An 81855-nucleotide genomic window follows, 5' to 3' on the forward strand; every position below is an offset into this window, starting at 1 on the left:
CCGGCGCCGCCGATCAGCGTGTCCAGCCCCGCGCCACCGTTGAGGATGTTGTTGCCGCTGTTGCCGGTCAGCACGTTATTCAGGGCGTTGCCGACACCGGCGAGGTTGTCGCTGCCGGTGAGGGTGAGGTTTTCCAGGTTGGCGCCCAGGGTCCAGTTGACCGAGGAACGCACGGTGTCAATTTCGCTCGCCAGGGTGCTGGTTTCGGTGACCGTGTCCTTGAGGTTGTCGACGATATAGGTGTCATTGCCGCTGCCGCCGATCATCACGTCGGCGCCGAGGCCACCGTCCAGAACGTTGTTGCCGCTGTTACCGGTCAGGCGGTTGCTCAGGGCGTTGCCGGTGGCGTCGAGCGGGTCGCTGCCGGTGAGAGTCAGGTTCTCGAGGTTGTTGCCCAGGGTATAGCTGATCGACGACAGGATCGTGTCGATTTCGCTCAGCGAGGTGCCGCGTTCGATCACTGTGTCGCCGATATTGTCGACCACGTAGGTGTCGTTGCCGGCGCCGCCGTCCAGGGTATCAGCCCCAGCCTTGCCGTCGAGGAGGTTGGCGGCGGCGTTGCCGGTGAGGCTGTTATCGAGTTCGTTGCCGGCCAAATTAAGTGCCGCTGTACCCAGTAATAGGCCATCTTCGACGTTGGCCGAGAGGGTGTAGCTCAGCGCCGTGCGGATCAGGTCGCGGCCTTCGTCGGCCAGTTCAGTGACCTTGTCGGTGGCGTTGTCGATGACGTAGGTGTCGTCGCCGCTGCCGCCACTGAGGGTGTCGGCCCCGGCGCCGCCGTCCAGCCAGTCGTTGCCGGCCCCGCCTTGCAGGGTGTTGTTGTAGGCGTTGCCGAGCAGGGTGTTGTTCAGGTCGTTGCCGATCACGGTGAAGTTGCCGAGGCCGGTGACGGTGACATCTTCGACGTTTTGCAGGCTGGTCTGGCTGAGATCGACGGTGCTGCTGGCCAAGGTCGAGGCGTAGGTGATGTTCAGCAGGTCGCGACCCTGATCGGCGGTTTCCTGCAGCAGCGCCAGTTCACCGGCCTGGTCGAGGACGTAGGTATCGTCGCCGCCGCCACCAATCATCCGATCCAGTCCGGCCGCACCGTTGAGCACGTTGTTGCCGCTGTTGCCGGTCAGCACGTTGTTCAGGGCGTTGCCGACACCGGTGAGGTTGTCGCTGCCGGTGAGGGTGAGGTTTTCCAGGTTGGCGCCCAGGGTCCAGCTCACCGAGGAGCGTACGGTGTCGATATCCCACAGCGAGCGGCCGGTCTCAATGACCACGTCCTTGAGGTTGTCGACGATGTAGGTGTCGCTGCCGCGGTCGTCGATCATCACGTCGGCGCCGAGGCCACCGTCCAGAACGTTGTTGCCGCTGTTGCCGGTCAGGCGGTTATTCAGGGCATTACCGGTAGCATTCAGGTTGTTGAAGTCGATAAGGGTCAGGTTCTCGAGGTTGCTGCCCAGGGTGTAGCTGATCGACGACAGGACCGTGTCGATTTCGCTCAGCGAGGTGCCGCGTTCGATCACTGTGTCGCCGATATTGTCGACCACGTAGGTGTCGTTGCCGGCCCCGCCGTCCAGGGTGTCGGCCCCGGCCCAGCCGTCGAGGACATTGGCAGCGGAGTTGCCGGTCAGTCGGTTGTCGAGCTTGTTGCCCGAGAGGCTCAGCGCTGCAGAACCGAGCAGCACAGCGTCTTCGACGTTGTCTTCTAAGTAGTAACTTACTGCCGTCTGGATCAGGTCGTGGCCTTCGTCAGCCAGTTCAGTGACTTGTACACCGTTGTTGTAGATGACATAGGTGTCATCGCCACTGCCGCCAATGAGCTTGTCAGCCCCGGCCCAACCATCCAGCCAGTCGTTGCCGGCCCCGCCCAGCAGGGTGTTGTCGTAGTTGTTGCCTATCAGGATGTTGTTCAGGTCGTTGCCGATCACGGTGAAGTCGCCGAGGCCGGTGACGGTGACATCTTCGACGTTTTGCAGGTTACTTTGGCTGAGATCGACGGTGTTGGTGGCCGGAGTCGATGTGTAGTTGATGTACAGCAGGTCGTGGCCCTGATCAACGTCATCCTGCAATAGCACCAGTTCGCCGGCCTGGTCGAGGACATAGGTGTCGTTGCCGGCCCCGCCGATCAGCGTGTCCAGGCCCGCGCCACCGTTGAGGATGTTGTTGCCGCTGTTGCCAGTCAGCACGTTATTCAGGGCGTTGCCGACACCGATGAGGTTGTCGCTGCCGGTGAGGGTGAGGTTTTCCAGGTTGGCACCCAGGGTCCAGTTGACCGAGGAACGCACGCTGTCGATTTCGCTCGCCAGGGTGCTGGTTTCGGTGACCGTGTCCTTGAGGTTGTCGACGATGTAGGTGTCGTTGCCGGAGCCGCCAATCATCACGTCGGCGCCGAGGCCACCGTCCAGAATGTTACTGCCGCTGTTGCCGGTCAGGCGGTTGCTCAGGGCGTTGCCGGTGGCGTCGAGCGGGTCGCTGCCGGTGAGGGTCAGGTTCTCGAGGTTGCTACCCAGGGTGTAACTGATCGACGACATAACCGTGTCGATTTCGCTCAGCGAGGTGCTGGTTTCCACCACCACGTCATCAGCGTTATCCACAACATAAACGTCGTTGCCTGCACCGCCAATCATGACGTCTTGGCCGGCACCACCATCGAGAACGTTACCCAGCGCATTGCCGATAAGCTCATCGTTAAAAGCCGAGCCGGTGGCATTTTCGATTTTGGCGCCAAAGGCGATCGCCAGCCCGTCATTGACCAGTTGCAGGTTCTTGATGTCGACGAATGCCTTGCCGATGTTGCTGAACTCACCCTCATTCAGGTTCAGTCTGACGGCCGCCTGCTGGTTGCTGGCATCGATCGTATCGTTTCCGCCAGCATCCCAGATGGTTTCGAATACAGATTGACCGGGTGCCCAGCGATAGACGTTGTCACCGGTTTGCCAAAGCATGTTGGCGCCGTAAATCTTCTGGATAGCGAGAATATCCAGCAGCATCGGTGTCGTCGGCTGATAGGAGTACGCATTGTTGTAGCTCATGATCGTGTAATGCGAATCATCGAGCAGGGGCGAGATCAGCGTACTGTTGGATAGGCTCGACTCGAATGGATGCTTGAGGCCCAGGGCATGACCGATTTCATGCACGAACGTCATGAAGTCATAGGTGCCTTTTACGGGGGCAGAGTTGTTCGTCGCCGGTCCGATCCAGACATCCCCGGCCAGCGGGGTTCGGTCGGGGAAGTAGGCCCAGGCAGCGACGGCGTCGTCCATGCCCAAATAGCCACCGAATCGCAAGTCGCCCACAGTGTTGATGTTGTCACTGACCAGAGTGAACTTGACGTTAGCCACGGCGCTCCAGGCGCCAAGCGCCCCAGTCACGGCGTCTTGTTGGGCCGATGTCAGAGCGAAGCTGTTCAGGAATTCATTTTTTTCGCTGTATTTGGCAGAGAAATACGATTGGCCGAGGGTGACGAAACTATAGGTCAGCCTTGTCGCGAAGATGTCTGAGCCGAAGTCAGGGCTCAGCCAGGAGGTGCCATGGATAAGGCTGTCGACTTGTTGGTTACCGGTCAGAACAGATGGCTTTGTTAAAACGTAACCAAGAGGAGACGACATTCTAAATATCCTGAGAGGGCTGCGACCGTCCTGTATGTGGCCGCTACAAGGAAGCGATTTTGCACCAGAGTCAGCGTCAATTGATATTACATGGCCACTATTTTTTTTAATAATGGCGTCAAAAATCTGGCCAGTAAATCTGTGTCGGCGTGCACCAGTGAGTCTTGAGGAATGCGCGCTGGTATCCTGTTCGAAATCGACTTATCAGGGCCTCCCGTGAACGCTCCGACCCCCACCCTCATCCGCGAAACCTTCCCCGTCGGCCCTTTGCAGTGCAATTGCACAATCATCGGCGACCCCATCACCAAAAAAGCCATCGTCGTCGACCCGGGTGGCAATCACGAGCTGATCCTGGCGCGGCTCGACGCCTTGGGCCTGAAGGTGGTCAGCATCATCCATACCCACGCACACCTCGATCACTTCCTCGCCTCCGGCCAGTTGAAGGAGAAAACCGGCGCGACGCTGCACCTGCATAAAGAAGATCAATTTCTCTGGGACAATCTGGAGATGCAGTGTCAGATGTTCGGTGTGCCTTACACCCCGGTGCCATCGCCGGATCGCTGGTTGGCCGACGAAGAAGAGCTGGCCTGCGGTTGTGGCGTTGCGTTGCATACTCCTGGTCATACACCGGGTTCCATGAGCTTTTGGTTTTCAGAGGCTAAGCTGCTGATTGCCGGTGACACGTTGTTTCGTCGCGGAGTAGGGCGCACGGATTTGTGGGGTGGCGATCAGGCAACGCTCGTGAAGTCGATCAAGCAGCGGTTGTATACCCTCGACGAAGAGGCAACCGTGGTGGCCGGGCATGGTCCGGACACCTGTCTGGGTGATGAAATGCGCGGTAACCCCTTTGTGCGAGCCTGATGGCTCATGACGGAATTTTTGTCGTTGCCAGTGATCCAACGCCCGCAAAGGTTCATTGCTTAAGTCCGTTGCACCACAGAATGCAAAAAAAGTAGGAGCTCCTCCATGTTCACCTCGCGTCGTTTGATTGTTGTCGCTACTGCAGTGGCTCTGTTGTCCGGTTGTGCATCGCCGAACCCTTATGACAACCAGGGTCAGGCCGATGGCAGCTCCACGGGCATGAGCAAAACCGCCAAATACGGTGGCCTTGGCGCCCTGGCCGGTGCGCTGGCCGGTGCTGCCATCAGTCACGATAACCGTGGCAAGGGCGCGCTGATTGGCGCCGCCGTGGTGGGTGCTTCTGCCGCCGGTTACGGTTACTACGCCGACCAGCAAGAGAAAAAGCTGCGCGCCAGCATGGCCAACACCGGGGTTGAGGTGCAGCGCCAGGGCGATCAGATCAAGCTGATCATGCCGGGCAACATCACGTTCGCCACCGATTCGGCGAACATTGCCTCAAGCTTCTACCAGCCGCTGAACAACCTGGCGGGCTCGCTCAAGGAGTTCAACCAGAACCAGATCGAGATCGTCGGCTACACCGACAGCACCGGCAGCCGCCAGCACAACATGGACCTGTCCCAGCGTCGCGCCCAGAGCGTGGCGACCTACCTGACTTCCCAGGGAGTCAGCGGCGCCAACCTGTCGGCACGTGGTGCCGGGCCGGATAACCCGATTGCCAGCAACGGTGATACCAATGGCCGGGCACAGAACCGCCGCGTCGAGGTCAACCTGAAGGCGATTCCGGGCCAGCAATATGGTGGTCAGCAACAGCAAGGCACTGTTCAGCAGTACCCATAAGAGGCTGACCTCTCCCTGAAATGAAAATGCCCGATCCTTAAAGGACCGGGCATTTTTTTGTGCCGCTTGTTCAGGCGATGAAAACGTCAGAATTAAAAAAGCCCCCGGACAATTACTCGTCCGAGGGCTTTTTGTGGTGCGCGAAACCTGATTACTTCTTCAGGCCGTAATGCTCATCGAGCATGCCCGGCGCGTTCGGGGCTTTGGGAGCGTAATCGCGAGGCGGTTCCTGATTGCGCGGCGGCGTCAGGCGTTCCCGTGGAGCCTGCACCGCGTCGGCGTGCAGGGCAGCCAGCAAGCGTTGGCGAGTCTGCTCGTCCAGGGCCAGACGGTTGGCGCCCTCGGCGAGATGATCCTGCACTTCCTGATAGCTCTGAGTCAGTTTCTTGACCAGGTTTGCAGTGCTGTTGAAGTGGGTGACCACCTCGTTCTGATAACTGTCGAAACGTTCCTGAATGTCATCCAGCTGACGTTGTGTGCTGCTCGGAGCGGCATTCGGCACCAGGCGAGCGATCAGGAATCCAATGGCGACACCCACAACCAGGGCAAGAGTCGGCAACAACCAAACTAAGAGCGAGTGTTCCACGAGTCCTTCCTCTATAAACGGCTTTGCTTTACGTTAACGGCTCGAACCTGCGCTGTATACCGCGATTCACTCGCAATAGATTGGCACAGACAATTTGCTAGACGAGTCGACCCGATTCGAGGTCACGGAGTTCCTTCCTTGCTTATGCGCGAAACCCCTGTAGTGATTGATGGCCCGGTCGGCCAACTGGAAGCACTGTACCTGGACAACGAGCAGCCGCGCGGCCTGGCGCTCATCTGCCATCCGAACCCGGTGCAAGGCGGCACCATGCTCAACAAGGTCGTCTCGACCCTGCAGCGCACCGCGCGCGACGCCGGACTGATCACCCTGCGCTTCAACTACCGTGGCGTCGGTGCCAGCGAAGGCTCCCACGACATGGGCAACGGTGAAGTCGATGATGCCCAGGCTGTCGCGGAATGGTTTCGCGCCAGACACCCGGAATTGCCGCTGAGCCTGTTCGGTTTTTCTTTCGGCGGTTTTGTTGCAGCCAGTCTCGGCGGACGCCTGGAAGCCAAGGGCGAACAACTCAAGCATCTGTTCATGGTCGCGCCTGCCGTCATGCGTCTGGGCGATCAGGATCAACTGCCGCAACAAGGTACATTGACCCTGATCCAGCCGGAAACCGACGAAGTGATCGATCCGCAACTCGTTTACGATTGGTCCGAGGCACTCGATCGCCCCCATGAGCTGCTGAAAGTGGCAGAATGCGGACACTTTTTTCATGGCAAGCTGACCGATCTCAAGGATCTGATCCTGCCGCGTCTTTCGAATTGATTGCAGTCTGACAAGCGATTACCCATGACGACTCGTACCCGTATTCTCACCGGCATTACCACCACCGGCACGCCGCACCTGGGCAACTACGCCGGGGCTATCCGCCCGGCGATCCTCGCCAGCCGTGACAGCAATGCCGATTCGTTCTACTTCCTGGCCGACTACCACGCCCTGATCAAATGCGATGACCCGCAGCGCATCCAGCGCTCGCGTCTGGAAATCGCCGCGACCTGGCTGGCCGGTGGCCTGGACGTGGATCGTGTGACCTTCTATCGCCAGTCCGACATTCCGGAAATCCCGGAGCTGACCTGGCTGCTGACCTGTGTGGCCGCCAAGGGCCTGCTCAACCGCGCCCACGCCTACAAGGCGTCGGTGGACAAGAACGTCGAGACCGGCGAAGACCCGGACGCGGGCATCACCATGGGCCTCTACAGCTACCCGGTGCTGATGGCCGCGGACATCCTGATGTTCAACGCCCACAAGGTGCCGGTCGGTCGTGACCAGATCCAGCACGTGGAAATGGCCCGTGACATCGGCCAGCGCTTCAACCACTTGTTTGGCCAAGGCAAGGAGTTCTTCACCATGCCCGAAGCGCTGATCGAGGAAAGCGTCGCCACGCTGCCAGGTCTCGACGGTCGCAAGATGTCGAAGAGCTACGACAACACCATTCCGTTGTTCAGCAGCGCCAAAGAGATGAAAGACGCGATTTCGCGGATCGTGACCGACTCCCGTGCCCCGGGCGAAGCCAAAGATCCGGACAACTCGCACCTGTTTACCTTGTTCCAGGCTTTCGCTACGCCGGCACAAGCCGACGAATTCCGCAGCGAATTGCTTCAGGGCCTGGGTTGGGGAGAAGCGAAGAATCGCCTGTTCCAGTTGCTGGACAACGAGTTGGGCGAGTCCCGCGAGCGTTATCACCAACTGATCGAGCGTCCGGCGGATCTGGAAGACATCCTGCAACACGGCGCGAAAAAGGCCCGTGCGGTGGCCACGCCGTTCCTCAACGAGTTGCGTGAAGCGGTCGGCCTGCGTTCTTTCGTCGCCCAGACTCAAGTTGCTGCCACCACCAAGAAGAAAGCCGCGAAAGCCGCGCGTTTTGTCAGCTTCCGTGAAGACGATGGCAGTTTCCGCTTCCGTCTGCTGGCGGCCGATGGCGAGCAACTGCTGCTGTCGCGCCACTTCGCCGATGGCAAAACCGCAGGTCAGGTGACCAAACAACTGCAATCTGGCCAGCCATTGGACGTACGCAGTGAAGACCTGAGCTTCAGCGTCTGGCTGGAAGGCGAGTGCGTGGCCGACAGCCCGGCCTTCGCCGACAGTGCAGCTCGCGATGTTGCCATCGACGCGTTGCGGGTTGCGCTGACACCGGTTCAGGAATAAACAACGGTTCGGTCCGACCAAGGGCCGATTGCCATTCCCACGGGCCGTCGCTACAGTGACGGCCCGTTTTTGTTGCCTTGCTAACGAATTATGACGCCCCTAGAACGATACCAAGCTGATCTGAAACGCCCGGAATTCTTCCACGATGCTGCGCAGGAAACGGCAGTGCGTCATTTGCAGCGTCTGTACGACGATCTGGTCGCGGCCTCGCAGAACAAACCGGGCCTGCTCGGCAAACTGTTTGGCAAGAAGGACCAGGCGCCGGTCAAGGGCCTGTACTTCTGGGGCGGCGTGGGTCGCGGCAAGACTTACCTGGTCGACACCTTCTTTGAAGCGCTGCCGTTCAAGGAAAAGACCCGCACTCACTTCCACCGCTTCATGAAGCGCGTGCACGAAGAGATGAAGACTCTGGGCGGCGAGAAAAACCCGCTGACGATCATCGCCAAGCGCTTTTCCGACGAGACGCGAGTGATCTGTTTCGATGAATTCTTCGTCTCCGACATCACCGACGCCATGATCCTTGGCACGCTGATGGAAGAGCTGTTCAAGAACGGCGTGACCCTGGTCGCGACCTCGAACATCGTGCCGGACGGTCTGTACAAGGACGGCCTGCAACGTGCGCGCTTCCTGCCGGCCATTGCGCTGATCAAGCAGAACACCGAGATCGTCAACGTCGACAGCGGCGTCGATTACCGTCTGCGTCACCTCGAGCAAGCGGAGCTGTTCCACTTCCCGCTGGACGAAGCCGCCCAGGAAAGCCTGCGCAAGAGTTTCCGGGCCCTGACGCCGGAATGCACGGCTGCCGTCGAGAACGACGTGCTGATGATCGAGAACCGTGAAATCCGCGCCGTGCGCACCTGCGATGACGTGGCCTGGTTCGACTTCCGCGAACTGTGCGACGGCCCGCGCAGCCAGAACGACTACATCGAACTGGGCAAGATCTTCCATGCCGTGTTGCTCAGCGGCGTCGAGCAGATGAGCGTCACCACCGACGACATCGCCCGACGCTTTATCAACATGGTCGACGAGTTCTACGACCGCAACGTGAAGCTGATCATCTCTGCCGAAGTCGAGCTTAAAGACCTCTACACCGGCGGTCGCCTGACCTTCGAGTTCCAGCGCACGCTTAGCCGCTTGCTGGAAATGCAATCCCACGAGTTCCTGTCCCGGGCGCACAAGCCATAAGCGTCTCAAAATAGTAGGACATTCGGAAATTAAAAAAGGGCCTGCATCGCAGGCCCTTTTTTATAGGCGAAGATCCAGAGATCGCAGCCTTCGGCAGCTCCTACAGGGGCAAGCCGTACGCCATGCTACGCCGCCTGCTGGAACTGCTGCCGATACTGGTTCGGCGACAGTTCCGTGTGCTGGCGGAACAGTCGGGCGAAGAAGCTCGCATCGTCGTATCCGACTTCATAGCTGATGGTCTTGATGCTCTTGCGGCTGCCGGACAACAAGCCCTTGGCGGTCTCGATGCGCAGGCGTTGCAGGTAATGCAGCGGTTTATCGCCGGTGGCGGTCTGGAAGCGCCGCATGAAGTTGCGGATGCTCATGCCGTGTTCGCGGGCTACGTCTTCGAAGCGGAATTTATCGGCGAAGTGCTCTTCGAGCCAATGCTGGATCTGCAGGATGATCACGTCCTGGTGCAGTTTCTGCCCGCCGAAACCGATCCGCCCCGGCGCATAGCTACGCTGCACTTCATAGAGAATGTCGCGGGCCACGGCCTGGGCCACGTTAGCGCCGCAAAAGCGCTCGATCAGGTAAATGTAGAGGTCGCAGGCCGAGGTGGTGCCGCCAGCGCAATACAGGTTGTCGGCGTCGGTCAGGTGTTTGTCCTGATTGAGCTGAACCTGCGGGAAGCGCTCGGCGAAAGCATTGAAGAAGCGCCAGTACGTGGTCGCTTCCTTGCCGTTGAGCAGCCCGGCTTCGGCGAGCCAGAACACCCCCGTGGCCTCGCCACACAGCACTGCCCCGCGGGCGTGTTGTTCGCGCAGCCACGGCAGGACCTGTGGATAACGTTTGCAGAGTGTGTCGAAATCGTCCCAGAAGGCGGGGAGGATAATGACGTCGGCATTTTCCAGCCCGCCGTCCACCGGCATGATCACATCGCTGAAGCTGTTCACCGGTTTGCCGTCGGGGCTGACCAGCCGGGTTTCGAACGCCGGTGTCAGGCCGTGGCCCAGTTGTTTGCCATAGCGCAGGCTGGCCAGATGGAAGAAATCCTTGGCTTGCATGAGGGTGGAAGCGAAAACCCGGTCGATAGCCAGGATGCTGACGCGCCGCAAGGGCTTGGAGGCTTGGTTAGACATAATTCAACTTTATTCTTATAGGGGAAAGTGGTCGCCAGACGGCTGGATCGTCTTATTTTTTGTCGGATGTGTCCAGTGTCCTGTATCGGAAGCGAGGCTTAGTCTCTGAAGATCAATTCCGTCTGACAATAACGACAGGTGACGCATGATTCCCAGAACCTTGTTCAGCTCCGAGCACGAACTTTTTCGCGACGGCGTGCGAACGTTCCTCGAAAAAGAGGCCGTGCCGTTCCATGGGCAATGGGAAAAACAAGGCTATATCGACCGCAATCTCTGGAACAAGGCGGGGGAGGCGGGGATGCTCTGTTCGCATCTGCCGGAAGAATACGGCGGGCTGGGGGCAGACTTTCTCTACAGCGCGGTGGTGATCGAGGAGGTCGGTCGTCTGGGGTTGACCGGGATCGGCTTTTCTCTTCATTCGGACATTGTTGCGCCTTATATCCTGCATTACGGCAGTGAGGCGCTGAAACACAAATACCTGCCCAAACTGGTGTCTGGCGAGATGGTCACTGCGATTGCCATGACCGAGCCGGGTGCCGGCTCCGACCTGCAGGGGGTGAAGACTACCGCAGTGCTGGAGGGCGACGAATACGTGATCAACGGTTCGAAGACTTTCATCACCAACGGCTTTCTGGCTGACCTGGTGATCGTCGTGGCCAAGACCGATCCGAAGGCGGGGGCGAAGGGCACCAGTCTGTTTCTGGTGGAGGCCAACACGCCGGGTTTCGCCAAGGGCAAGCGCCTGGAAAAGGTCGGCATGAAGGCTCAAGACACCTCGGAGCTGTTCTTCCAGGACGTTCGGGTGCCCAAGGAGAACCTGCTGGGCCAGGCCGGGATGGGCTTCGCTTATCTGATGCAGGAGTTACCGCAGGAGCGCTTGACGGTCGCGGTGGGAGGCTTGGCGTCAGCCGAGGCGGCGTTGCAGTGGACGCTGGATTACACCCGTGAGCGCAAGGCTTTCGGCAAGGCCATCGCCGACTTCCAGAACACCCGCTTCAAGCTCGCTGAAATGGCGACCGAGATCCAGATCGGCCGGGTCTTCGTCGATCGTTGCCTGGAACTGCATCTGCAAGGCAAGCTCGACGTGCCGACGGCGGCGATGGCCAAGTACTGGGGCACCGACCTGCAATGCAAGGTGCTCGACGAATGCGTGCAGTTGCATGGCGGTTACGGATTCATGTGGGAATACCCGATCGCCCGGGCATGGGCGGATGCACGGGTGCAGCGGATCTATGCCGGGACCAATGAAATCATGAAGGAGATTATTGCGCGGTCGCTGTAATGCAGCGTGATCGTTCCCATGCTCTGCGTGGGAATGCCGCCATGGACGCTCTGCGTCCGCTTTGGAAGTGACGCGGAGCGTCACGGGATGCATTCCCACGCAGAGCGTGGGAACGATCGTCGACGTAAGTTACGGTGCCGGACTCGGCTGATCCTGGTGAATCGCCTCAATGCCTGCCAGCACTTCATCCGACAGCTTCAAATCGATGCTGGCAATGTTGCTGTCCAGTTGCTCAAGCGTCGTGGCGCCAATGATGTTGCTGGTTACGAACGGTTGCTGCGTGACGAACGCCAGTGCCATCTGCGCCGGGTCCAGGCCGTGTTCACGAGCCAGTGCCACGTAACGGCTGCACGCTGCTTCCGACTGCGGGTTGAAATAGCGGCTGAAGCGGCTGTAGAGGCTCAGCCGACCTTTTGGCGGACGCGCGCCACCTTCGTATTTGCCCGACAGAAAGCCGAACGCCAGTGGCGAGTAGGCCAGCAAGCCGCACTGTTCGCGGATGGCGATCTCCGCCAGGCCGACTTCGAAGCTGCGATTGAGCAGGTTGTAGGGGTTCTGGATGGATACCGCGCGCGGCCAGCCCCGGGCTTCGGCGAGGGCGAGGAAGCGCATGGTGCCCCACGGGGTTTCGTTGGACAGGCCGATGTGGCGGATCTTGCCGGCCTTGACCTGCTCGTCCAGCGCTTCGAGGGTGTCTTCCAGTGGCGTCAGATTGGCTTCGATCTTGTGCTTGTAACCGAGCTGGCCGAAGAAATTGGTGCTGCGTTCCGGCCAGTGCAACTGATACAGGTCGATGTAGTCGGTTTGCAGGCGCTTGAGGCTGGCATCCACGGCTTCGCTGATGTGTTGGCGGTTGTGCCGCAGGTTTTTGTCACGGATGTAGTCGATGGTGTTGCCGGGGCCGGCGATCTTGCTCGCCAGGATCCAGTCGGCGCGATCGCCGCGACGTTTGAAGTAGTTGCCGATGTAGCGCTCGGTGGTGGCGTAGGTGTCGGCTTTGGGTGGCACCGGGTACATCTCGGCGGTGTCGATGAAATTGATCCCGGCGCCCTTGGCGCGTTCGATCTGGGCGAAGGCTTCAGCCTCGCTGTTTTGCTCGCCCCAGGTCATGGTGCCGAGGCAGATGGCACTCACGTTCAGATCGGTACGGCCTAGCTGGCGATAGTCCATCGGGTGCTCCTTGGGCAAAACAATCATAAAAGCAGGTTGAAATATTTTTCGCAATCTGCATAATTGCGCACCTCTTTCTGCAGTGGAAGTGATGCGCCGCCGCCGAAGAATCTTGCCGTTGAACGGACGCGCCGACCCGAGCCCCCGAAAGCGTCTGTATCCGGCTGCCTTTGACTTGTCAAAGTACGCACTATTCAGTAAGATCCGCCGTCTAATTTACAGGGCGGCCCCTGAGGCTATAAAGAATGAAAACTTTTACTGCTAAACCGGAAACAGTAAAGCGCGACTGGTTTGTCGTCGACGCTGCTGGTCAGACCCTGGGTCGTCTGGCCACTGAAATCGCGAGCCGTCTGCGTGGCAAGCACAAGGCTGAGTACACTCCTCACGTTGACACCGGCGACTACATCGTCGTAATCAACGCTGAGCAAGTACGTGTTACTGGCGCTAAAACCACTGACAAAATGTACTACTCCCACTCCGGTTTCCCGGGCGGCATCAAGTCGATCAACTTCGAAAAGCTGATCGCTAAAGCCCCTGAGCGCGTGATCGAGACCGCGGTCAAAGGCATGCTGCCTAAGAACCCGCTGGGTCGCGACATGTATCGTAAGCTGAAAGTCTATGCGGGCGCTGCTCACCCTCATACTGCTCAGCAGCCCCAAGAACTGAAGTTTTAACGGAATAGTTCATTATGTCGGCGACTCAAAATTACGGCACTGGCCGTCGCAAGACTGCAACCGCACGCGTTTTCCTGCGTCCGGGCACTGGTAACATCTCCATCAACAACCGTTCGCTGGATAATTTCTTCGGCCGCGAAACTGCCCGCATGGTAGTTCGTCAGCCGCTGGAATTGACTGAGACTGTCGAGAAGTTCGACATCTACGTCACCGTGATCGGCGGTGGTGTAAGTGGTCAAGCTGGCGCAATCCGCCACGGTATCACTCGCGCTCTGATGGACTACGACGAAACTCTGCGCTCTGCTCTGCGCAAAGCCGGCTTCGTAACCCGCGATGCACGTGAAGTTGAACGTAAGAAAGTCGGTCTGCGTAAAGCGCGTAAGCGTCCGCAGTACTCGAAGCGTTAATTCGCTTTTACGTTCAAAAAGAACGCCCAGTTTCCTTGCGAAGCTGGGCGTTTTTTTATGGGCGCTATTTATCAACGAATTACGCTGTGACAACTTGCCACATCCGCAGAGGCCCTATACTACAAGGCTTGGCAGTGGAGCCCTTCGGTAATTACCTTGTCAGAATTGGGGCTTTTCATTACCATTCGGCAAAATTTTTATAAGTTCAGATTTTTACTTAGTAGACGCCTGATTTAACAGGCCACAAAGCTGATGGGAGAGGACTGAATGAGCAATGACGGCGTGAATGCAGGCCGGCGTCGCTTCTTGGTAGCAGCCACATCCGTGGTGGGTGCTGCAGGAGCGGTGGGGGCTGCGGTCCCGTTCGTGGGGTCATGGTTTCCCAGTGCCAAGGCGAAAGCCGCAGGTGCACCGGTGAAAGTGAATGTCAGCAAAATCGAGCCGGGCCAGCAAATGATTGCTGAGTGGCGCGGCCAGCCGGTATTCATCGTCCGCCGTACCGAGGAAATCCTGGGGAATCTGAAAAAGATTGAGGGCCAGTTGTCTGACCCCGCCTCCAAGAACTCGACGCAACCGACCTATGTCGACCCGCAGACGCGTTCGATCAAGCCAGAAGTTCTGCTGCTGATCGGCATCTGCACTCACTTGGGTTGCTCACCGACCTTCCGTCCGGAAGTAGCACCTGCCGATCTGGGCAAGGATTGGGTCGGGGGCTATTTCTGCCCTTGCCACGGTTCCCACTACGATTTGGCTGGCCGCGTCTACAAGTCGCAACCCGCGCCTTTGAACCTGCCAGTTCCCCCGCATTCCTATGAGACCGATGACATCATTGTCGTTGGCGTCGATACGGAGAAAGCGTGATGAGCAAGTTCATGGATTGGGTTGATGCGCGCTTCCCCGCGACCAAAATGTGGGAAGACCATCTCAGCAAGTATTACGCCCCGAAGAACTTCAACTTCTTCTATTTCTTTGGCTCCCTGGCGCTGCTCGTTCTGGTCAACCAGATCGTTACCGGTGTCTGGCTGACCATGAGCTACACCCCGTCGGCGGAAGAAGCATTCGCTTCCGTCGAATACATCATGCGCGACGTCGAGTACGGCTCGATCCTGCGTCTGTTGCACTCCACCGGCGCTTCGGCGTTCTTCATCGTGGTTTATCTGCACATGTTCCGTGGCCTGCTCTACGGTTCGTACCAGAAGCCGCGTGAGCTGGTGTGGGTGTTCGGCATGCTGATCTACCTGGCGCTGATGGCTGAGGCCTTCATGGGTTACCTGCTGCCGTGGGGCCAGATGTCCTACTGGGGTGCCCAGGTGATCATCTCGCTGTTCGGTGCGATCCCGGTCATCGGTAACGATCTGACCCAGTGGATCCGTGGTGACTACCTGATTTCCGGTATTACCCTGAACCGTTTCTTCGCCTTGCATGTGGTTGCCTTGCCAATCGTGATCCTCGGCCTGGTGGTGTTGCACATCCTGGCGCTGCACGAAGTCGGTTCGAACAACCCGGACGGCGTGGACATCAAGAAACACAAAGACGAAAACGGCGTACCGCTGGACGGCATTGCCTTCCATCCGTACTACACCGTGAAAGATATCGTCGGCGTGGTGGTGTTCCTGTTCATCTTCTGCGCGATCGTGTTCTTCTTCCCGGAAATGGGCGGCTACTTCCTCGAGAAGCCGAACTTTGAAGTGGCGAACGCCTTCAAGACCCCTGAGCACATCGCTCCGGTATGGTACTTCACCCCGTTCTACGCGATTCTGCGGGCAGTTCCGGACAAGCTCCTGGGTGTTGTTGCCATGGGTGCTTCGATTGCCTTGCTGTTCGTCCTGCCCTGGCTTGACCGTAGTCCGGTCAAGTCCATGCGCTACAAGGGCTGGCTGAGCAAGATCTGGCTCTGGGTATTCTGCATCTCCTTCGTGATTCTTGGCTGGCTGGGCGTCATGGCGCCTACCCCGGAACGTACGTTGCTGTCGCAGGTATGTACCTTCCTGTACTTCGCCTACTTCATTCTGATGCCGTTCTACACCAGGCTCGAGAAGACCAAACCGGTTCCGGAAAGGGTGACTGGCTGATGAAAAAACTATTTGCTGTACTGATTCTTGCTGCTCTGCCAGCACTGTCCTTCGCGGCTGAACATGGTGGTCCCGAGCTGGAAAAAGTCGACATCGATGTTTCCGACAAGGCTGCCATGCAGGATGGCGCACGTACGTTTGCCAACTATTGCATGGGCTGCCACAGTGCCAAGTTCCAGCGCTACGAGCGTGTCGCCGATGACCTGGGCATTCCTCACGAGCTGATGCTCGAGAAGCTGGTGTTCACTGGCGCCAAGATCGGCGACCACATGAGCATCGGCATGCAGCCGGCTGACGCCAAGACCTGGTTTGGTGCAGCGCCACCCGATCTGACACTGGTGGCTCGCGTTCGTGGCACCGACTGGCTCTATGGCTACCTGCGTTCGTTCTATGAAGACCCGTCGCGTCCATGGGGCGTGAACAACAAGGTGTTCCCGAACGTCGGCATGCCTAACGTTCTGGTCGGCTTGCAGGGTCGTCAGGTGGTAGGCTGTAAACAGGTTCAAATCGTCGAAGGCGGCAAGAAGCAATTCGATCCGTTGACCGGTACCGCTTTGACTCATGAAGCCTGCGATCAGCTGACTGTATTGCCGAAAACCGGTACGCTGACCGAAGAGCAGTTCGACGAGAAGGTCAAGAATCTGGTGACTTTCCTGGCCTACTCGGCCAACCCGGTGAAGCTGCAGCATCAGCGCATCGGTACCTATGTGTTGCTGTACCTGGCGTTCTTCTTCGTATTCGCTTACTTGCTCAAGCGTGAATACTGGAAAGATGTCCATTGATAACGTTGTAAGCCATTGCTGTTAATCGCGCGCGCCCAGGGGCGTCTCTGAAGGTGTAACGAGTCTGGTGAGCCAGGCGTTACGGGAGGCGCCCTCTGGGCGCGCGTGTTTTTCCGTTTCCGATAATTTCAACAAGCGAGGAGGACCGCCATGGGCGTGACCAATCGGTTGGCCTGTTACTCCGACCCCGCCGACCACTATTCCCACCGAGTGCGCATCGTACTTGCAGAGAAGGGTGTCAGCGCCGAGATCATTTACGTGGAGGCTGGTCGTCAGCCGCCTAAACTGATTGAAGTGAACCCTTACGGAAGCCTGCCCACCCTGGTCGATCGTGACCTGGCGTTGTGGGAGTCGACCGTGGTGATGGAATATCTGGATGAGCGTTACCCGCATCCGCCACTACTGCCGGTTTATCCCGTGGCGCGTGCCAACAGTCGTCTGCTGATTCATCGCATTCAGCGTGACTGGTGTGGTCTGGTGGATCTGATTCTGGATTCGCGGACCAAGGAAGCAGCCCGCGTGGTAGCTCGTAAAGAGCTGCGCGAAAGCCTGACAGGCGTGTCGCCGTTATTCGCCGACAAGCCGTTTTTCCTCAGTGAGGAACAAAGTCTGGTGGATTGCTGCCTATTGCCAATACTCTGGCGATTGCCGATTCTGGGTATAGAACTGCCGCGGCCTGCCAAGCCGCTGCTTGATTACATGGAGCGCTCGTTTGCGCGTGAGGCTTTCCAGGCGAGTCTGTCTGGTGTCGAACGCGATATGCGCTAAGGCTTAAGGAGCCGCTATGAACTCCAGTCGACCTTATCTGGTCCGCGCGCTCTACGAGTGGATTGTGGACAACGATTGCACCCCGCACATGCTGGTCAATTCCGAGTATCCGTCGGTGCAGGTGCCTCAGGGTTTTGCCAGTGACGGGCAGATAGTCCTGAACGTATCCCCGGCTGCCGTGCGTCATTTGCACATGGATAACGAGGCGGTCAGTTTCGAAGGGCGCTTCGGTGGCGTGCCGCATACCCTGTACGTGCCTATCGCGTCGATCCTGGGCATTTACGCTCGGGAGAACGGCCAAGGCATGGTGTTCGATATGGAATCGCCTCTGGACGACGAGGAAGAGATCGAGCCGGATGATGATATCCCGCCACCCGACAGCGAGCCGCCGCGTCCCAGTGGTCGGCCGAGTTTGAAGGTGGTGAAGTAATAAAAAAGGCGATCCGGATGGATCGCCTTTTTTATTACTGCAGGAGGGATGTATCAGTCGATGTACTCAAACAACTTCACAATCTTCTGCACGCCGGAAACGCCTTGCACCAGATTGGTCGCCTGCGCCGCTTCCTGCTTGGTCAGCAGGCCGAGTAGATAAACGATGCCGTTTTCGGTCACAACCTTGATGCGCGAGCCCGGGATGGAAGGATCGGTGAGCATCTGGGTTTTGATCTTGGTGGTCAGCCAGGTGTCGTTCTGGCGCGCCAGCAGCGAGGAGGGCTGCAGCACTTGCAGTTCGTTATGCACCTTCTTCACGCGCTGAACGGAGGCGGCGACCTGTTCGGCCTTGGCCTTGAGGTCGGCGCGCGGGGTTTGCCCGGCCAGCAGCACCACGCCGTTGAAGCTGGTGACAACGATGTGCGAGTCGTTATCCAGGGCTGGATCGGCCTTGGCAATGTTCACGCCGACCTTGGTATCGATCAGAGAGTCGTCGATTTTGCTGCCGAAGGTGCGGGTGCCACGGTCATCGTCGATCGGCGCTTCACGGCTGGCGTTAACCACCGAGGTGCAGCCGCTGATGCCGAGGCACAGGGTCAAGGCCAGAAGGCCTAGGCGATTAGGGGTCATTCTTCACTCCCGAACAGTTGGCTGTCGATCAGATCGCAAAGGCAATGGATCGCCAGCAGGTGGACTTCCTGAATACGTGCAGTGACATTGGCCGGTACGCGAATCTCGACGTCCTCCGGCAAAAGCAGTGACGCCATGCCGCCGCCATCACGACCCGTCAATGCTACGACAATCATTTCGCGATCATGTGCGGCCTGGATCGCTTGAATAATGTTCGCCGAGTTGCCGCTGGTGGAAATGGCCAGCAATACGTCACCCGGTTGACCGAGGGCGCGGATCTGTTTGGAGAAGATTTCGTTGTAGCTGTAGTCGTTGGCGATCGAGGTGATCGTCGAGCTGTCGGTGGTCAGCGCAATGGCCGGCAGGCTCGGGCGCTCGCGCTCGAAGCGGTTGAGCAGTTCGGACGAGAAGTGCTGTGCGTCACCGGCGGAACCGCCGTTGCCGCAGGACAGCATTTTGCCCTCGTTGAGCAGGGCGTTGACCATGACCTGGCTGGCTTGCTCGATGTGCGGTGCAAGTACGTCCATCGCCTGTTGCTTGGTGTCGATACTGGCCTGAAAAAGCTGGCGAATTCGCGATTGCATGTCCATCTGTGTGACCTTAATTAGCGCGGCTACTCGGCACATGAATGTGCAGCCCGCAAAGCAAAGAGCAAAAGTGTTGGGTGAAGGTGTCCGGTTCGGGGCGCAAGCGATCAGCTGTCGAAGGCATTCTGCAACCAGTTCAACTGATCAAGGTTGCTGTCGATGGCAACCACGTCGAAGCGGCAAGGGGAATTGGCCCAACGCGACTCGCGCTGAAGGAAATACTGCGCGGCGAAAATCAGTTTTTGCCGTTTGCGCCCATCGATGCTATCGAGCGCGCCACCCCATTGGGTGTTCTTTCTGTAGCGGACTTCGACGAATACTACTGTATCGCCATCAAGCATGACCAGATCAAGCTCGCCGCGTTTACATAACCAGTTCTGCGCCAGCAGGCGCAGACCTTGTTGCTGAAGATGCTCGAGCGCATGGCGCTCGGCATCCTTACCGCTTTGCTGGCGTGACCTGTCGGGCATCAGCGCGAGGTGTCCGGCAGGCGTTGAACCTGACCGTTGACGAACTCTGCCCATGGCAACTGACGCACGACCCGTTGATTCTGAGTCATGCCCAGGCTGCCCGATTGACCTTCGATGCGGCTGTCCGGCAAGGCCTTGAGTTGCCCCAGGCGTGGTGCCAGGCGATAGGCGTCAACGCCCATCGCGTATAGACGACCCAGGCTGCCAGCGGCTTGTGGCCATTGTGCGGTGACCTGTTTACGCAGCGGGTCGTTGGCATCCAGCAGCCATGGGGTTTCGCAGAAGCGAATACCGTTCATGTCGTTGTACTGGTTCTGGTCGCCGCTGGCGCTGAACACGTGGGAGGTGGCGTAAACCGGCACGTCACCCGCGTACTGGAAGTTCAGGGTCGGTTTGATCTGTTGAGCCTGTTGCGGCGTCGCGGCCAGGAAGATGAACTCGATATCCTGACGACGCGAAGGCTGGGCGGCTACCTGCGAGCCAACGGTGTTTTGCAGGCTCTTGGCGCGGCCTTCGCTCTGGCGCAGCTGGAACATGTCGGCAATTTGCTGGGCCAGTTGCACCGGTTGGTCGACGCGCTCGGTCGCGACAATGCTGCCACCGTTGGCTTGCCAATCCTGGCTGAACGCCCTGAGTACGCGGTCGCCCCATTCGCCTTTCGGCACCATGATGGCGGCGCGATGCAGGCCATCGGCGCGCGCACGACGGGATACTTCGCGGGCTTCGTCTTCAGCGGCCAGGCCAAATTGGAACAGCTGGGCCGGACCTTGTTCGCCTTCGCTGTAGTTCAGTGCCAGGGTGGTGATCGGCAGTTGCGGGCGAGCGCTGAGCTGCTTGACCAGCGGTTTTTCCAGCGGGCCGACCACCAATTGCACGCCGTCGGCCTGGGCCTTGCGATAGAACTCGTCGAGGGAGGTCAGGCGCGAGCTGTCATAGAACTCGATGGCTGGCGGCTTCTGCCCGGCTTGTTGCGCCTGGTAGTGCGCGGCCATGAAGCCTTCGCGCAGTGCTTTGCCGACCGAAGCCAGCGGGCCGTCCTGCGGTAGCAGCAGGGCAATCTTGCTCAGGGGCTGGCTTGCCAGTTCCTTGAGTTTGGTCAGTGGCAGCGGCAACTGGATGGCGGCCGGGTGCTTTGGGTTCTTCGCGCGCCAGTCGTCGATCGCCGCTTGCTGCTGTTCCAGGGTGCCGGCGGTTTTCACCGCCCGGGCCAGGCTTAACCAGCCACCGAGGTCGTCGTCGGTGGTCGGCTGCAATTGCTCGGTCGGCAGCGAAGCGATCAGGGTCCAGATGGCTTCGTGGTTTTTGCTCGCGGCTTGATCGCTCAGCATGGGGGCGATGAAGATGCGCTCCCGTGCGGCGGCCAGGGTCTGGCCGTCGGCCTCAAGGGCGCGGGCATGAACGGTGCCAGTGCGAACCTGTTGCTCGACCGGCAGTTCGCCCAGGCGTTGCAGGCTCGGATGGCTCAGGGCTGTCAGCGCCGCTTTGGGCTGGTTGCGCACCATGGCCAATTCAGCCGCCAGGGTGCTGGCGAAGACTTGTTGACCAGGCTTGAGTTGTTCCATCGGTACTTGTTGCAGGATTTGCGCGGATTGGCCGGCATTGCCCTGACGATAAGCCAGGTCTGCCGCGCTCAAGCGCAGCAAGGCCGCCTTATCCGGCGTTTTACTTTGAGCGGCCTGTTCGAGCAGTTGCTCGATACTGGCATCCGGGGTCCGTGGTAGTTCGCCAAGGCTGGAGGAGGGCGAGCTGGCGCAAGCCGCCAGCAAGGCAGCGAGGCAGAGGGCAGAGAACAGCCGCAGGCAAGCGATCATGTAAGTGTTCCTGATACTCGATCAAATAAGCGTGGAATTGTACCCAAGCGCTGGCCGGGGCGCGATGTTACTGGCGTGAATCGATCAATTTAGCTCGTGCAAATGTTGCGGCACTGCACAAAAGGCTGGAAAACCGAGGGTTGCTTGCAGGTATCGCGAATGTCGCTACGCGCTACAATGGCGGCTTTTACCGATCATGAGGTGTGCGCTTTGACTGCTCCAGGTGCTTTGAATTCCGCTGCTGGCTCGCTTTATGTGGTGGCGACGCCCATCGGCAACCTGGACGACATCAGTGCGCGTGCGCTGAAGATCCTGCGCGAGGTTTCGTTGATTGCTGCTGAAGACACTCGCCATTCCCAGCGATTGATGCAGCACTTCGGCATCCCCACACCGCTGGCGGCCTGCCATGAACACAACGAACGGGATGAAGGTAGCCGCTTTATCACTCGCTTGCTCGCTGGCGACGATGTGGCATTAATCTCCGATGCCGGGACGCCGCTGATTTCCGATCCGGGTTATCACCTGGTGCGTCAGGCCCGTGCCGCAGGGATTAATGTGGTGCCGGTTCCGGGTGCCTGTGCATTGATTGCGGCACTCTCGGCGGCGGGGCTGCCATCGGACCGTTTCATCTTCGAAGGGTTTCTACCGGCCAAGGCTGTCGGCCGGCGCGCTCGCCTGGAACTGATAAAAGAAGAGCCGCGCACGCTGATTTTTTATGAAGCTCCACACCGCATCCTTGAATGCCTGCAAGACATGGAGCTGGTATTCGGCGCCGATCGTCCGGCATTGCTGGCGCGTGAGCTGACCAAGACCTTCGAAACCCTTAAAGGCTTGCCGCTGGCCGAGTTGCGTGAGTTCGTCGAATCGGACAGTAACCAGCAGCGCGGCGAGTGCGTAGTGCTGGTGGCCGGCTGGTCTGCTCCCGAGACTGAGGACGCTGTCAGCAGCGAAGCCATGCGTGTTCTCAACCTGCTTCTTGAAGAGATGCCGCTCAAGCGTGCGGCGGCATTGGCGGCGCAAATTACCGGCGAGCGCAAGAATGTGCTCTATCAGGTTGCGCTGGATAAGCAGAAGGGCGAGTAAAAAAGCGACGCGCAGCGCCGGCCAGAGGCTTTTAGAGCTTGTTCTTCGGCCGCTCTGCCGTTAACCTTCGCGGCGGAGAGTCGATCGGACAGTCGCTGCCCTCTATGAAAATTAGGGGGGGGAGGAAAGTCCGGGCTCCATAGGGCGAAGTGCCAGGTAATGCCTGGGAGGCGTGAGCCTACGGAAAGTGCCACAGAAAATAACCGCCTAAGCGCTTCGGTGCCGGTAAGGGTGAAAAGGTGCGGTAAGAGCGCACCGCACGTCTGGCAACAGTTCGTGGCTAGGTAAACCCCACTTGGAGCAAGACCAAATAGGGTCCCAAGGCGTGGCCCGCGCTGGGACCGGGTAGGTTGCTAAAGATGTCCAGTGATGGCCATCGTAGACGAATGACTGTTCAAGACAGAACCCGGCTTACAGATCGACTCTCCACCTTTTTTCTTCTCTGCTTCAATCATTGGCAGCGATATGCGTAATGGCAATTTCCCTCCCTGCTGAATCAATAGCAGAAGCGCTTTTGTAATACCGAAAAAATCTTACTCTTAACAAACTACTTTAATTTCTGAGTGCAGCCTTCTGTGCTGACTCAAGTTATTGAACAAATTCACTCGTCAGATTCTCGTTCCCCCTCCTTTTACGCTCCTAAATCTCCGTTCTGTAAGGCTTTTCCTTCTATCCGCGCCTTGACGGTGTGGTGGGCGCATTCCTATAGTGTGCGCAAGTGGCGGAAAGTGGCATGAAGTGGGTTTTTTGAGCGCAAAACGCTAATATTTGGAGAAACGCTGACGTGTTTCGCGGAGCTAACGCTATCAGTCTCGATGCAAAGGGCCGTCTCGCCATGCCGAGCCGGTACCGTGACGAGCTCGTTTCGCGTAGTTCCGGTCAATTAATCGTCACCATCGATGCCGTTGATCCGTGTTTGTGTGTTTATCCCCTCGATGAGTGGGAAATTATCGAAACCAAACTGCGCGCACTGCCTTCGCTTCGCGAAGAAAACCGCCGCCTGCAACGTTTACTGATTGGTAATGCCGTCGACCTCGAGCTCGATGGCAGTGGTCGTTTTCTGGTTCCGCCGCGTCTTCGCGAATATGCCAAGTTGGATAAGCGCGCGATGTTGGTAGGCCAACTGAACAAGTTCCAATTGTGGGACGAGGATGCCTGGAATGCGGTTTCTGCCGCTGACCTGGCTGCTATTCAACAACCGGGCGCCATGCCTGATGAACTGCGTGATTTGATCCTGTGACTATTGATAGCGGCTTTAACCACATCACCGTACTGCTTGACGAAGCCGTCGAGGCTCTCGCCGTACGTCCTGATGGCTGCTATCTGGACGGCACGTTCGGACGCGGCGGACATAGCCGGTTGATCCTCAGCAAGCTCGGGCCCGATGGTCGGTTGCTCGGGTTCGACAAAGATCCTCAAGCGATTGCCACCGGGCAAACGCTAGCGGCCGAAGACGGCCGCTTTGTCGTTGTACAGCGCAGCTTTGCCGAGCTCGGTTCGGAAGTCGCCGAACGCGGTCTGGCCGGCAAGGTCAGCGGTGTTCTGCTTGACCTGGGCGTGTCTTCGCCGCAGCTTGACGACCCTGAGCGCGGCTTCAGTTTTCTCAACGACGGCCCGTTGGACATGCGCATGGACCCGTCCCGCGGGATCAGCGCCGCCGAGTTTGTCAACAACGCGCCGGTGGAAGAAATCGCCCGGGTGTTCAAGGAGTACGGCGAAGAACGTTTCTCCGGCCGCATGGCGCGTGCCGTGGCCGAACGTCGCGACATCAAGCCATTCGAGCGCACTGCCGATCTGGCGGAAGTGCTGAAAGTCGCCAACCCTGCATGGGAAAAGGGCAAGAACCCGGCTACCCGTGCATTCCAGGGTCTGCGTATTCACGTCAACAACGAACTGGGCGATCTGGAAACCGGTCTCGAAGCCGCGCTGGAGTGCCTGGAAGTCGGCGGTCGTCTGGTAGTGATCAGCTTCCACTCGCTGGAAGACCGCATCGTCAAACTGTTCATGCGTAAACTGGTGAAAGGCGAGGCTGATAACCTGCCGCGCAACCTGCCGGTCCGTCACGTTGCCTTCGAACCAAAAATCAAAGTCCATGGCAAAGCGCAGTCCGCCTCCGAGGCCGAACTCAAAGCCAACCCACGTTCCCGTAGCGCCATCATGCGCGTCGCGGAGAAGCTGCGGTGAGCAAGCTTTTCGCCAAGCCACTTCCCGGCGGAAGCTTTTTCATGCTGCTGCTCTTTATCGGTGTGCTCGTGTCGGCCATCGGCGTGTCCTATAGCGCCCACTGGAACCGTCAGCTGTTGAACTCGCTGTACAACGAATTGAGCGTGCGCGACAAGGCGCAGGCGGAGTGGGGCCGGTTGATTCTCGAACAGAGCACCTGGACCGCCCACAGCCGTATCGAAGTGTTGGCGACCGAGCAGCTGAAGATGCGCATTCCTGGCGCTGCTGAAGTGCAGATGGTGGCGCCATGATGAAACTCGAAGGCGCACTCTTCCCGTGGCGGTTCCGTCTGGTGCTGGGCTTGCTCGGCATCATGGTGGCGGCGATTTCCTGGCGCATCATTGATCTGCAAGTGGTCGACCGTGACTTCCTTAAAGGTCAGGGCGACGCGCGCAGTGTTCGTCATATTCCGATTCCGGCTCACCGTGGTCTGATCACCGACCGTAACGGCGAGCCGTTGGCCGTGAGTACCCCGGTCACCACCCTGTGGGCCAACGCCAAGGAAATGCAGCTGGCCAAAGAGAAATGGCCGGCACTGGCGGCTGCCCTGGGGCAGGACCCCAAAGCCCTGGCCGAACGTCTCGAAGCCCAGGCCAACAAAGAATTCATTTACCTGGTGCGCGGGCTGACCCCCGAGCAGGGCCAGGCTGTGCTCGATCTGAAAGTGCCGGGCGTCTATGGCATCGAAGAGTTCCGGCGTTTCTACCCGGCCGGTGAAGTCACTGCCCACATGGTCGGCTTTACCGACATCGACGATCACGGGCGCGAAGGCGTCGAGCTGGCCTACGACGAATGGCTGGCCGGGGTGCCCGGCAAGCGACAGGTCATCAAGGACCGGCGCGGCCGGTTGATCAAAGATGTCCAGGTCACCAAAAACGCCAAGGCCGGCAAGCCCTTGGCGTTGTCCATTGACCTGCGCCTGCAATACCTGGCCAACCGCGAACTACGCAACGCGATCATCGAGAACGGCGCCAAGGCCGGTAGCCTGGTGATCATGGACGTGAAGACCGGCGAGATTCTCGCCATGGTCAACCAACCGACCTATAACCCGAATAACCGTCGCAACCTGCAACCGGCGATGATGCGCAACCGCGCAATGATCGACGTATTCGAGCCGGGTTCGACCATGAAAGCGATTTCCATGAGCGCCGCGATCGAAACCGGGCGCTGGAAACCGAGTGACACCGTCGAGGTGTACCCGGGCAGCTTGCAGATTGGTAAATACACCATCAAGGACGTATCCAAGACCGAAGGTCCGGTGCTCGACCTGACCGGTATTCTGATCAATTCCAGTAACGTCGGCATGAGTAAGGTCGCGTTCGATATCGGCGGCGAAACGATTTTCCGTCTGGCACAGAAAGTCGGCCTCGGCCAGGACACCGGCCTGGGCTTCCCGGGCGAGCGCGTCGGCAACCTGCCGAACTACCGCGAATGGCGCAAGGCTGAAACCGCCACGCTGTCCTACGGCTACGGTATTTCCGTGACCGCGATCCAGCTGGTCCACGCCTTCTCGGCCCTGGCCAACAATGGTCGTCTCGCACCGTTGACCCTGATCAAAACCGACAAGGCGCCGCAAACCACTCAGGTGCTGCCTGAAGCGGTCGCGAAAACCATGCAAACGATGCTGCAACAAGTGATCGAAGCGCCGCGCGGCGTATTCCGTGCGCAGGTGCCGGCGTATCACGTGGGCGGCAAGTCGGGTACTGCGCGTAAAACGTCGGTCGGAACCAAAGGCTATGCCGAGAACTCCTACCGCTCGCTGTTCGCCGGTTTCGGCCCGATGAGCGACCCGCGTTACGCGATCGTGGTGGTGATCGATGAACCGACCAAGGCCGGTTACTTCGGTGGTCTGGTATCGGCGCCGGTGTTCAGCAAAGTGATGTCCGGGACGCTGCGCCTGATGAACATCACCCCGGACAACCTGCCAGCCACTCAACAAGCGAACGCCGCACCGGTCGTTCCGCTGAAAGCTAATGGAGGGCGCGGCTGATGTCGCTGAGCCTGAACAAGATTTTCGCCCACGCCGGCCGTGATCTATTGATCCGCGAACTGGCGCTGGACAGCCGTAACGTACGGGCAGGTGATTTGTTCCTTGCGGTCCCTGGCGGCAAGTTCGACGGTCGTGCGCATATCGCCGACGCCTTGCAGCGTGGCGCTGCCGCCGTGGCTTATGAAGTCGAAGGCGCGACCGTGCTGCCGATTACCGACGTGCCGCTGATTCCGGTCAAAGGCCTGGCGGCGCAGCTGTCGGACATCGCCGGGCGCTTTTATGGCGACCCGAGCCGTCACTTGAACCTGATCGGCGTGACCGGCACCAACGGTAAAACCAGCGTGACCCAATTGGTCGCGCAGGCCCTCGACTTGCTCGGTCAACATTGCGGCATCGTTGGCACCCTGGGCTCCGGTTTCTACGGCGCGCTGGAAAGCGGCCTGCACACCACGCCGAACCCGATTGCGCTGCAAGCAACCCTCGCCGACCTGAAAAAGGCCGGTGCCAAAGCCGTGGCCATGGAAGTCTCTTCCCATGGGCTGGATCAGGGCCGCGTAACCGCGTTGGCCTTCGATGTGGCGGTGATGACCAACCTGTCGCGCGATCATCTGGATTACCACGGCACCATGCAGGCCTATGGCGAAACCAAGGCCAGATTGTTTGCCTGGAATGATCTGAAGTGCCGGGTGGTCAACCTCGACGACGATTTTGGCCGGCAACTGGCGGCCGATGAAGGCGAGTCGCGGCTGATCACTTACAGCCTGGAAGACTCCAGCGCTTACCTGTATTGCCGCGAAGCACAGTTCAATGACGAAGGCGTGCGCGCCACGCTGGTCACGCCCCAGGGCGAACACCATTTGCGCAGCACCTTGCTTGGCCGTTTCAACCTGAGCAACGTGCTGGCCGCCGTCGGTGCCTTGCTCGGTCTGGACTATGCGCTGGACGAAATCCTCAACGTGCTTCCGAAGCTCGAAGGCCCGGCCGGTCGCATGCAGCGTCTGGGCGGCGGCACTCAGCCGTTGGTGGTGGTCGATTACGCCCACACGCCGGATGCGCTGGAAAAAGTCTTGATGGCCCTGCGTCCTCATGCCAAAGGCCGTTTGCTGTGCCTGTTCGGTTGCGGTGGTGATCGCGATCGCGGCAAGCGTCCGCTGATGGCTGAAGTGGTCGAGCGTCTGGCCGACGGTGTACTGGTCACCGACGACAACCCGCGCACCGAAGACCCCTCCGCGATTTTCGACGACATCCGCGCCGGTTTCACCGCTGTGGATAAAGTCACCTTTATCGCCGGTCGTGGCCAGGCGATTGCCCAGTTGATCGCCAGCGCTTCGGCGGATGACGTGATTGTCCTGGCTGGTAAAGGTCATGAGGACTATCAGGAAATCAATGGCGAACGCCTCGCTTTCTCCGATCTGGTCGAGGCCGATCATGCCCTGACCGCGTGGGAGGTGGCCCATGCTTAAAGTCTTGAAACTGAGCGAACTGACCGGCGTGCTGAATGCTCGTTTGATTGCCGGTGATGCCAGCTTCGACGGCGTCAGCATCGACAGCCGGGCGATCAAGCCCGGCCAATTGTTTATTGCTCTGGCCGGCCCGCGTTTCGATGGCCATGACTACCTGAATGACGTCACCGCCAAAGGCGCCGTGGCTGCCCTGGTCGAACGCGAAGTTGCCGACAGCTCGCTGCCGCAACTGCTGGTTAAAGACACCCGCCAGGCCCTTGGCCAATTGGGCGCGATCAACCGTGCCGCGTTCACTCAGCCGGTCGCGGCCGTTACCGGTTCCAGCGGCAAGACCACGGTCAAGGAAATGCTGGCGAGCATCCTGCGCACGCGCGGTCCGGTGCTGGCGACCCGTGGCAACCTGAACAATGACCTCGGCGCTCCGCTGACCCTGCTCGAACTGGCGCCGGAACATACCGCCGCCGTGATCGAACTCGGCGCTTCGCGCATTGGCGAGATTGCCTACACCGTCGCCATGACCAAGCCCCACGTGGCCATCATCAACAACGCCGGGACCGCCCATGTTGGCGAGTTTGGCGGGCCGGAAAAAATCGTCGAAGCCAAGGGCGAGATTCTCGAAGGGCTGGATGCCGATGGCATCGCCGTGCTGAATCTCGACGATAAGGCCTTCGACATCTGGAAGACCCGTGCCGCCGGTCGCAAAGTGCTGACCTTTGCCCTGAGCAACATCAACGCCGACTTCCATGCCAGCGATCTGGACCGCGATGCCCGCGGTTGCCCGGCGTTCAACCTGCACAGCCCTGAAGGTGTGGAGCGGGTTCAGCTGAATCTGCTCGGCACCCATAACGTCGCCAATGCCATGGCCGCCGCTGCTGCCGCCCATGCTTTGGGTGTGTCGCTGCCTGGTATCGCCGCCGGCCTTGGCGCAGTGCAACCGGTAAAGGGCCGCACCGTCGCGCAACTGGCGCCTAACGGCATGCGCGTAATCGATGACACATACAACGCGAACCCCACCTCTATGTGCGCCGCCGTTGATATACTCGCCGGCTTTTCCGGCCGCACCGTTTTGGTGCTCGGGGATATCGGCGAGTTGGGCGCGTGGGCAGAGCAGGGGCACCGCGATGTGGGCGAGTACGCCCGCGGCAAGGTTTCCGCGCTTTACGCCGTCGGGCCAATGATGGCTCACGCCGTGAACGCTTTCGGCGAGCAGGCCTTTCACTTCAGCACACAGCCTGAACTGATCAAGGCGCTGGAAGCCGAGCAGGACACAAACACTACCTTTTTGATCAAGGGCTCGCGCAGCGCTGCGATGGAAAACATCGTTGCCGCTTTGTGCGGGACCAGTCTGGAGAAACATTAATGCTGCTGCTGCTAGCGGAGTATCTGCAACAGTTCTACAAAGGCTTCGCGGTCTTTCAGTACCTGACCCTGCGCGGGATCCTCGGTGTGCTGACCGCGTTGGTCTTGTCGCTGTGCTATGGCCCGTGGATGATCCGCACTCTGCAGAACCGTCAGATCGGTCAATCCGTTCGCAACGACGGCCCGCAATCGCACCTGTCGAAGTCGGGCACCCCGACCATGGGCGGCGCGCTGATTCTTTCCTCCATCGGCGTCAGCACCTTGCTGTGGGCTGACCTGGCCAACCGTTACGTTTGGGTCGTGTTGTTGGTGACCCTGCTGTTCGGCGCCATCGGCTGGGTTGACGACTACCGCAAGGTCATCGAGAAGAACTCCCGCGGCCTTCCGAGCCGCTGGAAGTATTTCTGGCAGTCGGTGTTCGGCCTGGGCGCAGCGATCTTCCTTTATATGACTGCCGCGACGCCGGTGGAAACCACCCTGATCCTGCCGATGCTCAAGGACTACAGCATTCCGCTGGGCGCAGGCTTCATCGTCCTGACCTATTTCGTGATTGTCGGTTCAAGCAACGCGGTCAACCTGACCGACGGCCTCGACGGTCTGGCGATCATGCCCACCGTGATGGTCGGCGGCGGCCTGGGGATCTTCTGCTACCTGTCGGGTAACGTGAAGTTCGCCGAATACCTGCTGATTCCTTACGTACCGGGTGCGGGTGAGCTGATTGTGTTCTGCGGCGCGTTGATTGGTGCGGGCCTGGGTTTCCTCTGGTTCAACACTTATCCGGCACAAGTCTTCATGGGCGACGTCGGCGCGCTGGCGCTGGGCGCGGCCTTGGGCACCATCGCGGTGATCGTCCGTCAGGAAATCGTCCTGTTCATCATGGGCGGTGTGTTCGTGATGGAGACCCTGTCAGTCGTGATTCAGGTTGCCTCCTTTAAGCTGACCGGTCGCCGTGTGTTCCGCATGGCACCGATTCACCACCACTTTGAACTCAAGGGCTGGCCCGAGCCGCGTGTGATCGTCCGTTTCTGGATCATCACGGTGATTCTCGTGTTGATCGGCCTTGCCACCCTGAAGCTGAGGTAGAACGAGTGTCTCTGATCGCTTCTGACCACTTCCGCATCGTTGTCGGCCTCGGCAAGAGCGGCATGTCCCTGGTTTGCTTCCTGGCGAACCGGGGCGTGTCGTTTGCTGTCGCCGATACGCGGGAAAATCCACCGGAACTGGCCACGCTCAAGCGTGACTATCCGCACGTGGAAGTGCGTTGTGGCGAGCTGGACGTCGAATTCCTGTGCCGTGCCGACGAGCTCTACGTGAGCCCCGGCCTGGCGCTGGCGACCCCGGCCCTGCAGGCCGCCGCCGCCCGTGGCGTGAAAATGTCCGGCGACATCGAACTGTTCGCGCGTAACGCGAAAGCGCCGATTGTCGCCATTACCGGTTCCAACGCCAAAAGCACCGTCACCACCCTGGTCGGCGAGATGGCGGCTGCGGCGGGCAAGCGTGTTGCCGTCGGCGGTAACCTCGGCACGCCGGCGCTGGATTTGCTCAGCGACGACGTCGAGCTGTACGTGATGGAGCTGTCGAGCTTCCAGCTCGAAACCACCGATCAGCTCAACGCTGAAGTGGCGACCGTGCTGAACGTCAGTGAAGACCACATGGATCGCTACAGCGGTCTGCCGGCCTATCACCTGGCCAAGCACCGGATCTTCCGGGGCGCCAGGCAGTTTGTGGTCAACCGTCACGACGCCCTGAGCCGTCCGCTGATGGGTGAAGGTCAGCCGTGCTGGACCTTCGGTTTGAACAAACCCGACTTCAAGGCCTTCGGCATTCGGGAAGAGGATGGCGAGAAATACCTGGCCTTCGAATTCCAGAACCTGATGCCGGTACGCGAGTTGAAAGTTCGTGGTGCGCATAACCAGTCCAACGCCCTCGCGGCATTGGCGCTCGGCCATGCCGTCGGCCTGCCATTCGACGCCATGCTTTCAGCCCTGCGCAAATTCGCCGGGCTCGAGCATCGCTGCCAGTGGGTCCGCGACCTTGATGGCGTGAGCTACTACAACGATTCCAAAGCCACCAACGTCGGCGCAGCCCTGGCGGCCATCGAAGGCCTGGGGGCGGACATCGACGGCAAGCTTGTGCTGATCGCCGGTGGCGATGGCAAGGGCGCCGAATTCAAGGATTTGCGTGATCCGGTGGCGGCCAACTGCCGCGCCGTCATTTTGATGGGTCGTGATTCCGACAAGATCGGTGAAGCCATCGGCGATGCCGTGCCACTGATTCGCGTCGGCTCGCTGATCGAAGCGGTCGAGCAATGCCGCGCCATCGCCGAAAAGGGCGACGCGGTGCTGCTGTCGCCGGCCTGCGCCAGTTTCGACATGTTCAAGAACTATGAAGACCGTGGTCACCAGTTCGTCCGCGCCGTGGAGGATCTGGCATGAGCTTGAGAAACATCATCAAGCCGTATCCATCGCCGCTCATCACCGGGCGCGGTATCGACCTCGATTTCCCGATGCTCGCTGGTTGCCTGGCACTGCTCGGCCTGGGGCTGATCATGATTGCCTCGGCATCGACCGAGGTGGGGGCGGTGCAATCGGGCAGCGCCTTGTACTACATGATTCGCCACCTTATCTACGTTGTGCTGGGCCTGGGTGCCTGCATCGTCACCATGATGATTCCTATCGCCACCTGGCAACGCCTGGGCTGGCTGATGCTGCTTGGTGCGTTCGGCTTGCTGGTGATGGTGATCGTCCCGGGTATCGGCCGGGAAGTGAACGGTTCGATGCGCTGGATCGGTTTCAGTTTCTTCAACGTTCAGCCTTCCGAGATCGCCAAGGTATTCGTGGTGATCTACCTCGCCGGTTATCTGGTGCGCCGTCAGAAAGAAGTGCGTGAAAGCTGGATGGGCTTCTTCAAGCCGTTCATCGTGCTGCTGCCGATGGCAGGGCTGTTGCTGATGGAACCGGACTTCGGTGCCACCGTCGTGATGATGGGGGCGGCTGCGGCGATGCTGTTCCTCGGCGGGGTCGGGCTGTTCCGGTTTTCCCTGATGGTGGTCCTGGCCGTCGCGGCGGTGGTGTTGTTGATTCAGATGCAGCCGTATCGAATGGCGCGTCTGACCAACTTTGCTGACCCGTGGGCCGACCAGTTCGGTGCCGGCTATCAGCTCTCCCAGGCATTGATCGCTTTTGGTCGCGGCGAATGGCTGGGCGTCGGCCTGGGCAACAGCGTGCAGAAACAGTTCTACCTGCCGGAAGCCCACACCGACTTCGTGTTTTCGGTTCTGGCTGAAGAACTGGGTGCCGTGGGTTCCTTGTGCACGGTGGCGCTGTTTGTCTTCGTTTGTATTCGGGGCATGTACATCGGCCTGTGGGCCGAGAAAGCCAAACAGTTTTTTGCCGCCTACGTTGCTTACGGCTTGTCGTTCCTGTGGATCGGCCAGTTCCTGATCAACATCGGCGTGAACGTCGGCCTGCTGCCGACCAAAGGTCTGACCCTGCCATTCCTCAGTTATGGCGGCAGTTCGTTGGTGATCTGCTGTGCCTGTCTTGGCTTGTTGCTGCGTATCGAGTGGGAGAGTCGAACCCACCTGGGCAGCGAAGAGATGGAATTCCATGAGAGCGACTTCGCCGAGGAGCCGAACCATGGGCGCTAACGTACTGATCATGGCTGGCGGCACCGGTGGGCATGTGTTCCCGGCACTTTCCTGTGCTCGCGAGTTCCAGGCCCGTGGCTACACCGTGCACTGGCTCGGCACGCCCCGCGGGATCGAAAACGATCTGGTGCCGGCGGCCGGTATTGAATTGCATCGGATCCACGCCAGCGGTTTGCGCGGCAAGGGCAAATTGTCCCTGCTCAAGGCGCCGATCATGTTGCTCAAGTCGATCTGGCAGGCGCGGGCGATCATTCGTCAGCTGCGGCCGGTCTGTGTGGTCGGTTTTGGTGGTTTTGTGACCGGCCCCGGCGGCGTTGCAGCCAGACTGGCCGGCGTACCGGTCATCGTTCACGAGCAGAACGCCGTGGCCGGTACCGCCAATCGGTTGCTGGTGCCGTTGGCCGCCCGAGTCTGTGAAGCGTTCCCCGACACCTTTACCCTGTCGGACAGCCGTCGGACCACCGGTAACCCGGTGCGCACCGAGCTGTTCCTCGAAACACCGCGACCTGCCCTGGCCGGTCGCAAGGCGCGTTTGCTGATCCTGGGCGGAAGCCTGGGCGCAGAGCCGTTGAACAAGTTGCTGCCTGAAGCCCTGTCGCAAGTCGCCCCCGACCTGCGCCCGGACGTGTTCCATCAGGCCGGCAAAAACCACGATGAGGTGACTGCAGAGCGCTATCGCGCGGCTGGCGTCGAGGCGCAAGTGCAGCCTTTCATCAAAGACATGGCCCAAGCCTATGGCTGGGCCGACCTGGTGGTGTGCCGCGCAGGCGCGCTGACCATCAGTGAACTGGCGGCCGCCGGTCTGCCCTCGATGCTGGTGCCTTTGCCCCACGCGATCGACGATCACCAGACCCGCAACGCTGATTATTTGGCCCGTGAAGGCGCTGCCTTCCTGATGCCGCAAAGAACGACTGGCGCAGCGGACCTTGCCGCTCGCCTGACAGAGGTCTTGATGCAACCGCAACGACTCAACGACATGGCCAGCGCGGCACGCCGCCTGGCCAAACCCGATGCCACTCGTAACGTGGTCGATACTTGCCTTGAGGTGGCCCATGGTTGAGAACAAGAAAGCCATGCCACAACCGGAAATGCGCCGCATCCGTCGCATCCACTTCGTCGGTATCGGCGGCGTGGGCATGTGCGGCATCGCCGAAGTGTTGCTGAACCTGGGCTATCAAGTGTCCGGTTCCGACCTGAAAGCTTCGCCGGTGACCGAGCGCCTGGAATCTTTTGGTGCGCATATTTTCATCGGCCACCGTGCCGAGAACGCCGCAGCCGCCGACGTGCTGGTGGTGTCGAGCGCCGTCAACACGTCCAACCCGGAAGTCGCGACCGCGCTGGAACGCCGGATTCCGGTGGTGCCGCGTGCCGAGATGCTCGCCGAGCTGATGCGTTACCGCCACGGCATTGCCGTCGCCGGTACCCACGGCAAAACCACCACCACCAGCCTGATCGCTTCGGTGTTCGCCGCCGGTGGCCTGGACCCGACGTTCGTCATCGGTGGCCGTCTGAATGCCGCGGGCACCAATGCTCAGCTTGGCACCAGCCGCTACCTGATCGCCGAAGCCGACGAAAGCGATGCCAGCTTCCTGCACTTGCAGCCGCTGGTGGCCGTGGTCACCAACATCGACGCCGACCACATGGCGACCTACGACGGTGACTTCAACAAGCTGAAGAAAACCTTCGTCGAGTTCCTGCACAACCTGCCGTTCTACGGTTTGGCGGTGGTGTGCCTGGACGATCCGGTGGTGCGTGAAATCCTGCCGCTGGTGAAGCGTCCGACGGTCACTTACGGCTTCGGCGATGACGCCGACGTACGCGCCATCAACGTACGCCAGCAAGGCATGCAGACGTTCTTCACCGTGCTGCGCCCTGACCGCGAGCCGCTGGATGTCTCGGTGAACATGCCGGGCAACCACAACGTGCTGAACGCGCTGGCGACCATTTGCATCGCCACCGACGAAGGCGTCAGCGATGAGGCCATCGTCCAGGGCCTGTCCGGGTTCCAGGGTGTTGGCCGTCGCTTCCAGGTGTACGGCGAACTGCCGGTCGAAGGCGGCAACGTGATGCTGGTGGACGACTACGGTCACCACCCGACCGAAGTCGCGGCGGTGATCAAAGCCGTGCGCGGTGGCTGGCCGGAGCGTCGTCTGGTGATGGTCTACCAGCCGCACCGTTACAGCCGCACCCGCGACCTTTACGACGACTTCGTCAATGTGCTGGCCGACGCCAACGTGCTGCTGCTGATGGAAGTCTATCCGGCCGGCGAAGAGCCGATTCCGGGCGCCGACAGCCGCAAGCTGTGCAACAGCATCCGTCAGCGCGGTCAGCTCGACCCGATCTACATCGAGCGCGGCATCGACCTCGCGCCGATCGTCAAGCCGCTGCTGCGTGCCGGCGACATTCTGCTGTGCCAGGGCGCCGGTGATATCGGCGGCCTCGCACCCAAACTGTTGAACAGTCCGTTGTTCGCCGGGGCCGTTGCCGCACCGGTAGAGGGGAAGTTGAAATGACTGCTGCTTACGCCAACCTCGTCTCCACTATCGCGCCGAAAGATTTCGGTCGCGTCGCCGTGCTGTTCGGCGGCAAGAGTGCCGAGCGTGAAGTGTCCCTGAAGTCGGGTAACGCGGTGCTCGATGCACTGCAAAGCGCCGGTGTGGACGCGTTCGGTATTGATGTGGGCGATGATCTGCTGCAACGCTTGCTGAACGAAAAAATCGACCGCGCCTTCATCATCCTCCACGGTCGTGGCGGTGAAGACGGCAGCATGCAGGGCCTGCTCGAATGCGCAGGGATTCCGTACACCGGCAGCGGCATTCTGGCCTCGGCCCTGGCCATGGACAAACTGCGCACCAAGCAGGTCTGGCACAGCCTCGGCATTCCGACGCCACGCCACGCGGTACTGCGCTCCGAGGCCGATTGTATTTCGGCGGCCACGGAACTGGGCTTCCCGCTGATCGTCAAACCGGCCCATGAAGGTTCCAGTATCGGGATGGCCAAAGTGACTTCCGCGCCCGAGTTGATCGAGGCGTGGAAAGCGGCCAGTACCTACGATTCGCAAGTGTTGGTCGAGCAATGGATTCATGGTCCGGAGTTCACCATCGCCACCCTGCGTGACCAGGTGTTGCCACCAATTGCCCTGGGCACGACGCACAGTTTCTACGACTACGACGCCAAGTACATCGCCAACGATACCCAGTACCGCATTCCGTGCGGCCTGGACAGCGACAAAGAAAAGGAACTCATGGACCTCACGGCCAGAGCCTGTGAGGCGCTGGGTATCGCCGGTTGGGGCAGGGCAGACGTGATGCAGGACGCCGACGGGCAGTTCTGGTTCCTGGAAGTCAACACCGCACCGGGCATGACCGATCACAGTCTGGTGCCAATGGCGGCCCGTGCCGCTGGCCTGGATTTCCAGCAACTGGTTCTGGCGATTCTGGCCGCAAGCATTGAGCCACGAGGGTAAGACCATGCAAGGCGCACAGCTGAGACATCAGCCCTCCGCACCACCCGGCCGCAAGCCGGTGCCGCGGGGTGCCAGCCGAATGGTGGCCAAAGAGCCGATGTCCGTGCGCCTGCCGAAAGCCAACTTCGGTTTTCTGAAAAGCCTGTTCTGGCCCGTGCTGCTGGTGGCGTTGGGGTTCGGTACTTATGAAGGCGCACAGCGTTTGTTGCCGTACGCCGACCGGCCGATCACAAAAATCGCTGTGCAGGGCGACTTGAGTTACATCAGCCAGCAAGCGGTGCAGCAGCGGATCGCCCCGTACGTGGCGTCGAGCTTCTTCACCATCGACCTGGCGAGCATGCGCACCGAGCTTGAACAGATGCCATGGATTGCCCACGCCGAAGTGCGCAGGGTGTGGCCGGATCAGGTCGTGATTCGCCTGGAAGAACAACTGCCGGTGGCCCGTTGGGGCGATGAGTCGCTGTTGAACAACCAGGGGCAGGCGTTCACCCCGCGCGAGCTGGCGAACTACGAACACTTGCCACAGCTGTTCGGCCCCCAGCGGGCCCAGCAGCAAGTAATGCAGCAATACCAGGTGCTGAGCCAGATGCTCAGGCCATTGGGTTTCTCGATTGCACGCCTGGAGTTGCGTGAACGAGGCAGCTGGTTCCTGACCACCGGCGCAGGCAGCGCCGGTCCCGGAATCGAACTGCTGCTGGGACGCGGCAACCTGGTGGAAAAGATGCGCCGCTTCATTGCCATCTATGACAAGACGCTCAAAGAGCAGATTACGAACATTGCGCGCATCGATCTGCGCTACGCCAACGGCCTCGCCGTTGGCTGGCGGGAACCTGTAGCGCCGACGACAGCCCAACCCGCTGTCGCAAAGAATTAAGAAGAGGCAGGACCCATGGCAAACGTGCAAAGCGGCAAAATGATCGTCGGTCTCGATATCGGCACCTCCAAGGTGGTGGCGCTGGTCGGCGAGGTCGCGGACGACGGCACGCTCGAAATCGTCGGGATCGGTACACATCCGTCCCGCGGCCTGAAAAAAGGCGTAGTGGTGAACATCGAGTCCACCGTCCAGTCGATCCAGCGCGCTATCGAAGAAGCGCAGCTGATGGCCGGTTGCCGGATCCACTCGGCGTTCGTCGGCGTGGCCGGCAATCACATCCGCAGCCTGAACTCCCACGGCATCGTGGCGATTCGTGATCGCGAAGTCAGCTCCGCCGACCTTGAACGCGTCCTCGACGCCGCCCAGGCTGTGGCAATCCCGGCTGACCAGCGCGTGCTGCACACCCTGCCGCAGGATTACGTGATCGATAACCAGGAAGGCGTTCGCGAGCCTTTGGGCATGTCCGGCGTGCGTCTGGAAGCCAAGGTTCACGTGGTCACCTGCGCCGTCAACGCCGCACAGAACATTGAAAAATGCGTGCGCCGCTGCGGCCTGGAAATCGACGACATCATTCTCGAGCAGCTGGCTTCGGCGTATTCGGTGTTGACCGACGACGAGAAAGAACTGGGCGTGTGCCTGGTGGACATCGGCGGCGGCACCACCGACATTGCGATCTTCACCGAAGGCGCGATCCGTCACACCGCGGTGATCCCGATTGCCGGTGATCAAGTGACCAACGACATCGCCATGGCGTTGCGCACCCCGACCCAGTACGCCGAAGAAATCAAGATTCGCTACGCCTGCGCCCTGGCCAAACTGGCCGGTGCCGGCGAAACCATCAAGGTGCCGAGTGTCGGCGACCGTCCACCGCGCGAACTGTCCCGCCAGGCCCTGGCCGAAGTGGTCGAGCCGCGTTACGACGAGCTGTTCACCCTGATCCAGGCCGAACTGCGTCGCAGCGGTTATGAAGACCTGATCCCGGCCGGCATCGTGCTGACCGGCGGTACGTCGAAGATGGAAGGCGCGGTCGAACTGGCCGAAGAGATCTTCCACATGCCGGTTCGCCTGGGCGTGCCACATGGCGTCAAGGGCCTGGACGACGTGGTTCGCAACCCGATCTATTCCACCGGCGTTGGCCTGTTGATGTACGGCCTGCAGAAGCAGTCCGACGGGATTTCGTTCTCGGGCATCGGCAGCCGCGACAGCTACAGCAACGACGAACCGAAAGCCGCTCTGCTCGATCGCATCAAGAGCTGGGTGCAAGGCAATTTCTAAAGCTTTACCGCAACACCGCTTCAAACAGCAGTAGGCGAAAAAACTAGAGAACGTAAGGAGAGGGAAAATGTTCGAACTCGTAGACAACATCCCCGCAAGCCCGGTAATTAAAGTTATCGGTGTTGGCGGTGGCGGCGGCAACGCTGTCAATCACATGGTCAAGAGCAACATTGAAGGCGTTGAATTCATCTGCGCCAACACTGATGCCCAGGCGCTGAAAAGCATCAGCGCGCGGACCATCCTGCAACTGGGCACCAGCGTGACCAAAGGTCTGGGCGCTGGCGCCAACCCTGAAGTAGGTCGTCAGGCCGCTCTCGAAGACCGTGAGCGCATTGCCGAAGTCCTGCAGGGCACCAACATGGTGTTCATCACCACCGGCATGGGCGGTGGTACTGGTACCGGCGCGGCGCCAATCATTGCTGAAGTGGCCAAGGAAATGGGGATCCTCACCGTTGCGGTAGTGACCCGTCCGTTCCCGTTCGAAGGCCGCAAGCGCATGCAGCTCGCCGACGAAGGTATCCGTCTGCTGTCTGAAAGCGTCGACTCGTTGATCACCATTCCCAACGAGAAGCTGCTGACCATCCTCGGTAAAGACGCCAGCCTCTTGTCGGCTTTCGCCAAGGCCGACGATGTACTGGCCGGTGCCGTTCGCGGTATCTCCGACATCATCAAGCGTCCGGGCATGATCAACGTCGACTTCGCCGACGTACGTACCGTGATGAGCGAAATGGGCATGGCGATGATGGGCACTGGCTGCGCCAGCGGTCCGAACCGTGCACGTGAAGCTACCGAAGCGGCCATCCGCAACCCGCTGCTCGAAGACGTGAACCTGCAAGGTGCACGCGGCATTCTGGTGAACATCACCGCCGGTCCTGACCTGTCTCTGGGTGAGTACTCCGACGTGGGTAGCATCATCGAAGCCTTCGCTTCCGAGCACGCAATGGTCAAGGTCGGTACCGTTATCGATCCGGACATGCGCGACGAGCTGCACGTGACTGTTGTTGCCACGGGTCTGGGCGCTAAAATCGAGAAACCTGTAAAGGTCATCGACAATACCGTTCACACCTCGATGGCCTCCCAGCCACAACAACAAGCCCCTGTTCGTCAGGAACAGCCTGCGGTGAACTACCGTGACCTGGACCGTCCGACCGTCATGCGCAACCAGGCTCAGGCCGGTGCTGCGACTGCCGCGAAGATGAACCCGCAAGATGATCTGGACTACCTGGACATCCCGGCTTTCCTGCGTCGTCAGGCCGATTGATGAAATGTATCAGGGGTATTAGGGTGATTGGTGTTCAGCAAAGGTCTGGTCTGCTATCATCGCCAGCCTTTGTTGATACCAGTTCGCAATTTGCGCTGAAGCGGCCCATGCCATGATTAAACAACGCACCCTGAAGAATATTATCCGTGCCACAGGTGTCGGCCTGCACTCCGGGGAGAAGGTCTACCTGACCCTCAAGCCAGCGCCTGTCGACACCGGCATTGTGTTTTGTCGTGCTGACCTCGACCCTGTGGTGCAGATTCCTGCCCGCGCGGAAAACGTTGGCGAAACCACTATGTCGACCACGCTTGTTAACGGTGACGTCAAAGTGGACACGGTGGAGCACCTGCTCTCGGCCATGGCTGGCCTGGGCATCGATAACGCCTACGTCGAGCTCTCCGCGTCCGAAGTCCCGATCATGGATGGTAGCGCTGGACCCTTCGTATTCCTGATTCAATCGGCCGGCCTGGAAGAGCAGGACGCCGCCAAGAAGTTCATCCGGATCCTGCGGGAAGTGACAGTGGAAGACGGCGACAAGCGCGCCACTTTCGTCCCTTTCGAAGGTTTCAAAGTGAGCTTCGAGATCGATTTCGATCACCCGGTTTTCCGTGACCGCACACAAAGTGCAAGCGTGGATTTTTCCAGCACTTCGTTCGTAAAAGAAGTCAGCCGCGCACGTACCTTTGGTTTCATGAGTGATATCGAGTACCTGCGCAAGCACAACCTCGCACTCGGCGGCAGCGTTGAAAACGCAATTGTGGTCGACGCGGATGGTGTACTGAACGAAGACGGTCTTCGCTATGAAGACGAATTCGTGAAGCACAAGATCCTCGATGCGATTGGTGACCTCTACCTGCTGGGCAATAGCCTGATTGGTGAGTTCAAGGGCTTCAAGTCCGGACACGCATTGAACAACCAGCTGCTGCGCAAGTTGATTGAGCAGACAGATGCTTGGGAAGTCGTGACGTTCGAAGACGCCAGCACCGCACCGATCTCTTACATGCGTCCTGTTGCGGCCGTGTAAGCAAAAAACCTCTCTAGTTTTTTAAAGGCTACCTTCGGGTAGCCTTTTTTTATGTCTGCATGATCATTCCCACGCTCTGCGTGGGAATGCAGCTCGGGACGCTCCGCCTCCTGCCAAAGCGGACGCGGAGCGTCCGGGGAGGCATTCCCACGCGGAGCGTGGGAACGATCAACCCGTGGCGACCACCCGGTTCCGCCCGTTTTCCTTGGCCTGATACAACGCCTTGTCCGCCAAAAACAGCAACTGTTCCAGGCTGATGTCGGTTGCCGTCGTCCAGGTACTGATACCGATACTGACAGTAATCGGCGACTCATCCTTTCCAACCAACGGCAACTGTTCCACCGCTGCACGGATTTTATCGGCAATCTGTTGCGCGCCGGCGCTGTCGGTTTCAGCCAGGATCACCGAAAACTCCTCGCCACCGTACCGGGCGGCCAGGTCCGCCGGCCGTCGGATATGGATGCCGACCACCTTGGCCACCGAGCGCAAGGCATCGTCGCCGCCCTGATGGCCATGGCGATCGTTGAACCCCTTGAAGTGATCGACATCGATCATCAACAGCGACAACGGCTGACCGGAACGTTGGGCACGGAACCATTCATGGCGCAGGGCCTGATCCAGACTTCGGCGATTGGCCAGACCGGTCAAGGGGTCGGTGGCGGCCAGTTGTGCCAGTTCCTGCTCGGCACTTTGGCGTCGACGCAGTTCCCGGCAGAGCAACCAGGTCAGCCACAGCAAGCTCACGCACAGAGCAATGGTCGCAGAGCTGACCACCACTGCAGTGCGCTTCCAGGCCGCGAAGACTTCATCGCTGGACAGCGCAACGATGACGATCAACGGCAAGTTCCCGACCTTGGAGAAAGTGTACAAGCGCTTGTCATGGTATCGATCGGACATGCTGGTGAAGCTGCCGTTGCCTTCTTTGACGATGCGCTGAAAATTGGGGCGGTTACCGAAGTTCTTGCCGATCAGCTCTTCGGCCAGACGTGGCTGCTGAGCCAGAAGAGTCCCGTCCTTGCTGATCAGATTGATCGTACTGTCGCGACCGATGCTCAAGCTGTTGAACAACTGATCGAAGTAACTCAAACGCATGGCGGCTTCGGCCACACCGAGGAACTCGCCCTGGGGACCGTTCATCCGGCGGCTGAAACTGATCCGCCAATCCTGTTCCGGCGCCCTGGCCCTGAAGGGGCGACTGATGAACATGCCCGGGTCCGGGTTGTTCACGTGGGACTGGAAGTATTCGCGATCGGCAAAGTTGCTCTTTCTGGGTTCCACCGAGGCCGAGTCGGCGATCACGTCGCCCTTGTTGTCGAGCAACAAGATGTTGCCCTTGTACGGCGCGGCAGTGGCGCGGTCGAAATAGGCCAGATGGCGGATGGCAGGGGAAACGCTCTTGAGGTCTTCACGCTGGGAGGCCGCGATCAAACCCAGCAGGGACACGTCATAGAGTTCGACATTGCGCAGCACGTCGGCGTCGATCAATTGCACGATATTGTTGGCGGCGCGAGCGGCGGACGATTCGGCATTGGCGCGTTCGCGGATCAGCAGGAACGCGACGATGCTCAGTATTGCGATCACCAACAACACACTACTGAGAACCAGAAGCCGCTCCGACCGTGTCGAACGGATCGGATCACGGGATTTCGCACTGTTCACACTCATGGTTCTGACTTCTGCAAATAAGGCGTTATGAAAGTGCTTTTACAAGAATCGGGCAGAGTCCCAGAAACCGGTCGCGTCCAGCGCGTCTGTATAAATCCCGGATAAAAAAAAGGCCAGCAAAACATGCTGGCCTTTTGCTAATAGAAGCTTAGAAGACATTCAGCGGGTAATCGACAATTACCCGGTATTCATCCGTGTCCTGATCCAGCGCCCCATAACCATTGCCGCCACGGTTAGACGCCCATTGCAGACGCATCGCCAGGTCTTTGGCCTTGCCGCCCTGGACCACGTACTTGAGATCGATGTCTCGCTCCCAATGCCTGGCGTTTTTGCCGTCGGCGCTGTACCAAGAGGCGTAACCGCGGCTGTCCGGATCGACCTTGGTCAGGTCAAGTTCACCCCGGGAATAGGACACAGCCGAAGTCAGGCCGGGCATTCCGAGGCCAGCAAAGTCGTAGGCGTACTTGAGTTTCCACGAGCGCTCATTCGGACCGTTGAAGTCCGAATACTGCTGGGAGTTGTCGAGATAAATGCTGTCGCCCTGGCTGATGTAATCGAACGGCGTGTTGCCGTTGACCCGCTGATAGGCGGCGGTGACGCTGTGATTGCCCACGCCAATGGTGAAATGCAGGCTGTAGGTGTTGTTGTCGATGTTGCCCAGCAGTGCATCGCCGGTGTCTTGCGTGTGATAGAAGTGCAGGCCCGGGTTGAGGCTGACCAAGTCATTCAGCGAATAGGTGTAGTCCAGGTCGTAGTAGTACTGGTTCCAGATGTCCTTGAGTTCCGCCGCATACAGGCTGCTGGTCAGGCCCGGCAGGCCGCTCCAGGCCACGCCGGCCCAATTCAGATGCCGGCTTTCATCGCCATCGGCCAAGCTGCCATAGGACGTGCCGATGCGGGTGTGGCCGCTCTGGTTGTAGAGTTTGGTGAAGCTGGCCTGACCGCCTTCGATCATGAAACCGTCGAAACTGTGGTTGGTCAGGCTGACGCCGCGAAAGGTCTGCGGCAGCATGCGGGTTTCGCCGCCGGCGATCACCGGGTTGGCAAGGAACAGGTCGCCGGCCTTCAATTCAGTATCGAATGCACGCATTTTCAAGGTGCCGCCAGCCGTGGAAAACGAGCCCGGTGCCTTGCCGTTGCCATCGCTGATCGGCAGGATGCTCGACCCGTCGGTGCCGCCACCGCCGTCGAGCTTGAGCCCGAGCATCGCGTGGGCATCAACGCCGAAACCGACGGTGCCCTGGGTGAAACCCGATTCGAAGCGGCCGAGAAAGCCCTGACCCCACTCGATGTTGTCATCGGCTTTTTGCAGGCGATTACGGTTCATGTAGTAGTTGCGGGCATTGAGGTTGAGGCTCGATCCATCGACAAAGCCTTCGCGGCTGGATTCGTCGTCGGCCTGCGCGTTGTTGGCCATCGTTGCAGCGATTGCAATGAACAGCGGACTGAATCTGAGAGGGAAACGCACGTGCGGTAAAGCTCCTTGGGTCAACTGACTATTTCATTGTTTTGAAGTGCGGGATGTTTGTTGTCAGGGAAGACGAACTGCAGGGGTTTAAAACCACCACGAAAAAAAGCCGCTGATAGCAGCGGCTTTGAAGACAACTTTTCAAAGGGAAGAGCCGATGAACAGTGTCGAGGGAAACAGAGCGATACGTATGGATCAGCTGTCTTTCTCAACCCGTGGCTGGGCTTGAGTGCTCGACGCTTGAGGGGTTTGCGCAGCCTCTTGGGCCTTGGCTGTCAGTTCGCTTTGATACTGTTCGTAGGCTTTGGCGCGTTCGGCATTTTGTGCGACGAATGTCTGCGACTCTTCAGCCATGGCGAACGGAGACAGGAACAAGGACGACAAAATGAAAGCGCTGGCAATACCCATACGGTTGGACATCTTTTAAACCTTCTTGCTTGGCAAGTGCTGTTTGATGGGACAACGATAAGGGGCTTGGGCGAGGGGAAAAAGAGTGGATTGCATAAAGGACTATTGCGGTAAAAGTAACAGTCCGCAGTTGCAAGTGGTTTGGCTTTTTTTGTGGCGAGGGAGCTTGCTCCCGCTCGGCTGCGCAGCAGTCGTAATCGGAGTATGTGGTCTGTCTGATTGAATGTAGTCGTATTTTTGGGGCCGCTTCGCAGCCCAGCGCGAGCTCGCTCGCCACAGGGAGTGGGGGTCAGACTGGAAGGTGAATCCCGAAGGTATTCATCCCATGATCACTGCGCACAAACACATCCCCGCCATGCATCAGCGCAATCGCCTTGACGATCGCCAACCCCAGGCCATGGTTGTTGCCGCTGTTACTGCGTGACGCATCGACCCGGTAGAAGCGTTCGAACAGGCGCGGCAGATGCTCACTGGCAATCGGCGATCCCGGGTTGGCGACGCCGATGCTGACTTGGTGCTCTTCGACTTCGATCCGCACCTGAATCACTTGCCCTGGCGCTGTGTGCTGCACCGCGTTGCTCAGCAAGTTGATCAACGCCCGGCGCAGGTGAGCGATCTCTATTCGCACCTGCGCATCGCCACTGACCTCGACCTGAACCTGTGCATCCTCAAGAATGAAATCCAGATATTCCAGCGTCGTCGCCACTTCGTCGGCCAGTGAGGTGGACGTCAGTTGGGTGGCCTTGCTGCCCTGGTCGGCGCTGGCGAGGAACAGCATGTCGTTGATGATCGAGCGCAGCCGCTCCAACTCTTCGAGGTTCGATTGCAGCACTTCGAAATAGTGTTCGGCGGAACGCCCGCGTGTCAGCGCAACCTGGGTCTGGCCGATCAGGTTGGTTAGCGGCGAGCGCAGTTCATGGGCCACGTCGGCGTTGAACGATTCAAGTCGCGAATAGGCCTGTTCGACCCGTTCCAGTGTGGCGTTGAACGAGCTGACGAACTGATCGAGCTCAGGGGGCAATGGCGACAATTGCAGGCGCCCGGACAGCCGTGGTGGCGCCAGGCGCTGGGCTTCCTGCGACAACTTGATCAGCGGTTTGAGGCCGATCCGCGCCACCCAATAACCGAGTAGCGAGGCCAGCAATACCCCAATGATCGCCAGGCTGATCAGGGCGATCAGCAAGTGGTGCTGCGTCTCGTAAAAGGTTTCGGTGTCGATGCCGATCATGAAGCGCAGCGGCGGGCGCTGATCCTTGGCCGGCAACTCGGTTAGCAGCACTTTCAGCGGGTACGGATGGTCGGGCAACACCATGTCGCGCATGCCCAACGGGCCTTGGGCGAATGCGCGAATCGACGCGTCGGCTTGGCCATATTCATAACCGGGATTGCCGCTGACCACCCAAAAGCGAATGCGCTTGTCTTCTTCGCTCAGCAGTTTGAGTTTGGCGTTGATCTTCACCCAATGCTCGGGCGTGCCGTAACGGTTGAGCGCCGATTCGAGCACGCTGTAGCGGGCGTCGAGTTCTGCCTCGGGCAGCAGACCCAAGCCCTTGTCGACCTGTTGATACAGCGCACCGCCGATCAACAGGAACACCAGCAGCGCCACCAGCGTAAACATCCCGCTCAGGCGCAGCGCGATGGAATTACTGGACACCACGGCTCTCCAGCACATAACCCATGCCACGAATCGTGTGCAGCAATTTCTCGTCGAACGGCCCATCGAGCTTGGCCCGCAGGCGTTTGATCGCGACTTCGACCACGTTGGCGTCGCTGTCGAAATTGATGTCCCAGACCATCTCGGCGATGGCGGTTTTCGAGAGGATTTCCCCTTGTCGCCGCGCCAGTACGCTGAGCAGCGAAAACTCCTTGGCGGTCAGGTCCAGACGGGTGCCAGCGCGGGTGGCTTTGCGGCTGATCAAATCTATCCACAGGTCGGCGATGCTCACCTGCACTGGTTCATGACCACCACTGCGACGGGTCAGCGCTTGCAGGCGCGCCACCAGTTCGAGGAAGGAAAACGGTTTGCCGAGGTAGTCGTCGGCGCCATCGCGCAGGCCTTTGATGCGGTCTTCAACCCGCTCGCGGGCGGTGAGCATGATCACCGGGGTTTGCTTGCGCGCACGCAAGGCCCGCAGCACGCCGAAACCGTCGAGGCCCGGCAGCATGACGTCGAGGACAATCACCGCGTAGTCGCTTTCCAGCGCCAGGTGCAGGCCTTCGACGCCATCGCGGGCCACGTCCACGGTGTAGCCCTGTTCCGTCAAACCACGGTGTAGATAATCCGCGGTTTTTTCCTCGTCTTCGATAATCAGAACGCGCATGACCCCGCCTCAGTCTGTGGTCGCCAGCACCGGCTGCTGTGCTGGTGTGGGTCTATGGAATAGCCGCTCAAGCCACAAGTATATGACCGGCGTGGTGAACAGCGTCAGCGCCTGGCTCACCAGCAAGCCGCCGACTACCGCGATACCCAATGGCTGGCGCAGTTCGGCGCCGGTGCCGTAGCCGAGCATCAACGGCAGGGCGCCGAGCAGGGCGGCGAGGGTGGTCATGATGATCGGCCGGAACCGTGTGAGGCAGGCCTCATGGATCGCCTCTTGCGGCGGCAGGCCACGGTTGCGCTGGGCTTCCAGCGCGAAGTCGATCATCAGAATGCCGTTCTTCTTGACGATGCCGATCAGCAACACCAGCCCGATCAGCGCCATGATCGAAAAGTCCTGGCCGCAGATCCATAGCATGATCACCGCCCCGAGCCCCGCCGAGGGCAGGGTCGAGATGATCGTCAGCGGATGCACGAAGCTCTCGTACAGCACGCCAAGAATGATGTACACCGCCACCAACGCCGCCAGAATCAACCACGGCTGGCTGGCCAGCGAACTCTGGAACGCCTGGGCCGCGCCCTGGAAGTTACCGCTGATGGCGGCCGGCATACCGATGTCAGCCTTGGCCTGGTTGAGCATGATCACCGCATCACCCAACGCCACGCCGGATGCCAGGTTGAATGACAGGTTGGCCGCCGGGAACATCCCGTCGTGAGCGATGGACAGCGGGCCGATGGTCGGCGCATCAAATTTCGCCAGGGCCGACAGCGGCACCATTTCCCCACTCAGTGGCGAGCGCAGGTAGAAATAGTTGAGGCTTTCGGCCTTGCCGCGCTGTTTGGTGTCCAGTTCCAGAATCACGTTGTATTGATTGGTCTGGGTCTGGAATTCATTGATCTGCCGCTGACCGAAGGCGTCGTACAGCGCCTCGTCGACATCGCTGGCGGTCAGGCCGAAACGCGCTGCGGCGCTGCGGTCGATGCTGATGTGGGTGATGCTGCCGCCCAGTTGCAAGTCGTTGGAAATGTCACGGAACGCCGGGTTGCTGCGCAGTTTTTCCGTCAGGCGCTGGGTCCAGGTACTCAGGAGGGCACCGTCGTTGCTCTTGAGCACATATTGGTACTGGGCGCGGCTCGGGCCGGAACTGAGGTTGATGTCTTGCCCGGCGCGCAGGTACAGCACGATACCCGGGACTTTCATCAGTTGCGGGCGAATCCGGTCGATGAACTGGCTGGCGGACACATCGCGGTCGCTGCGTTTTTTCAGCGAAATCCAGAAGCGACCATTGGCGATGGTCTGGTTGCTGCCCGAAACACCGACCGAGTGAGAGAACGTCTCGACGGCGGGGTCGGCGGCGACGATTTCGGCCATCGCCAAGTGTTTTTTCACCATGTCGCCGTAGGAAATGTCTGCAGCTGCTTCGGTGGTGCCGAGGACAAAACCGGTGTCCTGCACCGGGAAGAAACCTTTGGGGATGAAGATGTAACCGGCGATGGCCAGACTGAGGGACAGGCCGAACACACCGATCATCAACTTTTGATGGGCGAGGGCGCGGCTCAGGCCTTTCTCGTACAGCGCCAACATACGTTCGCCGAAACCCGGTTTGCCGTGGGCGTGATGCGCCGGTGCGCGCATGAACAGTGCAGCCAACGTCGGTGCGAGCGTCAGGGACACCACCACCGAAATCATGATGGTCGAGGTCGCGGTCAGGGCGAATTCCTTGAACAGCCGCCCGACCACACCGCCCATGAACAGCAGCGGAATGAATGCTGCCACCAGTGAGAAACTGATCGAGACCACGGTAAAACCGATCTCGCCGGCACCCTTGATCGCCGCCTCGCGCATGCCATCGCCGGCCTCCAGGTGGCGGTGAATGTTTTCCACCACCACAATCGCATCGTCGACCACAAACCCGACGGACACCACGATCGCCACCAGCGTCAGGTTATTCAGGCTGAAGCCCATGATGTACATCAGGGCGAAGCTGGCGATCAGCGACACCCCGAGCACCGCCGTCACGATCAGGGTCGCCGACAACTGCCGCAGGAACAGCGCCATCACCGCCACCACCAACAGGACCGCGATCAGCAGGGTGACTTCCACTTCATGCAGCGAGGCGCGGATGGTCTGGGTGCGATCGATCAACACCTTGACCTGCACCGAGGCCGGCAGCATGGCATCCAGTGTCGGCAGGGCCGCTTGAATACGATCAACGGTCTCGACGATGTTGGCCCCCGGTTGCCGGAAAATCACCAGGTTCACCCCCGGCTGGCCGTCAGCCCAGGCCTGGATGTAGGCATCTTCCGAACCGTTGACGACTTTGGCGACGTCCTTGAGATGAACCGGAGCACCGTTCTTGTAGGAAACGATGAGTTGGCTGTAATCCTCGGGGTGGAACAACTGGTCGTTGGTGGACAGGGTCGAAATGCTCGACTCGCCGTACAACGCACCTTTGGCCTGGTTGAGGCTGGTTTGCTGGATCGCCAGGCGAATATCCGCCAGGGTCAGGCCAATGGCGGCGAGTTTGTCCGCCGAGGCCTGCACGCGAATCGCCGGACGTTGCTGACCGGTGATATTGACTTGGCCGACACCGTCGATCTGACTGATCTGACGGGCGAGCAGGGTTTCCACCAAATCGCTGAGTTCGGTGCCGGGCATTTGCAGTGAATTAATGCTGAGGATCAGCACCGGGCTGTCGGCCGGGTTGACCTTGCGCCAGGTCGGCAGGTTCGGCATGTCTTTGGGCAGCTTGCCGGCGGCGGTGTTGATCGCGGCCTGGACTTCCTGGGCGGCGGTGTCGATGCTTTTGTCGAGGGTGAATTGCAGGGTCAGGATGGTCGAGCCCAAGGCGCTGCTCGAGGTCATCTGGGTCACGCCGGGGATGGCGCTGAATTGCACTTCAAGCGGCGTGGCCACCGACGAGGCCATGGTCTCCGGGCTGGCGCCGGGCAGTTGCGCGGCCACCTGAATGGTCGGGAATTCCGCTTCCGGCAGTGGCGCAATCGACAGTCGCGGGAAGGCGATGACGCCGAGCAATACAAGGGCAAAGGTCAGCAGGACTGTCGCCACCGGATGATCGATGCACCACGCGGAAATCGAACCGTGGCCCTTCATGGTTTTGGCTCCGACTGGACCACTTGCGGCGGCTCGGTCAGTACCTGAACCGTGGCGCCGGGCTTGAGCCGTGATTGGCCATCGCTGACCAGTACATCGCCTGGTTTCACGCCTTTTATTATGTTCTGGCCACTACCTTGGTAGACCATCTGCACCTGCACGGCTTCGACCTTGTCGCCGTTGACCCGGTAGACGAAATGTTGATCGAGGCCGCGTTGTACGACGGTGGGTGGCACCACCAGCGCATTTTTATCCAGTGCAGTCTGAATCTTTACCGTCACCAGCAGGCCCGGCCAGAGTTTCTGTGCCGGGTTGGCGAATTCGGCCTTGGCGCGGATGGTGCCGGTGTTGGCGCTGATCTGGTTGTCGATCAGGGTCAGGTGGCCTTCGCCCAGCAGGTTGCCGGTTTCACCGTCAGTGTCGGCGCCGATGTAAGCCTTGACCGGTGCTTGCTGTGGATTGTTGATCAGGCCTTGCAGGGTCGGCAGCATTTGCTGCGGCAGGGAAAACTCCACCGCGATCGGGTCGATCTGAATCACTGTGAACAGGCCTTGGGTATCGGTCATGCGCAGGAAGTTGCCTTCATCCACCGTGCGAATCCCGACGCGACCGGTGACTGGCGAGCGAATCTGTGTGTAGGAAAGCTGCACCAGAGCGGCGTCGATCGAGGCCTGATTGCCTTGGGCGGTGGCTTTGAGTTGGTTGACCAGGGCTTGTTGCTGGTCGTAGGTCTGTTTGGACACGCCGTCGTCGACACTGAGCAATTTGTAGCGCTTAAGGTTGACCTGGGCCACTTGCAGTTGCGCCTGGCTTTCGCCCAGTTGCGCCCGGGCCTGGTCGAGGCTGGCGCGGATCGAGCGGTCATCGAGGGTGGCCAGCAGGTCGCCTTGGTTCACCAGTTGGCCTTCCTTGACCAGCAGTTTGGTGAGGATGCCGTCGATTTGCGGGCGCACGACCACGCTGTGCAAGGACAACACCGAGCCGATGCCGCTGACGTAGCGGGGCATATCTTTTTCAGCGACGCTGACCACACGCACGGGGATGGCGGTGGGGGCGGCCAGTTTGGCGGTGGTGGGTTTGGTGGCGTACCAAACGCCCGTCGCTGCCAGGGCGATCAGAAGGGCGGCGAGCAGGGCGGTTTTTTTCTGAATTCGCATGCGAGTGGGGCGCCGGGCTGAGTGGTCTGGGTTTTGTCAGGTTTATACCTTCCTTTATAAACCTGTTCGCCGGTCAGGAGCGTGACTGGTAACTGACGGCTCTGTCAGTTTGGACCTCTCCTGATTGCTGCTGATCCCCTGATCTTGTCGGTCTGACAACCGCCCCATCTATAACGGGTGTACACAAACCCATGTAGGAGCTGCCGAAGGCTGCGATCTTTTGATGTTGATTTTCAAGATCAAAAGATCGCAGCCTCGTTTCACTCGACAGCTCCTACAGTAATCAGTGTCAGACGAGAACTCGGTGTTGGACGTGGGGATGTGGGGTGAATGCTGTTTTTGAATGTTTAATGGATGTATCAGAACGCAGACCTTTCCCACGCATCTTTCAGGTTGTCCGTCGGAAGCGGGCTCTCTAGTCTTTGGCTGTCGCTGCAAATTCAGCGGCCGGGCGTGAGATCCCCGAAACGCAGGCGAAAGCCTCACGACCATAACGGCAAGTGATGGCTCCAATTGAGATTAGGAGCTACAAATGGAAAACGATGATTCTGATTCGAACTTCAACAAAACCAGCCCCGACGCCCCTCGCGCCGAAGAATTACTCAAAGACCGCGAAGCTATAAAACGCGCGCTCGACTACTACCTCGATCCCCCAACGCCCTACACCGAAAAAAAACGCCGCCCCAGCACCATGTTCATGGTCGCCCCGAATATGGATACCGAAAGCCTCTTGGCCCACGCCTACGAATCGTTAGCCACGGCGAGTGTCCTGGCCAGCGATTTCGCCAACGACCTGACCGGCCCGCAGCGCTACACGGCGCTGGCGATTCAACAGAGCATCATGCTGGCGGAGCTGGCGGTGAACCGGGCGCTGGATAACGTCGATCCGCAGACGTAGGCAGGCGTTCAGTCAGATTGACCGCGTTATCGTTCTTCGCGGGCAAGCCTAGCTCCTACAGAATTCGATGTGATCGACACATGACCTGTAGGAGCGAGGCTTGCCCGCGAAGGCGGCAGGTCCGTCAGCACAAAACCCGACGGACTCGCTCGCGGCTTGAAGCTTGCGGCCCCCGACACAGGTATACTGCCGCCTTTCGCGGCTCGCCTACCGGGCCCGACTCTTTAGCATCACCCGGAGCTTTCATGACTTCCCCGACACAACCGCCGGTTGCCGACGCTTTGCGCGACGACCAGGCAGACCTGCCCGACAGCGTCGACTCCAGCGCCGACAGCGAAACCAAAGCGGCGATCCCGGCGTTCAAGTTTCCGTTTAAGCCGGGCGAACTGGCCGCAGCGAAGGGCGCCAGCCAGCCTTGGTACAAGAATGGCGCCAAGAACGGCCACACCAAGACCCCGGGCGCAGCGCCTCCCGGCACTCGTCGTTCGATGGGCAAGCGCTGAGTTTTTACCTGCGCGGTGCTTGATCTGCCGTCATCGCGAGCCTGCTCGCGATGACGGCCATTCAATACAACACACCCTCTGGCTCAGGTCGCCCGCAACGAAATAAACGCGTAGTTCAGCGGCGCTTCAGTCACCACCTGCGCCCCGGCCGCCAGCACTTGCCCGGCGATATCATCGCCAGACACATGAAACACCCATTCACCGCCCGACCCCGCCTGCGATTGCTGCGCCACCTGATCGATAACCATGGCGAACGCGGTCATGTCTGGCAGATAAGCAGTAAACCCATCGCCCTTCAGCGCTGTCGTCCGAATCCCCAATAGCGCGCAAATCGCATCTTTAGCCTGAATCTCATCGCGATCCGCCTGGCGGGAACGCTGGATCAATCCTGCGAGTTCCTGATCGACCAATTCACCGCCAACAATCAGATCCGGGCCTTTTTCCCACGACTCGGACGGACAATCCTTCGCCGCCGGGTTGAGCGAGATGTGCGGGTTGATTTCCATTGGATAGATGCGGCACACCAGCGGTCGGCGTTCGTAGATGCGGCAGAGGTTGTCTTCGTCAAGATTCCGGCAAGGGCCGACGTTGTAGGCGGCAAAGGTGATCGCCACGTGCGCCTCGCAGGCGCCGCTGCGAACCGGCATCGAACGGCGTTCGGCGTGTTCGCGTTGTTGTGTTGGCAGGCCCAGGCCATTGGCGAGAAAGGCTTCCACCAGCACGATCACCTGGCCGCCATCGGCCGCCCACATGCGGGCTTCAGCCAGTGTCAGGGGCACGTGGTGGTCGGTGCAGCATTTGCCACAACCTACGCAGGAAAACGGTGTATTCATTGAACGGCCAGTGACCTGTGAGGGCATGAAACGGCGACAGAAAGCCACCGCAAAGGCCTGTGCCAAAGCAAGTTATGCGCCATTCACTGCACTTTTGTGGTTGGACGGATGGAGTCCCATTCGGTGACGTAGGCGGTTTTGCTTTTCTTGTTGTAGAGGCACAGCTCGGTGCCTTGCTGGCCTTTCATGTGTTTTTGCGGGTACTGGCCTTGCAGCAGGAGTGCGGTATAACCGACCCGGTCATCGAACTGCGCGGCATTGCCGACGGGTTTGGTGTTTTTCAGGCCGCTGGCCTTGGTGCAACTGGCGAGCACGGCTTTGTCGAAGGCGGCCCAGGCATCGGGGCTGGAGGCGTGGGCCTGGGCGGCGAGGGTGGTGAGACAGAGGAAGGTCAGGGTGGTGGCTTTCATGATCGGGCATCCTTGGCGTGTAGTGGTCAAGGTCGGAGTATGCCTGATGGTTTGCTCGCGAAAGCGGTGTATCAGACAGGCACCGGCTCCCGCCGGACCACATACATCCCGGCACTTTCATACAAACCCCGCGCCCGAAGGTTGTCTTCCCGCACCTTCAAATCCACAAAACCTTCGCGGCTCTGCGCAAACACCTTGAAAGTATGGAGCAGCAGCGCACGGCCAAGTCCGAGGCCTCGAGCACGCGGGTGCACCACCAAATCCTTGATGTAGGCACTGGTCCAGCACTGGGCGACGCCGACGATGCCTTCGGCATCCAGAGCGATGAAGCACAGGGTCGGATCGTATTCAGGATCGGCTTCAAACCGCTGTTGCCAGACTTCCAGCGCCGGTACGCGGCCGCCACCATCCCGATAGCCCAGTTCCATCAAGTGATGAACGGCTTCGGCAAGTTCGGGACGGTACTCGGTCAGCTCAACGCCATTTGGCCAAGTGGAAAGCGGCACATCCTCAGCGAGGTTGCGCCGCATCAGAGAGCAAAATTCCTCGGCCAACACTCAGTGACCTTGTTCGGCGACGACCCTGGCCGCCTCGATCAGGCACTTGGTCAGTTCTGGCGAGGAGAACTTGGTCAGCACCGCGTTGGCCCCGGCCAGTCGAGCCTTCTCGCTGTTCATCGCGCTGTCCAGCGACGTGTGCAGCAGCACATAGAGGTGCGAGAAGTCCGGGGTTTCCCGCAGGGTGCGGGTGAAGGCATAGCCGTCCATCTCCGACATTTCGATGTCCGAGACGATCAGGTTGATCTGCTGGGCGGTGCCTTGCAGGTCCAGCAGGCAATCGATGGCTTCCTTGGCGCTGCGCGCGGTGTGGCATTGCAGGCCGAGGTTGCGCAGGGTGTGCACCGATTGTTGCAGGGCGACCTGGCTGTCATCGACCACCAGAATCCGTGCATTGCCCAGCACTTCGGCGTCTTCCATGCTCAATTCGGTCGGGGCCATTTCGATCTGTGCCGGCGCAATGCCGTGGATGACCTTTTCGATGTCCAGCACCTGCACCAGCGTGCCGTCGACCGACGTCACACCGGTGATGTATGAGCGCACGCCGCCAGAGCCGAAGGGCGGTGGACGGATGTCGGTGGTCAGGCAGTGGACGATCTTGCTCACCGCCTGAACATGCAGGCCCTGTTTGGAGCGGCTGACGTCGGTGACGATCAGGCAGCCACCGTTCGGGTCTTCCAGCGGTCGTTCGCCGATGGCGCGACTCAGGTCGATCACCGACAACGAGGCGCCGCGCAGGGTGGCGATGCCTTTGACGTGGGGATGCGACTCCGGCAGCTTGGTCAGCGGCGGGCAGGGGATGATTTCGCTGACTTTCAGCAGGTTGATCGCCATCAGCTTGCCGCTGCGCAAGGTAAACAGCAGAAGCGAAAGTGAATCTGCGCGGGCTTTGTTGGAAGACATAAAAACCTTCTGTGGAAAAGGTGAGGCGATTATGAGCATCGCCAACAGCTATCGATGCCGGGTTATCGACTTGTTGGGGGCTGGCTTTAGGGGAAATGCCCATTGCCAGCCAAACGGTGACCCCTGTGGCGAGGGAGCTTGCTCCCGCTCGGCTGCGTAGCAGTCGCAAAACCGGCAACTGCGTATTGCCTGATACAACGCGGCGACTGATTTAGGAGCGCTGCGCACTCCAACGGGAGCAAGCGCCCTCGCCACAAGAGTATTACTTCATTCTGGTGAAACTATTTCATGCCCAACCGCTTGGCCATCCGCCCCAGGTTCGCCCGATCCAGACCCAACTCCCGCGCCGCGCTGGCCCAGTTGTGGTGATGCCGTTCCAGGCAAGCGCTGATCAGTTGGCGCTGATAGTGCTCAGTGGCTTCACGCAAATCCCCTGAAACCAACTCAGCCGCCGGCGCAGCAACCACGGGTTCCGACACGTGCTCAACGCCGCCATTGGGCAAATCCAGATCCGCCGCGCTCAAGCTGAGAATCTTCGGCCGTTGCGTGCAATTACCCAGCGCCTTCAACGCGCTGCGGCCAATCAAGTGCTCAAGCTCCCGCACGTTCCCCGGCCAACCATACCCCAACAATGCCGCTTGGGCATCGCTGGTCAGGCGCAGGCTGTTGAGGCCCATGCGTGAGCGGTTTTGCTCCAGGAAATAGCCGCTGAGCAACAGCACATCCCGACCGCGATCTCGCAATGCGGGCACCAGCAGCGGGTAAACGCTCAGGCGATGATAGAAGTCGGCGCGGTAGCGGCCGCTGCGTACTTCCTCGGCCAGGTCGCGGTTGGTCGCTGCGATCAGCCGCACGTCGACCTGATGTTCCTTGTCCGACCCCAACCGCTGCAATTGCCCGCTCTGCAGCACCCTCAACAATTTGGCCTGCACCGCCAGCGACAGTTCGCCCACTTCATCGAGGAACAACGTGCCGCCGTTGGCCAGTTCGAACTTGCCGCGACGATCGTTCATCGCGCCGGTGAAGGCGCCACGCACATGGCCGAACAGTTCGCTCTCCACCAGGGTGTCCGGCAGGGCGGCGCAGTTGAGGCTGATGATCGGTTTGTCGGCCCGGGGCGACGCGGCGTGGATAGCCTGGGCCACCAGCTCTTTACCGACCCCGGTTTCCCCGGTGATCAGCACCGTCAGATCACTGCCGCCCACCAGGTTGATTTCTTCCACCAGGCGTTTGTAAGCCTTGCTCTGGCCGATCATTTCGCGGCTCTGCTGGCCGCTGGCCTGTCGGTAAACCTCGGCGCGCTGATGTTCGTCTTCTGCGCGATTGGCCAGCCGTTCGATGCGCTCGGCGGCGTTGACCGTGGCGGCGGCGAGGCTGGCGAAGGCTTGCAGGGCGTCCAGTTCGATCGGTTCAAAACGTTCAGGGTCAAGGGCGTCGAGGGTCAGCAAACCCCACGGGCGCTCGTCGATAAACAGCGGGCAGCCCATGCAGTCGTGGACTTCCAAATGCTCGTGCAGGCCATCGACCAGGCCGTCATAAGGGTCGGGCAAGTCGCTGTCGGCGGCGAAGCGGGTCGGGCCGGGACTGCTGAGCAGCACTTCGAAGCGCGGGTGTTCGCTGATCTTGAAGCGTCGGCCGAGGGTGTCGGTGCTCAACCCGTCCACGGCCAGCGGCACCAGCCATTCGCCGTCGAGTCGCAGCAGGGCGGCGGCGTCGCAAGGGAGCAGGGCGCGCATGGCTTCGAGCAAGCGCCGATAGCGCTCGCCTTCGGGCAGCTCGCGGGACAGGTCGGAGACCAGGGGCAGCAGGGTCGTGAGCAGTAATTTTGCAGTCATAATGACTCCGTGTAGTCGCTATGACTATAAAGCGATGTGTGTCGATATGACTACTATGTTTTTAACTTATTGATTTATAAGGTTTTAATTGTTGGCATGGAAACTGATAAGCAAAGGGTATTCATATAAAGCCCAGGAGTTGCTCTTATGCTTAGCGTTCAAGACCGTGCCATCGTCAAATCCACCGTACCGTTGCTGGAAAGCGGTGGCGAAGCGTTGATCACTCACTTCTACCGCATGATGCTCTCCGAATACCCGGAAGTCCGCCCGCTGTTCAACCAGGCCCACCAGGCCAGCGGCGATCAGCCTCGCGCCTTGGCCAACGGTGTGTTGATGTATGCGCGGCACATTGACCAGCTCGATCAGTTGGGCGATCTGGTGGCCAAGATCATCAACAAGCACGTGGCCCTGCAAATCCTCCCGGAACATTACCCGATCGTGGGCAGCTGCCTGTTGCGAGCAATCTCTGAAGTGCTGGGTGAAGAAATCGCCACGCCTGAAGTGATGAGCGCCTGGGGCGCGGCCTACAACCAATTGGCCGAGATTCTGATCGGTGCTGAAGCCAGCATTTACGACCAGAAAGCCCAGGCACCGGGCGGCTGGCGCGGCGCGCGGGAATTCATCGTGGCGGCCAAGGTCGAGGAAAGCGCGGAAATCATCTCGTTCTACTTCGAACCGGCGGACAAAGGGCCGATTCTCGAGGCCGAGCCTGGTCAGTACATCGGTATGAAACTGATCCTCGATGGCGAAGAGATCCGGCGTAACTATTCGCTGTCGGCGCTGGCCAACAAGGGCCAGTACCGCATCAGCGTCAAGCGTGAAACCGGCGGTCGTGCCTCCAACCATTTGCACGATCAATTGCACGTCGGTGCGAGCATCATGCTGTTCCCGCCAGCGGGCGACTTCACCCTGACCGCCAGCGACAAACCGCTGGTGCTGATCAGTGGCGGTGTTGGCATCACCCCAACGCTGGCGATGCTCGAAGCGGCGCTGGCGACCGAGCGGCCGGTGCACTTTATCCACTGCGCGCGCAACGGCAGCGTGCATGCCTTCCGCGACTGGATCGACGGGCTGGCCGAACGTCATCCGCAGCTCAAGCGTTTCTATTGCTACGCCGAAGACGATGGTGTCAGCCCTGCGGCGGACAAGGTTGGCCTGCTGAGCCAGGAGCAACTCGGCGAATGGTTGCCGCAGCAGCGTGATGTGGATGCTTACTTCCTGGGGCCTAAAGGCTTCATGTCGGCGATCAAGCGTCACCTCAAGGCCTTGGGTGTGCCGGAGAAGCAAAGCCGTTACGAGTTCTTCGGACCGGCAGCGGCGTTGGAGTAAGGTTTTTTAAAAGATTTGCAGCCTTCGGCAGCGCCTACAGAGGATCGTGTACACCCCGTAGGAACTGCCAGAGGCTGCGATCTTTTGATTTTCGATTCGTAAAAAACGCTTAAAGGTTAATCCGTTCTTAACCGGTTTATCGTTTATTCCCCGATGCTGATGATAGGCGCTCGTTCGTTTACATGATCAGGATCGCCCCATGACTCACATCTCTTTCTCCCGCCGTTTAACCCTGGCCGGCCTCAGCCTGACCGCTGCGCTGCTGGCGAGTCCGTTTGCTTCTGCCGAATCGGCCTTGCTCCAGCCGCAGAGCCTGATCGTCGATCAGAGCCTGCCCAAGGCGCAGCGCGATTCCATGGAATTGGCCGCCCGGCGTTACGGCAGCTTCTGGAACACCGGGGAGGAGGCATTGGCCAAGGCGGCCTTATCGGAGCAGTTCGTCGACAAGACCCCGCCCGAAGGCCGGGGTCAGGGGCCGACCGGGCCGCTGCTGGCGTCGAAGTTCTTTCGCACGGCGGTGCCGGACCTGAGCTGCGAGATCGAGCAAATGATCATTGCCGGTGATCGAGTGGTGGTGCATCTGCACTTTCGCGGGCACTTCACCGGCCCGTTCAAGGCTCTCAAAGGTCAGGGCCAGCGTGTAGACTTCCGGGCAACCGATATCTATCAGATCGACAACGGTCGCATCGCGGCCAATTGGCATATCGAAGACAACATCAGTCTGATGCAGCAGCTGCAAGCGCAGCCGCCAGCGAGCTGATCCACGGACACAGAAGGGAAACGCGATGAGCGAGGAAACAATGCGGTTGGGACGTGAACGGCGCTATCTGGTGTTGCTGGGCATCATCTGCCTGGCGCTGATCGGTGGCGCGCTGTACATGCAAGTGGTGCTGGGCGAGGCGCCGTGCCCGCTATGCATCTTGCAGCGCTACGCATTGTTGCTGATCGCGCTCTTCGCGTTTATCGGCGCGGCGATGCGCACCCGCCGCAGCATCACGCTGTTCGAAGTGTTGGTGGTGATCTGTGCCATCGCGGGCGCCGGGGTGGCTGGGCATCACGTCTATACCCAGCTGTACCCGGAAGTCAGCTGTGGCATCGATGTGCTGCAACCGATCGTCGACGGTCTGCCGCTGGCGAAGATCTTCCCCTTGGGCTTCCAGGTCGACGGTTTCTGCTCCACGCCGTACCCGCCGATCCTTGGCTTGTCCCTGGCACAGTGGGCGCTGACGGCGTTCGTGCTGGTCGTGGTGCTGGTGCCGCTGCTCACTTCACGTAACCGCAAAGCGCTGCGCTGAGGCCGTCCGCCACACCGTTGCAGGAAACAAAAAACGCCCCGGTCCTCGTTGAGAGGCCGGGGCGTTTTGCATGTTCAAAGCTCAAATGAAAAGACCTTGATTCGCGACAATTATGGATGCGGCATGTGTGCGACATGTTGTCACAGCTCGAGTGTCGCAAGTCATTTCAAGACATGGAATCGGGACACCTCCAGGTACCCAAAACAGGCTCTGCAAGCCACTAGCGCTTTCAGCGCCAATCAGCCCAAACAGGCAGTTTTAACAGGGGCTGGCGAATTGCCAAAGCCCTTGTCACATAGGGGGTAGAGCAGGGTCTGAGGCGAGCGCAGAGCCCAGGAAGCTGTCTGAACTTCGCGCGGTAGACCTACATTTTTTGGTGTTTTTGTTGAGAATTAATTTCGATACCATGGCCCACTTTTGCAAAAACCGTGAATGATTGTTGCTGGAACGGATAAAAATTATTTCGGGATGAGACATGGTTTATGAATCGCTACATATCTACAATCGCCCGCACTGAATTCCCGGCACTGCTCGCCCTGACTCAGGTGCATGAGCAGAAATAGGGTGTCGAGAGGCCTGATGGCTTCATGCGACTCCCATTTGTCGGTGCCTTCCGACAATCCGCACCAAATGGAATTGGTCTGTAACAAGGCCCTTGACCACGAATTCGAATAAGAACTAACCGCAGGCCCAGCAATTGTCGAACAGCGTCTGATGCGCGACGGGCAGGCCCTTATTCAATCCAAGAAAAATGCCAACCCTTGGCAGGGTGAAGTGTTGGCGATCAAAACCCAACTGCATTGCGCAAGCTGCTTTAGAGGTCGTGAGATGAGTAAAAACAGGTACCCCAGACTACTAGGCTTATTGCCGCTGCTCGGCACGTTGTTGCTGGGAGGCTGCAACATGACCTTGCTCGATCCCAAGGGCCAGGTCGGCCTGGATGAGCGAAACCTGATCATCACCGCAACGCTGCTGATGCTGTTGGTCGTCGTGCCGGTCATCGTCATGACGTTCCTGTTCGCCTGGAAATACCGCGCTTCCAACCAGGACGCCGTCTACACGCCAAAATGGTCCCACTCCACCAAGATCGAAATCGCGGTGTGGACTATTCCGGTACTGATCATCATTGCCCTGGGTTACGTCACCTACAAGTCGACCCACGCACTGGACCCTTACAAGCCGCTGGAATCCGACGTCAAGCCGGTCACCATTGAAGTGGTCGCACTGGACTGGAAGTGGCTGTTCATCTACCCGGAACAAGGCATCGCCACGGTCAACAAGATCGTGTTCCCGGCGCACACCCCGATCAACTTCAAGATCACTTCCGACGCCGTGATGAACTCGTTCTTCATCCCTGCTCTGGGCGGTCAGATCTACGCGATGGCGGGCATGCAGACCAAACTGCACCTGATCGCCAATCAGAACGCTGAAATGGACGGTATCTCCGCCAACTACAGCGGCGCGGGTTTCACCGGCATGAAATTCAAAGCTATCGCCACTTCTCAGGAAGATTTCGACGCCTGGGTAAGCGAAGTCAAAAAGGCACCTAAACAGCTTGAACAAGCTGAATACGCAGCCCTGTCCAAACAAAGCCAGAACAACCCAGTCGAGCTTTACTCCTCGGTCACGCCGAACCTGTTCCAGATCATCGTCGACAAGTACGAAGGCATGAAACCGGGCAAGCCAGTGCACCACGAGAAGAAAGAGCACGAAGTGGCCGCCATGGAAGGAATGGACATGAGTTCGCATTCAGCTGCCGGGGCAGAGGAGTAAACGATGTTTGGTAAATTAAGTTGGGAAGCGGTCCCGTTCCACGAACCGATCGTAATGGTGACCATCGCCATGATCGCGCTCGGCGGTCTGGCACTGTTCGCTGCAATCACCTACTTCAAGAAGTGGACCTATTTGTGGACCGAGTGGTTGACCTCGGTCGACCACAAAAAAATCGGCGTGATGTACATCATCGTCGCCATGGTCATGCTGCTGCGTGGTTTTGCCGACGCCATCATGATGCGTACCCAGTTGGCCATGGCCACCGAGGGTTCGCCTGGCTACCTGCCACCTGAACACTATGACCAGATCTTCACCGCTCACGGTGTGATCATGATCATCTTCATGGCGATGCCATTCTTCACCGGCCTGATGAACCTTGCAGTGCCGCTGCAGATCGGCGCGCGTGACGTTGCCTACCCGTTCCTGAACTCCCTGAGCTTCTGGCTGCTGGTTTCCGGCGTGGTGCTGATCAACCTGTCCCTGGGCGTTGGCGAATTCGCCAAGACCGGTTGGGTTGCCTATCCGCCGCTGTCGGGCCTGCAATACAGCCCGGGCGTGGGGATGGATTACTACATCTGGGCGCTGCAGCTATCCGGGTTAGGTACGACGCTGACGGGGGTCAACTTCCTGGCCACCGTGCTGAAAATGCGTACCCCTGGCATGAAGCTGATGGACATGCCGATCTTCACCTGGACCTGCACCTGGGCCAACGTCCTGATCGTGGCTTCGTTCCCGATCCTGACCGCTACCCTGGCTTTGCTGACACTTGACCGTTACATGGATTTCCACATTTTCACCAATGAACTTGGTGGCAATCCGATGATGTACGTCAACCTGTTCTGGGCCTGGGGTCACCCCGAGGTTTACATCCTGATTCTGCCGGCGTTCGGGATCTTCTCCGAAGTCATCTCGACCTTCACCGGCAAGCGTTTGTTCGGCCACCACTCGATGATCTACGCCAGCGGCGCGATCTCGATCTTGGGCTTCATGGTTTGGCTGCACCACTTCTTCACCATGGGTTCGGGTGCCAGCGTCAACGCCTTCTTCGGTCTGGCGACGATGCTGATTTCGATCCCGACGGGTGTGAAGCTATTCAACTGGCTGTTCACCATTTATCAAGGCCGTCTGCGTTTCACCAGCCAGGTTCTGTGGACCCTGGGCTTCATGGTGACCTTCGCCATCGGCGGCATGACCGGCGTACTGCTGGCCATCCCGGGTGCTGACTTCGTACTGCACAACAGCCTGTTCGTGATCGCGCACTTCCACAACGTGATCATCGGCGGCGCAGTATTCGGTTACATCGCAGGTTTCGGCTTCTACTTCCCGAAAGCGTTCGGCTTCAAGCTGCACGAAGGCTGGGGCAAGGCAGCATTCTGGTTCTGGATCTCCGGTTTCTTCGTCGCGTTCATGCCGCTCTATGTACTGGGCTTCATGGGCATGACCCGTCGTCTGAACGCCACCACCAACCCTGAGTGGGTACCGTACCTGTACGTGGCCATGTTCGGTGCGGTGATGATCGCTGCGGGTATCGCCTGCCAGCTGATCCAGCTGTATGTCAGCGTGCGTGACCGCAACAAGCCAGAAAACATGTGCGAACACGGCGACCCGTGGAATGCCCACACCCTGGAATGGTCGACCTCGTCGCCACCACCGTTCTACAACTTTGCCGTGCTGCCAAAAGCAGACAGCATCGACCCGTTCACCGAAGCCAAGGAAAACGGCACTGCGTACAAGGCACCGGCCAAGTACGAGCCGATCCACATGCCAAACAACACCGCGACCGGTCTGGTCATGGGTGCTCTGTTGACCGTGTTCGGTTTCGCGATGATCTGGCACATCTGGTGGTTGGCCATCGTTGGTCTGGTTGGCACCGTGGGCTACTTCGTGATCCACGCTGCACGCGATGATCAAGGCTATATGGTGCCGGTCGACGTGATCGAGCGCATCGAAGCCGAGCAGCACAAGCGTCTGGTAGCGGCCGGGAAAGTTCCAGCCACCGCCACCCGTGTTGAAACCTCGTTGGAACAGGCTTAAACCATGTCGAACTTAGTGACCAATGCTGGACACACCCATGTCGATGGACATGGGCATGATGACCATCACCACGACTCGGGCGAGATGACCGTATTCGGTTTCTGGCTCTACCTGATGACCGACTGCATTCTGTTTGCGTCGATCTTCGCAGCGTACGCGGTACTGGTTAACAACGTAGCGGGTGGCCCGTCGGGCCACGACATCTTTGAACTGCCATACGTACTGGGCGAAACCGCTCTGCTGCTGTTCAGTTCGATCACCTACGGCTTCGCCATGCTGGCGTTCTTCCGTGGCAACAAGAAGCAGGTCCTGGGCTGGCTGGCCCTGACCTTCCTGTTCGGTGCCGGCTTCATCGGCATGGAGATCAACGAGTTCCACATGCTGATCTCCGAGGGCTTCGGCCCTAGCCGCAGCGGCTTCCTGTCCGGGTTCTTCACCCTGGTCGGCACCCACGGTCTGCACGTGACCAGCGGTCTGATCTGGATGGCGATCATGATGTACCAGGTGCAGAAAAACGGCCTGACGGCGACCAACAAGACCCGTCTGAGCTGCCTGAGCCTGTTCTGGCACTTCCTGGACGTGGTGTGGATCTGCGTATTCACCGTTGTTTATCTGATGGGGACTATGTAAATGGCTAACGCGCACTCTCATGACGACGCCGGTCACGGCAGCGTCAAGTCCTACGTCATTGGCTTCGTCCTGTCGGTGATCCTGACCCTGATCCCGTTCGGTCTGGTGATGTACCCGTCGCTGCCGAAGTCACTGACTCTGTGGATCGTACTGGCTTTCGCCGTTATCCAGGTGCTGGTGCACCTGGTGTACTTCCTCCACCTGGACCGTTCCACCGCGCAGCGTAACAACGTGATTGCGTTTGTTTTCGCCGCGATCGTGATTGTCCTGCTGGTTGGCCTGTCGCTGTGGATCATGTTCAGCATCCACACCAACATGATGGCGAAGTGAGGTAAGTCCGGATGTCCTTTAAGCACTTTATCCAAATCACCAAACCGGGGATCATTTTCGGTAACGTGCTTTCTGTGGCAGGCGGATTTTTCCTGGCCTCCAAAGGGCATGTCGATCTGGCCATTTTCCTGGCCGCGATGATCGGCACGTCCCTGGTCGTGGCTTCCGGTTGCGTGTTCAACAACTGCATCGACCGCGACATCGACCTGAAGATGGAACGCACCAAGAACCGGGTGCTGGTCCAGGGCTTGATCTCCCTGAAACTGGCCCTGGCTTATGCGACCGTCCTGGGTGTTGCCGGCGTTGCGTTGTTGTACAAGGTGGCCAACCCGTTGGCCGCGTTGTTCGCGGTGATCGGTTTTGTCATCTACGTCGGCTTCTACAGCCTGTACCTCAAGCGCAAGTCGGTTCACGGCACGCTGGTGGGCAGTCTGTCAGGGGCGATGCCGCCGGTGATCGGTTACGTCGCAGTCAGCAATAACTTCGACATGGCCGCACTGACGTTGCTGGTGATGTTCAGCCTGTGGCAGATGCCGCATTCCTACGCCATCGCGATCTTCCGCTTCAACGATTACCTGGCCGCATCGATTCCGGTGCTGCCAGTGAAGCGCGGAATTGAAGTGGCCAAGAAACACATCCTGCTCTACATCCTGGCCTTCCTCGTGGCGACCTTGATGCTGACCTTCAGCGGCTACGCCGGCATGAGCTACCTCGCCGTCGCCGCGGCCATGGGCATGTACTGGCTGTACATGGCCTGGACCGGTTACAAGGCAGTGGATGACACGGTCTGGGCACGCAAGCTGTTCGTGTTCTCGATCTTCACCATTACCGCGTTGAGCGTGATGATGTCTTTGGACTTCAAAGTGCCGAGCGAGTTGTTGCTGACGTACGCGCCTTAAGCGTCGGATGCTGTAAAGAAAAGCCCCGCCCTTCGAGAGAATGGCGGGGCTTTTTGTTGGGGGCGATTCGGGTGGTTCTGAGCAAGTGCAACCTAGACAAATGAATTGAGTCCCTTCGTCTCAACATGATCCGTACGACGATCCTCCGCAGGAAGACTTTTTCAACGTCTCACTTGTCTCCCACTTCGTCGGATTGCACTGTATTCCAGGCTTGTAGTTGTCTTGAATGAAGCGGATGAAACGTTCCGCTTGTTCGGTCCACGTCAGATATCCATGGTTTGCCTGGCCTTTTGGTACCTGGGGCCGGTACACGGCAGGGATGCTCAATGGACAAGAACCAAAGTAGTAAAACGTATCCGCTACCAGTACGTACTGACCGGAGAGGTCTTCCTCTAGGTGATGTTTACTTGGTCCGCAGTCGGCCCAGTGGTTTACATTTTTCAGCTGTTCAAAATGAGAAAGCTCGAACGCGCCGGGTACTAATGGACGGTAGATGTTGTCCCCTGCTTTGGCGACTGGGTCAATCAGATGAGTGTCCGGAATCTTGTCCTGAAAACGAGGGTCGATGAAGTAATCGCGCATATGAACTTTTTCGCCAATTCGCATCAAGTACACCAATCGCTCTTCACCGACAGGATCACGGTTCAGCATTACTGAAGTGAAGCCGGCGATCCACTGGCCCACACGTTTGCACAGACGAATCGATGGCTTGCAAGTAGCCAGCGTGAGCGTATGGCCAAACGGGTTAGGCGCGAACCCGGTGTCATGGGTCATCTTGTAGCTGAACAATTCCATCAAGGCTTCCTTACTCATAACTCTCGGTTTGTACGAAGGATCAGATTGTTTAGGAAAACGGAGTACGGCATTTAGGAAATCTCCTAACGCCAGCACCTGCTTTGCTCGCTACGGTTTAGCTGGGCCAGGCAGGGATGAATGACCATCTTCGGGTCAGACGACTTCGGCGGCACCAGCGGGGGCAGGATGAAAAAACGCGATCTGTTTGCAGAGTTGATATTAGGTGTTGATGAGATGGCGACCCAACGGGAAGGCAAGAACACGCGGCGCAACAATACGGTTGAGGACGCGTCGATCCCCGATGTGGGAACGCCAGAAATCGTGACGCTGCAGGCAAAGTTGCATACGTCTCCAAACGATTAAGTATCGTGATGGGAAATGGAATCTGAGGGCAAGGACGTGCAGGATTTTCAGCGATCTCTATTATTTTCAGTCGTGTTGTCGATCACCTTTGGGCCGATTGCCTTGATTATATTGAGGCAGTCCATCTTGCATGGACGATTGAGCGCCGTACCTGGCGCGTTCGGAGCGGCCTTGGCGGATGCACTGTATGCCGCAGTCGCGTTGATGGGGGTAGCGCTGATCAAAATCTTTGTATTGGGCTATTTGGATCTTCTGACAGTTGCCTCAATAGCCTACCTCTTCTATTTGGGTGTAAGGATCACTGCATCCTCTGATTCGACAATGAGCGTCACACGCCAATCAGGTTTTTTCTCTGTGTTTGCGTTAACGCTGACCAATCCGTTGACCATTGTGGCGATCACCTCTTATGTCATCGCTAATCACTCAGACGAAGCGACTGTTAACGTGCCTCTTTCGCTCGCTGGTTTTTTCATCGGTAGTCTTGCCTGCCAGATGATGTATGTAATGGGGGGCGATGTTATTGGAAGGGCATTGTCTGGAAGGAAAAGCATTCGCCTATTGAATTGGTCTAGTGGTCTTTGTCTGATCGTTTTCTCTTTATGGAAACTACAAGACTTCATCAGGGCTAAACCGTTTTTGTGGGCGGGCTGAGTTATTGATGCCGACAGGCTTTGACTTAGCATCAGAGGCTGCACAAAAAGCCCCGCCTTCGAGAGAAGAGCGGGGCTTTTTCGTTCACGCGTGGTTGTTACACGGAGCTTCGAGCACCTTCACCACATCATCGATGATCGCCTTGCTCATACCCTGCAAGTAATGCGAGGCCCAGGCATGTCGGTCGGTGTCGCGAACCATGGCGGCATCGGAGGCGAGAAGTTTGGAAACGTGAAGCAAGTCGGATGCGTGGGAGAGGGCTTCGATCACCGGGACTCCGGCGTTGATGCGGAACAAGGGTTCGTTGGCGTGGAGGGAGAAGTGGGTGAGGCCGATGGTTTTCAGGTCTTCGGGGTTGGTCATTGGGCATCTCCGATAGTTGGGAGCTGGTGAGTTATGACCGGAGGGGCAGAAGCATCAATTTTGAACGGATTGCTGGCGTGCATCTGGAGAACTCCGATTGGTTCCTGCATCTGTTCGAGTTCTCAGGCCCGGTCGCTGAATTGGCAGCGACGGTGTGAGGTTAGCGGGCAAGGGGAGGGGGCACAATCGTAGCGACGTGCTGGCCTGTGTAAGATTTTGTGTGTGGTTTGAAGTGGCCTGCAGCACCCGCGCCGGGTGCCAATCCGGGGCTCACGCGCTCCGATGGCGCAATGCTGTTCACTTAAGAAAGTCTTGAATCAGAGGAACCTGTGGCGAGGGAGCTTGCTCCCGCTTGAGTGCGTAGCACTCACAAAAATCGGCAATGGTTGTCAGATTTTTGGGGCCGCTACGCAGCCCAGCGCGAGCAAGCTCGCTCGCCACATTGTTACTGCGCGGCGATGCTGTAGCCGTCGAACGCGGTTTGTTGCTGAAGAGCGGTGATGATGTTCTTGCGGTTGACCGCTTGTTCGGCCCCGGCATTGTCCAGGAACGTCTCGCTTTCCAGCTCCGCTTCTTCGCCTTCGCCGACGAAAGTGAAGCCCAGGAATTCCAGCGCTTCACGGTCAACGTTCAAGCGCGAGCGCGGGGTGCGCAGGGGCAGGGTGACGCTGATGCCGTCCTTGCTGATGGTGAACACTTCGACTTCTTTCTTGGCGCGAGCCGCTTTGCTCTTGCCGCTGCTCGGGTTGCTGATGGCTTGGTGAGTCTGGTTCAGCACTTTCAGCGCCAGGCCATAAACGATTTCCTGGAACGCTGGGTCGTCCTTGAAGCTGGACAGAATGCGGCTGATCGGGAATTTGCTGCTCAGGTCTTCCAGGGCGGCAATATCGGCCGCTTCGGCGTCTTTCAATTGCTTGAGTTCGCCCATCAATTCGTAGGCTTTATCGTCATCGAAGCTGTCGTGAGCCTGGCGAATCGCGGCGCGCAGTTCGCGGATCTGGTCGCTTTCCCGGGTGGATTGAAAAGCGTCCAGAACCATCTCGCTGATGGTCTTGGCCTGGGGTACGTGTTGTGAAAGATTGATGGAGTTTTCGTATTCCGCTTTGGACGACAAGGTGACTACGGATTCAGCGGTATTGGAATCGGACATTGAAATTTCACTACTTCTTTAACTTGGATTGAGGCGAGAAAGCACGGGGCCTTTTCAGGCCGCCTAATCTATTGGACCAGCGCTGCGTTGTCACGGATGAACAGGTGGCTGGTCAGTATTTTTGGTGAGAGAGTTTTTAGCCGGCTGACATCTGCGGGCGTTTTGCCTGGAGTGTCAGCAGCACCCGATAAAATTTCACCGCCCGCCCGCTGATCAATCCGCAGACAAAACCCGACGCCGTAGCCTTGAGCAGCACCATCTCAACCGTGACGGCGAACTCCGGATGCACCTCATCCTGATAGCCGAAGTAATAGTTCACGGCAAAAAACAGCAGGTAGAGCACCAGTGTTTTAGCCGTGCCCGGCACGATCAGCCCGGTTTCCGGATCATCCAGCTCAATACCCTTGCGCGCAAATACAACCAGTGCCGCGAGGCTGCCCAGAATGACGGCGGCCAACCAGCAGCCAATCGATAATTGAGGGCTCAGCGTCAGGTTCAGCGAGTACAACGACCATCCGAGCAACAGCGGTGGAGTGACAAGCAGTGACGTTTTGCTTTCATGGGTTGGGGAAAAGGCTTTGACGCCGTAGTAACAGAGCAGCAGAAAGATCGCATAAACCCATAGCGGGGTGTTTTGCAGGATGTTGAGCATTACGTAGCGTCCGTGCCGGGAATGAAGAGCCCGGATAATAGCTGCTGCCATGGCAGAGGCTATCGACTATTTCCCCATCGAATTCATATTCATCGAACGAGTCATCCACTGCTCCGCCGTTTGCTCATCCACCGGCAAGGAGAAGCGAAAGGTCGCGCCGCGCCCCGGCACATCGATCAGCTCGATCTCGCGACCGTGCAATTGCAGGATCCGGTGCACGATCCGCAATCCCAGCCCGCCATCGCGCCGTGCGCCACCGATGTTGAACGGACGCAGGAACAGACCTTCGCGCAATTCGGGGTCGATGCCGGGGCCGGTGTCGCTGACGGTCACTTCGATAAAAGACCCTTGAGGGCGGAGACTGAGTTCGATTTCTCCACCTTGGGGGGTGTGGCGCAGGGCGTTATCGAACAGGTTGGTCAGCACCCGCTCGATCAGCCCCAGGTCAGCGCAGGCCACGGCGACGTTGGGGGCGAAGGTGGCCTTGAGTTCAATCTGGCGCGCTTCGGCGCTGAGTTCGAACTTCTGAAAAATGTCCTGTACCAGATCGGTCAGGGAGAAACGCTCCAGTACCGGTTGCACGAAACCGTGTTCCAGCCGCACCAGTTCCAGCAGTGATTGCGCCAGGCCGCCGACCTTGCGGCTCTGATCCAGGGCGATTCCCAGATAACGGCGGCGATCGGCGGGGGACAAAGTGGCGTCCTTGAGCGATAGGGTTTCCAGGTAACCGTGCAGTGAAGCCAGCGGTGTGCGCAGGTCGTGGGAGATGTTGGCCACCAGTTCGCGACGCTCCTGATCCTGACGGGTCAGCGAGCGCCACTGCTCTCCGAGGCGCGCTTGCATCTGCCGAAAGGCGGCGTCGAGTACGGCTATCTCATCGTGGCTGGCGGCCTTTTCTACCGGCTCCGGCTCAGGTTCGGGCGAAGTGGTCGGAACGCCGTTGATATCGAATTGACTGACTTTCTCGGTCAAACGACGCAATGGCCGGGTGATCAGGGCAAATGCCGTGAGGCCGGCAATCAGGCACAGCAACGCCACCAACCCGATGGACAACAATGCGGTATTGAGCGCCGCGCTGGTGGCACCGCGTTCGGCGAAGCGGTCATGCTCTTCGCTGAGTAACACCACGTAAAGGTAACCGGCCGGCTGACCGTTGACCCGCAAAGGCGCGGCGCTGAACACCTTGCGGCCATCGACGCTGCGCGGATCGTCGCCGAGAATCGGCAATGCCTCGCCTTTGAGCAACCGCTGGATCGGCGCCAGATCGACCTGCTCCCGGCGTATCCGACCCTCGGGCGCGGCGCTGCCGACAATTCGGCCCCCGGTATCCAGCAGATAGACTTCTACACTGGGATTGACCAGCATCAGCTGGCTGAACAGTTCGCGCACGGCATTGGGCATCGGGCCATTGCGGTCCATCAGCACGGTGTCGTGGGCAATGTGTTGCGCCAGATCCCGCGACAAGCCTTGCACCACTTCCAGTTCATGCATCTGACTGGAACGCACCTGCATCCATGCCGAGGTGCCGCAGCACACCAGCAACAGCACGGCGAACACCAGGGACAGGCGCTGGGTCAGGGTCAGCCTCATGGCTGCTCTCCGCTTGCTGCAAATTTGTAGCCACGGCCCCACACCGTGAGGATGCGCGCCGGTTGCGCTGGATCGGCCTCGATCTTCGCCCGCAAGCGGTTGATGTGGGTGTTGACCGTGTGCTCGTAGCCTTCGTGACTGTAACCCCACACCGCGTTGAGCAGATCCATGCGCGAGAAGACTTTGCCAGGCTGACGGACAAAGAAGTACAGCAGGTCGAATTCCCGTGGCGTGAGGTCAAGACGCCGGCCGTCGAGGGAGACTTCACGGGTGATCGGGTCGATGGACAGGCCATCGCTGATCAGACTGCCGGAATCCATTTTCAGATTGCGGGCCATGGCGTCGACCCGTCGCAGCAGTGCCTTGACCCGTGCCACCAGCTCGAGCATGGAAAAGGGTTTGGCCAGGTAATCGTCGGCGCCCAGCTCCAGCCCCAGAATCCGATGCACTTCGCTGGAGCGCGCACTGGTGATGATGATCGGTGTGTAACGGGCCATGGCCCGGGCGCGGCGGCAGATTTCCAGGCCATCGACGCCGGGCAGCATCAGGTCGAGGATCAGTGCGTCCCAGCTTCCTTGCTGCAACAGACGCATGCCCTCGTCGCCGTCGGCGCAGTGCACTACCTCGAACTGCTCATCGCGCAGATGCAGGCAGATAAGGTCGGCGATGTGCAGGTCGTCCTCGACCACCAGGACGCGTTTGGTCTGTTCCATGGAGCTCGATCCTTTGTGACGCAATGAACACATTGTGCGGGTTTTCCTGAGGTTGAGTTATCACGAATTATTTAACTCCTCGTGAGGATTTGGCGATCAACTCAAGCCTAGGCTGTGTTCCAAGCAAGGCACCTGGAATTTTGGAGAAGGCCATGTTTTCACGGCGACAGTTTCTTGTAGCGAGCGGCGGGCTGGGGGCTGCAGCCCTGGTGATCGGTGTATTGCCAAAATTTTCCACAAGCATTGCGCTGGTCGATGAAGCCCGCGCGCAGGAGGTTTTCGAGGTGACTCACAGCGACAGCGAATGGCGCGCCCGGCTCAGCGCCGAACAGTACGAAATACTGCGTGAAGAGGGCACCGAACGGGCCTATAGCAGCCCGCTGAACAACGAGCACCGCAAGGGCGTTTTTGCCTGCGCCGGTTGTGATCTGTCGTTGTTTTCTTCCGACACCAAGTTCGACAGTCGTACTGGCTGGCCGAGTTTCTGGGCTCCCCTGGACAACGCGGTGGCCACCCGACAGGACCGCTCTTTCGGCGTGCTGCGCGAAGAGGTGCACTGTCGTCGTTGCGGCGGTCATCTGGGACATGTCTTCGAGGACGGGCCAAAGCCCACCGGTCTGCGCTACTGCATGAACGGCCTGGCGCTGACCTTCCAGCCACAGGCGTGATCCATGGGCACTTCCTTTCACTCACTTCATGCAGGTCGACGTTATGTGGCTTCTGGTCCTCGCTTATCTCGGTGGTGTGCTGACGATTGTCAGCCCGTGCATTCTGCCGGTATTGCCCTTTGTCTTCGCTCGCACCGGGCAGCCGTTTATGAAGAGTGGCTTGCCGTTGCTGGCGGGGATGGCGCTGACCTTCGCGCTCGTCGCCTCGTTGGCGGCGGTGGGCGGCGGTTGGGTGGTGCAAGTCAATCAGTACGGTCGCTGGCTCGCGTTGCTGTTCGTTGCACTGTTCGGATTGACGCTGTTGCTGCCGCGGCTGGCCGAACGCCTGACGCGTCCATTGGTGGCGGCCGGCGGTCGACTGTCGGAGGCCGCGGGCGTAGATTCCCGGCCGCATCCCGGCGCTTCATTCCTGATCGGCGTCGCCACGGGCCTGCTCTGGGCACCCTGCGCCGGGCCGATTCTGGGTTTGCTGCTGACCGGCGCGGCGCTGCAAGGGGCAAGCATCGCGACCACCCTGTTGCTACTGGCTTACGCGGCCGGTGCCGCAACTTCTCTCGCCGCGGCACTGCTGCTGGGCGGTAAAGTCTTCGCCGCAATGAAGCGCTCGATAGGCGCTGGCGAGTGGCTACGTCGTGGCCTGGGCGTCGCGATGCTGGTCGGTGTGGTGGCGATTGCCCTTGGGCTGGACACCGGGATTCTGGCGCGAGTTTCAACGGCGTCCACCGGCGGTATCGAACAGGCTCTGGTCAACCGGTTGGCCAGTCGTACACCGGCCGACAGCGGAGCGATGATGGCGCAGATTCCACGGGCCGGTGATCAACCTGCTGGCAGCATGATGGCCGCTGGCGACGCCATGAAAATGACCGCGAAGACGCCGGACGCGCTGCCGATTGAAGGCAACCTTCCATCGCTGGACGGCGCTGTGCAATGGCTCAACTCGCCCCCACTCACCACCCAGGCTTTGAAGGGCAAGGTTGTGCTGGTGGATTTCTGGACTTACTCCTGCATCAACTGCCTGCGTACCTTGCCGTATGTGAAGGCCTGGGCCGAGAAGTATCGCGATCAGGGCCTGGTGGTCATCGGTGTCCATGCGCCCGAGTTTGCCTTCGAGCGGGATGTAGGCAATGTCACCAACGCCATGAAGGACCTGGGCATCACCTACCCGGTGGCAATCGATAACGACTACAAGATCTGGCGTGCTTTCAACAATCAATACTGGCCGGCTCACTACTTTGCCGATGCTCAGGGGCGCATTCGTTATCACCATTTCGGTGAAGGCAAGTACGCCGAATCGGAGAGAGTGATTCAGCAACTGCTGCGTGAGGCAGGCGCCGCGAAAGTCGCGGACGGGCTGATCAATGCCAACGCCCAGGGTGTTCAACTCGCCGCGGACATGAGTGAAGTGCAATCGCCCGAAACCTATGTCGGCTATCGGCGGGCGGAGCATTTCGTTGCTAAAACCGGCCTGGTTCCGGATAAGGCGACTGCCTATAGCCCACCCTCACAACTGGCTCTCAATGACTGGAGTCTGAGCGGCCAATGGACTGTCGGTCCGGAACGTGCCGTCTCAGGTGCCCCGGACAGTCGCATCGTCTATCGCTTTCACGCTCGCGACCTGCACTTGGTGTTGGGCCCCGGAGTTGACGGCAAACCGGTGCGTTTCAAAGTGTCGATTGACGGCAAGCCCCCAGGCGATGCCCACGGTATCGACGTCGCGCCTGATGGCAGCGGCAGCGTCACCGAGCAGCGGTTGTATCAACTGGTACGCCAGACTGCTGGTGTAAAGGACCGGACGTTCAGCATCGAGTTTCTCGATCCGGGCGTGTCGGCGTATGCGTTTACGTTTGGTTGATAGCCCCCATTCATTCAGGAGACTGCCCATGAAAACCCCATTCAACTGGCGTCGCACATTTCTGGGTTTGGCCGCCGCCAGCGTTATCGGTCAGTGCTCTGCATTCTCTTTCGCAGGCGCCGAAGAGGCGGTCATCATCCCGGCGCCGACGCTTGACGAAACCACCCAGGCGCACAGCGAAACGGCGGTTTTTGCCGGCGGTTGCTTCTGGGGCGTCCAAGGCGTGTTTCAGCATGTCAAAGGGGTGAAGAATGCGGTTTCCGGTTATGCCGGTGGCGCAGCCAATACCGCTCAATACGAACGGGTCAGCGAGGGGGATACCGGCCATGCGGAGGCCGTCGAAGTGACCTTCGATCCTGCTCAGGTCAGTTACGGAGCTCTGTTGCAGATCTATTTTTCGGTGGCCCACAACCCCACCGAACTCAACCGCCAGGGCCCGGACCGAGGAACTCAGTACCGGTCGGCGCTATTCCCGAAAAGCACCGAACAGCAACGCGTCGCCCAGGCCTACATCACCCAGCTCGGTGCTGCCCATTCGTTCAACAAACCGATTGTCACCAAGCTGGAAAGCTACAACGGTTTCTACCCGGCGGAGGAGGAACATCAGGATTTTCTGACCGCGCACCCGACGTACCCCTACATCGTGATCAATGACCTGCCGAAAGTGTCGCAGTTGAAGCAGCTATATCCGGATCGGTATCAGGAGAAACCAGTGTTGGTGAAAGCGGGCATGTAGGCAGGCGGCTGACAGGACGGAATCGCCTCACCCCGAAATCAGATTCTTGCCCGCGATCTTCGACCGATACAGCGCCTGATCGGCCCGGGCCAGCAACCCGGTCTGTTGTTCTTCTTCAAAGCGCTGCACCACGCCAAAACTCATGGTCACTTGATAGTCCCCGACCGGCAGCAGGCTCGCCAGGCCATGACGGATTCTTTCAGCGAGTGACCTGGCGTCGGCCAACAAGGTATTGGGCAGGATCAGGATGAATTCGTCACCGCCCCAGCGCGCCAACAGATCGCCTTTGCGCACGCAGTGCTTCACACTCTCGATCACTTGCACCAACGCTGCATCTCCCAGGGCGTGACCGTAGTGATCGTTGATGTTTTTGAAGTCATCGAGGTCCATGGCGATCAGCGACAGGGGTTCGCGAAAGCGTTGGGCGCGGTCGCATTCCTTGGGCAGGGCTTTCTCCAGTCGATAGCGATTGGCGATGCCGGTCAGCACATCGGTTTCTGCCAATTTGCGATTTTCTTCGAGTTGAATCTGTAACTGCTGATTGACCCGGGACAACTCCCGAGTGCGTTCTTTGACGATGGCTTCAAGGGATTGATTACGCCGCTCCATTTCTTCGATCAGGCGTTTCTTGTCTTCGATGCTGCGGTGCGCGCCGATCATTCGCGCCACCGAGCCGTCGGCATTACGTGCCAGCACGTAGCCGCGATCCTCGATCCAGGTGTAAGTGCCATCGCGCATGCGGCAGCGATACTCGGCCTGATAACCGGGAGCGCGCTGATCCAGGTAGTCATCAAACAACGCCATGACCCGCGAATAATCGTCGGGGTGGATCACGTTTTCCCAGGTCAACACATTGTTATCCAGGGAATGAGGCGTATAGCCGAGCATCTCGTACCACCCGGGGTTGCGATAGACGAAACCGGTGTTGGCGTTCCAGTCCCAGATGCCATCGCTGACCAGTTCCAGAATGGTGTGCAGCATGTCTTCGTTAAAATCTGACAGATCGAACTTCAACGGCTCGATATTCGATGCCTCACTCATCATCGGTCTCCCTGCCGTCCTGATATCAACGTGACTCGTCAGTCGGGAGATTAGTTCATGGCGCATTGCTGCGGCTAGTGCTTGCCCCACCACTGCAGTGCAAAGTCGACGAAGCTGCGCAATTTCGGCAAGCGGTAGCGGTCCTGGGCGTACACCAGGTTCATCGGCCGACTTGGCAGTTGGTAGTCCTGCATCAAGGCCACCAGTTTTCCGTCCCGAAGGTCTTGCTCCACCAGCGCATCGGGCACCATCACGATGCCCATGCCGGTTCGCGCCGCTTGATGCAGCCCCGCCGAGCTGTTGATCAACATCGGCCCGCTGACCGCCACCATGACTTCGCCTTCGGGCCCCTTCAGGCGCCATTGTTTGGCTACCGAGTGCCAGTCATCTCCGGCCGGGTAGGCGAAGGCCAAACAGTCATGGTGTTGCAGGTCGGCGGGTTTCTCCGGTGTGCCTCGACGCTCCAGATAATCCTTCGATGCGCACAGGGTCATCGTGTAGTCGATGAGCGGGCGAGAAATCATGTTGGACAGTTCGGTAGTGCCCAGACGAATCGCCACGTCGAAACCGTTGTCGAGCAAGTCCAGGCGCTGGTTGGTCAAAACGACGTCGAGTTTGACTTGCGGGCAGCGCAGGGTGAATTCGCTCAGGGCCGGCGCGAGCCGTTCGGTGCCGAAGGTCAGCGGTGCGGTGATGCGCAGAGTGCCGCTCGGCTCATCGAGGGTTTGTTCGGCCAGGCGTTCGGAATCAGCCACCAGCCCCAGCACCTCGAGACACCGCTGATAGTACGCCGTGCCGAATTCCGTCAAACGCTGACGCCGTGTCGTACGGTTGAGCAAGCGCACACCCAGGCGTTGCTCCAGAGCCCGCAGGTGATTACCGACCATGGTCGTGGACATTTCGCACTGCAAAGCGGCGGCGGTCATGCTGCCGGCCTCCACCACTCTTACGTAAACCGTCATTGCCTGGAATAAATCCATTATCAAGCCCAGCTTTAAAATGATTGAAGTGTTGCAGTGTTTATCCAGCTCAGGTGGCTAACCATACTGCAAAAACACCGACCATTGATGGAGCTTGATGTCATGACCGCCACCTGCCTGATGAGCACTTACCAACCACTGGCCCTGAGTTTCAGCAAAGGCCTGGGCACGCGCCTGTGGGATCAGGCCGGTCGTGAATACCTGGACGCGGTGGCGGGTGTGGCGGTGACCAACGTCGGCCATTCCCATCCGCGAATCGTGTCGGCCATCAGCGAACAGGCCGGGTTGCTGTTGCACACTTCCAACCTGTACAGCATCGACTGGCAACAGCGGCTGGCGCAGAAACTGGTTCGGCTATCGGGCATGGAGCGGGCGTTCTTCAATAATTCCGGCGCCGAAGCCAACGAAACCGCGCTGAAACTGGCGCGGCTTTACGGCTGGCACAAAGGCATCGAGCAGCCGCTGGTAGTGGTCATGGAGAACGCTTTCCACGGCCGGACCCTCGGTACCTTGTCGGCCAGCGATGGCCCGGCGGTGCGCCTGGGGTTTAACGAGTTACCGGGGGATTTCATCAAGGTGCCGTTCGGCGACCTCGCCGCCCTGGAGAAGGTGCAGAAAGCCCACGGCCCACGCATTGTGGCGATCCTGATGGAGCCGATTCAGGGTGAAAGTGGTGTGCAAGTGGCGCCGCCCGGTTATCTCAAAGCGGTGCGCGAGCTCTGTGACCGGCGCGCCTGGTTAATGATGCTTGACGAAATCCAGACCGGCATCGGCCGTACCGGCCAGTGGTTTGCGTTCCAGCACGAAGGCATCATCCCGGACGTCATGACCTTGGCCAAAGGCCTGGGCAACGGAGTGCCCATCGGTGCCTGCCTGGCTCGGGGCAGAGCTACGGATTTGTTCACCCCCGGCAGCCACGGCAGTACGTTCGGCGGCAATCCGCTGGCGTGTCGGGTGGGTTGCACCGTGCTGGAGATCATCGAGGAACAAGACCTGCTGGAAAACGCCAGACTTCAGGGCGAACGCCTGCTTGCCAGATTGCGCGTCGAACTGGCCGACGACCCGAACGTCCTGGCGATCCGCGGCCAGGGCTTGATGATCGGCATCGAACTCGCCCAACCAATCCGCGACCTGACCCTGATCGCCGCACGGGATCACGGTTTGCTGATCAACGTGACACGGGGCAAGACCATTCGCCTGCTGCCACCGCTGACGATCGATGAGCGGGAAGTGGAAATGATTGTCAGAGGGGTGGGGCGGGCGGTGAAAGCGGCCTGAATGTGCTCAGTAGTGATACCTGCAAAGCACGATGCGCACCTCACCATTCTCGATTGCATAAACCAGGCGATGCTCGGAGGTGATTCGGCGTGACCAGAGGCCGCTCAGATTGTGTTTGAGCGGTTCAGGTTTGCCCAATCCTTCGAAGGGCTCACGCAGGATCGCCTTGATCAGCAGGTTGATTCGTTTGAGCCCGGCCTTATCGTTTTGCTGAAACCACAAATAGTCGTCCCAGCCTTCAGGAGTGAACTCGATATTCATTCTTCAATGAGTTGCCTGACTTTGGTTTTCCCTGCTCGTAGGTTGCCGATTGATTTGATCAGTCGCTCGGCATTGGCTGGAGAACGGAGCAGATAGGCAGTCTCTTCGAGAGCGTTGTACTCCGCCAGAGACATCATCACCACAGGTTCGCCTTTCTGGCGGGTAACCAGCAATGGGGCACGGTCTTCGTTGACCCGATCCATGGTTTCGGCCAGATGTGCACGTGCGGTGGTGTAGTTGATGGTTTGCATGTTGTAGTCCTCGCTCAATGCAAAGAACGTACAGAAATGAGTACATGATGACAAGGCGACACCTACGAGTGGTCATTACGCAGACGACATATCCACGCTTGGGTTAAAGTATCGCTGAAGCTTCTTCAAGACGTTTCTGCGAACGATGTAATCCCATTCTGACAATCTCGCCAGCTAGTCGTGTCCAATGTAGGAGTCCGATTCGCACGCAGAAAACGGCAGGGACGATCAGTCGGTTGGTTGCACCGCACTGACGAAAGCCGAGACTTCAGCCTGGTTCATCAGTTGGCGTTTCGAACCGCTAAACCCTTCAAACAAACGCTCATGCGCGGAAAATCCACTGGAGTCTTCGCGACTACGGTAGCTACCGGCCCAGTCGAGTAACGCTATCAGCCACTCTTCTTTCTCGTCCCGCGTCGCTTCTCGCTGGCGAATGTTGCTCACGCAATCTTCGTCCTCCAGACACAGCCAGATCAGCGCAGTGGCCTGCTCCACAAGTTCGCTGACCATCCAGCCATAAACACCCTCGATAACCCAGCGCTCTTCACTCGCCGCCACCCGCGCCATTCCCAGTGCTTCGTTGCGGGGACGGGCGATGCTGTGTTCATCGGATACCCAGTGAATCAGGTCGAGATCAATCCAGGGCACTTGCAGATGCTCGGCCAGTCGTTTGGCCAGCCAGCTCTTGCCCGAGCCGGAGTTGCCGATGATCAGGGTTCGGGTGAGGTTCAGGGTGGGCAGGTAATGATTGCTCATGGCAACTCAGGCAAAGTCAGTCTGTCGTTTCGGACGTTTCTGGCGCAATCATTCGCGTCTTCGGCGATCCATCCGCATTGAATTGATAAATATCCTGTGGCTGGCCCTTTTCATTGAAGAACACTTGGCCGATTCCTGCCGAGTTCCACAGCCGTTCCCCTGCTTCGGCGTGTTCGGGGATGTGCGGAACAATGCGCATGCGTCGGCGTTTGGTCAGCCAGTTAAGCGGTGAGCGGGGCGAGTAGAGCCAACGGTTGAGGCGGTCGAACCATTCGAGCAGGGCGGGCGGGAATTCGTTTTTGATGCCGCTGCTGGTGATCTGCCAGATACGCGGGCCGGCCTTGCGGTGTCGGATCAATACTTCATAGACGAAGGAATAATGCACATCACCGGACAGCACCACATAGTTACCGGGTGTGCGGGAGTGTCGGAAAATGTTCAGGATCACCTGCGCCGCGCCGCGATGGGCCATCCAGTTTTCGGCGTCCACCAGCAGTGGATAACCGCACCAGCTGAACACCCGCTGCACCGTTTCGATCAGTTTGACGCCGAAGATCGGCGCCGGTGAAACGATGATCGCCGAAGGGTGATCGAGCAATTCCTGTTGCAGTTCACTGAGCGCTTCCCAGTCCAGCAGGCCCGACGGCTGCTTGAGGTTCATCTCGCTACGCCAGCGCCGGGTGCGGGTGTCGAGCACCACCAGCGCCGGGCGGGTGGGCAGCACGTAATGCCACTGCTGAAAACTCAGCAGCTCATCGATCAAGCCGTCCTGGATCTCGCTGTCGAGGTAATGGTCTTGCCCAGTGGCGCTCAATAAACGGGTCTTTTCCAGGACGCTGTGAAACGCATCCGGGTTGTTGCCCCAACCCTGACACAACATATAAGCAAGCAGCGCGTTGCCGATGATGCGTTTGGAGAACGGATGGTTGTAGGCCGTTTCCTCCCATTGCGCGGAAAGATTCCAGTCATCGGTAATATCGTGGTCGTCGAAAATCATCAGGCATGGCAAATGCGCCATCGTCCGCGCGACGCCACCCAACCCCGCCTTGAACCCATCGATGCGCGTCTGCTCCAGGGCATAACGCTTGCGTCGTTCGGGCGTCAGGGCCGGTGGTTGCGGCGCGATCAGCGTCCAGGACGTTGGCGACCACACAAGCAGGTACATCGCCATGACTTCGGCGAAGGTCACCAAATGATTGTCGGCGCTGCTGCTGGTGAAAATCGGCTTACGCGCCCCACCGAAAAATCGCTCGCGCAGGGTTTCGTTGCTCTCAAGCACCGGTAACAAATCCGCGCGATGGTAGTAACTGGCAGGATGTTCGTAGAGTCTGGCGCTGTCGCTGACCACTGCGCCGTCGAGGTGTTCGTCGAACAACCCCAGGCGTTCGATCAAGGCATGAATCGCACGCAACATTGGTCCCGCGACATCATCCGCATACACCTGGTCGCCGCTCATCACTAACAGCGCGGGGCGCTTGCAAGCATCCGGCTCGGACGCAAGCAATCGGTCGACGCACAGCAAGCCGTCGGCCGCCGGATGGTGAGGTTTACGGCAGGAGCCATGCAGCAGGTGATCGATTCGCGAGCGCAACACGAAATTCGGGCAACGCGCTTCGCCATATAGTAGGTGAGGTGCCCACTCGGCAATGCCCGACGGAGCGCCATCCGCCTCGGTGATCAGCAGGTCGTACTCGATCAACGTGTCGCAGGGCAGGGCAGTGTTCAGTGATACATCTATTAAATGAACAAAGGCATGAGTGCCGACGGGAATGATCGTGCATCGATCCGCACTGAGGCGGATATCAATGCCTTGCAGGCGCAGTGTCAGCGCAAGCGCACGCGACCCCACCAGCCAGAGCACCAGCCGCGTAGGTTCCAGGCGCCGCAATAGCGGGCCGACGAGGACGGGTGGCAGTGATTGATGAGCGTCAGCTAATGGCAAAGACATTGGACATCCAGTTCAAGACTCTTGGCGCAGAGGGGCGCGATCATAGCGCAGCTGGTAAAGAGGGCGGGTTTGTCGACGGGTAATGCAAGCAAAGCCTGGACTGCTCATGAGGCAGAAGTCGGTACTCGGCCTAAGCCGCATGGATTAGGTAAAAATAATTACAACAGGTGGTTGACCACCAAATAAAATACTGTACTATTCGCCTCCCGCTAACGAGGAGTTTGAAACCGAGTTAGCGGCAAGTAGTTGAATTTCATGAAGAAAATTTGAAATTTACTACTTGACAGCAACAGAGGCTGCTGTAGAATGCGCGCCTCGGTTGAGACGAAAGATCTTAACCAACCGCTCTTTAACAA

At 59.2% G+C, this 81855-nt stretch carries 78 protein-coding genes and 1 other RNA gene; 47 read left to right on the top strand and 32 right to left on the bottom strand.

Annotated features, from left to right (window positions below):
• The coding region (locus tag AC1RO5_RS26385) for a M10 family metallopeptidase C-terminal domain-containing protein (protein ID WP_493178514.1) at window positions 1–3596 on the bottom strand (3596 nt) is incomplete at its 3' end.
• A gap of 171 nt (window positions 3597–3767) precedes the next feature.
• Between AC1RO5_RS26385 and AC1RO5_RS26390 the strand changes: the two genes are divergently transcribed.
• The gene (locus AC1RO5_RS26390) at window positions 3768–4457 is read left to right on the top strand and encodes an MBL fold metallo-hydrolase (protein WP_493178516.1); all 690 of its coding nucleotides are present in this window, start codon (window positions 3768–3770) and stop codon (window positions 4455–4457) included.
• Window positions 4458–4562: 105 nt separating this feature from the next.
• Window positions 4563–5294, top strand: a complete 732-nt coding sequence (locus AC1RO5_RS26395; protein ID WP_007939811.1) for a YiaD family glycine zipper/OmpA-like lipoprotein — start codon at window positions 4563–4565, stop codon at window positions 5292–5294.
• Between the two features lie 151 nt (window positions 5295–5445).
• Here AC1RO5_RS26395 and AC1RO5_RS26400 read toward each other — a convergent pair whose 3' ends face one another.
• The gene (locus AC1RO5_RS26400) at window positions 5446–5880 is read right to left on the bottom strand and encodes a Z-ring associated ZapG family protein (protein WP_258672388.1); all 435 of its coding nucleotides are present in this window, start codon (window positions 5878–5880) and stop codon (window positions 5446–5448) included.
• Window positions 5881–6024: 144 nt separating this feature from the next.
• Here AC1RO5_RS26400 and AC1RO5_RS26405 point away from each other — a divergent pair, with 144 nt between their 5' ends.
• The 3 genes from AC1RO5_RS26405 (at window position 6025) to zapE (ending at window position 9219) form a co-directional block, all read left to right on the top strand.
• Window positions 6025–6654: an alpha/beta hydrolase gene (locus AC1RO5_RS26405; protein WP_493178519.1), complete on the top strand. Its 630-nt coding sequence runs from the start codon at window positions 6025–6027 to the stop codon at window positions 6652–6654.
• Window positions 6655–6678: 24 nt separating this feature from the next.
• Window positions 6679–8034, top strand: a complete 1356-nt coding sequence (locus AC1RO5_RS26410) for a tryptophan--tRNA ligase (RefSeq protein ID WP_493178521.1) — start codon at window positions 6679–6681, stop codon at window positions 8032–8034.
• Window positions 8035–8124: 90 nt separating this feature from the next.
• On the top strand, window positions 8125–9219 hold the full coding sequence (zapE, locus tag AC1RO5_RS26415; RefSeq protein WP_019582361.1) for a cell division protein ZapE: 1095 nt from the start codon (window positions 8125–8127) through the stop codon (window positions 9217–9219).
• A 125-nt stretch (window positions 9220–9344) separates the two neighbouring features.
• Here the strand turns inward: zapE and AC1RO5_RS26420 are convergent, their stop codons facing one another.
• On the bottom strand, window positions 9345–10241 hold the full coding sequence (locus AC1RO5_RS26420; protein WP_493178585.1) for a GlxA family transcriptional regulator: 897 nt from the start codon (window positions 10239–10241) through the stop codon (window positions 9345–9347).
• A 244-nt stretch (window positions 10242–10485) separates the two neighbouring features.
• Between AC1RO5_RS26420 and AC1RO5_RS26425 the strand changes: the two genes are divergently transcribed.
• Window positions 10486–11622 carry an acyl-CoA dehydrogenase family protein gene (locus tag AC1RO5_RS26425; RefSeq protein ID WP_493178523.1) on the top strand — a complete coding sequence of 379 codons (1137 nt, stop codon included), beginning with the start codon at window positions 10486–10488 and terminating at the stop codon, window positions 11620–11622.
• Window positions 11623–11751: 129 nt separating this feature from the next.
• Here the strand turns inward: AC1RO5_RS26425 and AC1RO5_RS26430 are convergent, their stop codons facing one another.
• Window positions 11752–12792, bottom strand: coding sequence for an NADP(H)-dependent aldo-keto reductase (locus tag AC1RO5_RS26430; RefSeq protein WP_493178524.1), 1041 nt, complete (start codon window positions 12790–12792; stop codon window positions 11752–11754).
• 245 nt (window positions 12793–13037) lie between these two features.
• On the opposite strand from AC1RO5_RS26430, the gene rplM reads away from it, so the two are divergent.
• The 7 genes from rplM to AC1RO5_RS26465 all read left to right on the top strand — a co-directional run bounded on the left by rplM (window position 13038) and on the right by AC1RO5_RS26465 (window position 17925).
• Entirely contained in the window at window positions 13038–13466 is a 429-nt protein-coding gene (gene rplM / locus AC1RO5_RS26435) for a 50S ribosomal protein L13 (RefSeq protein ID WP_007939824.1), read from the top strand.
• 14 nt (window positions 13467–13480) lie between these two features.
• The gene (gene rpsI / locus AC1RO5_RS26440; protein ID WP_003228056.1) at window positions 13481–13873 is read left to right on the top strand and encodes a 30S ribosomal protein S9; all 393 of its coding nucleotides are present in this window, start codon (window positions 13481–13483) and stop codon (window positions 13871–13873) included.
• Between the two features lie 267 nt (window positions 13874–14140).
• Entirely contained in the window at window positions 14141–14734 is a 594-nt protein-coding gene (petA, locus tag AC1RO5_RS26445) for a ubiquinol-cytochrome c reductase iron-sulfur subunit (RefSeq protein WP_007939825.1), read from the top strand.
• A complete protein-coding gene (locus tag AC1RO5_RS26450) occupies window positions 14734–15945 on the top strand; it encodes a cytochrome b (protein ID WP_018930119.1) in 1212 nt (403 codons plus the stop codon). The genes petA and AC1RO5_RS26450 overlap by 1 nt, the downstream gene beginning before the upstream one ends.
• On the top strand, window positions 15945–16727 hold the full coding sequence (locus AC1RO5_RS26455) for a cytochrome c1 (protein ID WP_258672392.1): 783 nt from the start codon (window positions 15945–15947) through the stop codon (window positions 16725–16727). Before AC1RO5_RS26450 ends, AC1RO5_RS26455 begins: the two co-directional genes overlap by 1 nt.
• A gap of 150 nt (window positions 16728–16877) precedes the next feature.
• On the top strand, window positions 16878–17495 hold the full coding sequence (locus AC1RO5_RS26460) for a glutathione S-transferase N-terminal domain-containing protein (protein ID WP_007905304.1): 618 nt from the start codon (window positions 16878–16880) through the stop codon (window positions 17493–17495).
• A 16-nt stretch (window positions 17496–17511) separates the two neighbouring features.
• Window positions 17512–17925: a ClpXP protease specificity-enhancing factor gene (locus AC1RO5_RS26465; RefSeq protein ID WP_007939829.1), complete on the top strand. Its 414-nt coding sequence runs from the start codon at window positions 17512–17514 to the stop codon at window positions 17923–17925.
• Between the two features lie 53 nt (window positions 17926–17978).
• On the opposite strand, the gene AC1RO5_RS26470 is transcribed toward AC1RO5_RS26465, so the two are convergent.
• The 4 genes from AC1RO5_RS26470 to AC1RO5_RS26485 all read right to left on the bottom strand — a co-directional run bounded on the left by AC1RO5_RS26470 (window position 17979) and on the right by AC1RO5_RS26485 (window position 21425).
• Window positions 17979–18557, bottom strand: a complete 579-nt coding sequence (locus tag AC1RO5_RS26470; protein ID WP_413696170.1) for a BON domain-containing protein — start codon at window positions 18555–18557, stop codon at window positions 17979–17981.
• On the bottom strand, window positions 18554–19147 hold the full coding sequence (locus tag AC1RO5_RS26475; RefSeq protein WP_007904374.1) for a phosphoheptose isomerase: 594 nt from the start codon (window positions 19145–19147) through the stop codon (window positions 18554–18556). Before AC1RO5_RS26475 ends, AC1RO5_RS26470 begins: the two co-directional genes overlap by 4 nt.
• 104 nt (window positions 19148–19251) lie before the next feature.
• On the bottom strand, window positions 19252–19614 hold the full coding sequence (locus AC1RO5_RS26480) for a YraN family protein (protein WP_007904371.1): 363 nt from the start codon (window positions 19612–19614) through the stop codon (window positions 19252–19254).
• On the bottom strand, window positions 19614–21425 hold the full coding sequence (locus tag AC1RO5_RS26485; protein WP_493178526.1) for a penicillin-binding protein activator: 1812 nt from the start codon (window positions 21423–21425) through the stop codon (window positions 19614–19616). Before AC1RO5_RS26485 ends, AC1RO5_RS26480 begins: the two co-directional genes overlap by 1 nt.
• Before the next feature lie 177 nt (window positions 21426–21602).
• On the opposite strand from AC1RO5_RS26485, the gene rsmI reads away from it, so the two are divergent.
• The 18 genes from rsmI (at window position 21603) to lpxC (ending at window position 41092) form a co-directional block, all read left to right on the top strand.
• Window positions 21603–22508: a 16S rRNA (cytidine(1402)-2'-O)-methyltransferase gene (rsmI, locus tag AC1RO5_RS26490; protein WP_493178587.1), complete on the top strand. Its 906-nt coding sequence runs from the start codon at window positions 21603–21605 to the stop codon at window positions 22506–22508.
• A gap of 76 nt (window positions 22509–22584) precedes the next feature.
• Window positions 22585–22938, top strand: an RNA gene (rnpB, locus tag AC1RO5_RS26495) — RNase P RNA component class A.
• A gap of 354 nt (window positions 22939–23292) precedes the next feature.
• Window positions 23293–23748: a division/cell wall cluster transcriptional repressor MraZ gene (gene mraZ, locus AC1RO5_RS26500; protein ID WP_003205355.1), complete on the top strand. Its 456-nt coding sequence runs from the start codon at window positions 23293–23295 to the stop codon at window positions 23746–23748.
• A complete protein-coding gene (rsmH, locus tag AC1RO5_RS26505; RefSeq protein ID WP_493178528.1) occupies window positions 23745–24692 on the top strand; it encodes a 16S rRNA (cytosine(1402)-N(4))-methyltransferase RsmH in 948 nt (315 codons plus the stop codon). The genes mraZ and rsmH overlap by 4 nt, the downstream gene beginning before the upstream one ends.
• Entirely contained in the window at window positions 24689–24982 is a 294-nt protein-coding gene (gene ftsL, locus AC1RO5_RS26510; protein ID WP_003205353.1) for a cell division protein FtsL, read from the top strand. Before rsmH ends, ftsL begins: the two co-directional genes overlap by 4 nt.
• Entirely contained in the window at window positions 24982–26721 is a 1740-nt protein-coding gene (locus AC1RO5_RS26515; protein WP_493178588.1) for a peptidoglycan D,D-transpeptidase FtsI family protein, read from the top strand. The genes ftsL and AC1RO5_RS26515 overlap by 1 nt, the downstream gene beginning before the upstream one ends.
• Window positions 26721–28184, top strand: coding sequence for a UDP-N-acetylmuramoyl-L-alanyl-D-glutamate--2,6-diaminopimelate ligase (locus AC1RO5_RS26520; protein ID WP_493178529.1), 1464 nt, complete (start codon window positions 26721–26723; stop codon window positions 28182–28184). Before AC1RO5_RS26515 ends, AC1RO5_RS26520 begins: the two co-directional genes overlap by 1 nt.
• Window positions 28177–29544, top strand: coding sequence for a UDP-N-acetylmuramoyl-tripeptide--D-alanyl-D-alanine ligase (locus AC1RO5_RS26525; RefSeq protein WP_493178530.1), 1368 nt, complete (start codon window positions 28177–28179; stop codon window positions 29542–29544). Before AC1RO5_RS26520 ends, AC1RO5_RS26525 begins: the two co-directional genes overlap by 8 nt.
• Entirely contained in the window at window positions 29544–30626 is a 1083-nt protein-coding gene (gene mraY, locus AC1RO5_RS26530; protein ID WP_007939841.1) for a phospho-N-acetylmuramoyl-pentapeptide-transferase, read from the top strand. The genes AC1RO5_RS26525 and mraY overlap by 1 nt, the downstream gene beginning before the upstream one ends.
• A 5-nt stretch (window positions 30627–30631) precedes the next feature.
• A complete protein-coding gene (gene murD, locus AC1RO5_RS26535; RefSeq protein WP_493178531.1) occupies window positions 30632–31978 on the top strand; it encodes a UDP-N-acetylmuramoyl-L-alanine--D-glutamate ligase in 1347 nt (448 codons plus the stop codon).
• Window positions 31975–33192, top strand: coding sequence for a putative lipid II flippase FtsW (gene ftsW, locus AC1RO5_RS26540; RefSeq protein ID WP_007939843.1), 1218 nt, complete (start codon window positions 31975–31977; stop codon window positions 33190–33192). The genes murD and ftsW overlap by 4 nt, the downstream gene beginning before the upstream one ends.
• The gene (gene murG, locus AC1RO5_RS26545) at window positions 33182–34252 is read left to right on the top strand and encodes an undecaprenyldiphospho-muramoylpentapeptide beta-N-acetylglucosaminyltransferase (protein ID WP_493178532.1); all 1071 of its coding nucleotides are present in this window, start codon (window positions 33182–33184) and stop codon (window positions 34250–34252) included. The genes ftsW and murG overlap by 11 nt, the downstream gene beginning before the upstream one ends.
• The gene (gene murC, locus AC1RO5_RS26550; RefSeq protein ID WP_018930135.1) at window positions 34245–35705 is read left to right on the top strand and encodes a UDP-N-acetylmuramate--L-alanine ligase; all 1461 of its coding nucleotides are present in this window, start codon (window positions 34245–34247) and stop codon (window positions 35703–35705) included. Before murG ends, murC begins: the two co-directional genes overlap by 8 nt.
• Window positions 35702–36658 carry a D-alanine--D-alanine ligase gene (locus AC1RO5_RS26555; RefSeq protein ID WP_493178534.1) on the top strand — a complete coding sequence of 319 codons (957 nt, stop codon included), beginning with the start codon at window positions 35702–35704 and terminating at the stop codon, window positions 36656–36658. Before murC ends, AC1RO5_RS26555 begins: the two co-directional genes overlap by 4 nt.
• 4 nt (window positions 36659–36662) lie before the next feature.
• Entirely contained in the window at window positions 36663–37532 is an 870-nt protein-coding gene (locus AC1RO5_RS26560; RefSeq protein WP_007939848.1) for a cell division protein FtsQ/DivIB, read from the top strand.
• 15 nt (window positions 37533–37547) lie between these two features.
• Entirely contained in the window at window positions 37548–38807 is a 1260-nt protein-coding gene (gene ftsA, locus AC1RO5_RS26565) for a cell division protein FtsA (RefSeq protein WP_007939849.1), read from the top strand.
• 67 nt (window positions 38808–38874) lie between these two features.
• Window positions 38875–40068 (top strand): cell division protein FtsZ, encoded by a 1194-nt coding sequence (gene ftsZ, locus AC1RO5_RS26570; RefSeq protein ID WP_007939850.1) that lies wholly within the window; start codon window positions 38875–38877, stop codon window positions 40066–40068.
• 112 nt (window positions 40069–40180) lie between these two features.
• On the top strand, window positions 40181–41092 hold the full coding sequence (gene lpxC, locus AC1RO5_RS26575) for a UDP-3-O-acyl-N-acetylglucosamine deacetylase (RefSeq protein ID WP_007939852.1): 912 nt from the start codon (window positions 40181–40183) through the stop codon (window positions 41090–41092).
• 168 nt (window positions 41093–41260) lie between these two features.
• Here lpxC and AC1RO5_RS26580 read toward each other — a convergent pair whose 3' ends face one another.
• The 7 genes from AC1RO5_RS26580 to AC1RO5_RS26610 all read right to left on the bottom strand — a co-directional run bounded on the left by AC1RO5_RS26580 (window position 41261) and on the right by AC1RO5_RS26610 (window position 51222).
• Window positions 41261–42757 (bottom strand): sensor domain-containing diguanylate cyclase, encoded by a 1497-nt coding sequence (locus tag AC1RO5_RS26580; RefSeq protein ID WP_493178536.1) that lies wholly within the window; start codon window positions 42755–42757, stop codon window positions 41261–41263.
• Window positions 42758–42905: 148 nt separating this feature from the next.
• Complete coding sequence (locus AC1RO5_RS26585) at window positions 42906–44225, bottom strand: OprD family porin (protein WP_493178537.1); 1320 nt, start codon at window positions 44223–44225, stop codon at window positions 42906–42908.
• Between the two features lie 195 nt (window positions 44226–44420).
• A complete protein-coding gene (locus AC1RO5_RS26590) occupies window positions 44421–44645 on the bottom strand; it encodes a hypothetical protein (RefSeq protein ID WP_493178538.1) in 225 nt (74 codons plus the stop codon).
• A gap of 277 nt (window positions 44646–44922) precedes the next feature.
• Window positions 44923–46287: a heavy metal sensor histidine kinase gene (locus tag AC1RO5_RS26595; protein ID WP_493178540.1), complete on the bottom strand. Its 1365-nt coding sequence runs from the start codon at window positions 46285–46287 to the stop codon at window positions 44923–44925.
• The gene (locus AC1RO5_RS26600; protein ID WP_007943491.1) at window positions 46277–46954 is read right to left on the bottom strand and encodes a heavy metal response regulator transcription factor; all 678 of its coding nucleotides are present in this window, start codon (window positions 46952–46954) and stop codon (window positions 46277–46279) included. Before AC1RO5_RS26600 ends, AC1RO5_RS26595 begins: the two co-directional genes overlap by 11 nt.
• Before the next feature lie 9 nt (window positions 46955–46963).
• Window positions 46964–50065, bottom strand: a complete 3102-nt coding sequence (locus AC1RO5_RS26605) for a multidrug efflux RND transporter permease subunit (protein WP_493178541.1) — start codon at window positions 50063–50065, stop codon at window positions 46964–46966.
• Window positions 50062–51222, bottom strand: coding sequence for an efflux RND transporter periplasmic adaptor subunit (locus AC1RO5_RS26610; protein WP_493178543.1), 1161 nt, complete (start codon window positions 51220–51222; stop codon window positions 50062–50064). The genes AC1RO5_RS26605 and AC1RO5_RS26610 overlap by 4 nt, the downstream gene beginning before the upstream one ends.
• Window positions 51223–51754: 532 nt before the next feature.
• Here AC1RO5_RS26610 and AC1RO5_RS26615 point away from each other — a divergent pair.
• Both AC1RO5_RS26615 and AC1RO5_RS26620 read left to right on the top strand, forming a co-directional pair.
• The gene (locus AC1RO5_RS26615; RefSeq protein WP_493178544.1) at window positions 51755–52120 is read left to right on the top strand and encodes a DUF6124 family protein; all 366 of its coding nucleotides are present in this window, start codon (window positions 51755–51757) and stop codon (window positions 52118–52120) included.
• Between the two features lie 245 nt (window positions 52121–52365).
• Window positions 52366–52623, top strand: coding sequence for a hypothetical protein (locus AC1RO5_RS26620; RefSeq protein ID WP_493178545.1), 258 nt, complete (start codon window positions 52366–52368; stop codon window positions 52621–52623).
• A gap of 83 nt (window positions 52624–52706) precedes the next feature.
• Here AC1RO5_RS26620 and AC1RO5_RS26625 read toward each other — a convergent pair whose 3' ends face one another.
• The 5 genes from AC1RO5_RS26625 to norR all read right to left on the bottom strand — a co-directional run bounded on the left by AC1RO5_RS26625 (window position 52707) and on the right by norR (window position 57161).
• Window positions 52707–53456, bottom strand: a complete 750-nt coding sequence (locus AC1RO5_RS26625; protein ID WP_493178547.1) for a YkgJ family cysteine cluster protein — start codon at window positions 53454–53456, stop codon at window positions 52707–52709.
• A gap of 83 nt (window positions 53457–53539) precedes the next feature.
• Window positions 53540–53866 carry a hypothetical protein gene (locus AC1RO5_RS26630; RefSeq protein ID WP_493178548.1) on the bottom strand — a complete coding sequence of 109 codons (327 nt, stop codon included), beginning with the start codon at window positions 53864–53866 and terminating at the stop codon, window positions 53540–53542.
• A 71-nt stretch (window positions 53867–53937) separates the two neighbouring features.
• The gene (locus AC1RO5_RS26635) at window positions 53938–54396 is read right to left on the bottom strand and encodes a GNAT family N-acetyltransferase (protein WP_493178550.1); all 459 of its coding nucleotides are present in this window, start codon (window positions 54394–54396) and stop codon (window positions 53938–53940) included.
• A gap of 27 nt (window positions 54397–54423) precedes the next feature.
• Window positions 54424–55326 (bottom strand): chemotaxis protein CheV, encoded by a 903-nt coding sequence (locus AC1RO5_RS26640; RefSeq protein ID WP_493178551.1) that lies wholly within the window; start codon window positions 55324–55326, stop codon window positions 54424–54426.
• Window positions 55327–55607: 281 nt separating this feature from the next.
• Window positions 55608–57161 carry a nitric oxide reductase transcriptional regulator NorR gene (gene norR, locus AC1RO5_RS26645; protein WP_493178553.1) on the bottom strand — a complete coding sequence of 518 codons (1554 nt, stop codon included), beginning with the start codon at window positions 57159–57161 and terminating at the stop codon, window positions 55608–55610.
• Between the two features lie 147 nt (window positions 57162–57308).
• On the opposite strand from norR, the gene hmpA reads away from it, so the two are divergent.
• The 8 genes from hmpA to cyoE all read left to right on the top strand — a co-directional run bounded on the left by hmpA (window position 57309) and on the right by cyoE (window position 65451).
• Window positions 57309–58490 carry an NO-inducible flavohemoprotein gene (hmpA, locus tag AC1RO5_RS26650; RefSeq protein ID WP_493178554.1) on the top strand — a complete coding sequence of 394 codons (1182 nt, stop codon included), beginning with the start codon at window positions 57309–57311 and terminating at the stop codon, window positions 58488–58490.
• Between the two features lie 199 nt (window positions 58491–58689).
• On the top strand, window positions 58690–59250 hold the full coding sequence (locus AC1RO5_RS26655; protein ID WP_493178555.1) for an ester cyclase: 561 nt from the start codon (window positions 58690–58692) through the stop codon (window positions 59248–59250).
• 25 nt (window positions 59251–59275) lie between these two features.
• Window positions 59276–59785: a disulfide bond formation protein B gene (locus AC1RO5_RS26660; RefSeq protein ID WP_493178556.1), complete on the top strand. Its 510-nt coding sequence runs from the start codon at window positions 59276–59278 to the stop codon at window positions 59783–59785.
• Between the two features lie 828 nt (window positions 59786–60613).
• Entirely contained in the window at window positions 60614–61558 is a 945-nt protein-coding gene (gene cyoA / locus AC1RO5_RS26665) for a ubiquinol oxidase subunit II (RefSeq protein WP_026286728.1), read from the top strand.
• Window positions 61559–61561: 3 nt separating this feature from the next.
• Window positions 61562–63592: a cytochrome o ubiquinol oxidase subunit I gene (gene cyoB, locus AC1RO5_RS26670; RefSeq protein ID WP_493178558.1), complete on the top strand. Its 2031-nt coding sequence runs from the start codon at window positions 61562–61564 to the stop codon at window positions 63590–63592.
• A 3-nt stretch (window positions 63593–63595) separates the two neighbouring features.
• Window positions 63596–64222 carry a cytochrome o ubiquinol oxidase subunit III gene (locus AC1RO5_RS26675; protein ID WP_493178559.1) on the top strand — a complete coding sequence of 209 codons (627 nt, stop codon included), beginning with the start codon at window positions 63596–63598 and terminating at the stop codon, window positions 64220–64222.
• A complete protein-coding gene (gene cyoD / locus AC1RO5_RS26680) occupies window positions 64223–64552 on the top strand; it encodes a cytochrome o ubiquinol oxidase subunit IV (protein ID WP_493178560.1) in 330 nt (109 codons plus the stop codon).
• A gap of 11 nt (window positions 64553–64563) precedes the next feature.
• A complete protein-coding gene (cyoE, locus tag AC1RO5_RS26685) occupies window positions 64564–65451 on the top strand; it encodes a heme o synthase (RefSeq protein ID WP_007941628.1) in 888 nt (295 codons plus the stop codon).
• Between the two features lie 120 nt (window positions 65452–65571).
• Here the strand turns inward: cyoE and AC1RO5_RS26690 are convergent, their stop codons facing one another.
• A complete protein-coding gene (locus tag AC1RO5_RS26690; protein WP_493178562.1) occupies window positions 65572–66246 on the bottom strand; it encodes an Nmad2 family putative nucleotide modification protein in 675 nt (224 codons plus the stop codon).
• A 138-nt stretch (window positions 66247–66384) separates the two neighbouring features.
• Here AC1RO5_RS26690 and AC1RO5_RS26695 point away from each other — a divergent pair, with 138 nt between their 5' ends.
• On the top strand, window positions 66385–66609 hold the full coding sequence (locus AC1RO5_RS26695; RefSeq protein WP_493178563.1) for a hypothetical protein: 225 nt from the start codon (window positions 66385–66387) through the stop codon (window positions 66607–66609).
• 15 nt (window positions 66610–66624) lie between these two features.
• A complete protein-coding gene (locus tag AC1RO5_RS26700; protein ID WP_493178565.1) occupies window positions 66625–67260 on the top strand; it encodes a LysE family translocator in 636 nt (211 codons plus the stop codon).
• 84 nt (window positions 67261–67344) lie between these two features.
• Here AC1RO5_RS26700 and AC1RO5_RS26705 read toward each other — a convergent pair whose 3' ends face one another.
• From AC1RO5_RS26705 to AC1RO5_RS26725, 5 genes are all read right to left on the bottom strand, one after another.
• Complete coding sequence (locus tag AC1RO5_RS26705; protein ID WP_493178567.1) at window positions 67345–67623, bottom strand: DUF3077 domain-containing protein; 279 nt, start codon at window positions 67621–67623, stop codon at window positions 67345–67347.
• A 445-nt stretch (window positions 67624–68068) separates the two neighbouring features.
• The gene (locus AC1RO5_RS26710) at window positions 68069–68773 is read right to left on the bottom strand and encodes a hypothetical protein (protein WP_007941627.1); all 705 of its coding nucleotides are present in this window, start codon (window positions 68771–68773) and stop codon (window positions 68069–68071) included.
• A 136-nt stretch (window positions 68774–68909) separates the two neighbouring features.
• Window positions 68910–69425, bottom strand: a complete 516-nt coding sequence (locus tag AC1RO5_RS26715; protein ID WP_493178569.1) for a hypothetical protein — start codon at window positions 69423–69425, stop codon at window positions 68910–68912.
• A 66-nt stretch (window positions 69426–69491) separates the two neighbouring features.
• Window positions 69492–71015 carry a sensor histidine kinase gene (locus tag AC1RO5_RS26720; protein WP_493178570.1) on the bottom strand — a complete coding sequence of 508 codons (1524 nt, stop codon included), beginning with the start codon at window positions 71013–71015 and terminating at the stop codon, window positions 69492–69494.
• Window positions 71012–71728: a response regulator transcription factor gene (locus AC1RO5_RS26725; protein WP_493178572.1), complete on the bottom strand. Its 717-nt coding sequence runs from the start codon at window positions 71726–71728 to the stop codon at window positions 71012–71014. The genes AC1RO5_RS26720 and AC1RO5_RS26725 overlap by 4 nt, the downstream gene beginning before the upstream one ends.
• 152 nt (window positions 71729–71880) lie before the next feature.
• On the opposite strand from AC1RO5_RS26725, the gene msrB reads away from it, so the two are divergent.
• The 3 genes from msrB to msrA are packed head-to-tail and all read left to right on the top strand — an operon-like array spanning window position 71881 to window position 74984.
• A complete protein-coding gene (gene msrB, locus AC1RO5_RS26730; protein WP_493178574.1) occupies window positions 71881–72396 on the top strand; it encodes a peptide-methionine (R)-S-oxide reductase MsrB in 516 nt (171 codons plus the stop codon).
• 43 nt (window positions 72397–72439) lie between these two features.
• Window positions 72440–74248, top strand: a complete 1809-nt coding sequence (locus AC1RO5_RS26735) for a cytochrome c biogenesis protein DipZ (protein WP_493178575.1) — start codon at window positions 72440–72442, stop codon at window positions 74246–74248.
• A 28-nt stretch (window positions 74249–74276) separates the two neighbouring features.
• A complete protein-coding gene (gene msrA / locus AC1RO5_RS26740; RefSeq protein WP_493178577.1) occupies window positions 74277–74984 on the top strand; it encodes a peptide-methionine (S)-S-oxide reductase MsrA in 708 nt (235 codons plus the stop codon).
• A gap of 27 nt (window positions 74985–75011) precedes the next feature.
• Here msrA and AC1RO5_RS26745 read toward each other — a convergent pair whose 3' ends face one another.
• Together AC1RO5_RS26745 and AC1RO5_RS26750 are read right to left on the bottom strand one after the other, a co-directional pair.
• Entirely contained in the window at window positions 75012–76025 is a 1014-nt protein-coding gene (locus AC1RO5_RS26745; protein WP_493178578.1) for a sensor domain-containing diguanylate cyclase, read from the bottom strand.
• 74 nt (window positions 76026–76099) lie between these two features.
• Entirely contained in the window at window positions 76100–77005 is a 906-nt protein-coding gene (locus AC1RO5_RS26750) for a LysR family transcriptional regulator (protein WP_138866847.1), read from the bottom strand.
• Between the two features lie 102 nt (window positions 77006–77107).
• On the opposite strand from AC1RO5_RS26750, the gene AC1RO5_RS26755 reads away from it, so the two are divergent.
• Window positions 77108–78283: an aspartate aminotransferase family protein gene (locus tag AC1RO5_RS26755; protein WP_493178580.1), complete on the top strand. Its 1176-nt coding sequence runs from the start codon at window positions 77108–77110 to the stop codon at window positions 78281–78283.
• Window positions 78284–78289: 6 nt separating this feature from the next.
• On the opposite strand, the gene AC1RO5_RS26760 is transcribed toward AC1RO5_RS26755, so the two are convergent.
• From AC1RO5_RS26760 to AC1RO5_RS26775, 4 genes are all read right to left on the bottom strand, one after another.
• Entirely contained in the window at window positions 78290–78544 is a 255-nt protein-coding gene (locus AC1RO5_RS26760) for a Txe/YoeB family addiction module toxin (protein WP_007940443.1), read from the bottom strand.
• On the bottom strand, window positions 78541–78795 hold the full coding sequence (locus tag AC1RO5_RS26765) for a type II toxin-antitoxin system prevent-host-death family antitoxin (protein ID WP_007940444.1): 255 nt from the start codon (window positions 78793–78795) through the stop codon (window positions 78541–78543). The genes AC1RO5_RS26760 and AC1RO5_RS26765 overlap by 4 nt, the downstream gene beginning before the upstream one ends.
• Window positions 78796–79023: 228 nt before the next feature.
• On the bottom strand, window positions 79024–79551 hold the full coding sequence (locus AC1RO5_RS26770) for a P-loop NTPase family protein (protein WP_493178582.1): 528 nt from the start codon (window positions 79549–79551) through the stop codon (window positions 79024–79026).
• 16 nt (window positions 79552–79567) lie between these two features.
• The gene (locus AC1RO5_RS26775) at window positions 79568–81499 is read right to left on the bottom strand and encodes an alkaline phosphatase D family protein (RefSeq protein ID WP_493178583.1); all 1932 of its coding nucleotides are present in this window, start codon (window positions 81497–81499) and stop codon (window positions 79568–79570) included.
• Window positions 81500–81855 lie beyond the last annotated feature (356 nt).

Source organism: Pseudomonas sp. GW822-FHT02G04, from assembly GCF_058802085.1.

Coding starts and splice junctions, on each gene's coding strand:
- AC1RO5_RS26520 (WP_493178529.1), top strand. CDS start 26,721: ATGTCGCTGAGCCTGAACAAGATTTTCGCCCACGCCGGCCGTGATCTA.
- rsmI (WP_493178587.1), top strand. CDS start 21,603: ATGGCGGCTTTTACCGATCATGAGGTGTGCGCTTTGACTGCTCCAGGT.
- AC1RO5_RS26580 (WP_493178536.1), bottom strand. CDS start 42,757: ATGAGTGTGAACAGTGCGAAATCCCGTGATCCGATCCGTTCGACACGG.
- AC1RO5_RS26695 (WP_493178563.1), top strand. CDS start 66,385: ATGACCATCTTCGGGTCAGACGACTTCGGCGGCACCAGCGGGGGCAGG.
- AC1RO5_RS26455 (WP_258672392.1), top strand. CDS start 15,945: ATGAAAAAACTATTTGCTGTACTGATTCTTGCTGCTCTGCCAGCACTG.
- AC1RO5_RS26760 (WP_007940443.1), bottom strand. CDS start 78,544: ATGAATATCGAGTTCACTCCTGAAGGCTGGGACGACTATTTGTGGTTT.
- norR (WP_493178553.1), bottom strand. CDS start 57,161: ATGACTGCAAAATTACTGCTCACGACCCTGCTGCCCCTGGTCTCCGAC.
- AC1RO5_RS26605 (WP_493178541.1), bottom strand. CDS start 50,065: ATGAAGGGCCACGGTTCGATTTCCGCGTGGTGCATCGATCATCCGGTG.
- rplM (WP_007939824.1), top strand. CDS start 13,038: ATGAAAACTTTTACTGCTAAACCGGAAACAGTAAAGCGCGACTGGTTT.
- AC1RO5_RS26485 (WP_493178526.1), bottom strand. CDS start 21,425: ATGATCGCTTGCCTGCGGCTGTTCTCTGCCCTCTGCCTCGCTGCCTTG.
- AC1RO5_RS26705 (WP_493178567.1), bottom strand. CDS start 67,623: ATGACCAACCCCGAAGACCTGAAAACCATCGGCCTCACCCACTTCTCC.
- ftsW (WP_007939843.1), top strand. CDS start 31,975: ATGAGCTTGAGAAACATCATCAAGCCGTATCCATCGCCGCTCATCACC.
- mraY (WP_007939841.1), top strand. CDS start 29,544: ATGCTGCTGCTGCTAGCGGAGTATCTGCAACAGTTCTACAAAGGCTTC.
- AC1RO5_RS26480 (WP_007904371.1), bottom strand. CDS start 19,614: ATGCCCGACAGGTCACGCCAGCAAAGCGGTAAGGATGCCGAGCGCCAT.
- AC1RO5_RS26640 (WP_493178551.1), bottom strand. CDS start 55,326: ATGTCTTCCAACAAAGCCCGCGCAGATTCACTTTCGCTTCTGCTGTTT.
- AC1RO5_RS26425 (WP_493178523.1), top strand. CDS start 10,486: ATGATTCCCAGAACCTTGTTCAGCTCCGAGCACGAACTTTTTCGCGAC.
- AC1RO5_RS26765 (WP_007940444.1), bottom strand. CDS start 78,795: ATGCAAACCATCAACTACACCACCGCACGTGCACATCTGGCCGAAACC.
- AC1RO5_RS26615 (WP_493178544.1), top strand. CDS start 51,755: ATGGAAAACGATGATTCTGATTCGAACTTCAACAAAACCAGCCCCGAC.
- AC1RO5_RS26410 (WP_493178521.1), top strand. CDS start 6,679: ATGACGACTCGTACCCGTATTCTCACCGGCATTACCACCACCGGCACG.
- ftsZ (WP_007939850.1), top strand. CDS start 38,875: ATGTTCGAACTCGTAGACAACATCCCCGCAAGCCCGGTAATTAAAGTT.
- murG (WP_493178532.1), top strand. CDS start 33,182: ATGGGCGCTAACGTACTGATCATGGCTGGCGGCACCGGTGGGCATGTG.
- cyoA (WP_026286728.1), top strand. CDS start 60,614: ATGAGTAAAAACAGGTACCCCAGACTACTAGGCTTATTGCCGCTGCTC.
- rpsI (WP_003228056.1), top strand. CDS start 13,481: ATGTCGGCGACTCAAAATTACGGCACTGGCCGTCGCAAGACTGCAACC.
- AC1RO5_RS26555 (WP_493178534.1), top strand. CDS start 35,702: ATGACTGCTGCTTACGCCAACCTCGTCTCCACTATCGCGCCGAAAGAT.
- AC1RO5_RS26725 (WP_493178572.1), bottom strand. CDS start 71,728: ATGGAACAGACCAAACGCGTCCTGGTGGTCGAGGACGACCTGCACATC.
- AC1RO5_RS26625 (WP_493178547.1), bottom strand. CDS start 53,456: ATGAATACACCGTTTTCCTGCGTAGGTTGTGGCAAATGCTGCACCGAC.
- AC1RO5_RS26405 (WP_493178519.1), top strand. CDS start 6,025: ATGCGCGAAACCCCTGTAGTGATTGATGGCCCGGTCGGCCAACTGGAA.
- AC1RO5_RS26635 (WP_493178550.1), bottom strand. CDS start 54,396: ATGCGGCGCAACCTCGCTGAGGATGTGCCGCTTTCCACTTGGCCAAAT.
- AC1RO5_RS26775 (WP_493178583.1), bottom strand. CDS start 81,499: ATGTCTTTGCCATTAGCTGACGCTCATCAATCACTGCCACCCGTCCTC.
- msrA (WP_493178577.1), top strand. CDS start 74,277: ATGAAAACCCCATTCAACTGGCGTCGCACATTTCTGGGTTTGGCCGCC.
- AC1RO5_RS26610 (WP_493178543.1), bottom strand. CDS start 51,222: ATGCGAATTCAGAAAAAAACCGCCCTGCTCGCCGCCCTTCTGATCGCC.
- AC1RO5_RS26750 (WP_138866847.1), bottom strand. CDS start 77,005: ATGGATTTATTCCAGGCAATGACGGTTTACGTAAGAGTGGTGGAGGCC.
- AC1RO5_RS26525 (WP_493178530.1), top strand. CDS start 28,177: ATGCTTAAAGTCTTGAAACTGAGCGAACTGACCGGCGTGCTGAATGCT.
- cyoE (WP_007941628.1), top strand. CDS start 64,564: ATGTCCTTTAAGCACTTTATCCAAATCACCAAACCGGGGATCATTTTC.
- AC1RO5_RS26660 (WP_493178556.1), top strand. CDS start 59,276: ATGAGCGAGGAAACAATGCGGTTGGGACGTGAACGGCGCTATCTGGTG.
- AC1RO5_RS26755 (WP_493178580.1), top strand. CDS start 77,108: ATGACCGCCACCTGCCTGATGAGCACTTACCAACCACTGGCCCTGAGT.
- petA (WP_007939825.1), top strand. CDS start 14,141: ATGAGCAATGACGGCGTGAATGCAGGCCGGCGTCGCTTCTTGGTAGCA.
- msrB (WP_493178574.1), top strand. CDS start 71,881: ATGTTTTCACGGCGACAGTTTCTTGTAGCGAGCGGCGGGCTGGGGGCT.
- AC1RO5_RS26465 (WP_007939829.1), top strand. CDS start 17,512: ATGAACTCCAGTCGACCTTATCTGGTCCGCGCGCTCTACGAGTGGATT.
- AC1RO5_RS26655 (WP_493178555.1), top strand. CDS start 58,690: ATGACTCACATCTCTTTCTCCCGCCGTTTAACCCTGGCCGGCCTCAGC.
- lpxC (WP_007939852.1), top strand. CDS start 40,181: ATGATTAAACAACGCACCCTGAAGAATATTATCCGTGCCACAGGTGTC.
- zapE (WP_019582361.1), top strand. CDS start 8,125: ATGACGCCCCTAGAACGATACCAAGCTGATCTGAAACGCCCGGAATTC.
- AC1RO5_RS26715 (WP_493178569.1), bottom strand. CDS start 69,425: ATGCTCAACATCCTGCAAAACACCCCGCTATGGGTTTATGCGATCTTT.
- AC1RO5_RS26720 (WP_493178570.1), bottom strand. CDS start 71,015: ATGAGGCTGACCCTGACCCAGCGCCTGTCCCTGGTGTTCGCCGTGCTG.
- cyoB (WP_493178558.1), top strand. CDS start 61,562: ATGTTTGGTAAATTAAGTTGGGAAGCGGTCCCGTTCCACGAACCGATC.
- AC1RO5_RS26475 (WP_007904374.1), bottom strand. CDS start 19,147: ATGGACATGCAATCGCGAATTCGCCAGCTTTTTCAGGCCAGTATCGAC.
- AC1RO5_RS26710 (WP_007941627.1), bottom strand. CDS start 68,773: ATGTCCGATTCCAATACCGCTGAATCCGTAGTCACCTTGTCGTCCAAA.
- AC1RO5_RS26620 (WP_493178545.1), top strand. CDS start 52,366: ATGACTTCCCCGACACAACCGCCGGTTGCCGACGCTTTGCGCGACGAC.
- cyoD (WP_493178560.1), top strand. CDS start 64,223: ATGGCTAACGCGCACTCTCATGACGACGCCGGTCACGGCAGCGTCAAG.
- AC1RO5_RS26470 (WP_413696170.1), bottom strand. CDS start 18,557: ATGACCCCTAATCGCCTAGGCCTTCTGGCCTTGACCCTGTGCCTCGGC.
- AC1RO5_RS26700 (WP_493178565.1), top strand. CDS start 66,625: ATGGAATCTGAGGGCAAGGACGTGCAGGATTTTCAGCGATCTCTATTA.
- AC1RO5_RS26675 (WP_493178559.1), top strand. CDS start 63,596: ATGTCGAACTTAGTGACCAATGCTGGACACACCCATGTCGATGGACAT.
- AC1RO5_RS26450 (WP_018930119.1), top strand. CDS start 14,734: ATGAGCAAGTTCATGGATTGGGTTGATGCGCGCTTCCCCGCGACCAAA.
- AC1RO5_RS26770 (WP_493178582.1), bottom strand. CDS start 79,551: ATGAGCAATCATTACCTGCCCACCCTGAACCTCACCCGAACCCTGATC.
- AC1RO5_RS26630 (WP_493178548.1), bottom strand. CDS start 53,866: ATGAAAGCCACCACCCTGACCTTCCTCTGTCTCACCACCCTCGCCGCC.
- ftsA (WP_007939849.1), top strand. CDS start 37,548: ATGGCAAACGTGCAAAGCGGCAAAATGATCGTCGGTCTCGATATCGGC.
- AC1RO5_RS26690 (WP_493178562.1), bottom strand. CDS start 66,246: ATGGAATTGTTCAGCTACAAGATGACCCATGACACCGGGTTCGCGCCT.
- AC1RO5_RS26390 (WP_493178516.1), top strand. CDS start 3,768: ATGCGCGCTGGTATCCTGTTCGAAATCGACTTATCAGGGCCTCCCGTG.
- AC1RO5_RS26590 (WP_493178538.1), bottom strand. CDS start 44,645: ATGTCCAACCGTATGGGTATTGCCAGCGCTTTCATTTTGTCGTCCTTG.
- murC (WP_018930135.1), top strand. CDS start 34,245: ATGGTTGAGAACAAGAAAGCCATGCCACAACCGGAAATGCGCCGCATC.
- AC1RO5_RS26395 (WP_007939811.1), top strand. CDS start 4,563: ATGTTCACCTCGCGTCGTTTGATTGTTGTCGCTACTGCAGTGGCTCTG.
- AC1RO5_RS26460 (WP_007905304.1), top strand. CDS start 16,878: ATGGGCGTGACCAATCGGTTGGCCTGTTACTCCGACCCCGCCGACCAC.
- AC1RO5_RS26735 (WP_493178575.1), top strand. CDS start 72,440: ATGTGGCTTCTGGTCCTCGCTTATCTCGGTGGTGTGCTGACGATTGTC.
- AC1RO5_RS26600 (WP_007943491.1), bottom strand. CDS start 46,954: ATGCGCGTTCTGATTATCGAAGACGAGGAAAAAACCGCGGATTATCTA.
- AC1RO5_RS26560 (WP_007939848.1), top strand. CDS start 36,663: ATGCAAGGCGCACAGCTGAGACATCAGCCCTCCGCACCACCCGGCCGC.
- AC1RO5_RS26430 (WP_493178524.1), bottom strand. CDS start 12,792: ATGGACTATCGCCAGCTAGGCCGTACCGATCTGAACGTGAGTGCCATC.
- hmpA (WP_493178554.1), top strand. CDS start 57,309: ATGCTTAGCGTTCAAGACCGTGCCATCGTCAAATCCACCGTACCGTTG.
- AC1RO5_RS26515 (WP_493178588.1), top strand. CDS start 24,982: ATGAAACTCGAAGGCGCACTCTTCCCGTGGCGGTTCCGTCTGGTGCTG.
- AC1RO5_RS26745 (WP_493178578.1), bottom strand. CDS start 76,025: ATGAGTGAGGCATCGAATATCGAGCCGTTGAAGTTCGATCTGTCAGAT.